111 protein-coding genes and 3 pseudogenes (1 of these 114 running past the window's edge) are annotated in these 110,413 nt (G+C 64.9%); 54 read left to right on the forward strand and 60 right to left on the reverse strand.

Features of this window, described 5'->3' with window-relative positions; translation table 11 throughout:
- Positions 1–17: 17 nt before the first annotated feature.
- Positions 18–608, forward strand: a complete 591-nt coding sequence (locus NLM15_RS20430; RefSeq protein WP_254118846.1) for an NADPH-dependent FMN reductase — start codon at positions 18–20, stop codon at positions 606–608.
- 35 nt (positions 609–643) lie between these two features.
- On the opposite strand, the gene NLM15_RS20435 is transcribed toward NLM15_RS20430, so the two are convergent.
- From NLM15_RS20435 to NLM15_RS20445, 3 genes are all read right to left on the reverse strand, one after another.
- Positions 644–2,725, reverse strand: a complete 2,082-nt coding sequence (locus tag NLM15_RS20435; protein WP_254118847.1) for a methyl-accepting chemotaxis protein — start codon at positions 2,723–2,725, stop codon at positions 644–646.
- Positions 2,726–2,843: 118 nt separating this feature from the next.
- On the reverse strand, positions 2,844–3,629 hold the full coding sequence (locus NLM15_RS20440; RefSeq protein WP_254118848.1) for a 2-keto-4-pentenoate hydratase: 786 nt from the start codon (positions 3,627–3,629) through the stop codon (positions 2,844–2,846).
- A 15-nt stretch (positions 3,630–3,644) separates the two neighbouring features.
- Positions 3,645–4,256, reverse strand: coding sequence for a TetR/AcrR family transcriptional regulator (locus NLM15_RS20445; RefSeq protein ID WP_254118849.1), 612 nt, complete (start codon positions 4,254–4,256; stop codon positions 3,645–3,647).
- Between the two features lie 67 nt (positions 4,257–4,323).
- Here NLM15_RS20445 and NLM15_RS20450 point away from each other — a divergent pair, with 67 nt between their 5' ends.
- Positions 4,324–4,842 carry a tautomerase enzyme gene (locus tag NLM15_RS20450; RefSeq protein ID WP_254118850.1) on the forward strand — a complete coding sequence of 173 codons (519 nt, stop codon included), beginning with the start codon at positions 4,324–4,326 and terminating at the stop codon, positions 4,840–4,842.
- Between the two features lie 40 nt (positions 4,843–4,882).
- Positions 4,883–5,659, forward strand: a complete 777-nt coding sequence (locus NLM15_RS20455; protein WP_254118851.1) for a crotonase/enoyl-CoA hydratase family protein — start codon at positions 4,883–4,885, stop codon at positions 5,657–5,659.
- Positions 5,660–5,668: 9 nt separating this feature from the next.
- On the opposite strand, the gene NLM15_RS20460 is transcribed toward NLM15_RS20455, so the two are convergent.
- Positions 5,669–6,106: a DUF1810 domain-containing protein gene (locus NLM15_RS20460; protein WP_254118852.1), complete on the reverse strand. Its 438-nt coding sequence runs from the start codon at positions 6,104–6,106 to the stop codon at positions 5,669–5,671.
- A gap of 189 nt (positions 6,107–6,295) precedes the next feature.
- Here NLM15_RS20460 and NLM15_RS20465 point away from each other — a divergent pair, with 189 nt between their 5' ends.
- The 4 genes from NLM15_RS20465 (at position 6,296) to NLM15_RS20480 (ending at position 9,492) form a co-directional block, all read left to right on the forward strand.
- On the forward strand, positions 6,296–7,252 hold the full coding sequence (locus tag NLM15_RS20465) for a DUF2778 domain-containing protein (protein ID WP_254124303.1): 957 nt from the start codon (positions 6,296–6,298) through the stop codon (positions 7,250–7,252).
- An 80-nt stretch (positions 7,253–7,332) separates the two neighbouring features.
- On the forward strand, positions 7,333–7,590 hold the full coding sequence (locus NLM15_RS20470) for a hypothetical protein (RefSeq protein ID WP_254118853.1): 258 nt from the start codon (positions 7,333–7,335) through the stop codon (positions 7,588–7,590).
- A 104-nt stretch (positions 7,591–7,694) separates the two neighbouring features.
- Positions 7,695–8,198, forward strand: a complete 504-nt coding sequence (locus NLM15_RS20475; RefSeq protein ID WP_254118854.1) for an SMI1/KNR4 family protein — start codon at positions 7,695–7,697, stop codon at positions 8,196–8,198.
- A 202-nt stretch (positions 8,199–8,400) separates the two neighbouring features.
- Entirely contained in the window at positions 8,401–9,492 is a 1,092-nt protein-coding gene (locus NLM15_RS20480) for a TRAP transporter substrate-binding protein (RefSeq protein ID WP_254118855.1), read from the forward strand.
- A 146-nt stretch (positions 9,493–9,638) separates the two neighbouring features.
- Here the strand turns inward: NLM15_RS20480 and NLM15_RS20485 are convergent, their stop codons facing one another.
- From NLM15_RS20485 to NLM15_RS20510, 6 genes are all read right to left on the reverse strand, one after another.
- Entirely contained in the window at positions 9,639–10,421 is a 783-nt protein-coding gene (locus NLM15_RS20485) for an ABC transporter ATP-binding protein (protein WP_254118856.1), read from the reverse strand.
- The gene (locus NLM15_RS20490) at positions 10,409–11,464 is read right to left on the reverse strand and encodes a dihydrodipicolinate synthase family protein (RefSeq protein ID WP_254118857.1); all 1,056 of its coding nucleotides are present in this window, start codon (positions 11,462–11,464) and stop codon (positions 10,409–10,411) included. Before NLM15_RS20490 ends, NLM15_RS20485 begins: the two co-directional genes overlap by 13 nt.
- A gap of 6 nt (positions 11,465–11,470) precedes the next feature.
- Complete coding sequence (locus NLM15_RS20495) at positions 11,471–12,292, reverse strand: GNAT family N-acetyltransferase (RefSeq protein WP_254118858.1); 822 nt, start codon at positions 12,290–12,292, stop codon at positions 11,471–11,473.
- Positions 12,279–13,316, reverse strand: coding sequence for an NAD(P)-dependent oxidoreductase (locus tag NLM15_RS20500; RefSeq protein WP_254118859.1), 1,038 nt, complete (start codon positions 13,314–13,316; stop codon positions 12,279–12,281). Before NLM15_RS20500 ends, NLM15_RS20495 begins: the two co-directional genes overlap by 14 nt.
- Before the next feature lie 16 nt (positions 13,317–13,332).
- A complete protein-coding gene (locus NLM15_RS20505; RefSeq protein WP_254118860.1) occupies positions 13,333–14,103 on the reverse strand; it encodes an ABC transporter permease in 771 nt (256 codons plus the stop codon).
- A gap of 83 nt (positions 14,104–14,186) precedes the next feature.
- Positions 14,187–14,834, reverse strand: coding sequence for a TetR/AcrR family transcriptional regulator (locus NLM15_RS20510; protein WP_254118861.1), 648 nt, complete (start codon positions 14,832–14,834; stop codon positions 14,187–14,189).
- A gap of 100 nt (positions 14,835–14,934) precedes the next feature.
- Here NLM15_RS20510 and NLM15_RS20515 point away from each other — a divergent pair, with 100 nt between their 5' ends.
- Complete coding sequence (locus tag NLM15_RS20515; RefSeq protein ID WP_254118862.1) at positions 14,935–15,951, forward strand: ABC transporter substrate-binding protein; 1,017 nt, start codon at positions 14,935–14,937, stop codon at positions 15,949–15,951.
- A gap of 104 nt (positions 15,952–16,055) precedes the next feature.
- Here NLM15_RS20515 and NLM15_RS20520 read toward each other — a convergent pair whose 3' ends face one another.
- The 7 genes from NLM15_RS20520 to NLM15_RS20550 all read right to left on the reverse strand — a co-directional run bounded on the left by NLM15_RS20520 (position 16,056) and on the right by NLM15_RS20550 (position 23,233).
- Positions 16,056–17,330: a DUF3300 domain-containing protein gene (locus tag NLM15_RS20520; protein WP_254118863.1), complete on the reverse strand. Its 1,275-nt coding sequence runs from the start codon at positions 17,328–17,330 to the stop codon at positions 16,056–16,058.
- Between the two features lie 75 nt (positions 17,331–17,405).
- A complete protein-coding gene (locus NLM15_RS20525) occupies positions 17,406–18,026 on the reverse strand; it encodes a DUF502 domain-containing protein (protein ID WP_254118864.1) in 621 nt (206 codons plus the stop codon).
- Between the two features lie 60 nt (positions 18,027–18,086).
- Positions 18,087–18,875, reverse strand: a complete 789-nt coding sequence (locus NLM15_RS20530) for a hypothetical protein (protein WP_254118865.1) — start codon at positions 18,873–18,875, stop codon at positions 18,087–18,089.
- A gap of 227 nt (positions 18,876–19,102) precedes the next feature.
- On the reverse strand, positions 19,103–20,083 hold the full coding sequence (locus NLM15_RS20535) for an HAD family phosphatase (RefSeq protein WP_254124304.1): 981 nt from the start codon (positions 20,081–20,083) through the stop codon (positions 19,103–19,105).
- A gap of 107 nt (positions 20,084–20,190) precedes the next feature.
- Entirely contained in the window at positions 20,191–21,900 is a 1,710-nt protein-coding gene (locus NLM15_RS20540) for an arylsulfatase (protein WP_254118866.1), read from the reverse strand.
- Positions 21,897–22,844, reverse strand: a complete 948-nt coding sequence (locus tag NLM15_RS20545; protein WP_254124305.1) for a formylglycine-generating enzyme family protein — start codon at positions 22,842–22,844, stop codon at positions 21,897–21,899. The genes NLM15_RS20540 and NLM15_RS20545 overlap by 4 nt, the downstream gene beginning before the upstream one ends.
- A 95-nt stretch (positions 22,845–22,939) precedes the next feature.
- Positions 22,940–23,233: a hypothetical protein gene (locus tag NLM15_RS20550; RefSeq protein WP_375166853.1), complete on the reverse strand. Its 294-nt coding sequence runs from the start codon at positions 23,231–23,233 to the stop codon at positions 22,940–22,942.
- Positions 23,234–23,454: 221 nt separating this feature from the next.
- Here NLM15_RS20550 and NLM15_RS20555 point away from each other — a divergent pair, with 221 nt between their 5' ends.
- Positions 23,455–23,700, forward strand: a complete 246-nt coding sequence (locus NLM15_RS20555) for a hypothetical protein (protein ID WP_254118867.1) — start codon at positions 23,455–23,457, stop codon at positions 23,698–23,700.
- Between the two features lie 113 nt (positions 23,701–23,813).
- On the opposite strand, the gene NLM15_RS20560 is transcribed toward NLM15_RS20555, so the two are convergent.
- Entirely contained in the window at positions 23,814–25,625 is a 1,812-nt protein-coding gene (locus tag NLM15_RS20560; RefSeq protein ID WP_254118868.1) for a tetratricopeptide repeat protein, read from the reverse strand.
- Between the two features lie 248 nt (positions 25,626–25,873).
- Between NLM15_RS20560 and NLM15_RS43520 the strand changes: the two are divergent.
- Positions 25,874–26,011, forward strand: a pseudogene (locus tag NLM15_RS43520) (nitrate ABC transporter substrate-binding protein); the annotation flags it as partial.
- A gap of 37 nt (positions 26,012–26,048) precedes the next feature.
- On the opposite strand, the gene panB reads toward NLM15_RS43520, so the two are convergent.
- A complete protein-coding gene (gene panB / locus NLM15_RS20565; protein ID WP_254118869.1) occupies positions 26,049–26,873 on the reverse strand; it encodes a 3-methyl-2-oxobutanoate hydroxymethyltransferase in 825 nt (274 codons plus the stop codon).
- Between the two features lie 378 nt (positions 26,874–27,251).
- Between panB and minC the strand changes: the two genes are divergently transcribed.
- The 4 genes from minC (at position 27,252) to NLM15_RS20585 (ending at position 29,463) form a co-directional block, all read left to right on the forward strand.
- Positions 27,252–27,950: a septum site-determining protein MinC gene (minC, locus tag NLM15_RS20570; protein ID WP_254118871.1), complete on the forward strand. Its 699-nt coding sequence runs from the start codon at positions 27,252–27,254 to the stop codon at positions 27,948–27,950.
- Positions 27,951–27,971: 21 nt separating this feature from the next.
- Positions 27,972–28,787 (forward strand): septum site-determining protein MinD, encoded by an 816-nt coding sequence (gene minD, locus NLM15_RS20575; protein ID WP_254118873.1) that lies wholly within the window; start codon positions 27,972–27,974, stop codon positions 28,785–28,787.
- Positions 28,784–29,065 (forward strand): cell division topological specificity factor MinE, encoded by a 282-nt coding sequence (gene minE, locus NLM15_RS20580; protein WP_212433762.1) that lies wholly within the window; start codon positions 28,784–28,786, stop codon positions 29,063–29,065. Before minD ends, minE begins: the two co-directional genes overlap by 4 nt.
- Before the next feature lie 212 nt (positions 29,066–29,277).
- Complete coding sequence (locus NLM15_RS20585; RefSeq protein ID WP_254118875.1) at positions 29,278–29,463, forward strand: hypothetical protein; 186 nt, start codon at positions 29,278–29,280, stop codon at positions 29,461–29,463.
- A gap of 22 nt (positions 29,464–29,485) precedes the next feature.
- Here the strand turns inward: NLM15_RS20585 and NLM15_RS20590 are convergent, their stop codons facing one another.
- Together NLM15_RS20590 and NLM15_RS20595 are read right to left on the reverse strand one after the other, a co-directional pair.
- Complete coding sequence (locus NLM15_RS20590; protein ID WP_254118877.1) at positions 29,486–29,734, reverse strand: hypothetical protein; 249 nt, start codon at positions 29,732–29,734, stop codon at positions 29,486–29,488.
- Between the two features lie 122 nt (positions 29,735–29,856).
- Positions 29,857–30,246, reverse strand: coding sequence for a hypothetical protein (locus NLM15_RS20595; protein ID WP_254118879.1), 390 nt, complete (start codon positions 30,244–30,246; stop codon positions 29,857–29,859).
- Between the two features lie 129 nt (positions 30,247–30,375).
- Between NLM15_RS20595 and NLM15_RS20600 the strand changes: the two genes are divergently transcribed.
- A complete protein-coding gene (locus NLM15_RS20600; protein ID WP_254118880.1) occupies positions 30,376–31,161 on the forward strand; it encodes an SDR family NAD(P)-dependent oxidoreductase in 786 nt (261 codons plus the stop codon).
- A 52-nt stretch (positions 31,162–31,213) separates the two neighbouring features.
- Here the strand turns inward: NLM15_RS20600 and NLM15_RS20605 are convergent, their stop codons facing one another.
- Both NLM15_RS20605 and NLM15_RS20610 read right to left on the reverse strand, forming a co-directional pair.
- The gene (locus NLM15_RS20605; RefSeq protein WP_254118882.1) at positions 31,214–31,444 is read right to left on the reverse strand and encodes a DUF6894 family protein; all 231 of its coding nucleotides are present in this window, start codon (positions 31,442–31,444) and stop codon (positions 31,214–31,216) included.
- 406 nt (positions 31,445–31,850) lie between these two features.
- A complete protein-coding gene (locus NLM15_RS20610; protein ID WP_254118884.1) occupies positions 31,851–32,954 on the reverse strand; it encodes a hypothetical protein in 1,104 nt (367 codons plus the stop codon).
- Between the two features lie 336 nt (positions 32,955–33,290).
- Here NLM15_RS20610 and NLM15_RS20615 point away from each other — a divergent pair, with 336 nt between their 5' ends.
- The 3 genes from NLM15_RS20615 (at position 33,291) to NLM15_RS20625 (ending at position 35,207) form a co-directional block, all read left to right on the forward strand.
- A complete protein-coding gene (locus tag NLM15_RS20615) occupies positions 33,291–33,908 on the forward strand; it encodes a L,D-transpeptidase (RefSeq protein ID WP_256565472.1) in 618 nt (205 codons plus the stop codon).
- 110 nt (positions 33,909–34,018) lie between these two features.
- Positions 34,019–35,005, forward strand: coding sequence for a hypothetical protein (locus NLM15_RS20620; RefSeq protein WP_254118887.1), 987 nt, complete (start codon positions 34,019–34,021; stop codon positions 35,003–35,005).
- A gap of 40 nt (positions 35,006–35,045) precedes the next feature.
- Positions 35,046–35,207, forward strand: coding sequence for a hypothetical protein (locus NLM15_RS20625; protein ID WP_254118889.1), 162 nt, complete (start codon positions 35,046–35,048; stop codon positions 35,205–35,207).
- Positions 35,208–35,231: 24 nt separating this feature from the next.
- Here the strand turns inward: NLM15_RS20625 and NLM15_RS20630 are convergent, their stop codons facing one another.
- Positions 35,232–35,666 (reverse strand): hypothetical protein, encoded by a 435-nt coding sequence (locus tag NLM15_RS20630; RefSeq protein WP_254118891.1) that lies wholly within the window; start codon positions 35,664–35,666, stop codon positions 35,232–35,234.
- A 122-nt stretch (positions 35,667–35,788) separates the two neighbouring features.
- The gene (locus NLM15_RS20635) at positions 35,789–36,253 is read right to left on the reverse strand and encodes a MarR family transcriptional regulator (protein WP_254118893.1); all 465 of its coding nucleotides are present in this window, start codon (positions 36,251–36,253) and stop codon (positions 35,789–35,791) included.
- Positions 36,254–36,358: 105 nt separating this feature from the next.
- Between NLM15_RS20635 and NLM15_RS20640 the strand changes: the two genes are divergently transcribed.
- The 3 genes from NLM15_RS20640 (at position 36,359) to NLM15_RS20650 (ending at position 39,902) form a co-directional block, all read left to right on the forward strand.
- Positions 36,359–38,281 (forward strand): FAD-binding monooxygenase, encoded by a 1,923-nt coding sequence (locus NLM15_RS20640; RefSeq protein WP_254118895.1) that lies wholly within the window; start codon positions 36,359–36,361, stop codon positions 38,279–38,281.
- A gap of 155 nt (positions 38,282–38,436) precedes the next feature.
- Positions 38,437–39,453 carry an SH3 domain-containing protein gene (locus NLM15_RS20645; RefSeq protein ID WP_254118897.1) on the forward strand — a complete coding sequence of 339 codons (1,017 nt, stop codon included), beginning with the start codon at positions 38,437–38,439 and terminating at the stop codon, positions 39,451–39,453.
- A gap of 170 nt (positions 39,454–39,623) precedes the next feature.
- Positions 39,624–39,902: a hypothetical protein gene (locus NLM15_RS20650; RefSeq protein WP_309143607.1), complete on the forward strand. Its 279-nt coding sequence runs from the start codon at positions 39,624–39,626 to the stop codon at positions 39,900–39,902.
- Positions 39,903–39,911: 9 nt separating this feature from the next.
- Here the strand turns inward: NLM15_RS20650 and NLM15_RS20655 are convergent, their stop codons facing one another.
- Positions 39,912–40,187 (reverse strand): DUF3551 domain-containing protein, encoded by a 276-nt coding sequence (locus NLM15_RS20655; protein WP_254118900.1) that lies wholly within the window; start codon positions 40,185–40,187, stop codon positions 39,912–39,914.
- A 112-nt stretch (positions 40,188–40,299) separates the two neighbouring features.
- Here NLM15_RS20655 and NLM15_RS20660 point away from each other — a divergent pair, with 112 nt between their 5' ends.
- Together NLM15_RS20660 and NLM15_RS20665 are read left to right on the forward strand one after the other, a co-directional pair.
- Positions 40,300–40,506 (forward strand): hypothetical protein, encoded by a 207-nt coding sequence (locus tag NLM15_RS20660; protein WP_309144931.1) that lies wholly within the window; start codon positions 40,300–40,302, stop codon positions 40,504–40,506.
- An 89-nt stretch (positions 40,507–40,595) separates the two neighbouring features.
- The gene (locus NLM15_RS20665) at positions 40,596–40,955 is read left to right on the forward strand and encodes a hypothetical protein (protein WP_254118904.1); all 360 of its coding nucleotides are present in this window, start codon (positions 40,596–40,598) and stop codon (positions 40,953–40,955) included.
- Between the two features lie 30 nt (positions 40,956–40,985).
- Here NLM15_RS20665 and NLM15_RS20670 read toward each other — a convergent pair whose 3' ends face one another.
- The 3 genes from NLM15_RS20670 to NLM15_RS20680 form a co-directional block, all read right to left on the reverse strand.
- Positions 40,986–41,555: a TetR family transcriptional regulator gene (locus NLM15_RS20670; RefSeq protein ID WP_254118906.1), complete on the reverse strand. Its 570-nt coding sequence runs from the start codon at positions 41,553–41,555 to the stop codon at positions 40,986–40,988.
- Entirely contained in the window at positions 41,555–41,899 is a 345-nt protein-coding gene (locus NLM15_RS20675; protein WP_014495640.1) for a multidrug efflux SMR transporter, read from the reverse strand. Before NLM15_RS20675 ends, NLM15_RS20670 begins: the two co-directional genes overlap by 1 nt.
- Before the next feature lie 212 nt (positions 41,900–42,111).
- Positions 42,112–42,777, reverse strand: a complete 666-nt coding sequence (locus NLM15_RS20680) for an O-methyltransferase (protein ID WP_254118908.1) — start codon at positions 42,775–42,777, stop codon at positions 42,112–42,114.
- Positions 42,778–42,874: 97 nt separating this feature from the next.
- Between NLM15_RS20680 and NLM15_RS20685 the strand changes: the two genes are divergently transcribed.
- The 3 genes and pseudogenes from NLM15_RS20685 (at position 42,875) to pdxY (ending at position 45,204) form a co-directional block, all read left to right on the forward strand.
- Entirely contained in the window at positions 42,875–43,519 is a 645-nt protein-coding gene (locus tag NLM15_RS20685) for a TetR family transcriptional regulator (protein WP_254118910.1), read from the forward strand.
- A 90-nt stretch (positions 43,520–43,609) separates the two neighbouring features.
- A pseudogene (locus tag NLM15_RS20690) lies at positions 43,610–44,251 on the forward strand (FMN-binding negative transcriptional regulator).
- Positions 44,252–44,391: 140 nt separating this feature from the next.
- Positions 44,392–45,204: a pyridoxal kinase gene (gene pdxY / locus NLM15_RS20695; protein ID WP_254118911.1), complete on the forward strand. Its 813-nt coding sequence runs from the start codon at positions 44,392–44,394 to the stop codon at positions 45,202–45,204.
- A 4-nt stretch (positions 45,205–45,208) separates the two neighbouring features.
- On the opposite strand, the gene NLM15_RS20700 is transcribed toward pdxY, so the two are convergent.
- A complete protein-coding gene (locus NLM15_RS20700) occupies positions 45,209–46,528 on the reverse strand; it encodes a hypothetical protein (protein ID WP_254118912.1) in 1,320 nt (439 codons plus the stop codon).
- Between the two features lie 308 nt (positions 46,529–46,836).
- Between NLM15_RS20700 and NLM15_RS20705 the strand changes: the two genes are divergently transcribed.
- From NLM15_RS20705 to NLM15_RS20715, 3 genes are all read left to right on the forward strand, one after another.
- Positions 46,837–47,001, forward strand: a complete 165-nt coding sequence (locus NLM15_RS20705) for a Flp family type IVb pilin (protein WP_254124307.1) — start codon at positions 46,837–46,839, stop codon at positions 46,999–47,001.
- Between the two features lie 192 nt (positions 47,002–47,193).
- On the forward strand, positions 47,194–47,442 hold the full coding sequence (locus tag NLM15_RS20710; RefSeq protein ID WP_254118913.1) for a hypothetical protein: 249 nt from the start codon (positions 47,194–47,196) through the stop codon (positions 47,440–47,442).
- A gap of 267 nt (positions 47,443–47,709) precedes the next feature.
- Positions 47,710–47,856, forward strand: a complete 147-nt coding sequence (locus NLM15_RS20715) for a hypothetical protein (RefSeq protein WP_254118914.1) — start codon at positions 47,710–47,712, stop codon at positions 47,854–47,856.
- A 1-nt stretch (position 47,857) separates the two neighbouring features.
- Here NLM15_RS20715 and NLM15_RS20720 read toward each other — a convergent pair whose 3' ends face one another.
- The gene (locus tag NLM15_RS20720) at positions 47,858–48,421 is read right to left on the reverse strand and encodes a bifunctional transcriptional activator/DNA repair enzyme AdaA (protein WP_254118915.1); all 564 of its coding nucleotides are present in this window, start codon (positions 48,419–48,421) and stop codon (positions 47,858–47,860) included.
- 144 nt (positions 48,422–48,565) lie between these two features.
- Between NLM15_RS20720 and NLM15_RS20725 the strand changes: the two genes are divergently transcribed.
- Together NLM15_RS20725 and NLM15_RS20730 are read left to right on the forward strand one after the other, a co-directional pair.
- Positions 48,566–48,982, forward strand: a complete 417-nt coding sequence (locus NLM15_RS20725) for a nuclear transport factor 2 family protein (protein ID WP_254118916.1) — start codon at positions 48,566–48,568, stop codon at positions 48,980–48,982.
- An 85-nt stretch (positions 48,983–49,067) separates the two neighbouring features.
- A complete protein-coding gene (locus NLM15_RS20730; RefSeq protein WP_254118918.1) occupies positions 49,068–50,003 on the forward strand; it encodes a DMT family transporter in 936 nt (311 codons plus the stop codon).
- 5 nt (positions 50,004–50,008) lie between these two features.
- On the opposite strand, the gene NLM15_RS20735 is transcribed toward NLM15_RS20730, so the two are convergent.
- Positions 50,009–50,359 (reverse strand): zinc ribbon domain-containing protein YjdM, encoded by a 351-nt coding sequence (locus NLM15_RS20735; protein WP_254118920.1) that lies wholly within the window; start codon positions 50,357–50,359, stop codon positions 50,009–50,011.
- Between the two features lie 199 nt (positions 50,360–50,558).
- Here NLM15_RS20735 and NLM15_RS20740 point away from each other — a divergent pair, with 199 nt between their 5' ends.
- The 5 genes from NLM15_RS20740 to NLM15_RS20760 all read left to right on the forward strand — a co-directional run bounded on the left by NLM15_RS20740 (position 50,559) and on the right by NLM15_RS20760 (position 53,774).
- Positions 50,559–51,095, forward strand: coding sequence for a helix-turn-helix domain-containing protein (locus NLM15_RS20740; RefSeq protein WP_254118922.1), 537 nt, complete (start codon positions 50,559–50,561; stop codon positions 51,093–51,095).
- Positions 51,096–51,400: 305 nt separating this feature from the next.
- Complete coding sequence (locus NLM15_RS20745; RefSeq protein WP_254118923.1) at positions 51,401–52,084, forward strand: cell envelope biogenesis protein TolA; 684 nt, start codon at positions 51,401–51,403, stop codon at positions 52,082–52,084.
- A 147-nt stretch (positions 52,085–52,231) separates the two neighbouring features.
- On the forward strand, positions 52,232–52,738 hold the full coding sequence (locus NLM15_RS20750) for a hypothetical protein (protein WP_254118925.1): 507 nt from the start codon (positions 52,232–52,234) through the stop codon (positions 52,736–52,738).
- Between the two features lie 262 nt (positions 52,739–53,000).
- Entirely contained in the window at positions 53,001–53,267 is a 267-nt protein-coding gene (locus tag NLM15_RS20755) for a DUF2312 domain-containing protein (protein WP_254118927.1), read from the forward strand.
- Positions 53,268–53,492: 225 nt separating this feature from the next.
- Positions 53,493–53,774, forward strand: a complete 282-nt coding sequence (locus NLM15_RS20760) for a hypothetical protein (RefSeq protein WP_254118929.1) — start codon at positions 53,493–53,495, stop codon at positions 53,772–53,774.
- A gap of 111 nt (positions 53,775–53,885) precedes the next feature.
- On the opposite strand, the gene NLM15_RS20765 is transcribed toward NLM15_RS20760, so the two are convergent.
- From NLM15_RS20765 to NLM15_RS20795, 7 genes are all read right to left on the reverse strand, one after another.
- A complete protein-coding gene (locus NLM15_RS20765; RefSeq protein WP_254118931.1) occupies positions 53,886–54,683 on the reverse strand; it encodes a transglycosylase SLT domain-containing protein in 798 nt (265 codons plus the stop codon).
- A 763-nt stretch (positions 54,684–55,446) separates the two neighbouring features.
- On the reverse strand, positions 55,447–56,460 hold the full coding sequence (locus tag NLM15_RS20770; protein WP_254118933.1) for a hypothetical protein: 1,014 nt from the start codon (positions 56,458–56,460) through the stop codon (positions 55,447–55,449).
- Between the two features lie 245 nt (positions 56,461–56,705).
- Positions 56,706–57,401 carry a phasin family protein gene (locus NLM15_RS20775; RefSeq protein WP_254118935.1) on the reverse strand — a complete coding sequence of 232 codons (696 nt, stop codon included), beginning with the start codon at positions 57,399–57,401 and terminating at the stop codon, positions 56,706–56,708.
- Between the two features lie 194 nt (positions 57,402–57,595).
- Complete coding sequence (locus tag NLM15_RS20780; protein WP_254118937.1) at positions 57,596–58,111, reverse strand: ParB N-terminal domain-containing protein; 516 nt, start codon at positions 58,109–58,111, stop codon at positions 57,596–57,598.
- A gap of 195 nt (positions 58,112–58,306) precedes the next feature.
- A complete protein-coding gene (locus NLM15_RS20785) occupies positions 58,307–59,044 on the reverse strand; it encodes a hypothetical protein (RefSeq protein WP_254118939.1) in 738 nt (245 codons plus the stop codon).
- 10 nt (positions 59,045–59,054) lie between these two features.
- On the reverse strand, positions 59,055–60,146 hold the full coding sequence (locus NLM15_RS20790) for a DUF4238 domain-containing protein (RefSeq protein WP_254118941.1): 1,092 nt from the start codon (positions 60,144–60,146) through the stop codon (positions 59,055–59,057).
- A 217-nt stretch (positions 60,147–60,363) separates the two neighbouring features.
- Entirely contained in the window at positions 60,364–64,131 is a 3,768-nt protein-coding gene (locus NLM15_RS20795; RefSeq protein ID WP_254118943.1) for a vitamin B12-dependent ribonucleotide reductase, read from the reverse strand.
- 758 nt (positions 64,132–64,889) lie between these two features.
- Between NLM15_RS20795 and NLM15_RS20800 the strand changes: the two genes are divergently transcribed.
- From NLM15_RS20800 to NLM15_RS20820, 5 genes are all read left to right on the forward strand, one after another.
- Positions 64,890–65,786 (forward strand): DMT family transporter, encoded by an 897-nt coding sequence (locus NLM15_RS20800; protein WP_254118945.1) that lies wholly within the window; start codon positions 64,890–64,892, stop codon positions 65,784–65,786.
- A gap of 199 nt (positions 65,787–65,985) precedes the next feature.
- The gene (locus NLM15_RS20805; protein ID WP_254118947.1) at positions 65,986–66,732 is read left to right on the forward strand and encodes a response regulator; all 747 of its coding nucleotides are present in this window, start codon (positions 65,986–65,988) and stop codon (positions 66,730–66,732) included.
- Positions 66,732–68,111: a HAMP domain-containing sensor histidine kinase gene (locus NLM15_RS20810; RefSeq protein ID WP_254118949.1), complete on the forward strand. Its 1,380-nt coding sequence runs from the start codon at positions 66,732–66,734 to the stop codon at positions 68,109–68,111. The genes NLM15_RS20805 and NLM15_RS20810 overlap by 1 nt, the downstream gene beginning before the upstream one ends.
- Before the next feature lie 180 nt (positions 68,112–68,291).
- Positions 68,292–69,464, forward strand: a complete 1,173-nt coding sequence (locus NLM15_RS20815; protein ID WP_254118950.1) for a hypothetical protein — start codon at positions 68,292–68,294, stop codon at positions 69,462–69,464.
- An 84-nt stretch (positions 69,465–69,548) separates the two neighbouring features.
- Entirely contained in the window at positions 69,549–69,947 is a 399-nt protein-coding gene (locus tag NLM15_RS20820) for a hypothetical protein (RefSeq protein ID WP_254118952.1), read from the forward strand.
- 24 nt (positions 69,948–69,971) lie between these two features.
- On the opposite strand, the gene NLM15_RS20825 is transcribed toward NLM15_RS20820, so the two are convergent.
- The 3 genes from NLM15_RS20825 to NLM15_RS20835 form a co-directional block, all read right to left on the reverse strand.
- Positions 69,972–72,230, reverse strand: coding sequence for a CHASE3 domain-containing protein (locus NLM15_RS20825; RefSeq protein WP_254118953.1), 2,259 nt, complete (start codon positions 72,228–72,230; stop codon positions 69,972–69,974).
- Positions 72,227–72,640: a response regulator gene (locus tag NLM15_RS20830; protein ID WP_254118955.1), complete on the reverse strand. Its 414-nt coding sequence runs from the start codon at positions 72,638–72,640 to the stop codon at positions 72,227–72,229. The genes NLM15_RS20825 and NLM15_RS20830 overlap by 4 nt, the downstream gene beginning before the upstream one ends.
- Positions 72,641–72,887: 247 nt before the next feature.
- A complete protein-coding gene (locus NLM15_RS20835; RefSeq protein WP_254118957.1) occupies positions 72,888–73,544 on the reverse strand; it encodes a BA14K family protein in 657 nt (218 codons plus the stop codon).
- 244 nt (positions 73,545–73,788) lie between these two features.
- Here NLM15_RS20835 and NLM15_RS20840 point away from each other — a divergent pair, with 244 nt between their 5' ends.
- Entirely contained in the window at positions 73,789–74,196 is a 408-nt protein-coding gene (locus NLM15_RS20840) for an NADH:ubiquinone oxidoreductase subunit NDUFA12 (RefSeq protein WP_254118959.1), read from the forward strand.
- 362 nt (positions 74,197–74,558) lie between these two features.
- Here the strand turns inward: NLM15_RS20840 and NLM15_RS20845 are convergent, their stop codons facing one another.
- On the reverse strand, positions 74,559–75,212 hold the full coding sequence (locus tag NLM15_RS20845) for a glutathione S-transferase family protein (RefSeq protein ID WP_254118961.1): 654 nt from the start codon (positions 75,210–75,212) through the stop codon (positions 74,559–74,561).
- Positions 75,213–75,355: 143 nt separating this feature from the next.
- Positions 75,356–76,057: a DJ-1/PfpI family protein gene (locus tag NLM15_RS20850; RefSeq protein WP_254118963.1), complete on the reverse strand. Its 702-nt coding sequence runs from the start codon at positions 76,055–76,057 to the stop codon at positions 75,356–75,358.
- Between the two features lie 94 nt (positions 76,058–76,151).
- On the opposite strand from NLM15_RS20850, the gene NLM15_RS20855 reads away from it, so the two are divergent.
- Both NLM15_RS20855 and NLM15_RS20860 read left to right on the forward strand, forming a co-directional pair.
- Positions 76,152–77,090 carry a GlxA family transcriptional regulator gene (locus NLM15_RS20855; protein WP_254118965.1) on the forward strand — a complete coding sequence of 313 codons (939 nt, stop codon included), beginning with the start codon at positions 76,152–76,154 and terminating at the stop codon, positions 77,088–77,090.
- A gap of 255 nt (positions 77,091–77,345) precedes the next feature.
- Positions 77,346–77,498, forward strand: a complete 153-nt coding sequence (locus tag NLM15_RS20860) for a hypothetical protein (RefSeq protein ID WP_254118967.1) — start codon at positions 77,346–77,348, stop codon at positions 77,496–77,498.
- Positions 77,499–77,565: 67 nt separating this feature from the next.
- Here the strand turns inward: NLM15_RS20860 and NLM15_RS20865 are convergent, their stop codons facing one another.
- Both NLM15_RS20865 and NLM15_RS20870 read right to left on the reverse strand, forming a co-directional pair.
- Complete coding sequence (locus NLM15_RS20865) at positions 77,566–78,573, reverse strand: Na+-dependent transporter (RefSeq protein WP_254118969.1); 1,008 nt, start codon at positions 78,571–78,573, stop codon at positions 77,566–77,568.
- Between the two features lie 105 nt (positions 78,574–78,678).
- Positions 78,679–79,623 carry an alpha/beta hydrolase gene (locus NLM15_RS20870; protein ID WP_254118971.1) on the reverse strand — a complete coding sequence of 315 codons (945 nt, stop codon included), beginning with the start codon at positions 79,621–79,623 and terminating at the stop codon, positions 78,679–78,681.
- Positions 79,624–79,830: 207 nt separating this feature from the next.
- Between NLM15_RS20870 and NLM15_RS20875 the strand changes: the two genes are divergently transcribed.
- Positions 79,831–80,862 (forward strand): DUF2155 domain-containing protein, encoded by a 1,032-nt coding sequence (locus NLM15_RS20875; RefSeq protein ID WP_254118972.1) that lies wholly within the window; start codon positions 79,831–79,833, stop codon positions 80,860–80,862.
- A 63-nt stretch (positions 80,863–80,925) separates the two neighbouring features.
- Here the strand turns inward: NLM15_RS20875 and aat are convergent, their stop codons facing one another.
- From aat to NLM15_RS20925, 10 genes are all read right to left on the reverse strand, one after another.
- Positions 80,926–81,606: a leucyl/phenylalanyl-tRNA--protein transferase gene (aat, locus tag NLM15_RS20880; protein WP_254118974.1), complete on the reverse strand. Its 681-nt coding sequence runs from the start codon at positions 81,604–81,606 to the stop codon at positions 80,926–80,928.
- Positions 81,607–81,653: 47 nt separating this feature from the next.
- Positions 81,654–82,757: a sensor histidine kinase gene (locus NLM15_RS20885; protein ID WP_254118976.1), complete on the reverse strand. Its 1,104-nt coding sequence runs from the start codon at positions 82,755–82,757 to the stop codon at positions 81,654–81,656.
- The gene (locus NLM15_RS20890; protein WP_254118977.1) at positions 82,754–83,194 is read right to left on the reverse strand and encodes a response regulator; all 441 of its coding nucleotides are present in this window, start codon (positions 83,192–83,194) and stop codon (positions 82,754–82,756) included. The genes NLM15_RS20885 and NLM15_RS20890 overlap by 4 nt, the downstream gene beginning before the upstream one ends.
- On the reverse strand, positions 83,191–84,708 hold the full coding sequence (locus tag NLM15_RS20895; protein WP_254118979.1) for a CHASE3 domain-containing protein: 1,518 nt from the start codon (positions 84,706–84,708) through the stop codon (positions 83,191–83,193). The genes NLM15_RS20890 and NLM15_RS20895 overlap by 4 nt, the downstream gene beginning before the upstream one ends.
- A gap of 105 nt (positions 84,709–84,813) precedes the next feature.
- The gene (gene accC / locus NLM15_RS20900) at positions 84,814–86,169 is read right to left on the reverse strand and encodes an acetyl-CoA carboxylase biotin carboxylase subunit (RefSeq protein WP_254118981.1); all 1,356 of its coding nucleotides are present in this window, start codon (positions 86,167–86,169) and stop codon (positions 84,814–84,816) included.
- Between the two features lie 79 nt (positions 86,170–86,248).
- Positions 86,249–86,743 (reverse strand): acetyl-CoA carboxylase biotin carboxyl carrier protein, encoded by a 495-nt coding sequence (gene accB / locus NLM15_RS20905; protein WP_254118983.1) that lies wholly within the window; start codon positions 86,741–86,743, stop codon positions 86,249–86,251.
- A 37-nt stretch (positions 86,744–86,780) separates the two neighbouring features.
- Positions 86,781–87,248 (reverse strand): type II 3-dehydroquinate dehydratase, encoded by a 468-nt coding sequence (aroQ, locus tag NLM15_RS20910; protein ID WP_254118985.1) that lies wholly within the window; start codon positions 87,246–87,248, stop codon positions 86,781–86,783.
- 262 nt (positions 87,249–87,510) lie between these two features.
- Positions 87,511–88,293, reverse strand: coding sequence for a DUF1236 domain-containing protein (locus tag NLM15_RS20915; protein WP_254118986.1), 783 nt, complete (start codon positions 88,291–88,293; stop codon positions 87,511–87,513).
- Positions 88,294–88,498: 205 nt separating this feature from the next.
- Entirely contained in the window at positions 88,499–89,266 is a 768-nt protein-coding gene (locus NLM15_RS20920; protein WP_254118988.1) for a DsbA family protein, read from the reverse strand.
- Positions 89,267–89,381: 115 nt separating this feature from the next.
- Positions 89,382–90,785 carry a M48 family metalloprotease gene (locus NLM15_RS20925; protein ID WP_254118990.1) on the reverse strand — a complete coding sequence of 468 codons (1,404 nt, stop codon included), beginning with the start codon at positions 90,783–90,785 and terminating at the stop codon, positions 89,382–89,384.
- 207 nt (positions 90,786–90,992) lie between these two features.
- Between NLM15_RS20925 and NLM15_RS20930 the strand changes: the two genes are divergently transcribed.
- The 3 genes from NLM15_RS20930 (at position 90,993) to NLM15_RS20940 (ending at position 94,246) form a co-directional block, all read left to right on the forward strand.
- Positions 90,993–92,180, forward strand: a complete 1,188-nt coding sequence (locus NLM15_RS20930; protein WP_254118991.1) for a pyridoxal phosphate-dependent aminotransferase — start codon at positions 90,993–90,995, stop codon at positions 92,178–92,180.
- A gap of 90 nt (positions 92,181–92,270) precedes the next feature.
- A complete protein-coding gene (locus NLM15_RS20935) occupies positions 92,271–92,828 on the forward strand; it encodes a biotin transporter BioY (protein ID WP_254124308.1) in 558 nt (185 codons plus the stop codon).
- 83 nt (positions 92,829–92,911) lie between these two features.
- Complete coding sequence (locus NLM15_RS20940; RefSeq protein ID WP_254118993.1) at positions 92,912–94,246, forward strand: dicarboxylate/amino acid:cation symporter; 1,335 nt, start codon at positions 92,912–92,914, stop codon at positions 94,244–94,246.
- 33 nt (positions 94,247–94,279) lie between these two features.
- Here NLM15_RS20940 and NLM15_RS20945 read toward each other — a convergent pair whose 3' ends face one another.
- Positions 94,280–95,164 carry an SDR family oxidoreductase gene (locus NLM15_RS20945; protein WP_254118995.1) on the reverse strand — a complete coding sequence of 295 codons (885 nt, stop codon included), beginning with the start codon at positions 95,162–95,164 and terminating at the stop codon, positions 94,280–94,282.
- A gap of 104 nt (positions 95,165–95,268) precedes the next feature.
- Between NLM15_RS20945 and NLM15_RS20950 the strand changes: the two genes are divergently transcribed.
- Together NLM15_RS20950 and NLM15_RS20955 are read left to right on the forward strand one after the other, a co-directional pair.
- Entirely contained in the window at positions 95,269–96,105 is an 837-nt protein-coding gene (locus tag NLM15_RS20950) for a helix-turn-helix transcriptional regulator (protein ID WP_254118997.1), read from the forward strand.
- Between the two features lie 56 nt (positions 96,106–96,161).
- Positions 96,162–98,249, forward strand: coding sequence for a tetratricopeptide repeat protein (locus tag NLM15_RS20955; RefSeq protein ID WP_254118999.1), 2,088 nt, complete (start codon positions 96,162–96,164; stop codon positions 98,247–98,249).
- Here the strand turns inward: NLM15_RS20955 and NLM15_RS20960 are convergent.
- Both NLM15_RS20960 and NLM15_RS20965 read right to left on the reverse strand, forming a co-directional pair.
- Positions 98,246–99,478 carry an FAD-binding oxidoreductase gene (locus NLM15_RS20960; protein ID WP_254119001.1) on the reverse strand — a complete coding sequence of 411 codons (1,233 nt, stop codon included), beginning with the start codon at positions 99,476–99,478 and terminating at the stop codon, positions 98,246–98,248. The two genes, NLM15_RS20955 and NLM15_RS20960, sit on opposite strands and share 4 nt — an antisense overlap.
- Positions 99,479–99,520: 42 nt before the next feature.
- Positions 99,521–101,017 (reverse strand): amidase, encoded by a 1,497-nt coding sequence (locus NLM15_RS20965; protein ID WP_254119003.1) that lies wholly within the window; start codon positions 101,015–101,017, stop codon positions 99,521–99,523.
- Between the two features lie 36 nt (positions 101,018–101,053).
- Here NLM15_RS20965 and NLM15_RS20970 point away from each other — a divergent pair.
- Positions 101,054–101,344 (forward strand): annotated as a pseudogene (locus NLM15_RS20970) (transcriptional regulator); the annotation flags it as partial.
- 66 nt (positions 101,345–101,410) lie between these two features.
- Here NLM15_RS20970 and NLM15_RS20975 read toward each other — a convergent pair.
- On the reverse strand, positions 101,411–104,593 hold the full coding sequence (locus tag NLM15_RS20975; RefSeq protein WP_254119005.1) for a ribonuclease E/G: 3,183 nt from the start codon (positions 104,591–104,593) through the stop codon (positions 101,411–101,413).
- A gap of 705 nt (positions 104,594–105,298) precedes the next feature.
- Between NLM15_RS20975 and NLM15_RS20980 the strand changes: the two genes are divergently transcribed.
- From NLM15_RS20980 to prfB, 3 genes are all read left to right on the forward strand, one after another.
- On the forward strand, positions 105,299–106,594 hold the full coding sequence (locus NLM15_RS20980) for an N-acetylmuramoyl-L-alanine amidase (RefSeq protein ID WP_254119007.1): 1,296 nt from the start codon (positions 105,299–105,301) through the stop codon (positions 106,592–106,594).
- 230 nt (positions 106,595–106,824) lie between these two features.
- Positions 106,825–109,326 (forward strand): penicillin-binding protein 1A, encoded by a 2,502-nt coding sequence (locus NLM15_RS20985; RefSeq protein WP_254119009.1) that lies wholly within the window; start codon positions 106,825–106,827, stop codon positions 109,324–109,326.
- A 113-nt stretch (positions 109,327–109,439) separates the two neighbouring features.
- Positions 109,440–110,413, forward strand: a protein-coding gene (gene prfB / locus NLM15_RS20990; RefSeq protein WP_254119011.1) for a peptide chain release factor 2 whose coding sequence is annotated in 2 segments (ribosomal slippage) — positions 109,440–109,508 and positions 109,510–110,413 — 1,131 coding nt in all; it runs 158 nt beyond the window's last position. Because the reading frame shifts where the segments join, the coding sequence is not laid out codon by codon here.

The following is a 110,413-nucleotide window of genomic DNA, read 5'->3' on the forward strand; positions in this document are numbered from 1 at the left end:
GTGCTAGCCTGCCGGCCATGAGCAATCGCATCCTCGTCCTCTACGGTTCCTACCGTTCCGACCGCATGGGCGTCCGCCTTGCGAACTTCGTCATCGATGGCCTGCGCAAGCGTGGTGATGACGTCGAGTTCATCGACGCCAAGGCCATCGGCCTGCCGATGCTCGATCGCATGTACAAGGAATATCCCGAGGGGTCGGCACCCGAGGCGCTGGAGAAGCTGGCGGGCCAGATCCGCGGTGCCGACGGTTTTGTCTTCGTCACCGGCGAATACAATTGGGGCATTCAGCCCGGCCTGAAGAACCTCACCGATCACTTCCTGGAAGAATGGTTCTGGCGTCCGGCCGCGATCGTGAGCTATTCCGCCGGCCGACTGTCCGGCGCCCGCGCCTCGACCGCCTGGCACGGCACGCTGTCCGAGATGGGCATGGTGGTGGTGTCGAGCACCATCGGCGTCGGCCCGATCGCGCAGACGCTGTCGGCCGAGAGCGAGCCGATCGGCGAGGGCGGCAAGGCACTGGAGCGCGCGTTCCCGCGCTTTGCCGACGATCTCACTTGGTGGATCGAGGCCGCCAAGGCGCAGCGGGCGCGCAAGGCGCCGCCTTATTAAGCCGGGCTACGGGACCGTCCTCGCGGTAACGGGTCTTACGCTGCCCTGACCTCGCCGAGGAAGCGGTCGAACTGGCCGGCGAGGTCGCGCGACTGCGTCGAGAGCTGCGCGGCGGCGCCCAGCACTTCCCGTGCGGCCGCACCGGTGTCGTCGGCGGCGCGCTGCACGCCTGATATGTTGGAGTTGACCTCCTGGGTGCCGCGGGCGGCTTCCTGGACGCTGCGGGCGATCTCCTTGGTGGCGGAGCCCTGTTCCTCGATCGCCGCGGCAATCGCGGTGCCGATCTGGTCGATCTCGCCGATGACGTCGGCGACGTTGCGGATCGCGGCCACGGTCTCGTCGCTGGCGGACTGGATCGCGGTGATCTGCTCGGAGATCTCGGTGGTGGCCTTGGCGGTCTGGCCGGCCAGCGACTTCACTTCGGAGGCGACGACCGCAAAGCCGCGGCCGGCGTCGCCGGCGCGGGCGGCCTCGATGGTCGCGTTCAGCGCCAGCAAATTGGTCTGCTCGGCGATGCTCTGGATCAGCGTGACGACGTCGCCGATCTTCTGGGCGCCCTCGGCAAGCGCGCGCGCGGTGTCGCCGGTGCGGCGGGCGTTGTCGACGGCGCGGGCCGCGATCTCGGTCGATTGTGCGACCTGACGGCCGATCTCGGAGATCGAAGAGGTCAACTCTTCGGTGGCGCTGGCGACCGTCTGAACGTTGGTCGAGGTCTGCTGCGAGGCGGCGGCGACGACCGCGGCCTGGCTGTTGGTCTGGGCCGCCGTCGAGGTCATCGACTGCGCCGTGCTTTCCATGGTGGACGAAGCACGGGACAGGCCGCCGACCAGTTCGGTGACCTTGGCCTCGAAGGCGCGGGTGAGCCCGTCGAGCGCCTGGGCGCGGCGCATCTTGCCGTCGTTCTCGGCCTGCTTCTCGGCCGCGAGCCGGTCGGCGCGGATCATGTTGTCCTTGAACACCTGGACGGCCGCGGCCATCGCGCCGATCTCGTCGGAGCGCTCGGCGCCGGGGATCTCTTCCGCAACGTCGCCGTCGGCAAGCCGCGACATGCGGCTGGTCAGGTTGACGATCGGGGCACAGACGCGGCGGCGGACCACGGCGATGAGGCCGGCGCTGGCGATCAGCACAGCGAGCAGGCCGACGAGGGCGATGGTGAAGCTGGTGCGCGCGGCTGCCGACGCGCCGGCGAGGATCTGCTCGGCATTGTCGTAGAAGGCATCGCGAACATCGATGATGGTGCTGAGGCCGCGCTGCGTGGCGGTGTAGTAGGTGTCCACGTCGTGTTCGTACTTGCCGGTGACCGCACCTTCCTTCACCAGCTTGAGCTCGCGGCCGAACTCCTCGATATAGATCGAGTTGAACTTCTCCAGTGCGGCGGCGACGTTCGCCGGAGTTGCGGGATTGCCGCGCAGCTCCAGCAGCGACATCACGATCTGATCGTTGCGCCCCTGCGAGCGACTGATATCGGCCTTTTCGGTGTCGGTCGCCGGTTTCTTGCCGCCGACGAGATTCTTGTGCAGGCTGGAGTTGAAGCCGCCGACGTCGCGCAATGTCATCGCGATGTTGGCGTAGCTGGCCTGCCGGTAGGCGTCGCCGTTGAGGATCGCCATGCGGCGGACCTGCTCGTTGAGCAGTGCGGTCACGCCGCCGTTGAGCACGGCGTTGTCGGCGACGATCTTCTTGGCCGCGTCCTTGCGCGCCTCCGCCGGTCCCGCCATCGCCTTGTCGATGGCCTCACGCAGCGCGGTGAACTTCGCGTTGATGCCGTCGATGTTGCTGCCGATGGTGTTGCCGTCGTCGAACGGACCCGGCAGCTCCTTGCGCAGCGCATTCATCTTGTCGCGCGCGCCGTCGGTCTGCTTGCGCAGCTTGCCATGCTCGGAAAGCTGCACCGGATCGAAGGTCGCCGGACCGTAAAGGATGTTGGTGGCGAAGCCGCGCTCGGGGTTGAGATAGCGCGGGATGTCGCTGACGGCGCGGACGATGGCGAGCCGGCCCTGCGCCTCGGCGATCTTGTCCATGGTCTGGTATTTCGTCACGGCGACGTAGACGGCAAGGCCGCCGCCGACGGTCGAGAGCGAAACGATGGCGCTAGTCAGGAGCGTACCGATTTTCATGATTTATCCGGCAATTGGCGCGGGGAGAGAAAATTATTCTGCGCAACGATAGGTAGCCGGTGTTAATCAGGAGTTTACGCTGCCGTCCGCTATGCCCCGCCTGCATGCGTCCATTCGTCTAAGCGTAGGTCGCGGTCACGGTTCCCAGCGCACCGTAATCCGCGACGTAAGTCTCGCCCGCCTTCGGCCGCAGCATGCCGGTGAGCGTGCCCGTGCTGATGGTCTGCCCGGCCTTGAGGCCGATGCCGGTCCGTGACAGCTCGTTGGCGAGCCAGGCGAGCGGCACCAGCGGATGATCGATCGCTTCTGCAGCGCTGCCACGACGTCGCTCGGCGCCGTCGCAATTGAGAACGACGTCCTGATTCGCGATGTCGCGGCTACGCCAATCGGCGATGGGCTCACCAAGCACGATCGTTCCGGACCCGGAGCCATCGGCCATGATCGCAGGCATCGGCGGAAACGCGGCGTCGTGCACGAAGCGGCATTCGGCGAGCTCGATGCCGGGATGCAGCGAGGCGACGGCATCGCCGACCTCGTCCACCGTATAGGGCTTCGCGCGGGGCGGCAGGTCGGCGCCGAGTCGTGCCTGGTACTCGACCTCCGGAATCGGGCTGCACTGCTTGGCGTGCTCGACGCTTGCGGGCGACGCCTTCATCAGGGGCGCGAACACCCGCCCATAGATCGGCGAAGAGATGCGAAGCTGGCGCTGGAGCCCGGACTTCATGCCGGCGATCTTCCAGCCGACGACGTCCCAACCCAGTTCCTCTTCCACCATCTGCGCGATGCGGTACGCCGTGTCGGCATCCGGCGGCACCAGCCGTTCATCGAGGCCGCTTTGTTGCCGGCCCTCGCGGCGCAGATTGGCGAGATGACGGGCGAGCTCGCGCTGTCGGGACTGATCCATCGGTGCGTCTCCATTCTACCTGGTGGTGCGGGCGAGGGCGGTGGACAGGATCGTCTCCAGCTCCTCCTGAACCTGGTCGAGCGCGGCTGCGCTGCGGCTCGCGCGGCACAGCGCGACCGTGCCTTCGATCGAGGCGACGACGAGTGTTGCAAGCCGCTCCGCCCGTTCCGCGGCGAGCCCTTCGCGCAGCAAGGCCGTGCGCATGATCTGCTGCCAATCGGCGAACACGCCGTCGGCGAGGTCGAGCAGATGCTGCTGCGCCGTCTCGTCGTCCTTGTCGGAGGCCTCGCCAACATAGCGGTCGACGGCGACCGCGAGCACCGGACAGCCGGCCTCGAAGCCGGTCGCCTCCAGCCGGCGGCGCCAGGATGCGACGAATGCGCTGAGGCCGCCGATCACGCCGCGTTCGGTCATGGCCTTCTCCAGGGGAATGGACACCTGCTTGCCGGCAAAGGTCACGGCCTCGGCGATCAACTGCCGCTTGCCGTCCGGGAAGTGGTGGCTGATCGAACCGCGCGGCGTCGCCGTATGGCGGACAACGTCGCGCATGCTGGTGGCGTTGACGCCGCGCCGGCTCATCAGGTCGGCGGCGCCGGCAATCATCTTGTCACGTGTGGTGGTGGTCATCGGAAGTTCCGCGGTTGGCTCTCTCATCTAGACTATGACGATTGACATAGGCAAGTGAAGCTGAAATATGACGATTGTCATATTCGTGGAAAAGGACGTCACCTTGACCATCATCACCGTGACCGCGCCTGCCGGCCGGCTCAGCCTGGCGCAGCGCCGCCGTCTCGCGGAAAGCCTGACCGACGCGGTGCTCGAGCCCGAGGTCGGCCAGCATGCGCCGGCGGCGCGAATGGGCTTTCAGGTGCATTTCCACGACCTGCCGCCCGACTGCATGGCGATCGGCGGCCGGCTGTTGTCCGACCAGGACACGCCGCGCGATATCATCACCGTCAACATCGCGGTGATGAACGCGGCCTGGCCTGCCGGGGTGCGGGCCGAGGTGATCCGCAACGTGCTGGCGCGGCTTGCGGAGGCCTGCGGCATGCAGGCGCCTGCGCCGACCTGGTGGGTCAATTTCGAGATCATCGACGAAGGAAGCTGGGGATCGCGCGGCGGCGTGCTCTCGATCCTCCAGCTTCTGGACTCCGGTGTGTTCACGCCCGCGCGGATCGAGGCGATTCGCGCGGCGATTCAGCCGCCGGCCTGATTTGCGGCCAACATCAAGCGATCAATCGGGAGAGAAACGAATGAGCGAAGGTCAGATCCGCACCGAGGTGCACGTCCATGTCTTGAAGATCGTCATCGACAACGCCGCAAAGAAGAACGCGTTCACTCCGGTGATGATGGAGCAATTGTCCGATGCGCTGACCGAACTGCACGACAACGAGGCTTACCGCGTCGGCGTGATCTGCGCCGAGGGCAACGATTTCACCGCCGGGCTCGATATGCCGAAGTTCTTCGGGCCGACCGCCGAGAAGCGCAACATCAAGGAGGGCAATGTCGATCCGTTCGGGCTGACCAAGCGTTGCCGCAAGCCGGTTATCACCGCCGTGCAGGGCATCGTGTTCACGATCGGAATCGAGCTGATGCTGGCCGGCGACATCGTGGTGGCTGCCGCGGATTCGCGCTTCTGCCAGATGGAGTCCAAGCGTGGCATCGCGCCGCTGGGCGGTGCACATTTCCGCTTTCTCTCGCGCGCCGGCTGGGGCGATGCGATGTACCATTTGTTCCTGTGTGACGAGTTTTCAGCCGAGCGGGCCCACGCGATCGGCCTCGTGCAGGAGGTCGTGCCGCCGGGAGAGCAGGGCGAACGGGCGATGGCGCTCGCCGCGATCATCGCGCGCAATGCGCCGCTCGGCATCCAGGTGACGAAGGAAGCGGCTGCGAAATACATCGAAGGCGGTGAGGCGGCGGCGATCGCTTACATTCCGAAGATCCGCGACCGCGTGCTCGGCAGCGCCGATGCGAAGGAAGGCATTCAGTCCTTCATCGAGCGTCGCGCGGCCGTCTTCGAGGGGCGCTGATCCCAAGCGCTACGCCGGCCGATCGAGCTTCGACAGTATCTCCAGCGTGGCCCCGTCGCGCTCGCCGGCGAAATACCGGGCGAGCGCCTCGCCGAAAACGGGCTCGTCGGACACGGCGCCGAACAGCGTCATCGACGAACGGAATTTGGCGTCGTCGGGTGCGCCGAGGATCGCGTTGATGGTCCGCCCTTCGACCGCGAGCACGAGGCGGGTGCATTCGATCAGGCGCGAGCCGAGGACAGGATGGGCGAGGTAAGCCTCGGCCTCGGCGCGGGAGGCGATGGCGTAGCGCTGCGACATGGCGCTGAGGCCGAGGCCTTCGATTTGCGGGAAGACGAACCACATCCAGTGGCTTTGCTTGCGGCCGCGGGCCAGCTCCCCCTGGACGGCGCGAAAAACCGGGTCCTGGGCCCGGATAAAGCGCTCTAGATCGAAAGGATCGGTCATGGGATACCCTGGGCTGCCTTGCCGGCCGCGATTATGCCTAACTTTTAGCTCCCAATGTGGTAGCTGGTATAGAGTCTCCGGGCGGGGGTTGGGCCCCCCGGGGGTCGATTTGGGGATCTGATGGTTTCCGACCGCGCACGCGCCGAGAGGCTGTTGTCGCGCCGCCGTATTGGGCGAGCGGAGACGATACTGCTGTCTTTGGCCGCCGTCGCGCTGGCATTGGGGGCTGCTGCCTGGGTGGCGGACATGGGTGATTCGACCCCGCTGGTCACCGCCGCATTGCCGCCGGCCAACACCCCGTCCTTCGAAGACCGTTTCGCTTCGGCATCCAGCAACCCGCCCACCCGCGAACTCGGCCTGCGCACGATGGAGCGTTCGGCCGTGAGTGCCGTCCAGCTCAAGCTGCGCGACGCCAAGGCGATGCTGGCCCAGAAGCTCCAGGGCGACGAGTGGCGCTCGACCCTGACCGATGATGACCGGCACGTGGTTGACGAGACCAGGCCCACCACCCAGCGCGCCGACGCCGTTCCGATGCCGCGCTCGCGCCCGACGCAGGCGGACCTCTCCGCCCAGATCGCGTCCAGCCAGGCTTATGCCGAGACCAATCCGAGGGTCGACAACCGCAACTTCTTCGAGAAGTTCACCGACAAGATCAAACTGGCCTCGCTGACGCCCGACAGCGGCCTGTTCGCCGCCAAGGCACCCGATCTTGCCGCGCTCGGCTACGATTCACGCACGGCGGTCTACGACATCAAGGCCAAGGCCCTATACCTGCCGAGCGGCGTCGCGCTGGAAGCCCATTCGGGCATGGGTGCGCTGATGGACGATCCGGATCATGTCGACCAGCGCATGGTCGGCGCGACCCCGCCCGCCACCTACGACCTGAAGCCGCGCGAAAAACTGTTCCACGGCATCCGCGCGCTGCGCCTGACGCCCACCGATGGCACCAGTGCGCTGGGCCGCGTCGGCCTTCTCACCCACAGCTACATGCTCGGACCGCGCGGCGATTCCAACGGCTGCGTCTCGATCAAGGATTATGATCGTTTCCTCAAGGCCTGGGACAATGGCGAGTTCAATCGCCTCGTCGTCGTGCCGAGCCTGAGCGGATCGGCGATTGCCGCGCAACGCGCGAGCACCGACTCCTGATACTCGATATCCGAGGTTTGCCTGCTGCGGCGGGGCTGCCGTTTTCCCTTCGTTAAGCCGTCATCGTCCAGAAGCAGCCCATGAGTGATCCCCAGAGTTCCGAGACCCCGCTGCGTACCACGTTCAAGATCAAGTTGAATGGCGACACGCTGGCGATTGCGACGGTCGGCCAGGCCTATCAATTCCTCACCAACTTCAAATCGGTCGAGTGGATGGAATTCCGCTCGCTGCATGAAGACGCGGTCGCGGCGCTCGAAGGCGCTGCCGACAACGGCATGCTTGCGGTGCAGGCGACCAACGCCGTGCGCGCGCTGTTCGTCAGTGCCAAGCTGCTCTGAGCAGTCCCGCGCTTCGTATCCCGTTCCCGATCCTCACTGCTCGAACCCGTCTCGATGTGGCCGCGACGAAGGCATGGCGCGCTTTCGCGTCGAGGAGAGGGCCTATGGACATCGCAAAATTCATCGGGGGCGTTGATCGCGCCGGCACGAAGCAACCGACTGAAGCCGCGCTCGAGGCGTTCGAGACATCCATCGGCTGCCGATTGCCGGATGACTATCGCCGGTTCGTGCTGGCCTGCGCCGGCGGCTATCATCAGGGCTCGGCCGAGTTCAACTGGCCGCAAGGGCACTGGGCCGGGGCAGTGCAGGAGGTGCTGGGATTGCGGGGCGACGTCTGCTCGCTGGTCCAAACGCGCAAGACACCGCAATGGCCGACCGTCGATGAGCTCCTGTGGATCATGAGCGACCACGGCGGCAATCCGATCTGCATGACGATCGAGAAGGCGCACTTCGGCAAGATCTGGTTCATCGATCACGAGGTCGCCGAATACGAGAAGCCCTGGACGCTCGCTGAAGCGATGTCGGACCAATGGGGCTATGTCCTGCCGCTCGCGCCGACGTTCAGCGATTTCATGGCCGGACTGTACGAGGAAGCCGCGGCCGCGTGAGGCGGGGGCGTGCCCACGCTACGTCAATGTAAGCCGCAAGGCCCGCGTGAAGTGCGGCTCAATGACAGGGGCCGGTCACGCTTTTGGCAGGTCGTCCCTCCTTTATCATGGCTTGAACTGAGTGGCAGGAACGGGCAAACGGTCCGGGAAGACCGTGGCCCAGCCAACTATTTCAAGCCTTGATTTAAGGGAGAGTCCCATCATGAAACGCCGTACATTCCTCAAGGGCGGTGCCGTCGCCGGTGCGACGACGCTGGTTGCCGCACCCGCGATCGCGCAGAGTGCGCCCGAGATCAAATGGCGCCTGACGTCGAGCTTCCCGAAGTCGCTCGACACCATCTACGGCACGGCGCAGACCTTTGCGAAATACGTCGCCGAGGCCACCGACAACAAATTCCAGATCCAGACCTTTGCGGCCGGCGAGCTCGTTCCCGGCCTCCAGGCGCTCGATGCCGTCAGCGTCGCCTCCGTCGAGATGGCGCAGACGCCGCTCTATTTCTACATCGGCAAGGAGCCGGCGCTGGCCTATGCCACCGGCGCGCCGTTCGGCATGAACCACCGCCACCAGGAATCCTGGTGGTATTTCGGCGGCGGCGCAGAGCTGACCAACGAGGCGCTGAAACCCTTCAAGACGCACGCCATCCTCTGCGGCAATTCCGGCACCCAGATGGGCGGCTGGTTCCGCAAGGAGATCAAGACCGTCGACGATCTCAAGGGCCTCAAATTCCGCATCGCCGGCATGGGCGGCCATGTGCTGGCCAGGCTCGGCATCGTGCCGCAGCAGCTCGCCGGTGGCGACGTCTATGCGGCGCTGGAGAAGGGCTCGATCGACGCCGCCGAATTCGTCGGTCCCTATGACGACGAGAAGCTCGGCTTCCAGAAGGTCGCAAAGTACTACTACTTCCCGGGCTGGTGGGAAGGCGGCGCCATGCTGCACATGATCGTCAATGACGAGAAATGGGCTTCGCTGCCCAAGCAGTATCAGGCGATCGTCAACCAGGCCGCGTCCGCGGCCGGCGCCTGGATGCTCGAGAAATACGACAGCGTGAATCCGGCGGCGCTGAAGCGGTTGATCGCGAACGGCGCGGAGCTGAAGGCGTTCCCGCAGCCGGTGCTGGAGGCCTGCTACAACGCGACCCAGGAGCATCTGAACGAGCTCGCCGCCAAGAGCGACCTGTTCAAGCGGACCAAGGAGAGCCACGACGCCTATATGAAGGAACTGCTGTTCTACACGCAGATCGCGGAAAACTTCTACGACAACTATCTGCTCAGCAAGATGCGCAACAAGAGCTGACGTGAGGGGGGCGCGGTGGTTTCGCCGCACCCCGCTCTCGTAGGGTGGGCAAAGGCGCCATTGCGCCGTGCCCACCAGTCCTTGCATCACTGGCAGTGGTGGGCACGCTTTCGCTTTGCCCACCCTACGAATTTTGAGCAAGCGGCCTACGCGGCCCCCAAACCCAGCTTCGCATAGATCCGGCGCGCATAGGCGCCGAACGCATCCGTCGTCTTCAGCGGAAGGTCGCGCGGGAAGGGCAGGTCGATCGGGAAATAGTCGGCCATCTTCGCAGGACCCGCCGTCAGCACGGCGCAATGCGAGGAAAGGAACACGGCTTCCTGGATCGAGTGCGTGACGAAGATGATGGTCTTGCCGCTCTCGCGCCAGATCCGCAGCATCTCCAGGTTCATCTGCTCGCGCGTCAGCGCGTCCAGCGCGCCGAACGGCTCGTCCATCAGGATCAGCTTTGGATCGTGAATGAAGGCGCGCGCGATCGCGGTGCGCTGCTGCATGCCGCCGGAGAGCTGCTGCGGATACTTTTGCTCGAAGCCGGCAAGGCCGACGAGGTTGAGCAGATCGCGCGCCCGCTCACGCGCAGCCTTGATCGGCAGGCCGACGATCTCGGCCGGCAGCAGCACGTTGTCCAGGATGGTGCGCCACTTCAGCAGCAAGGCCTGCTGAAACACCATGCCGATGTCGCGGCTCGGGTCGAACGGACTTCTGGCGTTGCCGATTCTGACCGTGCCGCCGTCGGCGCCGTGCAGGCCGGCCAGAATCTTCATCACCGTGGTCTTGCCGCAGCCGGAGGGGCCGACCAGCGAGACCAGCTCACCTTCCTGCACGTCCATGGTGACGTCGGAGACCGCCAGGAATTCGGCGCCGCCGCTGCGATAGACCTTGCGGACGCCGCTGAGGCTGATGAAGGGCTCGGCGCTCATGCCAGCCATTTGTTCAGATTGGCGGCGACGAAGGCGTCGTCGCTGAGGTCGGCGTGCTCGCGGCAGACGCGGTCGATCTCCTCTTTCTGCCCGGGGCTGAGCCCCTCGTTCGGATCGAGGCACCACAGGCCTTTCATCAGGCCCTGGCGTCGCAAAATCTCGTGGCAGCCGGCGATGCAGCCGTGAAAATTGTTGGCGACGTCGAAGAAGGCGCTGTTGCAATCGGTGACGCGGGCATCGAGCGCGAGCAGGTCGGCCGGCACGCTGTCCTTGTGTCGCGCCGCCTTGCAGCGTTCGAACTGTTTGATCGCGCTCGCAGTCCAGACCGACCAGTGGCCGAGCAGGCCGCCCTTGAAGTAGGTGCGGGTGGTGACGCCCTTGTCACGGAGGTCGAACGGCAGCAGCAGGTCGAGCAGGATGTGGTCGTCATTGCCGGTGTAGAGCGCGACACGGTCGAGCGCGCCGGCGGCTGCAACACCGCGCAGAACGTCGAGCGTCCGGTAGCGGTTGAACGGCGCGATCTTGATCGCGATGACGTTGTCGATCGAGGCAAAGCGCTGCCAGAACCGGCTCGACAGGATGACGCCGCCGACGGCCGGCTGGAGGTAGAAGCCAACCAGCGGGATCTCGGCGGCGACCGCCGTGCAGTGCGCGATGATCTCGTCCTCTGAGGCGCTTTTCATCGCGGCGAGGCTGAGCAGGCCGGCGTGATAGCCGATATCGCGCGCGGTGCGGGCCTCCGTGATCGCCTGCTGCGTCGGGCCGGCAAGGCCCGCGACCATCGCCAGCGGACGTTTGGTCCAGCTCGCGGCGGTCTCGGCGGCAAGCTCGAGCACGGGGCGGTAAAGGCCGACGTCGCGGATCGCGAATTGCGTGGTGTGGACGCCAACCGCAAGGCCGCCCGAACCGGCGTCGATATAATAGCGCGTCAGCGCGCGCTGGTGCTGTTTGTCGAGCTGGCGCTCGGCGGTGAGCGCGAGGGGGTGCGCCGGCAGCACGGTGCCCTCAGCGATCAGCTTGCGGATGTCGGCGTTGATCTGGCTGTGGTGCATGATGTCCTATCCGAATTCTGGGCCGGCGACGGCGAATGGCATTTCCTCGGCCGTGGCGGTGGCGGGGCCGAACCGCATGCGCTGGAACGGCCGCTCGATGGTCCAGCCCGACGCGGTCAATCCTTCCAGGAACGCGCCCTGCGAGGCGACGGCGTCGAGCAGGAGTGGGCCTCCTTGCGATTGCGCGATCGCATTGGCGAGGGTCAGCGCGGCGGCGGCGTGATCGGCAAACAATGGGCCGATATGGCGCGCGGTCCGGCCGTCGCGCACCAGCGCGATGGCGCCGTTGGTAGAAAGGATGCGCGAGCCCGAGCGCTGCGCAAAGGCGGTGAGGAGGGCGGTCCGGTCGAGACCGGTGGCGCGGCGGTCCCGCGCGCGAAACGCCTCGAGCGTCGCGGATGACGGCGCCGGCGTGGCCGCTCGCGCGGATTGCACCAGCCTCAGCCGGCGCAATTGCAGTGTCGGCGTGAATCCGAGCGGCCCGTAGACGGCGGCGCCGTCGGGCGTCGCGTCGAGCCAGCTCGTCAGGCCGTTCTTGCGCGCCGTTTCCAGGCAGGCATCGACGAGGCGCGTGGCAAGGCCGCGGCGGCGGTGGGTGCCTGATACCAGCACCATGCTGATCCAGGCGTTGTTGCCGGAGTAGGGCAGCAAGGCGGCCGTGGCGACCAGTCGCGCGCCGTCACGGATGCCGAACACGATTCCGTCGTGCAGGAAGATGCGCCAGTCCTCCTCGGTCTGGTTCCAGTGCGCTTCCGTCGAGAGTGCCAGCCCGGGGATCGCGTCCTCGACGCTGAGCTTGATGACGGGCGGGCCGTCAGTAGCGTCCATCGCGCACCTCGTATTTGGTGGGCTTGCCGAGGCTCGGCATGGAACGGGAGACCCAGTCCGCGGTCCAGGCGATCAGTTGCTCGGTGTCGACGACCGGCAGGCCGAACAGCTCGACCGCCCTGGAGGTGTCGGTCAGCCACGCCGTCGGCTCTTCCTTGCCTGTCAGCACCGGCGCGCGGCCGAAGCGGGCGCCGAATTTTGCGGCGAGATCGCGCACCGCCAAAATCTCGTGGCCGCTGACATTGATCGGCGAGGTCGGCACCGTGCAATGCGCCAGGCACCGCAGTGCCTGCGCGGAAGCATCACCCTGCCAGATGAAATTGACATGGCCGAGGCTGACGTCGATCGGCGCGCCCGTGAGCACTTTCGTGGCGATGTCGTGCAGCACACCGTAGCGCATGTCGATCGCGTAGTTGAGACGGAACAGCCGGCCGGGCGTCGAAAACTTGCGCGAAAAATATTCGAACATGCGCTCGCGGCCGACGCAGGACTGGGCGTATTCGCCGGGCGGGTTCGGCGCCATGTCCTCGGTCGCGCCTTTGCCGTCGACGGGGACGAAGGGGTAGATGCAGCCGGTCGAGAACGCGACGATACGGGACGAGGGGAAGGCCTGCGCGACCAGTGCCGGCACATGCGCGTTCATTGCCCAGGTCAGCGACAGGTCGCCCTCGGCGCCGAACTTGCGGCCGGCCATGAAGATGATGTTCGGCGCTTTCGGCAGCGCCTGAATTGCTTTCTCGTCCATCAGGTCGCAATTGATGGTCTCGACGCCGCGCGCATGCAGCCAGTCCTTGACGCCGGGGTCGCTGAAGCGGGCGACGCCAATGACGCGGCGATCGGGCACGGCGGCCTTCGCCAGCCCCGCCAGCGTCGGGCCCATCTTGCCGGCAACACCCAAAATCATGATGTCGCCCTCGACCCTGGCGAGGTCGTCGATCAGCGCCTGGGTCGGCCGGCACAAGAGATCGTCGAGCGCAGCGATGTCCGGAATGGTCTTCGGCAGCGTCTGGCGGGTGAGCAGCATGGTTCGGTCCTTGTCGTTAAGCCTGCCTGGCGTCGCCGACCACGAACATGCGTTCGAGGGCGAGGACCAGGCCGTAGAGGGCGACGCCGAGCAGGGTCAGCAGCACGACGGCCATCACCATCGCGGGCGTGTCGAGCGACGACTGCACCTGGATCATGAGGTAGCCGAGACCGCGCTCGGAGGCGATGAACTCGCCGACGATGGCGCCGGCGACCGCGAGGATGGCGCCGACCTTCATGCCGGAGAACACGTAAGGCAGCGATCCCGGCAGCTGGATCTTGCGGAACAGCGTCCAGCGCGACCCGCGCAGCGATTTGACGAGGTCGAGCAGATCCGGCTCGACCTCGCGCAGGCCCCGCGCGGTGGTGAGCAGGATCGGGAAGAAGCAGATGCTGAAGGCGATCAGGATGTTCGGGATGATGCCGTAGGAGAACCAGACGATGAAGAGCGGCCCGAGCGCGACTTTCGGGATCATGTTCATCGTCACGAACAGCGGCAGCAGCACGAGGCTGAGCAGCGGCGCCCAGCTGAAGATCACGGCAAGCGCGACGCCGACGAACGCGCCGAGCGCGAAGCCGCCGAGGATCTCGATGGCGGTGACCAGCGTGTTGGCGCCCCAGGCGTAGCTCGCGGTTCCCAGTGTCTGCACCGTCGCGAGCGGGGAGGGCAGGATGAATTTCGGCACGTGGAAGGCATCGACCGCGACCTGCCAGAGCACGAGCACGGCGAGGTGCACGATCAGGATGATCGCAAAGCTGCGCGAGGTGCGTGCGCCGTCTCCCGTCACCGGTTGCTCCCTGTTGCCGCGGCGACTGTGCCGCAGGTCGTAAGCCTAACCGTCCCCGCGGGAAGTTTCAACCAGTTGGTTGATTAGGGCCGGAGCGAATGCAGCACGAGATCGGCGACATGCCGGCGGCGGGCGCGCTTTGCCGCCCGGCTCGACAGGTCCTTGCCGAAGATCGCCGACAGCGTCGGGGTGTTGGACAGATAGAAATAGCTGAGGCCTGCGATGGAGATATAGAGCTGGATCGGGTCGATCCCCTTGCGGAACATTCCGGCGCGGACGCCCTCGTGGAGGATGTGGGAGACGCTCTTCACTAGCGGTGAATGCATCGCCTCCAGCCGCGTCGAGCCGCGGACGTGGCGGGCGCCGCCGCGGTTCTCGTCGTTCAGCAGCACGATGAAATCGGGGTTCGTCGCGAGATAATCGAACGAGGCCTCGATCAGCTTCCGGATCGCCTTTTCGGGCGGCAGGCCTTCGAGATTGAGCTGGCGTTCCTGCTCGCGGATATCGGCGTAAACCCATTCGAGGACGGCCAGATAGAGCGCGTCCTTGTCGCCGAAATAGTGATAGACCAACTGCTTGTTGACGCCCGCGCGCTCGGCGATCTCGTCGACGCGGGCGCCCGCAAAGCCGTGCCGGGCGAATTCCAGGCGCGCCGCGGTGAGCAGCTTCTTGCGGGTGGCGACGGGGTCGCGCCGCTGCGGCACGGTGTCGCCTGAACGTTTTGCGGGCATTTCCAACCAGACAGTTGACAAGTCGAGGGCGGGCTTGTTGCATTGGTATCCTCACATGGGGAGAGCGACAAGCCGGGTCGCGGCAATGAGGAGAGATGCGATGAAGCGTTTGCAGGCGGCGGGCTCGGCTCTGGCTTTGGCCCTGGTGCTCGGTGTGCCGGCGGCGCCGGCGGGCGCGGGCGAGGCGGTCAACCTGATCCTGAACTGGACGCCGACGGCCGACCATTCGCCGTTCTATTTCGCCAAGGCGCAAGGCTGGTACGAGAAATCAGGCATCGACCTGACCATCGAGGTCGGCAAGGGCTCCGGCGTCTCCGCCGCCAAGGTCGGCTCCGGCGGCTCGCCGTTCGGCATCGCCGATCTCGCCACCATGCTGGTCGCCAAGAGCAAGGGCGCCGACGACGTCGCGCTGATGAGCATCTACGCCAACACCGGCCAGACCTTCTACTGGCTGAAGAGCTACGGCGTGAACGGCGTGAAGGACTTTGCCAGCCACAAGATCGGCAATCCGCCCGGCGATGCCTCGCGCGTGATGTGGCCGGCTTTTGCGAAGGCCGCTGGGCTCGCGCCTGATGCCGTCAGCTTCGTCAATATCGGGCCGACCGCGAAGATCGCGGCGCTGAAGAGCCACACCGTCGACATCATCAGCGACTTCTACAACGAGCACGATCTGAAGGTGATCGAGTTCGGGCAGGATCTCGGCTACGTCAACTGGAAGGACATCGGGCTCAATCCGTACGGCAATTCGCTGATCGTGAACGGCGCCTATCTGCAGAAGAACCCGAAGCTGGTCGAGGAGTTCGTGCGCATCTCGCAGAAGGCCTTTGCGGCCTGCGTCGCCGACGCCGCGCCGTGCCTGAAGGCGCTGCTCGACCAGGTCTCCGGTCTCGACAAGGAAAACCAGGAGCGTCAGTGGGAGCGCATCAAATATCTCATGACCGACGAGTTCACGACGACCAAGGGTCTCGGCTGGATCGACGGCGAGCGGATGAAGAAGGACTACGAGCTGGTCCAGACCTATCTCGGCATGGAGAAGCCGTTCGACGTCAGCACGGCGTTCACCACCAAGATGCTGGATCCCGGCATCAAGATGGATGCGAGCAAGGTGAAGAAATAGGGCACCCCATGCCCGGATGGAGCGCAGCGAAATCCGGGATGGTGCAGGGAGAGGGGCCCCGGATTGCGCTGCGCTCCATCGATGAGTGTGCTCGTCCGATCAAATCAGCGCCGCCGGCCACCGCCGTGGAAGCCGCCGCCTCCGCGGAAGCCGCCGCCCCCCCGGTGGAAGCCGCCACCGCCCGCCCGCATGCCGCCGCCAGCCCGGATCGCAGCCGGCCGTCCGCCACCGCCGACACGCCCGCTGACGCGCGATCGGGTGACGCTTCTGTGCGAGATGGCTGCACGATTGCCGGCACCGGTTCGCGCGCGGGTGACCTGCCTCGAACTGGTCCGGTGGGACACGCTGGCACCACGATTGCCGGTGCGCTGGGTGACCGCGCTCCTGGCCCGGCCGGCGCCTGCGCCCGAGATCCTGGCCCCCGCGGCACCGGTGCGGTTGCGCAACGCCTCCCGCGCGGCCGGCGTGTTGCCGCTGTGGAAGCGGCCTGCGACACCGGCGTCGCGATAGGCGACACCGCCGCGATGGGCAGGATTGTGGGCCCAGGCGTTGTTGACGATGTTGGTGCGGTTGAAGCTGTTGTAGCGGTTGACGTTGACGTAGACGTTGCGGTTCCACCAATTGCAGCCGCCCCAGATCGCCGCCCCGACGGCGACGCCTGCGGCAAAGCCGATCACGCCCGAGGCGACGTAGCCCGGCGGGTACCAGTAGAACGGCTGGTAGTCCGGGTAATCCCACGCGCCATAGACGGCACCGGGATCGTAGACCGGAACATAGTACGTGTCGGGATCGACGGGCTCGATCGAGATCGCCTGCTGCATCCCTGCCGGCGCGGACACACCGGCCGGTGGCGCGCTCCTGGTGACCTTCTGCTGCGGTGTGGATTTCAGATTGCCGGCGGCCTCCGCGCGCTGGCGCAGCCTCTGCACGGCGTCCATCATGTCCTGCTCCTGCGCGAGGAACGCGTCACCCAGCTGCTGGGTCCATTCGAGCTTCTCGCTCATCATCTTGAGCACCTGCGGAACGGATGTCAGGGCCTTGACGCTGGGATCCCAGGATTGCTTCTGCATCGCGTCTTCGAGCGCCTTGCCGGTGACACCCTTGTTGGTCTCGATCCAGCGCGCCGCCTCGACCACCTCAAGCGGATAGGTGGAGGCCATCATGATCTGCGACAGCAGCGCATCCGGATAGAGCGCGATCGGAGCGACGAGCTGCTCGATCTGCCCTTGTGGCAATTTGCTGGCGGCCGAAGCGGGCGCCGCGGCCTGGTCAGCCACCGGTTTCTGGTCCGCCGGCGTCTGCGCGAATGCTGCGGTCGCGACCATCGCAGCAACGCATGCCACGGCACAGAGAATAGTTGCAGTGAAACGCTTTCGCATTGCATGTCCTCTTCTTCTTGCTTGCCGAATTCTGCTCAAATCCTTCCGCAGTGAGCATGCCGAAAACCGGCCGAGCTAGGCCGGCAAAGTCGCGAGTTTGTCCAAATCGACTCCCCGAAGCGCCGCTGCCGAGCCAAGCCCGATGTTCTTCACGATCGCTCGCGCCTCGAGCATGGTGATGTCGAGTGGCTTGATGCGGTCGTTGCGATAGAAGCGTATGCTGCCGACGAGCGGTGTCGGCGCCTGCGGAACGAAGACCGCCACCCAGCCGTCCTCGAGCGCCTCAAGCAGATACCCGATCTGCCATCCACCGCCGGTATCCACGAGCACCGGCTTGAAGTCGTCGCTGACGCCCTCGGCTCTGGTCAGGCCCTGCGCCATGCTCTTCACCATCTGATACTGCGGAATGCCGCCGAGAAATGATTGCTCGACCCACGCGCTGATACGAGTGCCGATCCTGGTCCGCGCGACGAAGCCGGCGACGAACGAAACCAGGATGAGGAGAACGAGCGCGAGCACCGTGACGATCCCGACCCCTGCGATCTTTCCCATTTCGTCGAAATGCAATGCGTGCGAGATCGGGGCGGCAGCCTTCAACGCAATCCGCATCGCGTGACTGAGAATGACAAGGACGAGGGCGACAGGCAGCAGAAACAGCGCTCCGCCGATGATTGTCGTCTTTAAGAAAGCCGCCATCGCACTTGTCCCTAATGTCGACGAGGGGCGATATTGCCGAAACGAGCTACCACGTGACGTTCAGCCGAAACTGGCCTTTGAAATTGTAGACGGGATAGTCCTTGATGATGGGAACGCCGACCTCGAGTGAAGCGGCGAGGTGGTCGGAGACCTTCTTCCGACCCGGACGTCCAGCGGCAGGAACAGGCGGCCGGTTTGCCCTGTGATCGGGTCGCCGAAATTGATGCGAATGTCCTGACTCGGATAGAACGTGACGAACCAGCGATCCGGAAGGCCGATGTTCAGGGCAGGGCCAAATTGCAGATTGCTGATGTTCCTCCTGGTCGGGTCGCCGGCCACGCTGACGTCGTAGCGAAAGATCGGCTCGAAATAGCTCGACTTGCTGATCTCCGGCAGTGCGACGCGGAAACCCATGATCGGCATCACCCGCCACTTTCCCGAGCCCAGGGGATCGGCGCCGGTAGGTGTGATCAGGCGCGCGCCGAAGCCGACCGCCCAGCGGGTATCGATGTCGTGAATGATTGCAGCCTGGATATCGGCATCACCAACGCCGTACAGGTAATCGCCGTTGGGATTGCTCGCGTTGATCGTGTTCCTGGCCAGCAAGGGAAGATCCGTCCGCGTCACGATGGTCAAGGTCGGAGACAGATAGAAGGCGTGATCGTAGCGAAGATTGAGCGTCTGGGTCGTGACATCGCGCGTGGTCCCGGGTGCCGTCCGATATTCATATTGGAACTGAAACAGGTTCGGCGGCGGCCGGAAGAAATCGAGACCGTTGTTGTCGGGTGCTGTAGACGCCGCCGTCTGTGAGAAGGCCTCTGTGGCGCATAGGATTGTGATGAGCACCACGATCGATGACAAAAGCCCATTCGACGGGGGCGCAATTTGCTGAGTTCATGGCTCCGATACGACATGGCACCTGATGCTCCGCCACCGGCCAGCCGCATTTGATCGCATTTTGCATCAAGGCGCATATGCTGTTTGTGCCAGGGAGCCTTCGACCGGGAAAAAATTGAGTCAGACGTCTCGCCAGCTGGACCGGCCGGCGATCGTGACAAACGCCAGACGTTCGTTGGCTATTGGAAGTTGAAGACATGCTTCCAATCCTCCTTCATGCTGACCACGATCCAGCCATTGGAGGCCGCCGCATCGAGTGCCTTGTCGAGTTTTCCGAATGGAGACTTGCGGTCGTAGGCGTATTCACGCTCCGAATCCGTGTGATGCACGATCAACCCAAGGCGCCGACGCGGAGCCGCGGTTGCCCATTGCAGCATCTGGAAGTCGCCATCGGAGTTGCCGAAGGCCGCGATCGGCCTGCGGCCGATGTGTGAATTGATGCCAACCGGTTTGCCGGGCCCATCGTCTATGAGATCGATGGCCGGCAGGCGGATCAGCACCGGCCCGTCCTTGCCGACCTTGAACGCGGTTTTGATGCTCGATCCGATGACCTGTTCGGGTGGAATATCGTAAATGCGTTCGCTCCAGGGACGCATGAACTCGATGCCGCCCCCCGAGACGATGAAGGTCTTGAAGCCATTGGCCCGGAGATAGGCGAGCAACTCCAGCATCGGTTGGTAGACGAGATCCGTATACGGTCGATTGAATTTCGGATGACGCGCGCTTGCGATCCAGTCGCTGGCGATCTTTTCGAACTCTGCCGTAGTCATGCCGGCATGAGTTGCCATAACGAGCTCGACCAGGCCTTTCTCGCCCGCCTTGGCGAGGGAAGCGAGATCGTTCTCGAGCACGGCCTGGAAGGGCTGTTTGTGCCTCCATTCCGGATGCTTGCGGGCCAGAGCTTTCACCCGAGCGAGCGCAAACGCGAGCTGGACATACATCGGCTGCTCGCACCAGAGCGTACCGTCGTTGTCGAACGTCGCGATGCGCTCGGAAGGGGGAACGAAATCCGGCGCGCCCTCGTGCGTCACTGCAGAGACGAAATCCAGTATGGACTTCTTCGACTTGCCTTCATTCCAAGATGGGAGGGGATCTGCCTGCGCCAGCGCACGCCCAGCCATAGGTGTCGCGGCGGCCGACAGCAGCAAACCCGCCAACATCGAACGCCGATCGATCCATAGTCTTTTCATGAGTCCCTTTTCCGTTCTCATGCGACACCAAGAATTGAACGGCCCCGAAAGCGTCGGGGCCGTTCAGTCCGTGTGGTCTAGTTGCCGCTGGGCAGGCCGATCTGGAAGCCATCCTTGGCCAGTTGATCCCTGAAGAAACTGAATCTCTCGTACTGCTGGATCGTGATCGGTCCCGCATAGGTTTCGCTCTGGATCTTCCGCGGGGGATACTTCACGTAGGTTTGCATGAGATCCTTGATCGCTGCATTGATCGTGACCAGCGACCACGTGTGCTCCGTATAGTTGTTCATGAACACGTCATATCGCTCCTGCGGGTCCTGCCAGAGATCGAAAACTTGTGGCACTGTTGCCACGTAGGATTCCGCTCCCTTCCAGCCAAGATTGCTGTCGACTGCGAGCCCGCCGGTCTTCGCACCGTTATCCCCGCGCAGATTGAATACTGCCTTGTAGTTTCCGACGCGGGCGGCCCCCGGCGAGAGCTCGGATTCCGTGAAGAAGAACCAGTTCTTGCGCTCCGACTTGCCCGTCCCGAACAGGACAGGCGACATATCGATGCTGTCGAAGATGATGGGCTTACCCTCGCGGTCGTTCTCGGGCAGCTTCACGCCGCCAAGCTTGGCGAATGTCGCCATGTAGTCGAGGCCACCGAGAATGTCGGCATTCTTCGTCCCGGCCTTGATACCTGGGCCCCATGCGATGGAGGGCACGCGGTTGCCGCCCTCTCGGACCGTACCCTTGGTTCCGCGGAACGGTGTATATCCCGCGTCAGGATAGACATCCTGCCAGGCGCCATTGTCAGTCGTCCAGAACACATAGGTGTTCTTGTCGAGACCGAGCTCGCGCATCTTGTCGAGGATCCTGCCGATCCGGGCATCGTTTTCGACGACCGAGTCGGCGTATTTCGACTTCGACATCGATTTGCCCTGGAAATCGGGCGCCGGCATGTTGGGCTGATGCACCTTCATGAAGTTGACGTTCATGAAGAAGGGCTGCGTCGATGATTTGTTGCGCTCCAGATAATCGAGCGAGGCCTTCTCGACATAGTCGTCGAAGAACGGAATGCCCACCACGCCCTTGTCCGGCGTGTTGACGTACTGGCCGTTGATCTTGAAGTCTTCCTTCGCCGGCTGGCCCGCATTGCCGGACAATGCACCCTTGGTCACCCGCGTGAACATCGCCCTCAGTTCAGGATCCATGTCCGGAAACCACGTGGGATCGGCGTAGGTGTAGGCATTGAGATGATACAGGCCGGCATATTTCATCTCGTCGTAGCCCTGCGCGCTCGGCAAAGCGTAGTCGGCCTCGCCGAGGTGCCATTTGCCTGCGAAGAACGTCTTGTAGCCGCCCGTCTTCAGGACCGAGGCGAGCGTCCATTCGGCGGCCGGCAGGCCGCCGCCCTGGCCCTGGAATGCCACCGTGGTCATGCCGCTGCGGTTCGGAATGCGGCCCGTCTGCATTGCAGCGCGGCCGGGCGTGCAGCTCGGCTGGGCGTAGAAGGAGAGGAACTGCATGCCTTCGGCGGCCAGCCTGTCGATGTTGGGCGTCGGCATGCCGCGATTCTCGCCGCCGAGATAGCAGCCGGCATCCCCGTAACCGAAGTCATCAGACACGATGAAGATGATGTTCGGCTTTCCCGCACCCGACGCCGCCGGAGGCTGCGGCGTCTGCTGCGCCTGTGCCGTCTGAACTGGCGCCATCGAGGAGAGAGCCGAAACAGCGGCCATTGAAGTGGTCGCAAGCAACAGGTTACGGCGATTCAGCGTATCGTTCGTGTTCTTGTCAATCATGTCTCTCTCCCTGGACGTGTGACGCAGCGAAACCCGAGGTGGCTGGTGGACGTGTCGATCGGCTCGGCGTGGCGCGCAGCCGGTCGATAGCGCCGGCAATAGTTCGGCGCGCAGAGGTGCGAACCGCCCTTGATCACCTTGCGCGGGATCCGGCTTAGCGGCAGCGACGGATCGTGGCTGTCATGTTCGGAGCCGCCGCGTGGGTTCTCGGGAATGCAACATGACTTCTTTGCGTCGGCCTGGTGCTTCGGAGCCCACCAGTCGCTGGTCCATTCCCAGACATTGCCGATCATGTCGTAAACGCCATAACCATTGGGCGGATAGGTCATCACAGGCGAGGTACGCTCAAAGCCATCCTCGCGCCGGTTCTCGAACGGGAAGTGACCTTGCCAAATGTTGGCCTGATGGACGCCGCCGGGAACCAGCTCGTCACCCCAGGCATACTCCGCCTCATCGAGGCCACCGCGAGCGGCAAATTCCCACTCGGCTTCCGTTGGCAAGTCCTTGCCGGCCCATTGGGCATAAGCGAGCGCGTCGGCATAGGCGATGTGAACGACGGGGTGATCGTCCAGCGATTTTATCTTGCTGTTCGGACCATAGGGATGGCGCCAGTTCGCCCCCTTGAGCAGCGTCCACCATTGGCTGTAGTCGCGAAGATCGATAGGGTGATCGGGCGGCGTGAAGGTGAGCGACCCCGCGTAGATCATGTGCGGCAAGGCATCCGGATAGTCTTTTGAGTCCGGAGCGACTTCTGCGAACGTCACATGGCCGGTGGCTCGCACGAATTCCTTGAACTGCCGGTTCGTCACCGGCGTGCGATCCATCCAGAACCCGTCGACGCTGACCATGTGCGATGGCGCTTCTTCGGGATAATGCTGATCTGATCCCATGCGGAATGTGCCGCCCGGAATGAAGATGCTGTCTGAGGGGAGCGCGTCATCCATGTGCTCGACCAGTCTCCGGGCGTTACTCACGAGTTCCGTCTCCAACTATTCTGACGGCTGCATCCGTCGTGCTTCAAAGGGATTTGGTTCCGCATTCACGAACGATTCAAATGCGATAGGATTTCACGCTCCAGCTCGATCAGCAGATTGGTGTAGTCTTCGACGTTTCTCGCTGCTGTGGGATCTCCCTGGTTCGCGGCCTGTTGCCAGTGATGTTGTGCCTTTGCTGCCTCCTCGTAGTCGGCGCAGATCGCCCTGAAGGACGCATCGCGCGCGAAGCGGCGACGAATGTCGAGTTCGCGTTGGGGGAAGTGGTCGATGATGGTGCGAATTCCCTCCATGCCATTTCGCCGCACGTTGATTGCGAAGACACGCGACATCGAGACCAAGACCGCATCGACATATGACAGCGGTATTGTCGCTTCGGGACATCGAAGATGATTTCCTTGGACGCGTCCCTCACGCCTGGCGCATCATCTCACGGCAACGGATATCGGTAAGGTGCGAACATGTTCGTACCTCCCGTGACACTCTGATTGCCGAGTAGCCTTGACTCAGGTCGGGGGTCAGCCCCGATCACTATCTGCGTTTCGAATAGGGAGGTCGAACAATGCCGAAGAAGATGAGATCGCTTGGCATCCTGGCGTTTCTTGTACCAGTGCTGGGAACGGCAATGCCGGCAGAATCGGCGCCGAAGAAAGATCTCGATTCAATTCGAGCCGAATGTTTCAGGCAGGCGAACGAGGCTGCGAACGCGGCGTCACTTAATATGTCGAGCGGTGCGACTGCTGCGCGGAATTCCGCCGGCTACTCTGCCTATCGCGATTGCGCGCGAAAGAACGGCATCAGGCCCTGAAGTGATCGCGCTCGTTGTCAGAGAGGACCGTCGCACGGCGGTCCTCTCTTGTGTACATTGCGGGCGACGAGACGTCGGAGGCCTGGCGTTTTGTACTGCGGCCCGCACCAACCTCATCGCGCAACCAAAGACCGCGCCTTCGCCAACCCGGCAACGAGAGCGTCGACCGTGCGCTCCGCAATGCCCTGGCGACGTAGAAATCCATCCGGATCGCGGGCGAGGGGCTCGTACAGGGCCAGCTTGTCCAGCGCCTTTTGCGTACCGCCTCGATCTCCGAGTTCAGCATTGGAAACTGCAAGCACGAGCTGACTGAACCCGGAATCGCCGAGCGCTGACCTTTCCGCGGTCGTCCGGGCCTGTTGGTAGTCGCCGGTCATGTAGTGGCTCACCGCGATGAAATGGAAATACCAATTGGGAGGATTCAACGATCGATCGATAGCGCGCTTGAGAACAGCAACGCCTTCTTCAAAATTGCCCCGCACCGAGAGCCGCCAGCCAAGCTGGGCAAGAATTTCGGGATCGTTTGGATTGAGCGCAACGAGTTGCCGCGTGAGACGCTCACTGTCTTCATAACGTCCGGTGAAATGATAGGCGGCCGCCAGTGCTTTCAGGGCAAGCGTGCTTTTCGGCCGAAGCCGAATTGCATTGTTGATCGCCTCGAGAGCCTTGCCATACTCGGTTTGTCGATCGTCGGCGTCAAAGCCAAGGCGTCCGGCGTCGAGGTGAAGCCACCCGAGCATGGCCCAGGCATCGCTGTAGTCCGGGTCCCGCTGAACGGTCCGTTCCAGGCATTGAAGGGCCGGGGTGAACTCCGCCCGAAGGAAGGTGCGGCGGTAGCCGTGAGCGCGAAGCACGCAATTGTAACTGTCCATGCTCGACGTCGTCGCCGATGACGAACCGCTGCTCATGTCAGCCCTGACGACGCCGTAGGGCTGGCCGATGACTTCCGCGATTTCTTCCGCCAACATTCCCTGCGTTGTGATCAGCGATTTCGGGTCGAATGGCCGACTGTAAGACTTGGTCCAGACAATGCCGCCGGTCGTCGCATTCGCGACCGAGACGGTCACACGGACGTTCCCATCTTCGGTCTGCACGCTTCCGTTGACGACATAGGCCACGCCCCGGTCGCGCGCCAATGGCAACCATGTGGAGCGAACGTCCTGGTTCAAGGACACTGGCGAGGTGTAGAGGCGAAAGCCCGAAAAGTGAAACAGGTTCGCGATCAGTTCCTGGCCCACGCCGGCGGCGAGATAGCGGGTACTCTCTCCGGGACTAAGTGCCTCAAAAGGGGCGACCAGGACACCGGGTTCCCTCGACGCGCCGAAGGGCGATCGGCCAAAGTACGACAGCGACGCGACCGCTCCAATCGCGATTGCGGCTATGAGCGCTGCGGCCGCCGACAAGCGGCGGAAGAGTGCCGACTTGTTGCTTTTGCCAGCAAGCTCCGCGCTGCGGCTGGTAACTTCATCCACGCGTCGCTCGGACGATTGCTCACTGGCCAAACGTCCGGCCAACAGAGTTTTGCGACTTTCGAAGCTGGGGGCGTAGGAGCCTTTTGGAATGGAAATGCGGATCGGGTCATTTTGCCCCGCATCGATGTAGTAACTGTCGAGGTCGCGTCGCAGGCGTCTTGCTTCCAGCCGGACGACCGGGTCCGCTTGCGGATCGAAGGACTCGTCGCGACCGAAGACGGAGAGGGCGATCGTATAGCCCTTCAGGCGTTCGGCGCGTCCCGAGAGCGTCTCCTCGACAATGAACCGGAGGAACGCCCGTCGCCTTTCGCTGGCCTGAAAGTGCGGGCTCGTGCAGATCCGATCGAGTTGGCTAAACACGGAGTCCGGCGCCAGCTCCTGGACATCGAGCCGGGCATTGCCAGGGAAATCGGCTTCTTCCCTAGCGGGTAACTCTGACCGGCTGTCCTGCAAGCGTTACACCGCGCTGCACGAATTATCGACTACGACGATAGCTGCGCCATTGCGTACGGGCTATGCACTTTGTGCCAGTAACGCGGGAAGTGATTGCGACACAATTTCCGAGGCGCGTTGAATCGAAGCACAATTCGATGCCTCGGCTAACGTTCCTTTGGATAAATGTCCTGATCAATCCACGCAAAATGGCCTTGCCGCAATGCGGAAATAACGAAGGGTTGCTCGTCCGGGCTCGAGCCCTCCGAGGCGAGCGGATGACGAAGGACTACGAGCTGGTCCAGACCTATCTCGGCATGGAGAAGCCGTTCGACGTGACGAGCGCGTTCACGACAAAGATGCTCGATCCCGCCATCAAGATGGATGCGAGCAAGGTGAAGAAGTAGGGAAGCGCTGCAAGCGGGGGCCGACGGCTGCCGCGGATCATCCGCCCTTCTTCATCTCGTACACATGTTCCGGCCCGGGAAAGGCGCGAGACCGCACGTCGGCGGCATACGCCTCGATCGCCGCTTCGATGGCCGGGCCGAGATTGCCGTACCGCCGGACAAATTTCGGTGGTCGCGGCGAAAGTCCCAGCATGTCCTCGAGCACGAGCACCTGGCCGTCGCAGGCTGCGCTCGCGCCGATGCCGATGGTGGGAATGGCAATCGTCTCGGTAATCTTGCGCGCCAGTGGTTCGGCTACAGCCTCGATGACGACCGAGAATGCCCCGGCGTCGGCGACCGCTTTCGCATCGTCCTCGATCGGCCCCCAGTCGGCCTCGCTGCGCCCCTGGGCACGGAACGAGCCGAGCGTGTTGATGGATTGCGGCGTCAGGCCAACATGACCCATCACCGGGATCCCGCGCCCGGACAGGAACGCAATCGTCTCCGCCATGCGCACGCCGCCTTCGAGTTTCACCGCGCCGCATTGCGTCTCCTTCATGATCCGCACGGCTGAATTGAAGGCCTGCTCCTTGGTGGCTTCATACGAGCCGAACGGCATATCGACGACCACCAGCGCCTGCCGGGAACCGCGCATCACCGCTGCGCCCTGAAGGATCATCATGTCGAGCGTGACCGGCACCGTGGTCTCGAAACCGTGCATGACGTTGCCAAGGGAATCGCCGACCAGAATGACGTCGCAATGCCGATCCACCAGCGCTGCCGTATGCGCGTGATAGGACGTCAGCATGACGATCCGCTCGCCTTGCTTGCGTGCACGGATGTCCGGCGCGGTCTTGCGCCTGACAGTGGACTGGATTGACATGCTCAGGCTCCGTTTGCGGGACGCGGATCGAAGCCAGATGTCATGTGCGTGTCAATCCAGATGGTCGGGCCTGCGATCAAAATGGACGGCGCGAGGTGAGTCGGCAGGGGCGCGCGCTGTCTCTACGCCGTCATTGCGAGCGTAGCGAAGCAATCCAGAGTCGTTCCGCGGAGGCAGACTGGATTGCTTCGTCGCAAGGGCTCCTCGCAATGACGGTGCGGGGCAGTTGAGCACCGCATTGTCCAGACGGCGTCCCGGAGGCTGCCCCCGTAGCCCGGATGGACCCATTCCCCACGTAACCCCATAGAGAATTAACCGCGCGTTAACCAAATCCGCCGCATCGTTAACCATTCAATAACAGGGAACGAGTCGGCCGCTATGGAGGCTGCAGCAAAACCTCAACGCCAAATGGTGCGCCTGCGCGGGCGCTCCTACGTGGCCTTCGTGTTCATGCCGACAGTTCCGATCCAGGACTGGCTGCAGGAAATCGACGCCACCATTGCGCGCTCGCCGGGCTTCTTTGCCGGCCGGCCCGTGGTGATCGACCTGTCCTCGGTCGATCTCAGCCAGTCCGGCATCGGCCATCTGCTCAGCAGCCTTCAGGACCGCAGCATCCGTGTGCTCGGGATCGAGGGGGTAGAGGAGGGCCGGCTGACGTCGGCCATGCCGCCGCTGCTCTCGGGCGGGCGCAGCTGCGTGGTCGAGGCGAACGCGCCGAAGAAGGCCGAGGTGAAGGCAGAAACCAAGCCGACGTCGCTTCTGCTCGATAGCCCCGTGCGTTCGGGCCAGACCGTGATCTTCCCGGAAGGCGACGTCACCATTCTCGGCTCGGTCGGTTCCGGCGCGGAAGTCGTCGCCGGCGGTTCCATCCACGTCTATGGCGCGCTGCGCGGCCGCGCCATGGCGGGGGTCAACGGTCACACGAGCGCGCGCATCTACTGTCAGAAGATTGAGGCTGAACTGCTTGCAATTGATGGGTTTTACCAGACTGCGGACGACATTGACGCCGCCTTGCGCGGCAAGCCGGCGCAGGCCTGGCTGCAGGGGAATACCATGCGAATTACAGCACTGAACTGACCAGCAAAGGAGACATTTCAGATGAGTAAGGTACTGGTCGTGACATCAGGCAAGGGCGGGGTCGGCAAGACCACGACGACCGCCGCGCTGGGGGCTGCGCTGGCGCAGCGCGGCGACAAGGTCGTCGTCGTCGATTTCGACGTCGGCCTGCGCAACCTCGACCTCGTCATGGGCGCCGAACGCCGCGTCGTGTTCGACCTCATCAACGTGGTGCAGGGCGTCGCGAAACTCCCGCAAGCGCTGATCAAGGACAAGCGGCTGGAGAATCTCTGGCTGCTGCCGGCCTCGCAAACCCGCGACAAGGACGCGCTGACGGAAGAGGGCGTCGGCAAGGTCATCGACGATCTGCGCAGCCGCTTCGACTGGGTGATCTGCGACAGCCCGGCCGGCATCGAGCGCGGCGCCTCCATGGCGATGCGCTTTGCCGACGAGGCGGTGATCGTCACCAATCCGGAAGTCTCCTCGGTGCGTGATTCCGACCGCATCATCGGCATGCTCGATTCCAAGACGGTGCGGGCCGAGAAGGGCGAGCGGGTCGAGAAGCACATTCTCATCACCCGCTACGATGCCTCGCGCGCCGCGCGCGGCGAGATGCTGACCATCGACGACATCCTCGAGATCCTCGCAACGCCCCTGCTCGGCATCATCCCCGAGAGCCAGGACGTGTTGAAGGCCTCCAACGTCGGCACGCCGGTGACGCTGTCGAACGCGAGCGGCGCACCCGCACGGGCCTATATGGACGCGGCGCAGCGGCTGTGCGGCGACACCGTGCCGATGCAGGTTCCGGCCGAGCGCAGGCGCTTCATGGATCGTCTGCTGCGACGGAGGGCTGCATGAGCATGGGTCTGCTCCGACTTCTCCGCGGCAAAAAGGCCTCTGCACCCGTCGCTCGCGAACGGCTGCAGATCCTGCTCGCGCATGAACGCGGAATGCGCGGCCAGCCCGACCTGCTCGGCGTGCTGCGCGAGGAAATTCTCGCTGTCGTGTCCAAGCACGTCACGCTGGATCCGACCAAGGTCATCGTCCGGCTCGAGCGCGGTGACGAGGTGTCGACCCTGGAGGTCGATATCGAGGTCCCCAACGATATCGAGCGCAAGCGCGTGGCGGTCGCGTAGGGGACGCGACCGAAGACGAGCAATTTGGGGTGGGTGAGAAGGCGGTCCGCTGGGCACAGCGGACCGCCTTTGTCGTTCTCGCACAGTCAGTTCAATTCCAGGCCTACCGATGTGATCGGGAGTGGGCGGAACGGGACCTGCGGCGAAATCGTTGTCAGAGACCGCGGAGAGCCGAGCCAGGCCCTGCGGTTTCCAAAAACGGGAGAGCGCCCATGATGTCCGAGCTCCAGGTCCACACCGTTGCGCGGCAGATGCTGGAAAAGCATGGTTTCGCTGCGATAGCGAAGGCGGCCGAACAGGCGCAGGCCTGCGAGGGCCGCGGCGAGGCCGATGAGGCCAAGGAGTGGCGTCACATCGAAGATGCCATGAAGATCATGCGCGGGCCGGCCCATAGCTGACGCCCGGCAAGCGCGAGCGCGTTCAACGCTCCTGGCGGTCGGCGCCCGGCTGCGACGAGCGGTTTTGTGTCTGCGGTTGGGGGCGCTCGCCTGTCTCTTTGCAGGGGAGCGGCTCCCACGTGCCGTCGGGCGCCTGCTGATAGGCACTACAGGACGACGAGGTGGATTTTTCTTCGCCCTTCTGGGCGTCGGAATTCTTCGCCAGAGCGGGTGCGGTCAGCACCGTGGCGGCCGCAAGCGCACCGGCGAAAACGACATGGATACTCCGCATGAGGGCTCTCCTGTTCGAATTCGAAGAGGCCGCATGGTGTCGAGGATTGTGACGATTGTTTGCCGCGGCGACGGTTCCGCCGCGGCGTGCTTAACGCCGCGGGTGAGCGCCTAGCCGCCCTTCTAGCTGCCCTTGGCGCGGATCAGGCCGGCCAGGTTGACCTTCTGGGCCTCGCACCAGCCGGGCATGCCGAGGCGGCGCTGGTCCATGTCGGTCGCCTGGGTCGCGACCGCGACCTCGGCCATCAGATCGTCGTCCTGCTTCTCGCCCATCTTGCCACCGGTATGCATCCAGGCGATCGCCTTGCGCACCTTCTCGGTGGTGCCGTCCGGCAGCTGCATCTGCTGCGCCTTCTGCACGAGGTCCTGATAGACGAGATCGGTGTTCGGGCATTCGACCCTGGCGGCGAAGGCCTGCAAGACCATCGTCACATAGGTCGAGCGTGGATGGTCCGCCGCTTGGGCCGGCGCGGCGAGCAGTAACAGGCCTGCCATCAGGAAACCGGTGCGCATCCTTGGTATCTCCTCCATTTTTTTGGAAGGCTAGCGTCCGCCGCGCCACTCCGCAATGGTGCCGGAACCGATTTGTCGCGCCCCGGTGCGGTACGCTATCGTGACCCGCCCCTGGTCCCGGAGAGCGACATGAGCCTGTTCAGCACGCCGTTCGATCCCGCACGCGACAGGGCGCTCGTCACCGGCGCGGGCAACGGCATCGGCCGCGCGATCGCGCAGGCGCTCATCGGCGAGGGCGTCCGGACCGTGTTCGCCGATCTGAGCGCGGAACGGGTGAGCGCGGCGATCAGCGCGAGCAGCAAGCCTGAACTGGCAGTGCCGTGGGTCGGCGACCTCGCCAAGTCAGACGCTTGCGATGCGCTGCTGGCCGCCGCAGAGGCGGCGCTCGGCGAGGTCTCGCATTTCGTGCACAGCGCATCGCCGCCGCGGCGGGAGGTCGATCATGCGCTCGCGGTCGATCGCAAGACCTGGCAGGAGATGCATGCCGTCAATCTCGATGCCGGATTTCATCTGGCGCGCGGGCTGGCCAAACGGCTGATCGCGGCGAAGCGGCCCGGCTCGTTCCTGTTTCTCACCTCGCTGCACGCAGGCACGCCGCGCAACCTGCCGCATTACTCGACGGCGAAGGCGGGGATGGCGATGCTGGTGAAGGAACTCGCGAAGACGTTCGGGCGTCACGACATCCGCGTCAACGCGCTGGTGCCGGGCGCGATCGCGGCAGGCGGGTTCGTCGCGGACGCCTCGCTGGCGCGGCACATCCCGCTCGGGCGTCTCGGCGAAGCCAGGGACCTCGCGCCGATGGCGCTCACGGTGTTGTCGAACAAGCTTTCAGGTTACGTCACCGGCGCAGCCTTCGTCGTCGACGGTGGATTGTCGCTGACGAACTGGTTCGAGCCGCCGGTGCTGGAGGACTAAAGCACCGTTCCGATAAATCGGAACGGTGCTTTGGATTCTTCGCTTGACGCGGCTAGCGTTGCCAGGCCGGCACGGGATCGAGCGGCGTGCGATAGACCTCGTTGTGATCGCGATCGGTGACGCGCACCGCGCAACCCTTCCGTTGCAGCTCCGGCTTCACCTGCGACAGCTCGGTGGCCAGTTGATCGGCGCGATCGGAAGCGAGCTCGATGTCTTCGAGGATGATTCCGCCCTGGTTCTTGAACTCTTCACCAACCACAAGATCGAAGGAGTAGAAGGGCATCCGAATTCTCCGGTGTGACGACCAAGTCCCAAAAGTCCTGGCTGCAAGTCTTCACTGGCTGCAAGTCTTCAACGGAAGTCTTCAACACATGTCGGATGGTATCACTGAGTCGATCATTGACGAATGAACAGGCGGCGCAATCTCTGTGCTTATGGCGCAGAAATGATGTGCAGTATGCGAGCTCGTTAAGGTTTTATTAAATATGTCGGCGCGATCATAAGGCATGGAATTGCAGCAGAACCGGGCTCCGGGAACCGGCAGCTGCAAGAGAAGGCCGGCGGCATAGATCCCGACGGCCTTTTCTCTTGACGGAGAACGATCGAAGCATCGGTCTCCGTAGTCGCCCGGACTCAACGCATCACATCGAGTCGGACAGCTTGCGCGATGGTACGATGGCGACGCTGCGCTAACGCAGCGGCATCGGCGGACGCACGACCGGGCCGTCGTCATCGGCAACGGCTTGCGTCGTGGCGACCGGTGCTGCCGGAGCGACCGCGGCAGCCTGCGAAGGCGGCGGAGGTGCGAGCGGCGCCGGCGAATACGACGGCATGTAGGTTTGCGACACGACCGGCTTCGGCTTGCGAACCGGGGGCATCGGAGGGCGCGCGGAGGACACGCGCGCGCGCGGATCGACTGGCCTCGCCTCAGCCACCGGCCTTGGCGCAGGCGGTTTTGCCATCTCGCGCGCCATCTGCTCCTGACCAGCCTTCAACTCGGCGATGTTGGCCTTGAGCGCGTCGATCTGCTGCGCCATGGCTGCGAGATCGCGCGTCATCGATTGGACCGACTGCACTGTATCGGGCTGCGCTGCATCAGGCTGTGTTGCGACAGGCTGTGTTGCGACAGGCGCGGCTGCTGCAACCTGAACCGCGGGCGCCGCAGGCGGCGTCGCGGTTTGATCGGTCGCTTGAGCGGTAGCGGGCTGCTCCGCGGGCGGCGCGGCCTGCGCGGCGGTCACCGGCGCCGTCTGCGATGTCGGATGCAGCAGCGACGCCAATGCCGGCGTCCATGATGTCAAAGCCGGTGTCCATTCGGCGAGCATCTGCCTGGCCGTGTCGCCATGTTTCTCCCAGGCGACGGCGGCGCCCACGCTTCCGCCCGCAAGCAACATCGTCACGAACGCGCGGCGCAGCCATTTTCCGGCGGAGGATCGCTTCGGCCGGTTGCGACCGTCGTCGGCCGCGACGCGCACGGCGGTATCGACCGAGGGCACCGCCGATGGCGTCGCCGCCTGCGGTTCCAGGACCCTTGGCTCCTCCAGGACCGGCGGCTTCAGGACAGGACTGAACTTCGGCTCCGGATTGATCGAGGGGGGCGGTGCGAACTTCAAATCCAGCTTGGGCTCCGGACGGGCCGTGAGCTCAGGCGCCAGGGCGGGGGCGACGCTGATGGGGCGCGACGCCAGCACCATGTCGGGCGAGATCTGAATGGCGTCGTGCGGATCGTTGTCCTTGACCGTGTCCTTCACGATCTCATCGACGATTTGCCGAGAGTTCAGCGTCGCGAGCATCGCAGCTCCTTTGAAACCAGGTGTTTAAAATCTTGGTCGTCCGCATTGGCGCGAGCCGATCTGTTGAGGCGACTCATCCCAAATCCGATGAGCCAAGCACTGTGACCCACGAGTCCAGCCGGGTTTGACCAAAGCAAGGCGAGGGGATGGAGATGATGCGACGCTATTTCGCCGTTTGTGGTGATGGAACCCGGCCCATTAAACACGCGCACGTGTTCCGGTTTGCCTTGTTTTCAGCACGATTTGGGCAGCATCTGGTGAGGCTGGGGGCGCTGTTATGCGCTATCGGGGGGACCGGCGGTGCCAAAATCTCTAATCGCATTATTTGTCGTAGCCATGCTTCCGCTCGCCGGCTGCATGCAGACAACGCTTTCGCCATCGACGGATGCGAGCATGACGCCGCGCGACCGTCAGTTGCTGGCGCACACGCCCTACGCGAAGGCGAACGTGCCTGAGCAATATCTCCGTCATATGGTCGACTATCCGCGCAAGGAGCAGCCGGGCACGATCCTGGTCGATACCGATGCGCGCTACCTCTATTTCGTGCTGCCCGGCGGCAAGGCGATCCGCTACGGCGTCGCGGTCGGCGAGGAAGCCATGGCCTTCTCCGGCGTCGCGCGCGTCGGCCGTCTGGCGGAATGGCCCGACTGGGTTCCGACAGCGGAGATCCAGGCGCGGCTCGGACCATATCCAGCGCGCGTCGCCGGCGGCCCCGCCAATCCGCTGGGCGCGCGAGGCATCTATCTCTATGTCGGCAACAAGGACACGCTCTACCGCATCCACGGCACCAACCAGCCCGAATATATCGGGCAGGCGATCTCGTCCGGCTGCATCCGGATGCGCAACGAGGACGTGATCGATCTGTTCGATCGGGTGAAGCTGAATTCGATGGTCGTGGTGTTGCCGCCCGGGCAGAACGCGCGGGTCGAGGCGGGGTCCAGCTGGCGCGGGTAGAAACCTGAGCGAGCCGCGCCCGGTGCGCGGCTTGCCGACAATTTTATCCATTGTCTTGCGCGGGCCGTAACGGTTCGCCTCTAGCGTGCAGCGAGCAAGGGGTTGCTCGCATGTATCTCGTCAAGAATTCTCCGCGCGCGCTGTTCGCCGCGCTGATTCCGCTGGCCATCGTCGAAGCCGTGCTGATGGTCTTCGCGATCGCGGGCGGGCAGGTGACCGACCCCGTCGGCGTGCCCGCGCCGGACCAGATCGTGGTGCTCTATGCGGGCCGCATGGCGATCAATGCGGCCTTCCTGTTCGCCGGGCACATCGTGCTGCGGCAGTGGACGATCTCGAGCCGCCTCGCTTACGGGCTGATGGGCGGCGTCATGGCAGCAGTGAGTTACGGCATTGCAATCCGCAATCACATCCAGCTGGCCGCGCCCGGCGACGGCACGGTGGTGACGATCGGTCTCTTGCCGACCATCGCAGGGATGATCGGCGGTTTCCTCTATGGCCAGTTTGCCGGCCTCAGTCCGGTTGCCCGGGCGACCGGCGTGGCCTGCTCCGCCGACGCGCCGGCCGCGCCGCCGCCGATCGTGTTCGACGGACCGGTCCGGGTCCGCACATCGGTCGCCGGTGTCGCAATCGCGGCCCTGATACCGACAGTGCTCGCAACGCTTCTGCCTTACACGCTGGTGCCGTTTCTGATGAATGGTTTCGCGGACAAGAGTACCGCTCAGATCTTCGCAGCCGTGATCCCCGCGCAGACCTTCATGGTCATGATGGTGATCTCGGTCATTCCTTCGAGCATCTTCATGCTCTGCGTGCACCATGTCGCGCGCGCGATGAGCCGCCGCAGCGCGTGGGAATACGCAGCGATCGGAGGCGTAGCGGCGTTCGCCTGCATGCTGCTGCTGGTGCTGGTCGTGCCGATCTTCGCCGCTCTGCTGGTGCCGGCGGCATTTTGCGGAGCGATCATGGGTGCGCTCTATCGCCGCTTCGCCGGCCTCGAGCCGGTGCCGTTGCCGGAAGCCGTGATCGCAATCGATCCGAACGCGCTGGTCGGCGCCGATCATCCGTCACGACGCCAGCACGGCGTCATTCTGAGCAACTGATCGCCAGAGACAGAAGCTGGAACGGAACGAGGGACGAAGCATGAAAGGATTTGCGGCTTTTGGCGCTGCGGTCGTGATCACGGCCGTGGCGGCGGTCTGGTTCTTGACCGGGCCGGTGGTGGTGAACGCAGAAGTCAAACCGCTTCAGCCGAGCGCGAAGATGCCGGTGTGGAAGCCGGTCCCGACAGACCTTGCGCGCTAGAGACGGACGCGCGCCGTTCTCGCCCTAGTTCTCAGGCCGGGCGATGCGCCATTGCAGCGTCGTGGCGTTGCCGTTGGCATCGCCTGGCGCCTTGTCGGCCGGCGAAGTGTAGAGCGGACGATAGCGGTACGCCCACATCTTGCTGCCGTCGTCGCGGCTGATCACGGTGAAGTCGCCAATGGCCTTGGCTTCGGCCGTCGCGGGCAGCGGGACCCAGCTCTCGGCGCATTTGCCGTTGCAGGTCGACGTCTTTCCGGTGGTGTCGCGCTCGTAATAATAGAGCGTCATGCCCTTGAGATCGACCAGCTTGGGACCCTGCTTGGTCAGGACCACTTTCGCCGGCGCGGTCGTCGTCTCAGGCTTCGGCGGAGGAGGGTCTCCGCCGCCGCCATGGCCATTCGCGAGTGCAGGAACGATCGAGAGCGCGAGGACCGCGGCCGCAATGTGGAACCTGAGCATCCGATACCCCCGAACGGCAAAGTTAATCGCGCGTTAAAGCGCCGAATATGACCGACCGTAGCAGCTGAAGGTTAGTTCCAGGTTTCGCGGCACTGCGACAATGACAGGTAGAAACACGGGGTTTACGCCTGCACCTCGCGCAACGGGGCACGGCTGAGCTCGTTGCCGGCGGCGATGGCCTTGCGCAGCAGCCGCATCAGCTCCTCGCCTTCCTTCGCGCTGAGGCCGCGCAGCATGAGGCGCTGGGCGGACTCCACCGCCGGCGTGATCTTGCGCAACGTGCGCCGCCCTTCGTCGGTGATCTCGAGCTCGCGGGCACGGCGATCACGGCTGGAGGCACGGCGCTCCGCGAGCCCCTTCTGCACGAGGCGATCGATCACGCCGGTGATGGTGGTGCGGTCGTAGGCGATCAATCCTGCGAGCGTCACCTGGTCGAGCCCCGGATTGGCCTTGATGGTCGCAAGCGCGGCGTATTGCACCGGCGTGAGGTCGAAGCCGGCGTCTCCGACCTCGGCCAGGAAGACCGCGACCGCAATCTGCTGGAACCGGCGCGCCAGATGCCCGGGCATGTCGTTGTTGTCTTTCACCGAACTCTCCATGTGGGACAGGGTGGGCCGGAACGTTGACAAGTATACTGATAGTCAGCATACTGAGCAATATCCAAACAGAACGTTTCGCAGGGAGAGGTGCTCATGCAATTCCATCTCAATGGATTTCAGCCGGGCGATCCTGAAATCGCCGATCCCGCCGAACGCATCCAGAATTCGGGTGCAGTGGGCGCCGTGCCTGAAGAGGTCGACGTCCTCATTGTCGGCTGTGGGCCCGCGGGCCTGACGCTCGCGGCCCAGCTCGCGCAATTCCCCGACATCAAGACCTGCATCGTCGAGCAGAAGCCGGGCCGCCTGCTGGTCGGGCAGGCCGACGGCATCGCCTGCCGCACCATGGAGATGTTCCACGCCTATGGCTTCAGCGCGCGCGTGCTGAAGGAATCCTATTGGGTCAACGAGACGACGTTCTGGAAACCGGACGAGCGGGCGCCGGAAAAGATTGTGCGCAGCGGCCGGGTGCAGGACGTCGAGGACGGGCTGTCGGAATTCCCGCACGTCATCCTCAACCAGGCGCGCATCCATGACGGCTTTCTCGACGTCATGCGCAAATCACAGGCGAAGCTCGAACCCCATTACGGCCGGCGCCTGCTCGACCTCGAGGTCGATCCGGCCGCGGGTCCCACTGAGGCTGCCGTGACGGTGCGCCTCGAACGGGTCGATGCCGGGAGCGAGGGCAAGATCGAGACGATCAAGGCGCGTTACGTCGTCGGCTGCGACGGCGCGCGCAGCACGGTGCGCAAATCGATCGGCCGCGAGCTGCATGGCGATTCCGCCAACCACGCCTGGGGCGTGATGGACGTGCTGGCGGTGACTGATTTCCCGGACATCCGCTTCAAGGCCCTGATCCAGTCGGCGAAGGACGGCAGCCTGCTGATCATTCCACGCGAGGGCGGCTACATGGTCCGCCTCTATGTCGAGCTCGCAAAACTCGACGTTGGCGAACGCGTCGCCAATCGCAACATCACCGCCGAGGATGTGATCGCGAAAGCGCAACGGATCCTGAAGCCGCATACGCTCGACGTGAAGGAGATCGCCTGGTGGTCGGTCTACGAGATCGGCCAGCGCTTGACCGACAAGTTCGATGACGTGCCGGAAACCGAGATCGCCTCGCGCCTGCCGCGCATCTTCATCGCCGGCGATGCCTGCCATACCCACAGCCCGAAGGCGGGGCAGGGCATGAACGTCTCGATGCAGGACGCTTTCAATCTCGGCTGGAAGCTCGCCGCCGTCCTCCGGAAGCAGTGTGCGCCGAGCCTTTTGCATTCCTATTCGGCCGAACGCCAGGCGGTGGCGAAGGAGCTGATCGATTTCGACCGCGAGTGGGCGGGAATTTTGGCCTCCGCCGCCAAGGCCGGCGGCGCCGACGCCGCCAGGACGCAGGACTATTTCGTCAGGCACGGGCGCTACACCGCAGGCACGGCGACGCACTACCGTTCATCGCTCCTCACCGGCGCAAAATTCCATCAGCATCTCGCCGAAGGCCTCGTCATCGGCACGCGCTTTCATTCCGCGCCGGTCATTCGGCTCGGGGATGCCAAGCCGGTTCATCTCGGCCATGCGGCGCAGGCCGACGGACGCTTCCGCATCTACGCGTTTTCGCCTGCTGAAGATCCTGCCGCCACGGGCTCGGCCATTCGTGCGCTGTGCAATTTCCTTGCCGAGGCTCGGGAGTCGCCGGTCAGGCGCTATACGCCCGCGGGCGCCGACATCGACAGCGTGATCGATTTGCGCGCAGTCTTCCAGCAGGATCATCGCGAGCTTGCCGTCGAGGCGATGCCGTCGCTGCTGCTTCCGCGCAAGGGGCGCTACGGCCTGATCGACTACGAGAAGATGTTCTCTCCGGACCTCAAGAGTGGCCAGGACGTTTTCGCCATGCGCGGCATTGACCGCAAGGCCGGCTGCATGGTGGTGACGCGGCCGGACCAGTACGTCGCGACCGTGCTGCCGATCGACGACTTTGCCGGGCTTGCGTCGTACTTCGATGCGTTCATGTTGCCGGTGAACTGACGGCTCGGCGGCGCGGTTGCGCGCTGCATCGATGAACGGCGCATGAATATTGAACCGCGCGCGGCATGCATCTCGATCTTTCGATGGATGCGACCGCTGTGCGCGGAACGCTCGTTCGGCCAGCGCGTTCCGACTTGAACGAGGAGGAATTCGCCATGAGGCTCAAGAGCGCTTTAGTTGCAGCATTGTTGCTGGCCCCGACGGCCGCGCTGGCCGCGCCGGGCATCGTCACCGTCTCGACCGGCCTGCGCGCCGGGCCGGGCACGGGCTTTCCGCTGGTCGATCGCGTCCCCGAGGGCGCCCGCGTCAACATCCATGGCTGCCTGCGCGGCAACGCCTGGTGCGACGTGAGCTTCTCCGACGATCGCGGCTGGGTGTCGTCGCAATATCTCGAATATCTCTACCGCAATCACTACGTCTATCTGCCGGACTATGTCGACGAGATCGACGTGCCCGTCGTCCCCTTCGTGCTGACCTCCTACTGGTCGAGCTACTATGAGCGACGTCCCTTTTATCGCCGCCACGCCTACTGGAATAATTACTGGACCTCGCATCAGCGCCTCGCGACGCGGATGACGATCGATCCGCGCGCGGCCCGCATCGGTCGGGCGGCAACGCGTGACTCGGCCATCGCATTGGGACGTGAGGGCGTGCATGCCAAGGGAGCGGCCGCGATCTCCGGTCGTGATGCAGCGACCACGCGTCGCGACGCGGCTATCGCCAGGCACGACGCTGCGACCGCGAGGCGCGACGCGGCGACCGCGAGACGCGACGCTGCGGTGACGGCCGACCGCACCCGCGCCGGACGAAACGAGCGCATCGTGCACGAGCGGGCCAACATGCAGACCCGCAATCCGCGCGATGCACAGGCCCGCATGATGCACGAGCAGACGCAGAGCCGCGCCGCGGTGCGTGCGCAGCCGATGGCGCGTGCGCATGAGGCGCCGCGCGTCTCGGCGGCACCTGCAGCGCGTCCGGCGGCACCGCACGTGGCGCAGCCGAACGTGAGCCACGGTTCGCCAATGAATGCTCGCGCGCAGATGCCGGCGCCGCGCGCGGCTGCACCTGCGATGCCGCACGGCGGCGGTGGTGGCGCTCCGCATATGAATGCCGCTCCGCGCGGCGGCGGCGCGCCTGCCGGCGGTCCCGGCGGCGGCCACCAGAAGCACTAAATCTGCCAACGAAAGCCCGGCCGTCGCGCCGGGCTTTCTGTTTGGGTGACCTCGGGTTCCCGGCCCGTCCAATTTAAGAAAGTTCTTCGCGGGCAGATTTCATCGATCGTAATATGTCTACTAAAAGCTGTAAGCATCCACTCGGGGCAGCGGGGCACGGGAGGATGACGATGAGACAGAACCCGGCGGAGACGCGCCGCCAAAATGTCGCGAAGCGGTCGATGACCAAAGAGGCCAAACAGCTGACCGGCCTGATTGCCGGGCTACGCAAATCCCTCGACGGGATTCACAAGGAGCGGACGAGCACAAAGCTCACCGGCGCCGAGATGGGCATGCTCGACGAGCGCCGCAACAATTTGCTGCTCACCATCGCAGCTTTGGACGACCGTCTGTCGGCGGTACAGGGGCTGATCGATCTCGGTCGCCCGCACGTGATCCGCGTGCACTAGGCGCGGGCGCTAGCGGCTCCGTCGCGGCGGCGATGGACCCGGGCCCGGCTGGCGGTTCTGCATGGCATAGGGGTTGGCGTAGCACTGGGCGGATTGCCCGGATGCGGTCGCTGCGCACTGCGCAATCGATGTAAAGCTGCAATCGATGCTGCTGCCGTCGATGGTGTAGATCTCGATGCAGACAGGATAGCGCGGATCGTAGGTTTGCGCGTCCACGGGCGTGCCAACCAGCGCCGCGCCAGGCAAGCCCGCGACAAGCAGAATCGCATTCATCAGGCGGTGCACGATCAATCTCCGTCGTTCGGTTGGAACCAGGGCACAATGCTGCCTTGGACGGCACCAAATTGCCATGCTCCTGGCGAATTGCCGCCAAAGCCCGCTGCCACGACGGAAGCGGGTGCAGGGCAACGCAAGGGGACGCGCATTGGCCTACAAGATGGTCGCAGAACGCGACAATGAGAAGTGCAGTTTTGCCCGCGAGAGCCGATTGCTCATCGTGGCGAAGGCAAAGGTATGGGCGAGCGAGGGGTGGCAGGTCGTCATCACCGACCCGGACGGCAAGGCCTACACTCCGCCCGAATTCGATCAGCTATTGGCGGCGTGACCGCGCGACGGGGCCGATTCTTCTTTTGACGCGTTTTCTTTACGCGAACTGGGTGTCCACTTCGCTCGAAAACGTTCCAGGGGGCGACATTGATTTCGCTATTTCGACCGGGGCGCGATGTGATTGCGCCCCTGGTGACTCTCGCAGCCGCCGCGCTGACGGTCACAGTCGCGTCCGCGCAAAATCTCGACGCCGGCAAACCGCCCGCGAAGCTTTTCGCGGATGGCTGTGCCACCTGCCATCGCAGCCCGCGCGGACTGGCGAAAGGGCGCTTCAGCCTGACGCTCGCCTGGTTCCTGAAGGATCACTACGCAACCAGTTCCGACTCAGCCAAGGCGCTCGCCGCGTACCTGCAGTCGGTCGATGAGCCTCCACGCGCTGCGGCGAAACCCGGTACTAAACCGTCGCGATCCGCGCCGCGTCCGCCCAAGCCGATGGAAGGCCGGTAGTCAGCTCGCCATCCCGGCTACGGCAAGGCGCTATGTACGCCGATATGTCTGTGCAATCAGCCGCGCGTGCACGGCGCGCAAGTCAGCGCTAATCCGCGTCTGTCCCGTCGTGACAAAGGACAGCCAGGCACCGTCGGCGGCGAGACGCACGATGTGGAGCTCGGGCGCGGCGTCGGTCGTACGGTGACGCTTCAGGCGGGCCTTCATCCAGTCGTTCCAGAGCCGGCGCAGTGAGGGATCCGTGACCACGACCATGCTCAAGGCGGCCCAGGGTGTCGCGAAGCCGAAGGCCTTGCCCGTGAACACTGCATTCACATAGGCGCGCGTAAAGCTGCCGCGTGGCTTGGGATCGACCTCGATGGCGGCGTCGATCTCTGTGTCGACACGGGCGAGGAGGTCGGCGAACAGGCCCTCGATCAGCGCCTGCTTGCTGCCGAAATGATGAAACAGCCCGCCCTTGGTGACCCCGGCCGCCGCCGCGACCGCCTGCACCGTCACGCCGGCGACGCCGTGGTCCATGGCGATGGCGGCTGCGCAGTCGAGCAGGGCGCGTCGCACCTGCTCGGGCTGTTTGGCGCGGGTATAGGCGCTCGCCGGCATCAATGCGCCGTGGTCTGCGAAAACAGGTTGATGACCACGACCCCGGACACGATCAGCCCGATGCCGACGAAGGCCGCGGCGTCCAGCATCTGGCGGAACAGCACGAAGGAAACGGTCGCGGTCAGGATGATGCCGACGCCGCCCCAGATCGCATAGGCAATGCTCAGGGGAATGACCCGGATCGCCACCGACAGCGCGTAGAACGAGGCGACATAGAACAGCACCATCGCGAGCGTCGGCCACGGCCGCGTGAACTGCGCGGACTGCTGGAGGAAGGCGGACGCCGTGACCTCGAAGACGATGGCGAGGGCAAGCGCTGCGTAGGCGTTGAAGGCGGAGGTCATGACGGGCTCGAGCACAGTTGCGCGAAAGATACCGCGCGGTAGGTATGTTTAGCACGCGTAACATGGCTTTTGCCAGAAGCCGGTATCACGTCTGAGTGACGAGCCTGCGACAGTGAGACGCCGATGTTCCCCGACGGGCGCCCAACAGGCTGAAGCCGCCGCGCGATGGAACGTGCGGCGGCTCCGAGGTTTCGTGGTCGTTCGGTGTGACGCTAGTTGATCCGCACGGAGAGCTCGACGTCTTCGGCAAAGGCCGTGGACATGTAGCCGCTTCCGGGCCTGCGTACCCGCGCGAGATAGTCGGGGCTGTCGTCGGCATTGTCGGCAACGATGATCGCGCCCGGCTTGAGATGGCCCTCGACCAGATCCAGGATCTCCGGGTACAGCGCCTTGGCGCCGTCGAGCAGCACGAGATCGATCTGATCGGGCAGGTCCGCGCTCAGCGTCTTCAGCGCATCGCCCTCGCGGATCTCGACGAGATCGATCAGCCCGCCGGCCGAGAGGTTCTCCCGAGCACGTGCCGCCTTGGACGGCTCGAACTCGCTGGTGATGAGGCGGCCGCCGCCATTGTCGCGCAAGCCAGCGGCCAAATGCAGCGTCGAGATGCCGAACGAAGTCCCGAACTCGACGATCGCCCTGGCGCGGGAGCTGCGCGTCAGCATGTAGAGCAGGTGACCGGTCTCGCGCGAGACGGCGAGCGGTACGTCCTTCAGGCGTGCGTAGAGGTCGCGGTAATCGGTCTTGCTCTGCATCATCCGCGCGCGGTCGGCGTCGGACAGATCGGCAACGGCAGCTCGCGTTGCGCCGCCTGCTGCTTCGGCCTGGTCGAACAGGCGATCCAGCAGCGGCGCAAGCGATGTGATGGTTGGAGTGGTCATGTGAGGCCTCCGAGTTTTGTAGCGAAGCGTGTGCTTGCATGCGGGTTGAAATACGACTAATTCGTCGCATTTCCTATTCGCATTGCCCGGGTGCGCCATGGCCGATCGCCGAAGCCGTTCAGTTTCCTCACGAAAACAGCCGCAACAGGCCCGCTCCAACGAGCTTGTGGCGGCCATTCTGGATGCCGCTGTTCAGGTCCTGGCAAAGGAGGGCGCGCAGCGTTTCACCACGGCGCGGGTGGCGGAGCGGGCCGGTGTGAGCGTCGGATCGCTCTATCAATATTTTCCGAACAAGGCCGCGATCCTGTTCCGCCTCCAAAGCGACGAGTGGCGGCGCACGAGCGAGCTCTTGCGCGGTATCCTCGCGGATTCGGCGAAGCCGCCACCGGCGCGGCTGCGCGCGCTGGTCCACGCCTTCATCCGTTCCGAGTGCGAGGAGGCTGCGATGCGCGGCGCGCTCAGCGATGCCGCGCCGCTCTATCGCGATGCGCCCGAGGCGCAGGACGCGCGCGCGGCCGGCGAAGGCATTGTCGCAGCCTTCATGCGCGAGGCGCTGCCAAAGTCCTCGGAGGCGACGCGCGAGCTCGCCGGGGAGTTGATCAAGACGACGCTGGCCGAGGTCGGTAAACGGTTCTCGGAGACGCCGCGCAGCGAGGCCGAGATTGCGCGACACGCCGACGGGCTGGCTGACATGTTCTGCGCCTACCTCGACAAGCTTGCAGGCCGCGGACGTCATTCCTGACATCTGCGTTTGCGGCCCAATATCGTTTCGGATTCCTGGGGATCATGGGTTAGCCTTGCATCGTCCTTCGTCCAGCCCGAGTGCCGCGCCATGCATGTCCTTCGACCCCAGTTTCGCATCGAGGAGCAGCGCGCGCTGGAATTTGCGGGCCGGCGCGGCTTCGGCGTGATCGTGGCGGCCGATGCCAACGGCCCGCGCGCCTCGCACGTGCCGTTCGTGCTGGATCAGCGTGATGGGCGCGTGATCGTGCAGATCCATTTCACGGGAAAAAACCCTCTGGTCGAGCTTGCCGACGGCGTCAGGCGCTTCCTGCTGGTCGTTGCCGGCGACGATGCCTACATCTCCAATGATTGGTACGCCTCCCGCGACAATGTCTCGACCTGGCTTTACGAGGCCGTGCACTTGTAGGGTGTGGCGCATCTGCGCGGGCACGATGAGAACCGTGGCCATGGCGATGCGCTGCTGGCCGTCGCCGAGGCACGGCTGCCGAAGCCGCCCTGGGACCTCACGCAGATGGAGCCGGCCAAGCGCGAGAGCATGCTGGCGGCGATCCGGGTCGTCGATCTCGTGGTCGACACCGTCGAGGGACAGGCCAAGCTCAACCAGCACAAGAGCGATGCGGATCATGTCGCGGTCGCCGATCGATTGGCGCGGTCGGACGAGACGGGGCATCGGCGGCTGGCGCGGAAGATGCAGGCGCTGCGGCCGGGGCTGGGGTACGAGACACCGTAAACTTGTAACCCGGATGGAGCGCAGCGAAACCCGGGATTCTATGTTGCGGCGAGAGTCCCGGATTACGCTGCGCTCCATCCGGGCTACGCCAACCACTGCTACGCTTGCCACATCCGGCATTTGACCCTACGGACTTCTGCATGCTCGTCATCTCCATTCAAAGCCAGGTGGTCCACGGCCATGTCGGCAACAGCGCGGCGGCCTATGCCATGCAGGCCGAGGGCGTGAACGTCGCGGCGGTGCCGACGACGCTGCTGTCGAACCATCCGCGCTATCCGACCCTGCGCGGGCGGGTGCTGGAGACCGAGCTCGTCGCCGATCTGCTGAAGGGCGTCGAGGAGCGCGATCTCGTCGACGAGGCCGCGGTGCTGGTCACAGGCTATCTGGGCTCGCCCGGCAATGCGGCCGTCATCGCCGATTTCGTCGAGCGGGCGCTGACGCGGAATTCGAAGCTCGTCTATCTCTGCGATCCCGTGATCGGCGATGACGGCCGCGTCTATGTCGCCGACGGCATCCTGGACGTGGTCCGGCACCGTCTGCTGCCGGCGGCTAACCTGATCACGCCCAACCAGTTCGAGCTCGAGCTGCTGTCGGGCACCGCTATTGCGGACGCGCCAGGCTTGCGCGCGGCGTGCGCGGCGCTGGCGGGGCAGGGACGCATCGACGTCGTCGCGACCGGCTGCACGCTTGCCGATACGGCGGACGGGCAGGTGGAAACGATCCTATGCGCGGACGGGCAGCTGTTGCGCTTTGCGACGCCGCGTCTTCCGATCCGTCCCTATGGCACCGGCGATCTGCTCACCGGCCTGATCGCAGCGCATCTGGCCAAGGGCAAGGCGGTGGAGGCGGCGGTGCGGCTCGCGGTCGAGACTATCTTTGCGGTGCTGGTACGCACGCAGGAATCCGGTTCAGCCGAGATGTGCCTCGTGCCGCTGCCCGGGCGTAAGCCGTAACGGCTCAGGTCGCGCGCTTCGCGGCGGACTGCGCCGATTTCTGCGGCCTTGCCTTCTGCTCACGTGCGGCGTGCGCCCTCGACTTTGCACTGGCCACAGCCCGCCCCCTCTTCGACTTGACGTTGGCGGCTTCCTTGCGCTCCGCCGACCCCCGGCGCGAGGTGTATTCCGGACCGTCGACCGGGCCGACATGTGGCGGATCGCGGCCGAGATAGGGCCGGCCGATGCCGAGCGCCTTGCCGTTGGCATCGACCCACTTCCACAGGATCTCGGTCGAGACCCAGCGCTGCGCGCGGTTGTTGCCCTGGGTGCTGACGATGTCGGCGGCCATGCCGTGGCCATAACCGCCGCGCGTGCTGCCGCCGTGATAGGAGCGATTCGAGGCGGCCTTCAGTCCGCTCGCGATCGACTGGCGATAATCGTCGCGAAACGCGCTGGTGATGCCGGGCGAGAGGCCGGCGGCTTCAGCCGCGAGCAGCGTGCGAAACAGTTTTCGCTTGAAGCTCTTGTCCATGCCGCCGATGACGTAATCCATCATCGACATGCCGGCGCGTTCGGCCGCCTTCGGATCCTTCCAGCCAAAGTCCTCGTCGACCAGTTTCGTGAAGCTGCGCATCACCGTGACCGTCTTGCCCCTGCGCTTGATGGTGACGGGGCGGCGCTCCTCGACCTTGATCGAATCTTCCTTCGCCGTGCGCTGGTAGAGCGCCCAGAGATAGCGGTCGATGCAAGCGTCCATGACGAAGCACTCGTCGAGCACGGCGACGGTGTCGGCAGGCGGCGACGCCTTGCTCGGGGCGGGCGCAGGGCCGGTTACGATCGCCGCGGGCGACAGCGCGTCTGTCGTCACGATCTCGGTGGGATCGGCCGATGCGAGTTTTATCACGGGCTCCTGCGCCGGAGCCGGTGCAGCCTCGCTGACGACGGGCTCCGGTTCGGGCGAAATCTGCGGTGCGGGCGGCGCTTCCGCCGGCAAGGTCAGTGCCGGATCGGCGGAGGCGAGCTGGACGACAGGGGCGGGCGCTTCGGGCGGTGCTGCCTCGGCAGCCATCGGGTCTGGTGTCGCGGGGCCTGGTATCGCGGCGACAACAGCCGCGATGTCGGCCGTCAATGCGATCCCATCTTCGATGGTCGCGGCGTGCGGGACATCGGCGAGCTCGAGACGGGTGAGATCTTTCGCGCGCGAGACGGCTGCCGCATTCGCATTGGCGCCGCTGTTCTCGATGAGGGCCGGAGCATAAGCGGACAGCGAGAGCGCCAGCCAGCCGCCGAGAACGGCCGAGGGGCAGGAGATCGCCACCAGAAGAGACCGCCGATCGTTCATGATCCCTGCCTCCAAACGGTTCGTTCGAACCAATCTTGCACAGCCAGGCACGTAACGCGTCGATTGTTCGGAGGACGGTGTGGCGGCGCAATGGCGGAAATCGGCGAGACAAGGCTTTTCGGATGGGTGTTGCCGAGGCGCAACGCAGGTTCCCTGCGATTCCAGGGGCGGCTGAGCAGGGGCTGCAAAGGCGGTCGCCATTGTCATCAAATTGAACGGAGTGAATTTACTCAATCTTGGATTGTGCCCCGGTATCTCTCGCGTACCGGCAACATCTGGTTGAGTTGGGAAGGATGCGAGTTGTGAAATTGAAATGTCTGTTGGCCGAATTCGCCGCCGATGAATCCGGCGCCACCGCGATCGAATACGGCCTGATCGCAGCCGGTATCGCGCTGGCGATCATCGAAATCATCTATGCACTCGGCACCAATCTCGTCGCAAAGCTGCAATCGCTTGCGGCGGCCCTGAAATAAGCGTTTGCCGATTCCTTACGTCGGGATGCGCTGCCAACGCTCTTGCGGGTGCGGGAGTAGTGCTGGCGAGTCTTGCGACAGTTAACCATCGCGTCCATGCGTGGAACGCGATGTTGCGATGCAGCAATGCATGTCGCAACGCAGCAAATCAGCATTAGATGTGCTCCGAACCTACTTCCAGGAGCATCACCAATGAACAAGAAGACTTTGTCGATCGCAGCCGCTGTCCTCGCCATCGCGGGCTCGACTGCCGCCTTCGCTGCCGAACTGCCGGCCTATCAGGCCAGCGGCATTCCGGTTTCGCCCGTGCAGGTCCGCGTGCTCGGTGCCACCAATGTCGAGCAGCAGGTGACGGCGCCCGCCACCAGCGTGACGGCGCTTCAGGCGAGCGTTCTGACGCCGCGCAAGGTGAAGACCGCGACCGTGGGCAGCGCCCGCTGAGCAGATCGCACTGAGCCGAGAGCTTGGTGCGCGAACTTCCTCGACATCATGGCCGGGCTCGTCCCGGCCATTTCTTTTTGTCCATCCCGATCGCGTGTTGATGCGCGTAGTGAGAATCCTCTCACGAAAAAATTCCTCGTCACGCGCGACTTGTGTATCGCCGTTCAAAACGAGTGTGATCTCTTTAATAGTTGCTTTGCAGATCGCGGCGCTTGATGCGGGCGCCGCTTATTGGCGGCCAAGAATGGACCACATACTGGAGCCGTCATGCCCGTTGCACAAAAAGCCGTGATTGCAAGCGCCTCGCCGCGCGCGTTCGTCCTCAAGCATCTCGCCCTGTTCGCAGCCGCCGCGCTGTTCGTGTTCGTGCTGAGCCTGACCTACGGGCTCGATCTCAGCCCCGGCTTCTTCTGAGCTACGCACGCCTCGATGAGCGCAGGCTCGACGGCGATCTTCCGTAGAGCTCGGCGAACGCGGCGTTGAATCTGCGCAGGCTGCCGAAACCGGCCTGGAACGCGATATCCGTCATGGTGTGATCGCCGGCATCGAGCAGACGCTTTGCGCGCTGGACGCGCAGAGTTTTTGCGAGCTGCTGCGGCGTGGCGCCGACATGGCGCTCGAACAGTCGTGCGAGATGGCGCGAGGAGATGCCGAGCCGCATCGCGAGCGTCACCACGGAATCCGCGTCGAGCGCGCCGTCGTTGATCAGCTTCACCGCGCGCGCGACCGTCGAGCGCGTGCCGTTCCAGGCCGGGCAGAACGGCGCGGTTTCGGGGCGGCAGCGCAGGCAGGGCCGAAAGCCTGCGGCCTCGGCCGCGGCCGCCGTCGGATAATAGACGACGTTGTGCGTCAGCGGCTGCTTGGCCGGGCAGACCGGGCGGCAATAGATGCCCGTGGTCTTCACCGCCGTGAAGAAGCGGCCGTCATAGTGGGCATCCCGGCGCAGGCGCGCGGCGTTGCAAGTCTCAAAACTCAGCATGGCCGGATCATAGCGCATGTCCGCGCGGGCGGAAGGGCCGCGGGATGACCGAGTCCGATTGTGGCGAGCCGCAACGCGCATGGCGGCCTAGAAGGCGGCCTTCAATCAACGCATCCCCCCTCAATGCAAGCTTTGGAGCGCGCCGTGACCAGCCCGAAAGACATCGTCCTCAACGCCTGGAAGACCTTTTCCTCGCGCGATGCGAATCGCATCGCCGCGCTGTTCACGGATGATGCCGAATGGATCGCGCCGAAGGGCAACGCCACTGCCGTCGCGCTCGATCACGCCGATCACATGGTCGGCGCGCAAGCGATCGCTCGCTTCATCGCGCAGGAGATGCACCGGATGTTTTCGGAAGTCGATATCGCCTTTCGCGGGGTCTACGCCGACGGCGATGTCGTGATCGTGGAGGAGCGGATGCGCGCGACGCTTCCCGGCGGCAAGCCCTACGAGAACGACTATTGTTTCGTGTTCACGGTGGCCGGCGGGAAAATCCGCGAGGTCAGGGAATACATGGACACGCGCAAGGGATGGCGGATGGTGTTCGGCCAGGAGGCGTGATGATTGGGCCCACGGAAACTCACCGCGTGCCAGACCTGCAACCGCGTGGGTTGAGGCGGCCCGCGCGCTGACATAGAGCTTGCCGATGGATCAGCGAACGAGCGGCGCTGACGCTCTCATTCAGAAGAACGATGCGCAGAACAACGACGCGGCGCCGGCGCTGCTCGGCGTCGTCTGCGGCCTGTCCGCGGCGCTGTTCTGGGCGCTGGGCTTTGCCGGGACGCGGCACGGCCTCAAGGTCGGCTTCACCCCGGTCGACCTGCTCGTGCATCGCTATGTCTGGTCGGGCATCGCGTTCCTGCCGCTCGTCCTGCGCGCCGGCATCTCCGATCTCTGCGGCATCGGCTGGGGCAGGGGCCTGGTGCTGATGGTGCTCGGCGGTCCCGTGATGTCGCTGATCTCCTACACCGGATTCATGTTCGTCCCGCTCGGCCATGGCAGCGTGATCCAGCCCTCCTGCGCGACGCTCGGCGGCCTGCTGCTCGCCGCGGTCGTGCTCAAGGAGCACATCTCCGCCTCGCGCCTTGCCGGTGCCTTCGTCATCGTCGGCGGCCTCGGCGTGATCGGTGCGGAATCGATCGGCCATATCGGCGCCGACGGCGTGCTGGGCGATCTGATCTTCGTGCTGACCGGATTGATGTTCGCCGGTTTCGGTGCAGCTCTGCGTCATTGGCGTGTGTCCGCCGTATCGGCCGCGCTCGTCATCAACGTGCTGTCGCTGCTGCTGCTGCCGGTCTATCTCGCGACCGTCGGTCTTGCCCATGTCGCGGCGATCGGCTTGACCGAGAACGCCATCCAGGCGCTGGCGCAGGGCGTGCTCGCCGGTCCCGCCGCCCTGTATCTGTTCGCCGTCTCGGTGCAGCGCCTCGGCGTCGCCCGCGCGGCCGTGTTCCCGGCCTGCGTGCCGGCGCTGACGCTCCTGGTCGGCTGGCTGCTGCTCGGCGAGCCGCCGACGATGTTGCAGGCGGCGGGCCTCGTGACGGTGCTGTGCGGGTTTTATCTGGCGCAAAGGCAGCGGTGACCGGCTTACGCCTTCTTCACGAACTCCGATTTCAGATTCATCGCGCCGATGCCGTCGATCTTGCAGGCGATGTTGTGGCCGTCGGTGGCGTCCTGGAGGCGGATGTTCCTGACCTTGGTGCCGCCCTTGACGACCGATGACGAGCCCTTGACCTTGAGGTCCTTCATCACGATGACGCTGTCGCCGTCCGCGAGCACATTGCCATGGGCATCGCGCACGCCGGCCTCCTGCGGAGCCTGCGCGGCGGCATCGCCATCGGCGCTCCATTCATGCGCGCACTCCGGACAGACCCAGAGATCGCGATCCTGGTAGGCGTGCTCGGACTGGCAGTTCGGACATCTCATCGGTTCGGTCATTGCTTGCCTCGTCACCCGTCACGGGCGCGCCGCACGCATTCCGCCGGAAAAGATGGATTGGGAGCAAATCCTTTACCATGGCGTCCGGTCCCGGTTGAAGCGGCGGAACCTTAGGAGTTCAGGAAAAATTCTGCGGTATTGAGGTCCGGAATTTCCGGCTGTGTCCGTTCGACGCCGCCGCAGCAGGAGCGTCCAGGTCATGAGCGAGCATCGCGCCGCCGTCAGACATCACACGTTGCGGACCGGCATTGTCGAGTTCGACAACGGCACCGGCAGCATCATCAGCGTGCCCTGCACGATCCGCGATGTCTCCGGCACCGGCGCGCGCCTGCAGCTCAACTCGTCGCTGTGGGTCGCCGAGCAGTTCACGCTGGTCTTCCAGAGCGGCCTGCGCAAGGACTGCCGGGTCGCCTGGCGCAAGGGGAGGCTGATCGGCGGTGCGTTCACCGATGGCTGTGCGAGCGCGGACGAGCAGGCCGTCATGATGACCGCGGACGAGCAGTCCCGGCACCGGCTCGGGATCGGTGCGCGCGTCAAAACCGCGCGCGAGACCCGCGGCTACACCGAAGCCCAGCTCGCCGAGCGCATCGGCGTCACGCCCGCCTTCCTGGCGCTGGCCGAGAACGGCGAGGCGGACATTCCGCTCTACCAGCTGATGCACATCGCCGATCTGCTGATGGTCGGCCTCGACGGGCTCGTGGCGGGACCTGTGCCTGAGGACGTCGACGTGGCGTAGTGGTTGGTAGCCCGGATGAGCGAAGCGATATCCGGGGCCCTCGTTGAAACTGTTCCCGGATGTCGCTTCGCTCATCCGGGCTACGCTTGCTGCGGCGCGTCTACTAAAACGACGAAAAACAACCCCATGCACAGTAGAAACCCCTTGGGATTTCAAGGTTCTGCAATACCGAATAATCAGGGCTAAACACCGGGCGACTTCGGCGATACCGAATCGAATTTGACTCGTCGGGCAAAACAGGGGCACATTGGCATGATGGGCGCCGGTGCGACGGGGACTTGTGCGTCGCCAGGCCGCGGGGCGACATGCCGACAAAACCGAAAAGAAAACTGAAGACCTACCAGACCTCGCTCGGCTTCTACGACCAGGCGGTCGCCGCACCGTCGATGAAGGCGGCGCTGGAGGCCTGGGGCGCCAGCTCCAACCTGTTCCACCAGGGCGTTGCGAAGGAGACCGACGACCCCGACATCGTCGCCGCGACGATGGCAAGCCCGGGCGTCGTGCTCAGGCGTCCCGTCGGATCGAAGGGCCCGTTCACCGAGAGCTCGGAGTTGCCGACTGATCTCGCCGACGGCGAGACCAGGCGCAAACCCAAGTCCAGAGCGCAGTCCAAGTCCAAATCAAAATCCAAGCCGGACAAGCGTCCCGCCGGGAGCGCACGCAAACAGCCTCTTGAGATCGACGAACGACAGGCGCGCAGGGCCGCCGCGGCGTTCGAGAAGGAGGAGCGGCGGCGGCAAGCCGAGCGCCAGAAGGAGGAGGCCGCCCGCGCCAGGGAGCGCGCGCGCCGGGACAAGGCGGTCGCGACAGCGCAGGCGGCGCTGGACAAGGCGAGGCGCGAGCACGAGGCGCGGTCGGAGGCGATAGAAGCCGAGCGGGCGGCGCTCGACGAGCGCGTCGAGGCGGAGGAGAGCCGGTGGAACAAGCAGAGGATCAAGCTGCAGGATGCGGTGCGCGCAGCAGAGCGAGGAGAGGTTGAGCGCTCATAAGATCCGGTATCGCTGCGTGCCGCCCTGGCGAATAGGAAAAAACGGCAATACTGGGGCTGTCAAGAACACATCTGGTTAGAATGCCGCTTCTCACCGTAATACACTCGGCGCCGTTTGGGGTTCAGGGCGCATATTGGGAGGATAGTCATGGCAAGTATTGAACAATTGCACAGACGGGAAGGCGTGAACCTGCTTCAGCTCGAGGCGGACATTGCGTCGGTACGCACGGGAAGCTCGATTGCTTCCATTGCTCTGCCTGATTACGTCGAGCATACCGCGGGGGTGACGCGCGTCGGCGCGCTCAGTGCGGAGGCGGTCATTCGCGACTACGAGTCCGCCGCAAAAGAGATCGAGGCCATGGGCACCGAGTTGATCGACGCCGCGCAGAAGTGCGAAGCGCTGACGGCCCAGGTCCATGATGCGATCGCCTTCATGCGCGAAACGGCGGCGGGGTATAGGGAAGAGGGACGGAAGATCTTCAAGCGCATCGAAGAATGCGCGCTGTTCACCGAAGACGTCCGCAAGACCTGCGAACAGATCAAGCGCAGAATGGCGGAAGTCTCGGTCGGCGAGTCTCCCGAGACGGAGCTCGCCGAGCAAGAACCCGAGCCGAACGGCATCGCCGCCAAGCTGCCGTTGAGCGAGGTACACTGAAGTGGGCGTCGAGCGTCCTTCGTAGGACGGGTTGCGAAACCCATCGTCGCGCAAGCGTCGATGGGTTCGCTTCCGCCTCAGCTCGTCGAGCTACGCTCGCTGTTTCACCGGACCTTCAGTCAGGGGCTTGCAGCCAGGCTTGCGCCCGCTGGTCGCGCGCGCAGCTCGCGGCTTTGTGCGGTCGATGCGAGAGCGCGCGCGGTTAACACATTGGTCATTTCTTTGCGGTCATTTTCACGACCTCAGTCAGCAAAGAGGCACCATGTCCGACATCACCATTCCCGGCGGCAAAATCCGTTCCTTCGTCGAGCGGATCGAGAACCTCGACAGCGAATTGCAGGAGTTGAGCGAACAGAAGAAGGAAGTCTTCTCGGAGGCCAAGGGCGAGGGCTTCGACGTGAAAATCCTCAAGGAGATCATCAAGCTCCGCAAGGAAGACAAGAACGAGCGCGACGAGCGCGAAAGCCTGCTCGATCTCTATATGCGCGCGATGGACACGGCGTCGCAGGAGCAGGCGAAAGCGGCGTGAGACCATCGGCTTGAACTGAGGAGAGATAGCCGCGGGACCCGCGGCTATCGCTCCGGCGTGGCGCGGCGAGGAGGTCGGGACGGGTCGCGCGCTTTGCGAAACCCGACGCTTCCATGGGAGCCAGAAAGTTCTGGCCGACGTCGGTCATTCCAGCAAAGTCGCGCGCGAATTGGCTTGCCTTGCCATGCGTCCTTGCGCACTCTTCCCCTGGAAGGAGGCCAACGCATGAAGAAAATGACCGTCGCGTGTGCGCTCGGAACGGCCCTGGTGCTGTGCAATCTCGGGATCTCAGGTGCTGAAGCCCGGACGCGGAAGGCGCAAGTCGTTCGTGAGCCGCAGCAGAGGCTCATCGTCACGGCGCCCGTGCTGAGGCCAACGCCGTGGGATTATTACATTATTCCACGCTATCGATATCGGCCTGAAGACGACCGCGTCGATCCCAACGGCCCGCCATACGTGTCGTCGTGGGTCCGCTATGAGGGATGGCGGTGGCCGTACTGGTGGTAGAATCCTGATTAGCGCGCAGGTGCCCGTAGCCCGGATGAGCGGTGCGACATCCGGGACCGGCGTGGCTTGGGGCAAGACCCCGGATGTCGCTCCGCTCATCCGGGCTACAAGCTACTCGCCGTCATCCGCCGCAAGGCGCAGAAACTGCCGCTTCATCGCGTTGACCCTGGCGAGATAGCCCGCGACGAGATGATCGCCGCAGCGCTCGCCTGCCATCATCTGAAACTTGCGGCGCGCGTAGGCGGCGGCGGGACCTGCGCCGCAGAGATGGATGATCGTTGCCAGATCCTGCTTCTGCTGCGCGTTTGGCTTCACATCGCCCGCAAGGGTGAGAACCAGCGCGACATTGCGGTCCAGATACACCGATGCCAGCTCGATGGCATGGCTAGGGATCGCGCGGGTGTAGAGAAACGTAGACCCGCAGCCGGTTTCAGTGACCGCGTTGCCACGGATACAGAACCGCGAGACCTCGGCGAAGGCCGGATCGGTCATCTGGAAGAGGCCGACGGCGCTGGAGGCGGGCCGGTAGATCGCAAGGGGATTAAGGCTCCATCGCCAGCGCCAGTAGGTGCGCGCGACCGGATTGGCTGAACTCTCGACCTGCGCCAGCGCGGCCAGCAATTCGGGCGTGATCGTCGCGGTGGAAAGCTTGCGGAACAGCGCCCCGTATTGCCGCCAGGTCTCGGCCGGCTCCTTGTCGAGCGAATTGCCGACGAAGACGAACAGCTCGGTCGGCTTGCGGATGACGTGATAGGCGGTGTTCACGAGGGCAAGGGCGGCAAGCAGGATCGCCGTGCCACTCGCGATCCGAACCATCCGTGGTGCGCGCGAGAAAGTCTTTCGTGCCCACCGGGCGCGCCGCCTGACGTTACGCAGGCGAGGGAGGAGGTTTCGGTTTCTTCCTGGCATGGTCAGCGATCAGGGCTGCGAAACGATGCTGACGACCAACAAGTCATGGAAGCGGACATTTTGGCGGACTGTGCGGATTCTGGCTGGCGCAGCGGCAGGGCTAAATCGCACAGCGCCCAAAAAAAGTCATACCGCAATTGTGAATTGGCCCACAGACGGCGGCGCTCCTGTCTGTTTATCTGCCGCCAAATGGCCCCTCGTGCGCACGCATTGCATTGCGCACCCGGCGCCTCCGCATTTCGCAACTCCTGGGTGATCGCTATGGGCGTTTTTCATCGCACGGCCATGCTTTGCAGCTGGTTCATCGAGTCCACCATGAGCGGGTGTACCGAGAGATTTCGCGTGCGCTGAACAAGGCGCGCAGGAGTTGTCTTGAGGCCCCGCCGGTGAAGGACGGGGCCTTTTTCATGTTCGCAATCTGCCCACTCCAGCCCGGCGGTGCCTTCGCGAGAAGGAGGCAGGGTCATGTGGGAGTATTTTGGACCCGATTTCGCTTTCGACGTGGTCAAAGGGGTGGTCGCTGGAATCGCCTCTTTGGCATTTCAGGTCGTCGCACCGCGGACCTTTCGTGCCGCGACGCAGTTTCGCGCGCGCTGGGTTGCGAGGAGGGCGGCGAGGCAAGCTGCAAGACAAGCTGCAAGACAAGCGCGTCGAAATGCGGTGGCGAACGATGAGCGGTGAAGAGCGAACAGCCCGGGTGGAGCGTGAGCGACATCCGGGCTGCACGGCGTTCTCGCCGCTGTGCGCAATCATCCCTGCGGGCTCACCAATCCGGATCGTAGGGGTCCATCATATAGGGTGGGGGCATCCAGGATCTTCGCGGGGGAGGCGTGGGCCGCCGGGGTGCGGCTGCCTGCACGTGCGGCCGTGCGGGCGCAGTCGTGTCGTTGTTTGCCGTGCTCCGCACGACGGGTTTCGCGGATGCAGACGCGGATGGCGCCGCCAGTTGCGTTTGCAGCGCCTGGACCTGCGCGGCGAGGCGCGCATTGTCCGCCGCATCCTTCTCCTGCGCCGCCTTGAGCTGTTGAACGGTGTCGGCCTGCTCGCGCAGCGCCTGCTCGTTGCGGCTTTTCAGTTGCTCGAGCTTTCCGTTGATGTTCGCAAGCTCGCTGGTGATGGTCTTGAGCGATTGCGCGAGATCAGGCGACGAGGGGTCAGGCGCTGCTGCGCCAGTTTTTGGAGCGTCAGGTTTTGGCGCGCTTTCCGTGTCCTTGCCGGGCGGCGGCGCGGGCACCGGCACCGGCCCATCCGCAGCAGCCAGTTGCACGCCCGGCGGTTGCGCCGGACTTTCGACCGCGGCCGCTTGCGGGGGCTCGCTCGCGGCCGGCGGGGCCCATCGCGCCATGATCGACTTGCTGATCGACCTGGCCTCGTCGCGATATTGCGACGCGAAGGCGGCACCGAGAAGGCCGATCGCCAGCACGAGGCCAACCAAAGCGCGCACCATGGTCCGATCTCCCTTCAGGCCTTGATCGCGAACCCTGACAGCCGGTGGGGGCGCCGTGTACTTGGGAGGCTCGGCCGCCGGCGCACCGGCGCTTGGGTGCGAGGCCCGCTGGCCTTCGCTGTCGCGTTCCATTCCGGAAACCATCCGGTCCAGTCGCGCAAGGTCTTCCTCCGCGCTCTTGATCCGGTCATAGGCCCGCGACAGCCCGCCATCGGCGCGCGCCTCGTCCGCCTTGTGGGCATCGGGCTTTTGGCTGTCAGGCTTTTGGGTATCAGGCTTGCCAGTATCAGGTTTGGGGTCGTTCGCTTCAGGCACCGATGCGCGCTCCATCCAGTCGGGCGTCAATGGGAGTGCGGCAGTCCGATCGTTGGCAGGATAGGTCTCACCGTTGTCCAACACAACGCGCGTGCGAAGGAAAAATTATGGCGGGCCCGGGAGCGGGGTGTCGTGAGGGGGTAGGGTGGGTTAGCTCCGAAACTAGCGCAAAGCGCAGTTCGCGCAGCGTAACCCACCACTTCTGTTTCCGCAGAGACGAAAGAGGTGGGTTACTGAAACTTGCGGCTCGGGATTTGTCGCTAGTGACGTGTCGCGCGGATTTCGAGCGTCGTCTGGGTGAGCTTGGCCACGAACCCCTCGAAATGCATGACCCGTTGTCTGGTCAATTGTTCATGCAACTCGGCGATCTTCTGGGATTCGGCGACAAACGAGTCGCACACCTGTTTCGCGTACGCCATCTGAAGCTCAAAGGCCTCGACGGGTGAGCGCGCCGTCGCGAGCTTTCCCAGGAAGGTCCAGGCGTGCTCGAGCGACGTCCTCGTGTAGTCGCTATAGGCCTCGGCAATGGCCTGCGTGCTGCTGGCGTGGGAGGGTTCCACCGATGCGACGGGCGCGCTTGCAGTGATCTCCATCCCGGAAGCCTCGCCCGGCAAGGCTGCGGCCGACGGTACCTGCGCACTGATCTCCCGGCTCGTCTCCTGCTCGGTCTGCTGCCTGTTCTCTTGCCTGTTCTCTTGCCTGTTCTCTTGCTCGGTCTGTTGGCTGATCTGTGCCGAGGCATCCGGCACTTGATGGGCTGCAGTCGTGTGTTGCTCGCCGGCCCCGGTCCGTTGCCCGGCCTTCTTCTTCCCGCCGCGCCGGCCGGATTTTCCCGTTGGCTTATGTTCGCCCGCACTCAACATTGCAAATAACTCCTGAATATCGCTGAAGCCGCAAGCCTCCGTCGTGTTTGCGCTGAAATCGCGATTGTGGGTTGTCGCTTGCGTGGCGGCCATGTGGTGAGATTTTGCCGGGCATCGGCAAGGCCATCCGGGCTACGCGCTCGCTAAGGGAACCACCATCCGGATCGCCGTGTCGACCACATAGGGCGGGCATTACGGTGCCAGTGCTCTCAATGGATCGGTCAGCATCAACGGCAAGTTAAGTGCACTGTCACCGTAATCCTGTCTTCGTAATTTGGAGCCGGCAATCAATAGCGGCCGCCGCTGCCCTTTTGCTGCGTGATCCAGTCCGACAATGTTTTCGGTGCCGATTTCGCAGTCCGGTCCGCTGATGCCTTCGCATTGTCGCGGACGCCTTTCGTCGGACGGGTGCGCGGCGCTTCCGTTGCGTTGACGCTCTTGAAGGCAGCCGTCGATGCCTCTGCGGCTTCCTTCTCCAGGCGCAGCTGTTTCAATCGCGCCATCTTGATGCGCTCAGCCTCGACTTCAGGTCCGTCGGACAGCAGGGACTTGTGCTGCGCAAGCTCCGCCGGGACCAGGACACCGATAATGGTTGTCTCGCCGAGCGCCTTGCAGGCTTCGAGCCGATGCAGTCCCTCGACCAGAACGAGGCGGTCTCCGTCGAGCCGAACGGAAATGGGGGCCTGTTGCCCGATGTCCAGAATACTTTCCGCGATCTCTCCGACGATCTCGGGCTTGATAGCCTTCTTCTGCTTCGTAGGAACGAAGATCTTCTCGATCGGGAAGCTTTCCGGTTTGGGCATAACTTACTCCGCTTCTACCGGGCCCGTCGGAACCCATGCCGGTGGTGGGGGGAGTTTAGGGGGGAAGGGCTCGACCGCAAAGGCAATTTCGATGGCACGGTACCGATGGGCATCGAAGCGCAGATCGACAGGACGGAGGGAGTGAATTTGGTGCTGTCACCGTAATCCTAAGGGGGGAAGTTCAGGCGACAAACATCATTCAGTGATGGCGTCTTCGGTCGCCTTCGGTAACATCGAGCGAAGCACCGCGTAGCCTTCCCTGAACGTTCGCTCGCCTGGTGCGAGCGATTTATAACGCGGTGGCGGCTCTGAAGGCAGGGTGAACTGAAAGGGTTTCACGTCAGGCCTCCGACCGTTGTGAAAAGCTTCCCACAGACCTTCATGCACGGAGTGAAGAAATCCGAAAAGCGACTTCATTTCCTCGATATTCGTCTTGGCAAACATCGAGCTGACTTCCGCTATGTCAGCGGTGGCCTTGTGGGCAAACACCTTGTGACGAATGTCACGATATCTGTCTTCGTAAATGCGCCGGCGTACATTAATTTGCTTGCGAAGGCGTTTCACGTCATCAGCTGAGAGTGCGTGTTTGCCGACGACGTATTGAGCAGCCTCCGCGGCCGTGATCTGCGATGCTTCTTTTCGGGTTTGCAAGGCCCTAAGGGAGAAGATCGAAAGATCTCGGGCGACCACACCCATGAGCCTGTCAATGTTATGCTTCGAGTCTTGATCGAAGATCCGTCCCAGCGTCACAAACGTAGCTACCAGCATCGAGTGATGAGCTGTGATCCAGAACAGCGCGTTCTCATTCAACTTGCGGAGAATATCAGGATCGCCCGCCGCAGAGGAGCGTACGGAGAGGTAGGAGAAGAAGAACTGTTGGGCAGATTCCTCCTCCTTACGAAAAATCTCAAGCTCAGTTTCGAACTCCGTCATCCTTATGCCCTCAAGTTTTGGCCTCGGGGCCTTGCGGGTCATAGGGAATGGGCTCTACCGGCATTTCGTATAAATAGGCGGCGATGAAATTGTCTTGTCGTCGTAGTCCTGCGGGATATTCAGGAAGATTGGTTGGGAAGATTATGGGAGGTAACCACGCTTCCTTTAAGCCTTCGAAGTACCAGTCGAAATCTTGAGGCTCCATCTTTTCGCTTATTCCCTTGACTAGGGCGCTCACGAACCGGTGCCACATAAATTCATGAATCACAGCGTGCGAGCCGGTAATGAAGCCGAGGTGCGCTGGTTCGAGTGGAGGAATTGGCGAGTCACCCTGCGCATATAGGTACTTACGCACGCTGTCACAGGTGTCGCCAAAAATGAAGCGCTTGGCGTTGTGACCGATGGCTTGATTGAAAGTCTCTCGGTGTGAGGCGTCGAGATGAACCGAACCGAGTAGGGGAAGCCAGCCACCATCACGAAAAGTAGCAACCAGACGGCTCGTTTTCGGAGTGATGTGCAGGACGTGATTTCTATCGAGGGGTACGTAAATTCCAGCCAGTGGACCGACTGGCATAAAGCCCCAATCGTTCAGCAGCAGCGGTTCGCCTTTTTCGAACGAAACGATTTTCCATTCGGCGACCATGATAGGCGCGAGTAACCGTTGGATTTCCATAACCCGGGCATAATTGGTGTTGTCTGGTCGATCGGCGAAGTGCGGTTCTTCAAAACCCAGTGAATGCAATCGCGCTGGGAAGCGTTCATCGAAGTCCGGACCGCGAACCAGCAAGCAGGTAACGAATGGAACGAGCACGCGAGCCCATTCTAGAGCGGATATCGATCCGTCAATCATTTGCTCGATCCCGATGGCGAGCTTGGCTTCGTAGTCCGCCCAGATATCGTCAATCAATGAGGGATTATGAGAGTTGTCTTGTAGAGTATAGATGTTCTTTAGGATGCCGAGATCGGATGCCGACGCAGTGATACATTTCTGAGAAGTTCGATCACCTTGGGAGAGCTTGCGCGTCCGTCGAGGGATCGCGTCTTCAGCGGAAAACAAAGAAATGTAAGTAGCCGGCAAGTAATGTTGTCTCGACCCAGCCATCGGAAGCTCCCTGTCACTCAACGGCAGCAGCGTGATTGTCTCGAACCATGCTGCTACGGGACAAGCAATAGGTTCCGAAACTCGCTAGCAAGGATCTATCATGGTAGTCTAGTAGCTACTCGCTTTGGTTGTAAACGCGAAAGGGCGGCCGTTCGGCCGCCCTTTGTATCTTTCCGGTCGAGCCCGGGCGTAACGATCGTTGTGACGATCTATCCCCTCACGAACAGCCCGTCGTGGATCCGCAAGTATCGCACTTCATACACGTGCCGTTCCGCACCAGCGTGAAGTTGCCGCACTCGCTGCACATCTCGCCCTCATAGCCCTTGGCCTTGGCTTCCGCGCGGCGCTCGGCCTTGGTGGGCACCAGCGTCTGAGCAGTGCTGCCGGCCTTGCTCCACTGGAGGGCTTCAAGCTTCTCCGTCGGAGAGAGGTCGTGGCTGGCTTCCTGCTTCAGGGCGACGGCGCCTTCGATGGCATCGCCGGCGCGGGCCGAGGTGCCGTGGGAGGCCAGCGCCGTGACCTTGCTGCCGCCGGTCGGGGCACTGTCGTTGCCCGGGGCGATCGCGGCGGAGCCGCCGCGCATCACGACGAGGTTGTCGGTGCGGGAGCGGGTGAGGCCGCGCGAGACCAGCTTGGTCGCGTGCTGGGTCTCGTCCGGCTCCTTGCCTTCCTCGACGCCCTTGCCGAGCGCGTCGAAATTCGACTCGGTCGGATCGACATGGGCGAGATCGAAGCGCGACATGTAGCTCACCGCGAGCTCGCGGAAGACGTAGTCGAGGATCGAGGTCGCGTACTTGATGCTGTCGTTGCCCTGCACGGGGCCCGCCGGCTCGAAGCGGGTGAAGGTGAAGGCGTCGACATATTCGTCGAGCGGCACGCCGTACTGGAGGCCCAGCGACACCGCGATGGCGAAGTTGTTGATGAAGGAGCGGAGCGCCGCGCCTTCCTTGTGCATGTCGATGAAGATCTCGCCGAGACGGCCGTCGTCATATTCACCGGTGCGAAGATAGACCTTGTGGCCGCCGACGACCGCCTTCTGGGTGTAGCCCTTGCGGCGATCCGGCATCTTCTCGCGCTCGCGCATCACGATGATGCGCTCGACCAGCTTCTCGACGATCTTCTCCGAGACCTGGGTCGCACGCGCCGCCATCGGCTTCTCGTAGAGGGCCTCGACCGCATCGTCCTCGTCCTCGTCGTCGCTGATGAGCTGCGAGTTGAGCGGCTGGGAGAGCTTGGAGCCGTCGCGATAGAGCGCGTTGGCCTTCAGCGCGAGCTTCCACGACAGCATGTAGGCGGACTTGCAGTCCTCCACCGTGGCGTCGTTCGGCATGTTGATGGTCTTGGAGATCGCACCCGAGATGAAGGGCTGCGCTGCCGCCATCATGCGGATGTGGCTCTCGACCGACAAATAGCGCTTGCCGATCTTGCCGCAGGGATTGGCGCAGTCGAACACCGAATAGTGCTCGGCCTTGAGGTGCGGGGCACCTTCCACCGTCATCGCGCCGCAGATGTGGACGTTGGCCGCCTCGATCTCGCGCTTGGTGAAGCCGACGGCCTGGAGCAGGTCGAAGCCGGGGGCTGCGATCGCCTCGGCACCGATGCCGAGCTGGTCGCGGATGAAGTCCTCGCCAAAGGTCCACTTGTTGAACGCGAACTTGATGTCGAAGGCGGTCGGCAGGGCCTTTTCGACCTTGGCGATCGCTTCATCGGTAAAGCCCTTGGCCTTCAGCGTCGAGGCGTTGATGCCCGGCGCGTTGGACAGCGAGCCGTGGCCGACTGCGTAGGCTTCGATCTCCGCGATCTCGCTCTCGCGATAGCCGAGCGCGCGCAGCGCGGACGGCACCGCACGGTTGATGATCTTGAAGTAGCCGCCGCCGGCGAGCTTCTTGAACTTCACCAGCGCGAAGTCGGGCTCGATGCCGGTGGTGTCGCAATCCATGACGAGGCCGATCGTGCCGGTCGGCGCGATCACCGTGGTCTGGGCGTTGCGATAGCCGTGCTTCTCGCCGAGCTCGAGCGCCGCATCCCAGGCCGCCTGCGCGTGGCTGACGAGGTCAGCCTGCGGGCAGGAGACGAGGTCCATCGGCACCGGGTTGACGGAGAGCGCCTCGTAGCCGGAGGCCTCGCCATGCGCGGCGCGGCGGTGGTTGCGGATCACGCGCAGCATGTGCGCGGCGTTCTTCTTGTAGCCGGGGAAGGTGCCGAGTTCAGCAGCCATTTCCGCGGAGGTCTTGTAGGTGATGCCGGTCATGACCGCGGTCAGCGCGCCGCAGAGCGCGCGGCCTTCCTTGGAGTCGTAGGAGAGACCCATGGTCATCAGCAGGCCGCCGATATTGGCGTAGCCGAGGCCGAGCGTGCGGAACTCGTAGGAGAGCTCGGCGATCGCGCGCGAGGGGAACTGCGCCATCATGACGGAGATTTCGAGCACGATGGTCCAGAGCTGGCAGAGGTGCTCGTAGCCCGCGACGTCGAACTGCTTGGTGGTGGTGTTGTAGAACGTCAGCAGGTTCGCGGACGCGAGGTTACAGGCCGTGTCGTCCAGGAACATGTATTCCGAGCACGGATTGGACGCGCGGATGTCGCCGGACGCCTTGCAGGTGTGCCAGTCGTTCATGGTGGTGTTGAAGTGCAGGCCCGGGTCGGCCGACGCCCAGGCGGCGTAGCCGATCTTCTCCCAGAGGTCGCGCGCCTTCAGCGTCTTGGTGATCTTCTTGGTGGTGCGGCCCACGAGATTCCAGTCGCCGTCGGTCTCGACGGCGCGGAGGAAATCGTCCTTCAGCGAGACCGAGTTGTTGGAGTTCTGCCCTGATACCGTGAGGTAGGCTTCCGAATCCCAGTCGGTGTCGTAGGTGTCGAACTGGATGTCCTTGTAGCCCTGCTTGGCAAACTGGATGACGCGCTTGATGTAATTGTCAGGCACGAGGCTGCGGCGCGCGAGCTTGATCTCGCGGCGGAGCGCTGGGTTCTTCTCGGGGTCGAAGCAATCGTCGCCCGAACCTTCGCAGTTGACGCAGGCCTTGAGCACCAGCTTGAGGTGCTTCTGGTTGATCTTGGAGCCCGTGACGAGGGCGGCGACCTTCTGCTCCTCCTTCACCTTCCAGTCGATATAGGTCTCGATGTCGGGGTGGTCGGCGTCGACGACGACCATCTTGGCCGCGCGGCGCGTGGTGCCGCCCGACTTGATCGCGCCCGCGGCGCGGTCGCCGATCTTGAGGAAGCTCATCAGGCCGGAGGAGCGGCCGCCGCCGGAGAGCTTTTCGCCTTCGCCGCGCAGGCGCGAGAAGTTCGAGCCGGTGCCGGAGCCGTACTTGAACAGGCGCGCTTCGCGGACCCAGAGGTCCATGATGCCGCCTTCGTTGACGAGGTCGTCACCGACGCCCTGGATGAAGCAGGCGTGCGGCTGCGGGTGCTCGTAGGCCGACTTGGACTTGGTCAGCTTGCCGGTGAAGGGGTCGACGTAATAATGGCCCTGGCCGGGGCCGTCGATGCCATAGGCCCAGTGCAGGCCGGTGTTGAACCATTGCGGCGAGTTCGGCGCGACCATCTGCATGGCGAGCATGTAGCGGAGCTCGTCATAGAAGGCCTGGGCGTCTTCGTCGGTGGAGAAGTAGCCACCCTTCCAGCCCCAATAGGTCCAGCAGCCGGCGAGGCGGTCGAACACCTGCTTGGACGAGAGCTCGCTGACATAGCGCTCCTTCTCGGGCAGGGCGGCGAGCGCGTCGGTGTCGGGCACGGAGCGCCACAGGAAGGAGGGCACGGATTCCTCCTCGACCTTCTTCAGGCGCGCGGCAACGCCGGCTTTGCGGAAATACTTCTGGGCGAGCACGTCGGAGGCGACCTGCGACCACTCGGTCGGGACCTCGACGCCGTCCAGTTTGAACACGACCGAGCCGTCGGGATTCCGGATCTCCGACGTGGTCTGCCGGAATTCGATTCCCGCGTAAGGTGACTGTCCCTGGGTGGTGTGCCGCCGCTCAATCCGCATGGTCTTGCCCCGTCCTATTTTTAGCCGGATCGCCTCCGCTGGGCGCCCGGATCGCTATTTCGTTTCGCGAGTCCCAAAGGCGTTTCCGCCCCTCAGGCTTCGCAGCTCAGCCGGTGGACCCGGCCCTTTTTCTCCCGGCGATGTCAGGTGCGTGCACCTTTCACCGTCCGGCATGTCCACACCCATCCGCCCCCAAGGGGATGTGCGCGACATGCGTTCAACGCCCCACAACGCCACTTCAACCAATTGCCATCCGAACCTGTTGCCGGCCCGTTCTGGCGCCCGAAAAGTCCGCTTCCACAGGGCAGACAAGCCCATATCCCGCGGCCTTTGGCTGGCTTGGCGGAGTGGCGATTTGCGAGGCCCTTTGGGGGAGTGCCGGCGGGACGCAAACTCACTCGCGCCGAACGGACCGAAAGCTAGGACTCTCCGTTGCGCCCGTCAAGAACTAGTGCGAGTTCCTGAATCAAATACTAAATATGGTGGATTGCGGGGGATAACAGGGGGCAAGCCCGCACCTGTTGTTGAGCCAAGTATCAGTGAGTCCTCAGGGATTCCCAACCGAAAAAATTTGCATCCGGTGGTGATGGGGCCCCTTCATCCCGCTGTTCACAGGGCAGGTATATTTTTGGGGACCGGGGTTGCGTGGGCGGGACTCACGTAGGGCTACGGAAGGTGAGGGCAGGCATGCCCGCCGGGGTGGTGGTGGAGGCGGCGAATCCGCGCCAAGCTGACCCCGATTTTGCCGGATTGCCCACATGCTTGATTCGACTCGCCGGGATGCGCGATCGCGCATCGCCCCGGCCGGCCTGATGTTCCTCGCGATCACCTCGATCGGCTGGGGTTTCAACTGGCCGGTGACCAAATTCCTGCTCTCCGAGCTGCCGCCGCTGACCCTGCGCGGGGTGACCGGGGTGCTCGGCGCGGTGCTGCTCGCGGCGCTGGCGCTCGTCCGCCGCCAGAGCCTGCGGGTCGCCCCCGAGATCTGGCCGCGCCTGATCACCGCCGCCGTTCTCAACGTCACCGGCTGGATGGTGCTGATGGGCCTGGCGCTGCTCTGGCTGCCGGCCAGCGAGGCGGCGCTGATCGCCTACACCATGCCGGTCTGGGCCTCGATCATCGCCTGGCCGGTGCTGGGCGAGCGGCCGACGGTGCTGCGCACGCTGGGGCTGGTCATGGCCTTCGTCGGCCTCGCCTCGATCATGGGCGGCAACGGCATCGCCGCCAGCACGGCAAAGCTGCCGGGCATCATCATGGCGCTGTGCGGCGCGCTCGGCTTTGCCGTCGGCACGGTGTTCTCGAAGAAGTACCCGATCCATCTGCCGCCGATCACGGCCGCGGCCTGGCAGATCGGGATCGGCTGCCTGCCGATCTCGATCATCGGCCTCCTGGTCGAGACCACGCATCTGTCGCTGGTGACGCCGGTCGGCTGGTGGCTGCTGGTCTATTCGACCGTGGTGCAGTTCTGCATCGCCTATGTCAGCTGGTTCGCAGCGCTCGCGCGCCTGCCGGCATCCGTGGCCGCGATCGGGACGATGGCGGTGCCTGTCATCGGCGTGGTGGCCTCGGCGATCGCGCTGCACGAGCCGCTCGGCCCGGGTCAGATCGCCGCGCTGATCTTCACGCTGGCCGCGGTGGTGCTGGCGACGCGCTAGGTCCTGACGACGCGAAGCCGCGCACCCCGCAAAGGCGCTATATAAAAACCGACTGGTCGACTTGTTTATATGGCCGCGATCTGGTATCAGCCGGGCGTTCAGGTCCGATCGCGCGCACGTTTTCCGAGGCGAAGGGCATGCTGCGGCTCGGCCCCGACGAGTACCGCGGCGGAGACAACCTCGCAGGAGCCAACTGGACATGGAAGCCGCTGCCGGACTGGATCGCACCGACTATGCGGTGTCGGCCAAGATTCTCATCGTCGAGGATGACCGGGACATCGCGCGCCTGCTGGCTGATCTGTTCACCGAGGCGAGTCTCGTTGCGTCCATCGCCCGATCGGGCGCGGAGATGGATCACTGTCTGCGGCGCGACGACTTCGATCTGATCGTCCTGGATGCGATGTTGCCGGGGGAGGACGGTTTCAGCATCTGCCGGCGGCTGCGGTCGACCGGAACGGTGCCAATCATGATGCTGACGGCGCTCAACGACGACATCGATCGCATCGTTGGCTTGGAGCTCGGTGCCGATGACTACGTCACCAAGCCGTTCAACTCACGCGAGCTCCTGGCGCGCATCAAGAGCCTCCTGCGCAGGGCCTCTTACAGCAGCCGCATCGCCCGGCAGCCCGCCAACATGACCTTCGCGGGCTGGAAGATCGATCCGGTGCGGCGCAAGCTTCACGACCCCGACGGTGTCGAGATCCCCATGACGACGGCGGAGTTCGACATCCTGCTCGCCTTCTGCGCCAACCCAGGTCGGGTGATGAAGCGCGAAGAACTTCTTTCGCTGACGCACGCCGGTTCGGCGGGGCCATTCCTGCGCAGCATCGACGTTCACGTCAGCCGCGTTCGTCAGAAGATCGAACCGAACGCGAGAGAGCCGACGCTGATCAGGACCATCCGCCTCGGTGGCTATCTCTTCACGCCGACCGTTGCGGCCGCTTGATGCTGGAACGCTTCCGGCTCGCGTCGATGCGCGGCCAGATATTCCTTCTCGCCACCCTCCCGATCTTCCTGTTTGCCACCGTCGCGGCGATCAGGGCGCCGCTGAAAGAGATCCGGCACGAACGCTCGGAATGGGCGAGCTTCGTGGCAGGAGAGATCCTGGCCCTCGCCAGCCAGATACAATCGGGCGCTTCCGAGGGAGATGGGTCGACCGTTGCAGGTTCGGGCGGGTATGCCGGACTTGCGGTCGAACTGCGGACGCGCAATCCAGGCGAGGACTTCGATTTCACGTCCCGTCGGCGCGACATGGACAGGCGGGGGAGCCTCGTTGCGAAGCTGCTCGAGCTTGTCGACCTCGACCAGGACGATCACGCTCCGGTCCGCCGCGCCCTGACCGTGCGCATTGCCGACGAACGTTGGGTGGTCTTTTCGCCCGACATTCCGCACTTTTCCTCCAATGCCCGAAAGGTGCTTCAAAGTCTCGGCGCGATAGGTCTTGTCGTCCTGCCTGTGCTGTTCCTGTCTTATTTTCTCAGCTACCGCTTCACCCGGCCCGTGGTGGAATTTGCCGCTGCGGCGCAGCGGATTACTTTGGATGAGGACTCCAGGGAGTCGTTCTCGGCCCGTGGCACGCTGGAGATTCGCAGCCTCGGCGCGTCGCTGAACGCCATGCGCGAGCGGGTCAATCGCATGATCGAGGAACGAACGAGAATTATCTATGGCGTCGGGCACGACCTGCGCACACCGCTCACGCGGCTCCGCATGCGCGCTGAGCGCAGTAACGATCCCGAACTGCGCAGCAAGATGCTGCGCGATGTCGATCGACTCGCCGGAATGATCGACGACATGATGCTGTACCTTAGAAACCTGGGCACGGACACCGTGTCGTTCGCGAAGGTCGATCTCAGCGGTCTGCTGCAGACGATCGCGGCCGACTATGCTGACATGGGCGTCTCGGTGTCGTTCTCGGGGCCGCGCCGGCTCGTCTACATGTGCAAGGTGCGCGGCATGACGCGCGCGATATCCAATCTCATCGACAACGCCTCCCGCTATGCCGACAACATCGAGCTCGTGCTGGCGCCGCGGGACGACGGCGGGATTTTCGTGGAGGTCCGCGACGATGGCCCCGGCCTGTCAGATGAGCTGAAGAGAAAGGTCCTGGAGCCGTTCTTCAAGGTCGATACGGCGCGTACCCATGGCGAGGGCAGTGGCATTGGCCTCGGTCTGCCGATCGCGAGCGGCGTCGCCAGAATTCATGGCGGCATGCTCAGCCTGCTGGACAACGAGCCGCGCGGGCTTTGCGCTCGCGTCGCTCTGCCGCCTGGTCCGAGCGGGCTTGCGTCTCCGGATCCGGCCTCTGCCATGAGGGAGGCCACCTAGCCTTCGCCGGGTTGCGCATGTCCTTTCAGATCGGCACGCGTGTCCGGATCGATCGGCGGGTCGCTAACATCTCTACACATACCGCCATGGCGCGGACAAATTTCGACGAAAAAGCTGCCGCAGCTCCGACCCCAAATGCTGCCATTACATTCTGGTCAGCGCGTCAGTCGAGGCGAAATCATGTACATTACGGAGTCAGCAGTCCCTGAACTCGCGCCGGGACGGCGCTGGTGGCTTTCAATCTTGAGGGCGCTCGGGCATTTCCTTGGGGCAGGACGCGCGCGCTATCAGCGTCCGGTCGACGGCGCGGGCGGCGTCGTGTCGATGGACGATGAGTTTCGCGATCCAAAGCGTGTGTATGCGCTTCTCGCGTCTATAGAATCCGAGCCGCGTGAACAGATTCCTGCTCCGGAAGCGGTCCTGCCGGTCGCCCCTCACTCGCCGCCGGACACCGATTTCGCGGGGCCCGCGGCGCGGGAGAACGCGCGCCTGTCGCTCGTTCCGTCTGCCGCAGTCAAGCCGTACGCGCACATGCCGGCTTTCAAGTATGTTCCAAGCAGGCTCGCCTTCGACATGCCGAGGTCTCGCAGGCTTCGTTTTCGTTTCCGTCTCCTGGACGCTTTGCTCCTGCTTGCGATCGTCGGCGGCTTGTCCGTGTCGCGCGGAGAGCCGGCGGTGTCCAGCCCCGATGTGGCGGCGATCAGTCAGGACGTTCGCCTCGATTCAGCTGGTGGCGCTGAAGCAGATTCTACGGCGCAACCGGGCGCGATAGCCGTATCCGCGGAACGCGATAAGCCGGTCGACGAAAGCGCGACCATTCCCAATACGCGCGCGCCCGAACCCGAGACCGGTGCTTCGGAGGCGCGTGATATCCTGAAGACTCCGGCGACGGAGCCGAAGGCCGAGAAGGCAGAGCCGGCGCGTGCGATCTCAAGCCGGGACGTCGATGGCAACAGGACGCCGGAGCGGAGCGCGGGCGTATCGGCTGAACAGAAAAAGGAGCCAAAGGCCAAAGTCGAACCCGCCGCGCGCCAGAGGTTGGCACACTTCGTTCCCACGACATCGGCCGAGAAGCCCAAGGCGCTCGGCCAGCTGCGGGGCGACGTCGACTATCGGAATTGGAGGTCGAGTGCGGCCGACGCAACTCCTTCCTGGGTTGGCCCCCCGCCGGTGATCTATGGCCCGGCGCTGGGTCCGAATGTCACCGCCGTCGAGGCGGCCAACGCGGCCAAGCGACAGGACAGGCTGTCGTACGCCAAGCCCGGGGTCATTGAGCGCGTGATGGATGCGCCTGGCGCGGTGCTGAGCGGCGGCCGGCAGGCCTTGTACAGCATCCTCGATGCGGTTTGGTGACCAGGTCATTGTCCGAGCCGGGCGATCTGCCTCAGGCGTCCGGCTCGCGGTCGTCCTATCCACGCTGTTTAACTCGATAGTGCCATGTTGTTGCGTAGCTGCTTTGTATCCGCGACCGGTAACGGCGCCTTGGCGCAAGGGCGGGCCGGTCATCTGTCCGCCGCGCTCGGCATGCGCGGTATTGTTCGTCTTGCAGTGCTGCCGGTTGTCATCGGACTCGGGCTCGGAGGTTGCGCGACGACCCCGGGGGGCGCTGCGGGCGTTCGCAATCCGCTCGATGCACAAGCATCCCTCGCCGAAGGTGGAAAAGCGACCGACAAGAACGGTTACCTTGCAGTCCACGACATGCCGCCGGCGCGCAAGGCGCCGCTCATGGACGTCGCCGAGCAGCAGCGGATCAGGGCCGCGCTGATCGCTGCGCGGGGACGGCAGACACCCGGGCCAACGAAGACCTCCGCAGCGGGCGCCGTCGGTTCACAATAGCGCATGAACTCGATCGGCGACGCGCTAGCTCGCCGCCATCCCGCCGCCGTTCAGCGCTTTCCTGATCATCTCGGCGAGCTGGTTGCGGCGGTAGGGTTTTGTCAGCAGCAGCACGCCGTCGTCGAGCTTGCCGTGGTGGACGATGGCGTTGTCGGTGTAGCCGGAGGTGTAGAGCACCCTCACGCCCGGCCGCAGCCTGGCGACCTCTTCGGCGAGCTCGCGCCCGCTCATGCCGCCGGGAATGACGACGTCGGTGAAGAGGAGATCAAAGCCCTGGCCGGCCTCGATCAATTGCAGCGCGGCGCGGCTGTCGGGCGCGGCGACCGTGTTGTAGCCGAGGCTCTGAAGCTGCGCGGTGACGAAGTTGCGCACCAGCGCATCGTCCTCGACCACGAAAATCGTCTCGGCACCGCCTTCGGCCTGGGGTATCGCGGGAGCGGCGACTTCCGTCATGCCTTCACCCGGCGGCAGATAGAGCTTGATCGTGGTGCCGTGGCCTTCCTCGCTGTAGATCTTGATGTGGCCGCCGGACTGCTTGACGAAGCCGTAGACCATGGAGAGGCCGAGGCCACTTCCCTTGCCGACCTCCTTGGTGGTGAAGAACGGCTCGAAGGCCTTCTGCTGGATATCCGTCGTCATGCCGGTGCCGGTGTCGCTCACCGCCAGCATCACGTAAGGGCCGGGCTGCACCTCGGCGTTGGCCTGCGCATAGGCCTCGTCCAGCACGACGTGGTGGGTCTCTAGCAGCAGCTTGCCGCCGTTCGGCATGGCGTCGCGGGCGTTGATCGCCATGTTGAGCACGGCATTGGTGAGGCGGGACGGATCGATGTGCGCCGTCATCGGTCCCTGTTCCAGCACGGTCTCGATCTGGATCTGCTCGCCGAGGGTGGGGCGCAGCAGTTTCGCGATATCGGCGATCGCGCCGTTGATCTCGACATTGCGCGGCTGCAGCGGCTGCCTGCGCGCAAAGGCGAGCAGATGCTGGATCAGTTCGGCGCAGCGCTCGGCGGCATCGTCGATCAGCCGCGCCACGCGCTGGAGCTCGGGCTGCTGTTTCAGGCTCGCCACCAGCGTCTCCGTATTGCCGGAGATCACCGTCAGCATGTTGTTGAAGTCGTGCGCTACGCCGCCCGTCAGCTTGCCGATCGCATCCAGCTTCTGCGACTGGTGCAACTGCCGCTCGGTCTCGCGCGAAGTGGTCGCATCGTGATAGACCAGCACGGCGCCGGAGACGCCGCCGTGCCCGTCGCGCATCGGCCGGCCGCTGATCATCAGATGGCGGGGCTGGTTGCCGCTGTGCGGGCGGACGATCATCTCCAGATTCTCGAACTGCTCGCCACGCAGCACGCGCACCGAGGGTAGCTCGTCGGACCGGAGCGGCGTGACGCCGTCGCCGTGAAACACGTCGGACAGCGCGCGCAGATTGCGCAGGCTCATGCCGGCGCGATGCAGCAAGATGCGCTCCGCGGCCGGATTGGACAGAAGCACGGTGCTTTCGGCGTCGATGACCAGCACGGCCTCGGCCATGCTGTGGAACGTGCTCTGGAGCACGTTGACCGACAGGCGCAGCTCGTCATGCGCGTTGACGAGATGCTCGGTGCGCTCGGCGACCGCCGCCTCGAGCTGCTCCTTCGCCGCCGTGGTCTCCAGCAATGTGCTCTTCAGCGCGACCGTGGTGCGCTGGCTCTCGCGCAGCAGCATGGTGACCAGCAGCAGGATCACCAGCGCGCCGATCACGTCGATGCCGAGCAGGACGATGCCGGAGCGGCGGGAATCCTGGGAGCGCGCGGCGAGCAATCGCTCTTCCTCGGCGCTCAGATGATCGAGATTGCCCATCACCGTGTCCATGAGGCCGCGGCCTTCGGCCTTGCCCTGGAGCGCGGCGATGCCGGCCTCGTCGTTCGCTGCGCGCAGGCGCATCACTTCCGCGGCGATCTCGATCCGGCGCAGCGCCAGCGGCTCGGTGCCCTCCAGCAGCGCGACCTGATCGGGATTGTCGCGCACGGCGCGCTTGAGGTCGGCGAGTGCCGGCGCGATCTGGGCGTGCGCAGCCTGGAACTCGTCGCTGAAGCCCGGACTGCGATAGATCTCGTAGCCGCGCGCAGCGCTCTCGGCGCGGCGCATCAGCACGCGCAGATCGGAGATCTTCTTCAGCACCTGGACGGTTTGATTGACCCAGGCTGCGTCCGACCGCGACTTGACGTCGAGTCCGATCGAAGCGGCGGTGATGATCAGGAGGATGGCAAGTCCAGCACCGAGAATGACGCGCTGCGTTGGGATCAAGGTGCTTCTTTCTTGTCCTTCGGCTGCGCGGCCTCGCCGAGGCATTCCCGGATCGTGGTCAGGAGCGCGTCCGGCGTGAACGGCTTGCGCAGGCAGCGCGCCGCCCCGAGCTCCAGCGCCATGCGAAGGAAATCGGGGGAGGGCGAGGCAGACGAGGCGAAGGCGTAGCCCGACATTGCGATCAGGGGGATCGCCGGCGCGCGCTCGTGAAAGATGCGGATGGATTCAAAGCCGCGCATGTGCGGCATGAAGATGTCGACCAGCATCACGTCGAACGTCTGCGCTTCGAGCGCAGCGAGCCCCGTTTCTCCGCCGTCGGCCATCGTGACATCGAAGCCCTGACGCTGGAGGAGGACCTCGATGGTCGCGCCGACCATCGGATCGTCATCTACCACGAGGATACGCGGCATGACATTTCCCAGTAGGTCGAAGTCCCAACATCCATCGGTGATATAGGCGAATCGCGTGACGGGTCAATTTGGGATTGGATCATTGTAGATATGCACGGTGCGGTGATTAGAGGTCCATTCGCGCTCAGATGTTGAGATGCTCGCACACGATGTGCGCCCTGCGCTCGAAACAGGCGATGAGCGCGCCACAAACGAAAGAGGCGCCGCACCGATGCGACGCCTCTTCCTTCAAGCGTTGTCGATCTTCTTACGGGCAGGGATGACGCTGGCCGTCATAGCCAAGATACGTGCCCGAGGCCGGATCGTAGGACCGGTAGCGCTGCGCGCAATAAGCCGAGGAGTCGCCACCGCCGTCCGGCACCACCGCGACCGAGGGCTCGTCATAATAGCCGTCGTCGCCATAGTAGTAGGGGTCGTTGTAATATCCGCCACCGTAGTAGGCGTAGGAACCGAGGCCGCCGATTGCAGCGCCGGCCGCGAAGCCGGGCCAGAAGCCGCCACGACGATGCCAGCCGCCGCCGTGCCAGCGGCCGCCGCCGCCTTGCCAGTTGCCGCCGGCGGCTGCGAAGCGACCGCCACCACCGCTAAATGTGGTTCCTGCGCTGGGGCGCATGGGTAAGCCGGCCGCTGCGGCAGGGCGCATGGCTACGCCGGCCGCTGCGCTGGGACGCATGGCCGCGCCGGCCGCGAAAGCCCCGCCGCCGCCACCGATCCGCGCGCCGCCAAAATTGCCGCCGCCCATGCGGGCGCCGCCGCCACCAAAATGGGCGCCGCCGCCACCACCGCCAAAATGAGCACCGCCGCCACCGCCGTGGCCACCACGGCCCTGGGCGAAGCTGGGCGTCGCGAGCGGAAGAACCAATGCCACGGCTGCCGCGGCGCCTAAAACCTTCAGACTGATCATGTTCAAACTCCTTTCCCGGAAGCAAACCTCTCGAAAGGGCTGCGGTTCCAGGGTTCACGCCGGTGTGCGCTTGGGGCGCAGATTTCCATGCGGCCGCTGTACCCGGCATGAACGGATCGCGTCCGATCTACGGCAGTGGTGACGCCAGGGCACCACATTTGCGTGGGGCACGGCCGCCCCCGCCGAACTGGACATTTCGTCGTCCGGATGGCATCAGGGCCTCACGAAGCAGGGCCCTAGCCGCATGAAACAGTTCTTCCTCAAGTTCTTCACCTGGTGGAGTGGCCAGACCTTTGGCACCCAACTCTGGACCAAGCGGTACGGAGAGCTGGTCGGCCAGGACGAGCAGGGCAATCTCTATTATCGCACCCGCGGCGGGGCGATCGATCCGACGCTCGGATTCGAGCGGCGCTGGGTCATTTATAACGGCTATGCCGAAGCAAGCCGCATCCCGCCGTCCTGGCACGGCTGGATCCATCACGTCGTCGACACCCCGCCTACCGAAGCCAATTACCAGCCGCGCGAGTGGGAAAAGCCGCACCAGCCGAATCTCACTGGCACGGCCAATGCCTACCGTCCCTCGGGCTCGACGCTCGCGAGCGGCCGGCGGCCGAAGGCGACCGGCGACTACCAGCCCTGGACGCCTGGCTAGGCTTCCGATCTTCGTCCGAATCCTTGTCATGGGGTAGATGCACCAGCATTCGCCCGGCCTTGCTGTGGACAACGGGAACAGCGGGGACGGCGCCTGCGCGGGCGTTGCAGCCACGCGAGCGATGCGGCTCAATGGTCCCATCTTACGGAGATGGGAGACCATCGCGTTCGGTTCGGGCAACAGTTCGCGACTGCCCCGAGATGCAGCGGCCGCCGACCAGGACTCGATCGGGAGATAGGCCCCCGGTCTGGAAGTCCGAAATCGCCCGATGAAATGTGCAGCCGCCGTAAGACAGGAAGGGCCGCTCGGGAAACCGGGCGGCCTTTTTCTTTGATCTGTTGCGCTGCTTTGGGCTCGCTTTCTCAGGGATGGAGATGGAGCGGCGGTGAGTTGCCGACCGGCATCATCTCATAGGGCGGCTTCCAGCCCGGTAGCTCGGCGACACGCTGGCGCCAGGAATCGATGGCCGGGAAAGCCGTGGCAAGATCGAGACCCGTCTCCTCGGTCGGATAGTACAAATAGCCCAACAGCGAGAAATCGACGATCGTCGGCCGGCTGCCCAGCATGAAGCGGCGGTCGGAGAGGTGTCTGTCGACGATCGAGAACGCGCTTTCGGTCCGCGCTCGCAAGTAGGCGAGCACGGAGGGATGACAGGGCTCCGGCATGAAGCAGCGCTGAAACCGGTGCTGCGCAAAGCTCGACGTGAATTTGTGGTTGTCGAACAGCAGCCAGCGCGTCGCCTCGAATGTCTCCTCGCGCGTTGGGCCGAACACGCCGTGGGTCTCGGTGAGCCACATCAGGATCGCACCCGATTGGCTCATATGCCGGCCATCGACCTCGAGGACGGGGACTTCGCCCATGACGTTGGTCGTCGCGCGCCAGTCGGCGGTGCGGACCTCACCGCCGGCGAAGTCGACGCCGACCGGCTCCCAGTCGAGGCCGGCGCAGTTGAGGAAGAGCGCGACCTTGAACGAATTGCCCGAAGCTCCGACGCAGTGCAGCCGGTATCGCGCCATTGGTCAGGTCCTCCCGTGCGCAGGCGACCGGCAAGCATCCGTGGCTGTCAGCCGCGATCCGGATTGTCGCGACAGGCTGCTGACAGCGTCGTGTCAGCAGGGCAGCGTTGAAGGATTGCTGCGTCCGGGACACGAGAGCGAAGTCACATCACCCGCTCGGCGGCCCGCTTCACGGCTTCCAGCCGCCGCGCCTGGTTTTGCGCGCCGCGCTCCCGGAGCAGAGCCAGTACCTCGGCGGGCGCGGTGTCGGGCGAGCCGGAGTTGAACGGCGGGGCAGGGTTGTATTCCATCTGGAGCTGGATCGCCTCCGCGGTGGTGCGATCGACCATGATCGACACCAGCGTCAGAGCGAAATCGATCCCGGCCGTGACGCCGCCGCCCGTGATGCGATTGCGGTCGACGCAGACGCGCGTCTTGGTCGGCGTCGCGCCGAACTGGCCGAGCATCTCCATCGCGCTCCAATGGGTGGCGGCGCGATAGCCCTTCAACAGACCGGCAGCGCCGAGCGCCAGCGACCCCGTGCAGACCGAGGTAACGTACTTTGCGCCTTCGGCCTGCTTGCGCAGGAAATCCAGCACCTCCTCGTCGTTGAGCAAATCGTTGGTGCCGCCGCCGCCGGGCACGCAGATCACGTCGAGCTGCGGGCAGTCCGCAAAGGTGGTGGTGGGCGTCAGTGTCATCACGGAGTCGCTCGGCACCGGCTCGATCCGCTTCCAGATCAGATGCAGCTTTGCGCCGGGAAGCATGGCGAAAACCTGCAAGGGGCCGGTGAAGTCGAGCTGGGTGACGCGCGGAAATACCAAAAGACCGATCTGGAGCGGCGACGACTTGGGCAGATCGTTCATGGGCAGGTCCTCCAAAGATGAGCTTGACGAACGCAGCCTCTCATGATGCCCTTCCGTCCAAAATGGCGTATTTCCCTCACTTTCGGACATAACCATGATCGGCATCCTGATCTTCCCCGATTTCCAGTTGCTCGATGCGGCGGGCCCGATCTCGGTGTTCGAGATCGCGGCGCGCGCCACCGGCAAGACGCCGGCGATCCGCGTGCTGGCACTGAACGCGGGGCCCGTGCGCAGCTCGTCCGGCGTGGAGATGATGGCACGCGACTTCAAGTCGGCGAATGCGATCACAACGCTCGTCATTGCCGGCGGCGCGGGCGTGACGGCTGCCGCGCGTTGCGAGGTCACGCGCGCCTTCGTGCAGCGGCTGGCGAAGCGCGGCGTGCGGGTCGCGAGCGTCTGCTCGGGCGCCTATGTGCTGGCCGAGGCGGGGCTGCTCGACGGGCGTCGCGCCACCACGCATTGGGGCCGGACGCGGGATTTCGTCGCGCGCTATCCCAAGGTGAAGTTCGAGCCGGACCAGATCTTCACGCATGACGGCAATGTGTGGACGTCGGCGGGCATCACCGCAGGCATCGATCTCGCGCTCGCGATGGTGACCGAGGACCATGGCGAGGAAATCGCGCAACAGGCCGCGCGGCAGCTCGTGCTGTATCATCGCCGCAGCGGCGGCCAGTCGCAGTTCTCGTCGCTGCTGGAATTGAAGGCGCCGAACGGCCGGTTCGGCGCGCTATTGTCCTGGGCGCGCGAAAATCTCGACGCCCGGTTGAGCGTGGAAGATCTCGCCGATCGTGCCGGCATGAGCGCACGGCATTTTGCCCGCGCCTTTGCCGCGGAGACCGGCACGACACCGTCGAAGGCCATCGAGCGCCTGCGGATCGAGGTCGCGCGCGAGCGCGTGCAGTCCTCGCGCGAGGCGATCGAGCTCGTCGCGGAGGCGACCGGATTTGGCGATCCTGAGAGAATGCGGCGCGCCTTCATCCGCGCCTTCGGCCAGCCGCCGCAGGCGCTGCGGCGTGCGGCCCGGGCGGGATGACCAGGCTCGCGTTGGCGAATGTCCGCTTGACCCAGGCCTACCTAAGTATGGCCACGCCATACCTGCGCGCGATGGCGCCGATCAGGTGCTGGTGTTACCGATATATCCAGCGTGAAAAGCAGCGGAACCGGCCCTGCGAGCCGGCAGTTGCGGGACAAGGCCGGAGGCGTAGCGCCCGGCGGCGCTTCTCCCGATCCAGCGGCGCTTTACCGCTCAGCGGATGCTTACTGCCACGGTTGATGCAGAGAGTACGCCATGAGAAACATCGCCGATCTCCTGATGCGGTTCTGGCAGGGAGGCCAGCCGGCATCCGATACTCAGGTTGCGGCTATGCCGGAAAACCTGGATCGATCCAGCATGGCTGATTTTGTCCGGATCCTGCAGGCCTACGATCAGGCGCAGTCGTAGGCACGGGCGAGATCGCGCGTCCGCTCTATCCTCGACAGCGGACATTCCGGACTCATGAGTACATGGCTTAGGTGATGCTGTTTGCAGCCGCCGCGCTGGACGTATCCGCGCGCGCTGTCAGGCGCCGTGCGATCGGCGTCAGCATGTACGGCGCAAGGTGGATCGGAAACTGCGTCATCGCGAAATAGAGCCAAGTGGCGGGCGGCAGTGCGCCGGCGGTCGCCGCCAGCATCAGGCCCAGATTGCGCTGTGACACCATCAGCCCGAGCGCCAGCGCGCGCTCATAGCCGATGCGGCGGAACAGCAGCGTGGTGACCGCGAGCAGCGTGAAATAGATCGCGAAGGACAGAGCCGCGAAGCCGATCGTGAACACCGGCTGCGCGATGAGGTCACTGACGACATCGCCCATGATCGCGGCCGCGAAGATCAGGAGGATGATGATGTTGAAGCCGTCGATCGGCTGCTTGTGGCGCTGGATCGCAGCCGCGCCGAACACCCATCGGATGAAGGTTGCTGCCAGCAGCGATGCCGCGAGGATGCCGAGCAGCTTCAGGCCGAGCGTCGCCGGCGTGACGCTGAGCATGCCGTCAAGGAAGAGGCTTGCGAACAGCGAGGCCGTGAACGGCACCAGCGCGGTCGAGGTCACCAGCGTGACCAGCACGAGCGTGGCATCGAGGCCCATCAGCGCGGCAAGCGCCGGAGAAGCCATCATCGGCGAGGCCATGCTCTGGAGCATCAAGGCCAGGGACAGGCCGGGCGAACGCGCGGTGAGCCCGGTTGCATGGACGATCAGTCCGATGATCAGCGGCACGCCGATCGTGGTCCAGGCGGTTGCGGTCGCGACCAGCGCCGGCCGGCGCAAATGGCCGTACAGCGCAGCCAGATCGACCCGCATGAAGGAGATGCAGAGCAGAACGAAGATCGCTTCGGTGACGTAGGGCCGCAGCAGCGCCCCGAGCGGCGGCACTGCGGCTGCGATGAACACGACGGCGGCCACCGCGCGCGTGCCCTGGCTGCCGAGCCATGTCAGTGCGCGCAGGGGGAGGGCGAAGAGGTCTTGAAGAACGGATGGCATCTCAGTCGTCAGTCGTAGCCCGGATGAGCGAAGCGATATCCGGGACAAATATTTCGACAGGTGGGAGCGGACCCGGATGTCGCCGCGCTCATCCGGGCTACGGGACTAACCCAATCCCTTCAACCACGCGCCGATCTCGCCGACGGCGACATTGGCCTGCTTCAGCAATTTGCCCATCGTGAAGAAGCCGTGGAATTGGCCGGGATAGTGTTTGTATGCGACGGGCACGCCGGCCTGCTTCAGGCGCGCGGCATATTCGTCGCCTTCGTCGCGCAAGGGATCGGCGCCGGCGGTGAGCACATAGGCTGGCGGCAGGCCGGCAAGGTTTTTGGCGCGCGCCGGCGAGGCACGCCAGTCGTTGATGTCGGCGCCGCCGAGATAATGGTCGCGAAACCAGCGGATCACCGAATGCGTCAGCAGCACGCTGGTCTCGGGCTCGCTGTGCGAGCCATGCGTCATGGCGAAATCGGTTGCCGGGTAGATCAGCACCTGGCCTGCGATCGCGGGGCCATTTCCGTCGCGCGCGGCAAGCGCGACCACCGCCGCGAGATTGCCCCCGGCGCTGTCGCCTCCGATCGACAGACGCGAGGCGTCGATGCCGAGTTCGCGGGCGTTCGCGGCAATCCATCTGGTCGCGGCGATCGCATCATCGGTGGCGGCGGGAAACTTGTGCTCTGGCGCGAGGCGGTAGTCGACCGAGATCACGATCAGCGCGCCTGCGTCGGCAAGCTGGCGGCAGACAACGTCATGGGACTCGAGATCTCCGATCACCCAGCCGCCGCCATGGAAGAACACCAGCGCCGGCGACAAGCCATCCTGCTGCCGCGCCTCCTTCGGGACGTAAATGCGGGCGGGGATTGCGCCGTGGGGCGCCGGGATCGACAGCGGAGCGACGCGGGCCAGTTCCGGCGGCTCGGGGTTGGTGGCGAAGCGCGCCTGGGCGTAATAGGCGCGCGCCTCGGGAGCGGTCAGCGTCTCGTAGGCGGGCCGGCCGGCCTCCTGAAACGCCTTGTAGACGGCGGCGGCATCGGGATCGAGCACAACGGGCATGGGGGGCGACCTCTGCGGTTTCTGGTTGTGGTTGGACGTCGGCTATCCGGGCGATGCCCGCCTCGGCCCCGGGGAGGAGCCTTCCGACTATCCCATCCGGGGGCGGGTCTGGCCAGCCGGCGGCGGGCAGGGCAGGGATGCCGCCCTTCCCCCGCCGTATTCGCCGTGTTAACCGGATGGCCTGCGAGCGGCGGTATCCCCTGTAGAATGTCCAACGAGCCCGATTCGCTGTTGAAGCCGCGCGAGATGTTTAAAACCTTTACCCTGACAGGCCTTGCGGCGCTGCTGGCCGCTACCGCGCTGACGGTTGCGACGCCCGCGCAGGCGCAGATCGGCACGATCTTCTCCGATCCGCCGCCGCGGCCGCCGGGTGCGATTCCGCGCGGCCAGCCGCAGCCGCAGATCCCCGATGACGACGACGAGGAAGTCCCCGCGCTGCCGCCGCAGGGCCGCGTGCTGCCCTCACGCCCGATGCCGCCGCCGCCGGGCCGGCAGGGTAACGTGATGCCGGGGCCGGTCGAGACCCAGCCGCTGGCGCCGCCGCCGGGTTCCGCCGCGGCTCCGCCGAACCAGCCGCCGCCCGTCGCGGCCGTACCGCCCAATCAGCCGGGTGCGCCCGGTCAGCGCCAGCCGCAGCAGAAGGGCGGACCGGGCGGTGCCGTGCCGCAGACGCCGGCGAGCCTGCAGCCGGGCGACGAGGTCGTGACCGAGCCGCCGGCCCAGAAGATCGTCAACAAGAAGGCGACCTTCTCCGGCCTCGACAAGATCACGGGACGCATCATCAATTTCGACGAGGATATCGGCGAGACCGTTCAGTTCGGCGCGCTGCGCGTCAAAACCGACGCCTGCTATACGCGGCCGGCGACGGAAGCCACCAATACCGACGCCTTCGTCGAGGTCGACGAGATCACCTTGCAGGGCGAGGTGAAACGCATCTTCTCGGGCTGGATGTATGCTGCGAGCCCCGGCCTGCACGGCGTCGAGCACCCGATCTACGACATCTGGCTCACCGACTGCAAAGAGCCGCAGCAGACCATTGCGACCGCAGCGCCTGATCCCGCGAGCAAGCCGGCTGCGCCGCCGCCGCCCGCGCAGAAGAAGGCCGCGCCCAAGCAGGCCGTGCAGCAGCGTCCGCCGCAGCCCTTGCCGCCGATCCAGCAGCAGCAACAGCCGGCTCCGCCACCGCCGCCGCCTCAGCAGCAGCCGGGCCTTTTCGGCATCCCGGGGTTTGGGCGCTAGACCAAATCCCCGGGGTTTGGGCGCTAGACCAAATCCCCCGGGTTCGGCCGGTAATTTCTCTGACTATTGCTTTGAGGCGATGATCTCGAGCGCGCGTGCGCCCGGGATCGCGTCGCCTTCCGACAGCCTCAGAAAGTCGCCGGGATCGCCGGCGAGGGCGTTGTCGAGCAGGGCGGTGTAGCGCCGGCGCGAAATCTCGACCGCGCCGAAGCTCTTCAAATGCTCGGTGACATATTGCGTGTCGAGCAGTTCGAACCCGCCATGGATCAGCCGCGCGACCAGGTGCACCAGCGCGACCTTCGAGGCATCGCGCGCGGTATGAAACATGCTCTCGCCGAAGAAGGCGCGGCCCAGGCTCACGCCGTAAAGCCCGCCGACGAGGTCGTCGCCCTGCCAGGCCTCGACGCTGTGGCAATGGCCGAGCTCGTAGAGGCCGCCATAGAGATCGCGGATCCGCTTGTTGATCCAGGTGTCCTCGCGCCCGACCTGCGGGGCGGCGCAGCCGGCGATCGTTGCCTTGAACGCGGTGTTGACGGAGACGCGAAATATATCCGAACGCACGGTGCGCGCGAGCCGTGAAGCCACGCGAAATCCCTGGAGCGGGATGACGCCGCGCAATTCCGGCTCGACCCAGAACAGGGTCGGATCGTCGGCGCTCTCGGCCATCGGAAAGATGCCGCAGGCATAGGCGCGCAACAGCACGGCCGGTGTGATTTCAGACGAGGCGGAGTCGCGCGAAGTCATGGCGCAATAATAGCAGGATCGTGGTGCGGTTGCGATGGGGACCGCGGTCAGCTCGCGGCGGCGCTGTTGCTTGCGCCGGGGACCGCAGGGATGCGGCGGAACCTCAGCAGGACGCGAGTTCCGGCGTGGGCGGGGTCGCGCTCGACGGTGGCATCCAGCTTGGTGGCCATCGCCGCGACGATGCGCTGGCCCATGCCGGTCGAGCGCGGATCGGCCTTCACCTTGTCGCCGACGCCGTCGTCGGTAATCGACAGCAGCAGGTCCTCGCCTTGCGAGGTCAGCTCGACATGGATCGGGCCGGCGCCGTCGGGATAGGCATATTTCACCGCGTTCATCACCAGCTCGTTGACGATGATGCCGACGGCGACGGCGCGGTCCGGATCGATCTCGATGGCTTCCGCCTTCACCGTCAGGCGCGACATCCGGTTGCCTTCGGCCGAGCGGCGGAGGTCCTCGAGCAGCGAGTCCAGGTACTGGTTCAGCACCACGCTCTTCAGGTCCTGCGAGGTGTAGAGGCGGCGGTGCACCTGCGCGACCGCGGCAACGCGGCCCATCGCATTGGTCAGCGCCGCCTTGACCTCTTCCTGGCCTGCGGAGTTCGCCTGAAGATGCAGCAGCGAGGCGATGATCTGGAGCGAGTTGCCGACGCGGTGATTGACCTCGCGCAGCAGCAGCTCGCGCTCGGCGGCGAGCGCGGCATAGCGGTCGCGCGAGGCGTGGATCTCGGCTTCGGCTTCCTCGCGTGCCTTCTGCAATTCGGCCTGGCGCAGCGCGCCGTCGGCGGCGACGTGGAGCAGCGGGATGAATTCGCCCTTGACGTCCTTGACGAGATAATCGGCCGCGCCCGCCTTCAGCGCCGTCACCGCGATGCTGGAATCCTGCGACGCCGTGACGAACACCACGGGCGGCGCCCCCGGTATCGCCATGATCTGCTCGAGCGTCTCCAGCCCGTCGAGGCCGGGCATGTACTGGTCGAGCGCCACGACGTCGATGCAGCCCTCCGTCTGCGCGCGGCGGATCCGCTCCAGGCCTTCCTCGCCGCTGGCGGCATGAATGACCTTGTAGCCGCGCCGCGTCAGGCCGCGCTCGACCAGGCGTGCCAGCGCCGCGTCGTCATCGATGTAGAGAAGTGTCGGCGTGTGCTGGTTCATGAGGCGGCGGGCGGGACCTGGATGACCGAGAAGAACAGGCCGAGCTGCCGGATGGCATTGGCGAAATTCTCGTAGTTCACGGGCTTGGTGATGTAGACGTTGCAGCCGAGCTCGTAGCAGCGCTTGATTTCCTGGGAGTCGTCGGTGGTGGTCAGCACCACCACGGGCGAGGCCTTCAGATATTTGTTCTCCTTGATCTGCTTCAGGATGTCGATCCCGGTCATGTCGGGGAGGTTGAGATCGAGCAGGATCAGGAGCGCATTGCCCTTCTGCACGAGCCCGCTGCCGTCGGCGCCGAACAGGTGCTTCACCGCGTCCGTGCCGTTGGCGAAGGAGACGATCTCGTTGTTGACGCCGGACCGGCGGATGTTGCGCTCGATCAGCCGGGCGTGTCCCTCGTCGTCCTCGATCATGATGATGGTGACGGGTTGAGTCATTGGTCGGCGTTCCGGTTGCTTGCGTTCCAGGTGATGGGCAGCGTGATGGTGAAGGTGCTGCCCGTATTCAATTCCGATGATACCGACATGGTGCCGCCGAGGCGACGCACAAGTGCACGCACATGCGCAAGACCGATGCCCTGGCCGGGCTTGTCCTGGGTTCCCGCCCGGCGAAACAGGTCGAATATCCGCTGGTGATCTTTCGGATCGATCCCGCGCCCGTTGTCGCTGATCTCGAAGATAGCGTAGCCGAGCTTGGTGCGCCCGCGGATTCTGATCTCGCCGGCGACGCCGGGCTTGAGATATTTGATGGCGTTGTCGATCAGATTGGAGAAGATCTGCTCCAGCGCCAGGCGGTCGCTGACGAGGTCCGGCAGGGGCGCGACATGGATCTCGGCCTGCGCCTCGGCGGCCTGATGCGCCAGCGTCGACACAATGGCTTCGATCAGCTCCCTTGTGTCGATCTTCACGGGCACGAATTCGCGCCGGCCCTCGCGGGTGAGGTTGAGGATCGCTGAGATCAGGCGGTCCATCTTGCCGATCGACGATTTGATGAAGCCGAGCGCTTCGGCAAAATCCGCTGACAGCTGCTTGTCGGGACCTTCGAGCGCGATCTCGCCGGCCGCGGGCGGCGGCCCGTCGGCCGGGACATGGGTGAGGCCGCCGATACGGCGGAAAATGTCGCCGCCAAGCTCCTCGAGTTCGCTGGTGAAGCCCATGATGTTGACGAGTGGCGAGCGCAGATCGTGGCTGACGATATAGGCAAAGCGCTGGATCTCGTTGTTGGCTTCGCGCAGGTCTGCCGTGCGTTCGTCGACGACGGACTCGAGGTTGGCGTAGGCGTCGCGCAGGCGCCCCTCGGCCTCGTCGCGCGCCTGCGCCGAGCGCCGCACCAGCCAGATCGAGATCAGGGCCAGCAGCACGACAAGGCCGGAGCCGATGCCGGTCATTGATGCGGCCAGCGCCTGGCTCTGGTCGGAGTTGGCGGTGCGGATCCGGAACAGGCGTTCCTCTTCGCGGATCATCGCGTTGGCCAGGTTGCTGATCGTGGTCGTGATGTTGCCGGCGGCGGCCTCGCGGATCAGCGCCGTGGCATTGTCGACCTGCCCCTGCTTCACGAAATTCATCTCACGGGAGAACTGGTCGAGCCGGGTCTCGATCGCCGAGCTCAACTTCTCAATGTTGTCGCGTTGCGCGGGATTGTCGCTGATCTGGCGCGTCAGCTTGTCGAGCGCCGGAACAATCGCTGCGACGGCCTTCTCGTAATCCGACTGCAAATCCGGTCCCCGCGTCAGGAGAAAGCCGCGGGCGCTGCTCTCGGCGCGCCGGACTTCGAGCAGGAGGGAGTTGATCTGGTTCTCCACCTCGATGGTGTGGAGCACGCTTTTGCTGTCTTTGCGCGCCTCGTTGACGAGGTAGACGGAACCGGCGCTGATCACGGTCAACACCAGAAGGCCCGCCGCGAGCAGCAGGATCTGCCAGAATACGCGCCGTCGTTGCGCCTTAGCCGTCACGACGGTCTCGCTTCGTCACGTCAAAGGATCTCAAAACGCCCCCTCGGAACTGACCCCGCCGTCCAGAACGCGATGGGGCCCAAAGGGTTCCACGGGAATGGAGGATTATCCCTGGGCCGGTTCCTTGCCGGCGAGGTACTGTTCCAGCCAGTGGATGTGATAGTCGCCGTCGATGATCGAGGGTTGGCGCACCAGGTCGCGGAACAGCGGCAGCGTCGTCTCGATGCCTTCGACCACCATTTCGTCCAGCGCCCGGCGCAGCCGCATCAGGCATTCGCTTCGGGTCTTGCCGTGCACGATCAGCTTGCCGACCAGGGAGTCGTAATAGGGCGGGATGGTGTAACCCTGATAGACCGCAGAATCGATGCGGACACCGAGGCCGCCGGGCGGGTGATATTGCGTGATGCGGCCGGGCGAGGGGCGGAAGGTCTGCGGGTTCTCGGCGTTGATCCGGCACTCGATGGCGTGGCCGATGATCTGCACCTCGCTCTGCTTCGCCGGCAATTCGCCGCCGGCGGCAATGCGGATCTGCTCCAGCACGAGGTCGATGTCGGTGATGCTCTCGGTGACGGGATGCTCGACCTGGATGCGGGTGTTCATCTCGATGAAGTAGAACTCGCCGTCCTCGAACAGGAATTCGATGGTGCCAACGCCGAGATATTTCATCTCGCGCATCGCCTTGGCGCAGGTTTCGCCGATCTTGGCGCGTGCAGCCGCGGAGAGGACGGGCGAGGGACCTTCCTCCCAGACCTTCTGGTGTCGGCGTTGCAGCGAGCAGTCGCGCTCGCCGAGATGGATCGCGCCGCCGCGGCCGTCGCCGAGGATCTGGATCTCGATGTGGCGCGGCTTCTGCAGGTATTTTTCGAGATAGACGGACGCATCACCGAAGGCGGATTTGGCTTCGTTGGCCGCCGTCGACAGCGCCACCTGGAGATCGGCCTCGCTGTGCGCGACCTTCATGCCGCGGCCGCCACCGCCGGCCGCTGCCTTCACCAGCACGGGGAAGCCGATCTTCTTCGCGATCGCCATCGCGTCGTCCTCGGGGCCGACCGCGCCGTCGGAGCCGGGCACCACGGGAATGCCGAGCTTCTTCGCCGTCTTCTTGGCCTCGATCTTGTCGCCCATCAGGCGGATGTGCTCGGCCTTGGGGCCGATGAAATGCAGATTGTGCTCGGAGAGGATTTCGGCGAAACGCGCGTTCTCCGAGAGGAAGCCGTAGCCGGGATGCACGGCATCCGCGCCGGTGATCTCGCAGGCCGCGAGCAGGGCGGGCACGTTGAGATAGCTGTCCTTGGACGGCGGCGGGCCGATGCAAACGCTCTCGTCCGACAGGCGCACATGCATGGCGTCGGCGTCGGCGGTGGAGTGCACGGCGACGGTGGCGATCCCGAGCTCCTTGCAGGCGCGCAGGATGCGGAGGGCGATCTCGCCGCGATTGGCTATGAGGATCTTGTCGAACATGGTGCCTCGGGGCGAATAGGAAATAGCGAGCGGCGAATCGGGAGGAGTAACTATTCGCTACTCGCTATTCGCCACTCCCTCACTCAATGATCACCAGCGGCTCGCCGTACTCGACCGGCTGGCCGTCCTCGACCAGGATCTGCGTCACCGTGCCGGCGCGCGGCGAGGGGATCTGGTTCATGGTCTTCATGGCTTCGATGATCAGCAGGGTCTGGCCGACCGAGACCTTGCTGCCGACCTCGATGAACGGCTTGGCGCCGGGCTCCGGCGCCCAATAAGCGGTGCCGACCATCGGCGAGGTCACCGCGCCGGGATGCTTCGACAGGTCGGCCGCGGCAGCGGCAGGCGCGGCGGCAGCTGCGGCCGCCGGCAGGACAGCGGGGGCGGCCGCCATCTGCATCGGCATGGTCGCGGCGACACTGATATTGCGGGCGACGCGCAGGCGCAGGCCGGCACGTTCGATCTCGATCTCGGTGAGGCTGGTCTCATCGAGCAGCAGGGCGAGCTCGCGGACGAGCGCGGAATCCTCGCTGGAAAACTTTGCGGCTGCTTTGTCGTCTGGCTGGCGCGCCATGTTCTTTGATCCGAATGTTCTGGGTGAAGAGGGAGCGTCAGGCTTTGGGCTTGATGCCGAGCTTAGCGGCAAGGCCCTGCATGGCGAGGCGGTAGCCCTCGATGCCGAAACCGCAGAGCGAGGCGAACGCCGCGCGCGCGGTGTAGGAATGGTGACGGAAACTCTCGCGGGCGTGGATGTTGGTCACGTGCACTTCGACCGTCGGGATCTGCACCGCGAGCAGCGCGTCGTGCAGCGCGATCGAGGTGTGCGAATAGCCGCCGGCATTGATGATGATGCCCTTCATCTTGCGGGCGTGCGCCTCGTGGATGAAGTCGATCAGCTCGCCTTCGCGGTTGGACTGCCGGCAGTCGGCTTTGAGGCCGTACGCCGCCGCCGCCTCCCGGCACAGCGCCTCGACGTCGGCCAGGGTCGCGTGACCATACTTCTCGGGCTCGCGCGTCCCCAACATGTTGAGGTTCGGCCCGTTGAGGACGAGGATCGTGTCGGTTGCTGGTTCGGCCATTCCAATCCCGCAAGAGGTGCTTCGGCGTGGCGGGGGTTATAGGTAACAAAGTGCGTGAGGGGAAGCCTTGAAGGGCCTCCCGGGCCGCTTCAAGCACCTCATCCGGGGTGCAAAAACCTGTGCGGAAGCTACGGAAATTGCTTGTTAACCAGTCCAAAGCATGGCTGCCGCAGAGGCGGAGGGCACGGTCCCCCGGTCGGCCGAAAGCCCCCGCCGATCTCTCGGCAGGGGCTCACGTGAGACGGTAGGTCAGCGAAGCCGCTTACCCCTCGATGATGTAGACGATCTCGCGCGTCTGCGGACGGACGATCACGTACTGGCCGCGGACGAAGATCACTTCATATCCACGCCACTGCGGGTAGATCTCGACGATCCGGGGCGGCAGCGGGTGGAAGTGGACGGACGCCGGGATCGCGGTGCCGACCGCGATGTTGAAGTTGACGTTGGTGGTCTCCTCGATCTTGGTCGACTTGATCGCGGTCGAGATTTCAGTCCGCTTCTCGGCGGGCGGTGCGGCTGCGGTGGCCGAAGCGTTGCCGGTCGTGGTCTGCGACTTCGTGTCGGTCGTCGCCGGACGGTTCTCGGCATTGTTGCTCTTGGCAGCGCCGCCGGCCTTGTTGTCCTCGGCCTTCATGTCCTTGGTGCCGGACTTGGTCGTCGAGTCCTTGGTCGACTCTGAGCTCATGCTCTTCGACTTGTCTTGGGCACCCTGGGCGCGTTCGCCCTTCGCGCCGGCCTTCTCGTCAGTCGCGTTCTTGTTCATCGTGCCGGAGCCGGACTTCTCCATCGCACCGGACTTCTCAGCGGCGCCGGATTTCTCCATCGCGCCGCCAGTCTGGCCGACGGTGCCCTTCTCGGGAGCCGCGGATTCGCGGCCCATCGAGCCGCCGCGCTCAGCCGCGCCGCCTGACGGCTGCGAGTGCTGCATCTGCGCGCCACCGGCGCTGCCGCCGCTGTCGCGGCCCATGTTGCCTTGTGCGTTCGCCAGACCGGTGCCCGCTAGAAGCGCGACTGCGGCAACCGAGATCATAAAGCGGTTAGACATCTAGGTTCTCCTCACGTGTTTATTTGCGTCATTGCCCGCGCCGACAACGAAAGGAGATTTGAGTTGTTCCGGAACATCAGGGGTTCCGAGGCATTTGTTTCTTAAACGCGAGATGAACGCACGCGCCGGATTCGCGCCGATATTCGGCTAACGAAAAAGGCCGGCTTTTCAGCCGGCCTCTTTGCGTGCGTGAGTTGTGAGATGATCAACAAGTCGCCTTGCCGCAGCGGGCAACGCCGATCTTTTCCTTGAGGGCTTCGAGGCCGACGGCGCCGACGACGATCTGCTTGCCGATCACGTAGCTCGGCGTGCCGTTCATGCCCATCGCCTCGGCGAGCTTGAAGTTCTCCTCGATGGTGGCGCGCACCTCGGGGCTGGCGATGTCCTTCTCGATCTTGGTGGTGTCGAGGCCGGCTTCCTTGGCCGCCTGCATCGCGCGCGCCTTGTCGGCGGCGCCGCGGCCGCTGAGCAGCTTCTGGTGGAAGTCGAGATATTTCTTGCCGGAGGGATCCTGCATGCGCACGGCCACCGCGACCTGGGCGGCTTCGACCGAGCCCTGGCTCAGCACCGGAAATTCCTTCAGCACGACCTTCAGCTTCGGATCGCCCTTCATCAGGTTGAGCATGTCGTCCATCGCGCGCTTGCAGTAGCCGCAATTGTAATCGAAGAACTCGACGAAGGTGACGTCGCCGTCCTTGTTGCCGAGCACGACCTGGCGCGGCGAGTTGAAGATCGCCTCGGAGTTCTGTGCGATGCTGGCTTCGTGCTTCTGCGTTTCGGCCGCGGCCTGGCGCTTGGTGAGCTCGGTCATCGCTTCCTCGAGCACCTCGGGATGGGTGACGAGATAGTTCTTGATGATCGCCTCGATGTCGGTGCGCTGGGCATCGGAGAAGCTGTCGGCCGACGCGGGCGCGGCTGCGCCGAACAGGGCGAGCGCGAACAGCGCGGGAGCAAGCAGGCGCAGCGAAGGCATAGGCAAATCCTCTTGTCGAAAGCTGGTTTCGGAAAACGTCCCGGCGGACTTAAAGCTCGGTGTCGTGACGTCGTGGTGTCAGGCGTCGTCTTGTCGCGTTCGTTGCGTGGTCGATCTAGTTACGCGGCGGCTTGGCCGCCACGATGTCGTCGGCTTTGACCCATCCGGGCGTGCCGACGGCGAAACGGGTTTTCGCGCGCGTGGCGAGCTCGCGGGCGGTCTTGTTGTCGCCGCGCAGATAAGCGGCCTGCGCCGACGCCAGATCCGCTTCGGCATAGTCGCCCTTCCGGCCATAGGCCATCGCGAGCTGCATGTAGCCGAGCGAAGCCTCCGGTTCCCGTGCCACCGCGGCCCGGAGAATCCGAACGGCATCGTCCGTGTAGGCCTTATTATCCGATCCAACCAGAGCCTGCCCAAGTAACATCTCGATGAGGGGCGCGCTGTTCGAAAGTGCGACAGCCTTGCGCAGGGCAGGGATCGCCTCGGCCGGCTTGCCGCCCTCCAGCAGGGCCTGGCCGCGCACCTCGTAAAAATACGGGTTGTTCGGCTGGACCTGGATCAAGGCGTCGATCTGGGCCAGCGCGCTGCGCAAATCGCCGTGCAGATAGGTGCTGATGGCGCGGGCGTAGCGCGCCGGCAGGCTGTCGTTGGTCTGGGGGTAGCGGCGGTAGACGGTCTCCGGCCGCTCCATGAACGCGGAAATCTTGGCGCGCACCATGTCGTGGCGGAGCTGGAGCGCCGGATCGTCCTTCTTGTCCCAATAGGGACTGGAACTGGCGAACTCCTGAAGCGAGGCGACGCGCTCGGCGGGCATCGGGTGCGACTGGAGATAGGGATCCGCGCCGCGGGCAGCGAACAGGCTCTCGCTGGTGAAGCGCTTGAAGGTCTCGTACATGCCTTTCGGCGATTGCTGGGTCGCGGTCAGGAATTTCACGCCGGCGCGGTCGGCATTCTCCTCCTGCTGGCGCTGGTAGGACAATAGCGTACGGCGGATCATCTCCTGCGGGCCGGCGATCGCGGCCGCGCCAGCGTTGGCGAGCCCGTTGTTGCCGGCGCTGTTGCTGCCGCGCGTGGTGCCTGCGACCATCGCGCCGGCGCCGAGCAGCATGGCGATGATCATCTGGGTCTGGGCGTTGGCGAGTTGCTCGCGCAGCTTGGACAGATGGCCGCCGGCCAGATGCCCGGTCTCGTGCGCGAGCACGCCGATGATCTGGTTCGGCGTGTCCGACTGGAGGATCGCGCCGTAATTGACGAAGATGCGGCGGCCGTCCGCGACGAACGCGTTGAACGAGCCGTCGTTGATGATCACCATCTGGATGTTCTGCTTTTCCAGACCGGCGGCGCGCAGGATCGGGCGGGTATATTCGCGCAGCAGCTGCTCGGTCTCGGTGTCGCGCAGGACCGGCGGCCCCTTGGCCTGCGCATGCGCGGCCGGCATCGGCAACAGCGCGATCGCCGCGGCCGTGACGAGGGCGGTGAGGGCGGAGGCCTTCTTGCGCAATGCGATCTGGAGCAACATCAGGCGGTCTGGGTCAAACGGTCTTTTGCAACGGTCTTGGACAAGCAGTTTCGTGATTGGTTTTTGGCGATTGGCGGCGGACCGGATACGCGATATGCCCTTGTAAGCCGTACCCCTTATGAGCCGTACAATGCGGCCAGTCTGGGGCGCAAGAGCCCCGTTTCCCGGACCGGATCGACCGGTTCGCCAGCGAAATAGCAGAAATCGATGCACGATGCGACATTGAGGAACCGGTTGGGGCAGTGGCTCGAGCCCTCCCGCCGCAGCGATGTTCCCCCGTTCATGGTGATGGACGTGATGGCCGCCGCGGCCCGAATCGAGGCGGCCGGCGGACACGTCATCCACATGGAGGTCGGACAGCCCGCAACCGGCGCTCCGAGGACCGCGATTGCGGCCGCCCATGCGGCGCTCGAGGCCGGGCGGATCGACTACACCTCCGCGCTCGGCATCCCCTCATTGCGCGAACGCATCGCGCGCCATTATCGCGATGCCTATGGCTGTGATGTCAGCCCCGAGCGGATCGTGGTGACGACGGGCTCCTCCGGCGGCTTCATCCTGGCCTTCCTGTCGATGTTCGAGCCCGGCGACCGCGTCGCCGTGACCGTGCCTGGCTATCCGCCATACCGTCATATCCTCACCGCGCTCGGCTGCGAGCCGGTGCTGATCGAGACCACGAACGAGACGCGCCATGCGCTGACCGGCGAGGCGTTGCTGGCGGCGCATCGCAAGGCGCCGCTGAAGGGCGTGCTGGTCGGGAGCCCCGCCAATCCGACGGGAACGATGATGTCCCGCGAGGCGCTCGCCGGGCTGATCGCGGCTGCGGAAGACGCCGGCATCCGCTTCATCTCGGACGAGATCTATCACGGGCTCGACTACGCCTTTCCGGCGATGACGGCGGCCTCGCTCTCCGAGCACGCACTCGTGATCAACTCGTTCTCGAAATATTTTTGCATGACGGGCTGGCGCGTCGGCTGGATGGTCGTGCCTGACATTTTGGTGCGGCCGATCGAGCGGCTGCAGCAGAACCTGTCGATCTCGGTGCCGTCGCTGTCGCAGATCGCAGCCGAGGCCGCCTTCGACGGCGCGGCCGAGATGGAGGAGATCAAGCACGGTTATCAGGAAAACCGGCGCATCCTGATTGAGGGATTGCCCAAGGCGGGGCTCAGCAAGTTCCTGCCGGCCGACGGCGCATTTTATCTCTATGCCGACGTGTCGGACTTCACCTCCGACAGTTTCGAGTTCGCCAAGCAGATGCTGGAGCAGGCGCACGTTGCGGCGACGCCCGGCCTCGATTTCGATCCCATCCATGGCCGTTCGTTCATACGGCTCTCCTATGCTCGCTCGGCAGAGGAGATGCGGGAGGCAGTTGACCGGATCGCTCACTGGCTTAAATAGCCGCCAGTTTTCGACAGCCTTCCGGAGTGCAACTTGTCTGACCGTTCCCTCACGTCCGCCGCCACGCAGCATTCTCCTCTCGCCGCATTGATGTGGCCGACCCGTCCCGGCGAGACCGTAGGCAGCCTTCGCGCCGTCGTGCTGATCGCGCTCGGCACCGCGTTGATGGCGCTATCAGCCAAGGTGAACCTGCCACTGCCTTACGTGCCCATGACGTTGCAGACACTGGTCGTGCTGATGATCGGCGCCGCCTATGGCTGGCGCCTTGGCAGCGCAACCATGATCGCCTACCTCGCCGAAGGCGCGATGGGCCTGCCGGTATTCGCCGGTCCGGTCGGTGGAATTGCACCGCTGGTCGGCCCGACCGCGGGCTATCTGTTCGGCTTCATTGGCGCCGCCTTCGTCACCGGGTGGCTTGCCGAACGCGGCTGGGATCGCAGCGTGGTGCTGCTGTTTGCGGCAATGGCCGTCGGCCACGTCGTCATTCTGGCCGCCGGCTTCGGCTGGCTCGCCTTCGGTCTTGGCCTCGGCATGTCCAAGGCGTGGCAGGTCGGCCTGATGCCGTTCATCGCGGCGTCACTGGTGAAGAACGCGCTTGGCGCGACGCTGATGCCGGCGGCCCGCCGGATCGTCGATCGCCGCGGGTAAAGCGCGCAACAACGAGCAGTTCCAATTGACAGAGCCGGCCAAGTTGATCTTGGCTGGCTCTGAGTTTGAGGGGGAGTGAAACAATGACGACGACAACGATGGCGGGGGCGCCGGTCGCGCAGCCCGCAGCAAAGCCGTGGTACAAGGTTCTCTACGTCCAGGTGCTGATCGCCATCGTGCTCGGCGCCATCGTTGGCTGGCTCTGGCCGACGCTTGCCACCAACGAATGGATCAAGGCGCTCGGCGACGGCTTCATCAAGCTGATCAAGATGGTGATCGCCCCGATCATCTTCTGCACCGTCGTCTCGGGCATCGCCCATATCCAGGATGCCAAGAAGGTCGGCCGCATCGGCGTCAAGGCGCTGGTCTATTTCGAGGTCGTTTCGACCTTCGCGCTGGTGATCGGACTCCTCATCGGCAATCTGGTGAAGCCGGGCGCGGGCTTCGGCAGCGCCGCCGCCAACGCACAGGCGGTCGCCAACTATGCCAAGCAGGCGGAAGGCCAGAGGTCGGTCGACTTCGTGCTGCACATCATTCCGGACACCGTCGTCGGCGCCTTCGCGCAAGGCGAGATCCTGCAGGTGCTGCTGTTCTCGGTGCTGTTCGGCTTCGCGCTCATGGGGCTCGGCGAGCGCGGCCATACCATCCGCAGCTTCATCGACGACGCCGCGCATGCGGTGTTCGGCGTCATCTCCATCGTGATGCGCGCGGCGCCGATCGGCGCCTTCGGCGCGATGGCCTACACCATCGGCAAGTTCGGCACCGGGGCGATCCTCAACCTGGTCGGCCTGATCGCGACGTTCTACGTCACCGCGGCGCTGTTCGTGTTCGTCGTGCTCGGAATCATCGCGCGCATGGCGGGATTCTCGATCTTCAAGTTCCTCGCCTACATCAAGGACGAGCTGCTGATCGTGCTCGGCACCTCGTCCTCGGAAAGCGCGCTGCCCTCCCTGATGGAGAAGCTCGAGCGCCTCGGCTGCTCGAAGTCGGTGGTCGGCCTCGTGGTGCCCACGGGCTATTCGTTCAATCTCGACGGCACCAACATCTACATGACGCTGGCGACGCTGTTCATCGCGCAGGCGCTGGGCTTCGATCTCTCCTTCGGCCAGCAGCTCACCATTCTGGTGGTGGCGATGCTGACCTCGAAGGGCGCCTCCGGCATCACCGGCGCGGGCTTCATCACGCTGGCGGCGACGCTCGCCGTGGTCGATCCGCGCCTCGTGCCGGGCATGGCGATCGTGCTTGGCATCGACAAGTTCATGAGCGAGTGCCGTGCGCTGACCAATCTGTGCGGCAACGGCGTTGCTTGCGTGATCGTCGCCTGGTGGGAAGGCGAGCTCGACCGCGACAAGCTCAACGCCAACCTCGCCAGGCAGATCGATCCGACGGACATGGAAACCGCTGTCACGACGGATTGATCTGCCGGTTGCCTGTGGCGGCGCCGTACGCCATCAGGCTTTGAAATAGTAGGGCTGGTCGAGATCCTCGATCAGCCCTTTTTCTTTGGGCTCCCAGCCGAGCAAAGCGCGCGTCTTCGCGCTCGAGGTTGGAACGTCGATGGCGGCAAATCGCGCGAACCAGCCGAAATGCTCCTCGGCTTCATCCGTGGATTTCGAGACCACGGGCACCCCGAGCCTTTTGCCGATCACCTCGGCAATCGCCCTGAACGGAACGCCTTCCTCGGCGATCGCGTGATAGTGCCTTGCGGTGGCGCCTTGCTCCAAGGCGAGGCGGTAGACGCGTGCGGCGTCGGTGCGGTGCGCGGCCGGCCAGCGGTTCATGCCGTCGCCGACATAGGCCGCCACGCCTTTCGCGCGCGCAAGATTGATGAGGATCGGAACGAAGCCGTGATCGCCTTCGCCATGGGTGGACGGCGGAAGCCGAACCGCGGCAGCGCGCACGCCGCGTTCGATCAACGACAGCGCGGTCGATTCCGAAACACGGGGAAAGTGGTGCGAAGCGACATCGTCCTCGGTCGCGAGCCGTCCCGGAGCGAGCAGCGCCACACCGGAGGTGACGATGAAGGGGCGGTCGGAGCCTGCGAGCTCCTCGCCCATGGCGAGGATCGCCCGCCGGTCGAGCTCGCAATTGTCGGCGAACTTCGAGAAATCGTGGTTGAAGCCGAGGTGAAGCACGCCGTCGGACGCGGCCGCGCCGCTGCGCAAGGACGCATGATCTTCGAGCGATCCACGATGGACCGCGGCCCCCATTGCAACGAGCGCTGCAGCGCCTGCGTCGGAGCGGGCGAGGCCGAGCACGTGATGGCCGGCGGCGACCAGGTCGCGAACGACGGCGGAGCCGACGAAGCCGGTGGCACCAGTGACGAATACACGCATGAGCAATCTCCTGGGATTGGCGGAGGGGGTTGGTGGAGACGACCATCTGCGCTAGGATTATCCGGGTAAAGTAGTGACATTATCGGGGTATAATAGCTAACAGGATGAGCGAGACTGCTTCAGCCGAAAACCTGCTCGGCACCTATCTGAAGGACCGCCGCACCCGGCTCGATGCTGCCGCGTTCGGCCTCAGTGGCAGCCGCAGGCGCACGCCCGGACTGCGCCGCGAGGAGGTGGCCCAGCGCGCCAATATCAGCCCGACCTGGTACACGTGGCTGGAGCAGGGCCGCGGCGGCGCGCCCTCGGCCGACGTGCTCGACCGCATCGCCCGCGCACTGATGCTGACCGATGTCGAGCGCGAGCATCTGTTCCTGATCGGCCTCGGCCGTCCGCCCGAGGTGCGTTACCAGGCGACAGAGGGCGTCTCGCCACGACTGCAACGCGTGCTCGATGCGCTCGCATTCAGCCCGGCCTTGGTGCGCACCGCGACCTGGGACGTCGTCGCCTGGAATCGCGCCGCAAGCGCCGTGTTGACCGACTACGGCGCGATCCCGCCGGGACAGCGCAATATCCTGCGCTTCATCTTCTGCGATCCGCGCGTGCGCGCCGCGCAATATGACTGGGACAGCGTGGCGCGCTTCGTGGTGGCGGCGTTCCGGGCCGATGCCGCGCGCGCAGGCGCCGTCTCGCATGTCGCCGATTTCGTCGACGAGCTTTGCCGGACCAGTCCGGAATTCGCGGCACTCTGGCGTGACAATGACGTGCGCCATCATGGCGACGGCACCAAGCGGCTGCGGCACCCCGTTCACGGCACCATGTCGTTCGAATATTCGAGCTTCAATGTCGAGGGTCGCTCCGATCTCAGCATGATCGTCTACAATCCGGCGACGCCTGAAGATGCCGACCGTATCAGGAAGCTGCTGGCCGACCGCGCCGACTGACGGAATTCGTCACCTCGTCCGTTTAACCCGCATCGGACTTCGAAGGGGCGGGCGGCATGGTGGGCAAGGCGACTGTGAATCGGATTGTTTTGCAGGCGGCAGAGCATTTTGCGGCCGGGCACGCGGACCGGGCGGATGCACTCTGCGCGGAAGTGCTGAGGGCAGAGCCGGATCATGTGCCCGCGCTGCATCTGGCGGCCGTGGCCGCGTTCGTCACCGATCGCGCGGCCGACGGCGCCGCGCTACTCGGCCGTGTGTTCAAGATCGACCCGGAGCACGCACCGGCACTCGTCACGCTCGGCGATGCGCTTGCCGTGAAGGGCGAGCAGGAGGGTGCCGTGGCGGCGTTCCGGCGCGCCTTGGTCCGGCGGCCTGATGATGCCGGCCTGCACAACAAGCTCGGCGTGGCGCTCGGCGAGCTCGCCCACTTCGACGAGGCCGAAGCCGCCTACCGCCGCGCGCTGGCGCTCGACGCACATCTCACGCGGGCCTGCTTCAACCTCGCCGGCGTGCTCGCGGAGCAAGGGCGGCTGACTGAAGCGGAGGAGGCGTATCGCGCCGTGATCGCGCGGGAGCCTGGTTATCGCGGCGTCTGGCTCAATCTCGGCAATCTCCTCATGGACCAGGCGAGGCTCGGCGACGCCGAGGCTGCTTATCGCCGCGCCCTCGCTGCCGATCCTGACGATCCCGGACTGCTCCGCAATCTCGGCGCCGTGCTCTATCGGCAAGGATTGCTCGATGACGCCATTGTCCAGTACCGCCGCGTCATCGCGCTCGCAGCGGACAACGCCCCGGCGCTGCGTCTGCTTGGTCTCGTCCTGCACGAGGCCGGCCATTTGCACGAGGCTGCGGAGATCTACCGGCGGACCTTTGCGCTTGATGCGTCGGACCATGTCATCGCCAGCAATCTCGGTGCCTGCCTGTCCGAGCTCGGCGCATGGGACGAGGCGATTGCCGCCTGCGAGCGCGCGCTGCTGCTCAAGCCGGATCACGCGCCGGCCTGGACCAATCTCGGCATCGTCTTCGAGAAGCAGGAGCGCGCGGACGACGCGGTCGCCGCGCATCGCTGCGCGGTCGTGGCCGATCCCGCCTATGCCAAGGGCCACGCCAACCTCGCGGTCGCGCTGCGGAATGCCGGGGAGATCGACGCGGCCCTGGCAGTCTCTCACCGCGCGATCGCGCTCGACCCGGAGCAGCCGCTCGCGCAGTACAACCACGCGCATTTCCTGCTGATGAACGGCGACTTCGTGAGCGGGTTCGAGGCCTATCAATGGCGGCGCAAATGCAAGACGCTGTCGGACGGCGATCCCTCGTTCAGCGAGCCGGAATGGCAGGGCGAGCCCCTGAACGGCCGAACGCTGCTGCTGTTCGCCGAATACGGTCTCGGCGATGCCCTGCATTTCGTGCGCTACCTGCCGATGGTGACGGCGAGCGGCGGCAAGGTCATCCTGCAGGTTCAGCCCGCGCTCGCCTCACTGCTGCGGCAGCTCCCCGATGTCACGGTGTTCGCGCGCGGTGAAGCGCTGCCGCCGTTCGACCTGCAACTGCCGCTGATGAGCTTGCCGCGGGTCTTTGGCACGACGTTCGACACCATCCCGGCCGACGTGCCGTATCTGCATCCCGATCCCGCAAAACTGTTGCGTTGGCGTGCGGCGCTCGCGGATGTGACGGCGTTGAAAGTCGGCGTGGTCTGGGCCGGCAACGCCAGGCACAGGGGCGACCGGCAGCGCTCGCTGTCGGCTGCGGCCGTGCTGCCGCGTCTCGTGATGCCCGGCGTGCAGCTCTACAGCCTGCAAAAGGAGCCGCGTCCCGAAGATGCTCCGGTGCTGGCGGCGCTGGGGGACGATATCATCGATCTTACGCCGGCGCTCGGCGATTTCGCCGATACCGCCGCGGCGGTCGCGGCGCTCGATCTCGTCATCGCCGTCGACACATCGGTTGCCCATCTCGCCGGTGCGCTGGGACGTCCGGTGTGGATGCTGACACCTTACGCGCTCGACTGGCGCTGGCTGCGCGAGCGCGAGGACAGTCCGTGGTATCCGACCATGCGGCTGTTCCGTCAGCGCGCCCCGCGCGAATGGGACGACCCGCTGCTGCGCGTGTCGGCGGCGCTCGCCGTGCTTGCGGCGAGCGCCGAAGCCTAGAACCGCTCCGGCCGGTATGGCGTCGGATCGATCGCCGGCGTCTCGCCGCTCATCATCTCGGCGAGCAGGCGTCCCGTCGCGGGTCCCAGCGTAAAGCCCTGGTGGCCGTGGCCAAAATTCATCCAGAGGCCGGGATGGCGCGGAGCGGGGCCGAGCACCGGCAGCATGTCGGGCGTGCAGGGGCGGGTGCCGAACCACGGATCCGGCTCGACGCGCCTGCCGAGGTCGATCAGCTCGCGCGCGGACGCCTCGGCGCTGGCGAGCTGCACCGGGGTGGCAAGTGCATCCATGCCGGTCAATTCCGCCCCGGTGGTGATGCGGATTCCTTTCGCCATCGGACCCATGGCATAGCCGCCGGCCTTGTCGACCAGCGGCAGATCGAGCGACGCGCCGCCGCTGTAATGCATGTGGTAGCCGCGCTTGCGCACCAGCGGAATGCGGTAGCCGAATTTGTGCAGGAGATCGGGCGACCACGGCCCGAGTGTCACGACGGCGTGGGCTGCGTCGATGCGACCGTTGTCCGTATCGACCGACCAGCCGGTCGCGGTCTGCTGCAAACTCTGGGCGTCGCCGAGCACGATCGCGCCGCCGAGGCGCTCGAACAGCTCGGCATAGGCCGTGACCAGTGCGCCGGGATCGGACACGGTCCAGGTGTCGAGCCAGTGGATCGCGCCGGGCAGGTCGTCGCGCAGGATCGGTTCGGCCTTGGCGAGCTCGGCCCCCGAGAGCGCACGAAACTTCACGCCGAATTCGCGTTCGTCTTCTTCCGCCGACTTGACGGCGAGATCGAAGGAAGCTGCGTCGCGATGCAGATGCCGGTATCCCGCGCGGCGGATGAGATTGTCGGCATGAGCTTCGCGAATGAGGATGTCGTGCTCCGCCGTCGCGTAGGCGATCAGCCGCGCCCAAGCGTCGATCGCCTCGCGATGCCGCTTCGGCGCCGAATGCCACCAGTAGCGGAGCAGGGGCTCGATATGGAGATGAAGCGACGACAGGCTGTAGCGCACGTCGTTGGTGCGGCCGGTCGCGATCTTCAGGAGCGTGGCAAGGTCGCGCGGCATAGGATAGGGGCGGACCGCTTCCGCCTGGATCATTCCGGCATTGCCGTAGCTGGTCTCGCGGCCCGGCTCCCTGCGGTCGACGAGCGTGACGGCCCAGCCGCGCTGGCGCAGGTGCAGCGCCGCGCTCACGCCGATCATGCCGCCGCCGAGAACGATCGCGTTTTGCATGGGCAGAATTCTCCTGTCAGACCGGTTGTGGGACGAGGTCGGTCATTCCCAGGCGAGGAAGCCGGGGGCGGCCGACAGCGGCGGCGCCGCGGCAAGCCGTGCCAGATCGGGGACCGGCCGGCACAATTGCGCATCATCAGCCAACGCCGCTTCGATGCTTGCCGCAACCGAAAGCACGACGGCATCGCCGCCACGCGGACCGACGATCTGGAGGCCAAAAGGCAATCCGGCTTCATCAAGGCCGAGGGGGATGCTGATTGCGGGATGGCCGGGCAGCGTGACGGCATAGGCGAGCGCGAGCCAGTGGAAGTAGGATTTCGTCGGCACGCCGTCGATCTCGGCCGGATAAAGCTCCGACCACGGCCGCGGGCTCAGCGTGATGGTCGGGCTGATCAGCACGTCGCAGCTTTCGAAGAAGCTTTGCCAGGCACGATAGATCCGCGTCTGCGTCGTCGCAGCGCGGCCGTGATCCTCGAGCGTGTAGGCGAGGCCTTCCTCGACATTGGCGCGGACATTGGGGCCGAGCATCTCGGGACGCTCTTTGTAGTTCTTGCCGTGCATGGCCAGGAACAGGCCCGCGCGCAGCACGGCAAAGGCGTCGTCGGCGCCGGAGCAATCCGGCGTCGCTTCGCGGCATTCGGCGAAGAGGGTTGCAAGCTTGCCGACGCGGTGACGGAACACGCGGCGGATCGCCTGCTCGGTCGGTGCGAAGCCGAAATCCTCCGTGAAGGCGAGACGCAGCTTGCCGAGCTCCGCAGGGCGCGGCGCGGCCCAGCGCTCGGCGCGAGCGCGCAAGGGTTCGCCGGGCAGCGTATAGGCGAGCGGATCGCGGGCATCGTCGCTCGCCATCACCGACAGCATCAACGCAGTGTCGGCAACATTGCGCGCCATCGGCCCATCGGTCGACAAATTGGACCAGCCGAACGCGCGCTTCTCGCTCGCCACAAGCCCGTAGGATGGCCGCATTCCAACGATGCCGGCAAAGCCGGCCGGATTGCGCAGGGAGCCGCCGGTGTCCGAGCCCGAGGCGAGCGGGGCCATGCCGCAGGCGAGCGCCACCGCCGAGCCGCCGGAGGAGCCGGCCGCCGAGCGTGAGGGATCGAAGGGATTGCCGGTCGCGCCGAACACGGGGTTGCGGGTGTTGCCGCCGGCCGCCCATTCCGGCGTGTTGGTCTTGCCGAAGATGATCGCACCCGCCGCGCGCAGCCGCGCGACCGAGCCCTGGTCGGCGATTGGGACGTTGTCGCTCAGCAACGGGCTGCCGTAGGTGGTGCGCAGCCCGGCAGTGTCCTGGGTGTCCTTGATAAGAACGGGAAGCCCGTGCAGCGCGCCACGATCCTCGCCGCGCAGGATCGCGGCCTCGGCTTTCTTGGCAGCGGCGCGTGCGCCTGATGCGTCCAGCGTCACGACAGCGTTGACGGCGGGATTGATGGTCGCGACCCGCGACAGGCAGGACTCCAGCAGCTCGACCGGCGAGATCGCCCGGGCGGCCAGCAGGCGGCGCAGCTCAACGGCGCTGGAGTTGCAAAGCTCTGACAAATGCCAATCCCTCTCAAACTGCGAAAACGATCTAGCACATATCAATGCACCAAGCTGATCGGCAAACGCACGGCCGATCCTGGCCAAGGTCTGCGCACGCGCGCTGGAGGAATTCGGACCGCTGCTGCGCCATGTTCTACACACCGGCGATCCTTGGCGAGGGCGATGCTATCTATCTCGACAGCACCATGGGCCACGCCTATCTCAACGCCGGCGCTGGGCGTCTATCTCTGCACCAGCGAAGCACCCGATCTCTACGACCAGCTCCGCCAGATCGCAGCGCGCGACGCAGTACCGCCGGGTCATGACGAACTGCCGCCCGCGTAGCGAGCGAGGCGCGTGTCGAAACAAAAACGCCCGGCTGTGCCGGGCGTTTTGCATTGAATGTCCGGCTTATTCGCCGCCGCCGAAGCGGCGCGACCACCAGCCGGCGCGACGCGGTGCAGCCGGCGTCTCGCTTGCAGCTTCCGGCGCGGGCTCAGGCGCCGGGGTCGGTGCGGCGACCGGTTCGGCTGCCTGCGCAACCGGCGCTGCCGGCTCGCTCTGGCTGCTCGACAGGAAGCTCACCTTTTCCCGGACCGTAGAGCGGCGACGCGCAGCCTTGTCGTCGGCGGGCTCTTCTTCCGCGGCGGCGGGAGCGGGCTCGGGCTGGGCCGGCGCCTCGATCTGCACCTCGGCACGCGGCTCGGGCTGGCTGACGGGTTCAGTGACTTGCGGCTCGGCGGTGTGTTCAGCCTGTGCGATCGAGGGCGCAGCCTCGCCGCCAAAGCCGTCGAAATCGGCAACCGCATTGGTCGCTTCCGGCGGCGCACTGGCTGCGAGCTCGTCGCCGATCGAGCCGGCGAGACCTTCCTCGTTGCCCCCGCGACGGCGGCGTCCACCGCGACGACCCCGCCGGCGGCGGCGATCGCCGCTGCCCTGCTGCTCGCCGCGGGCTGCCTGGTCCTCACCTTCCTCGCCGTCCTGCTCGGACTCGGCGTCCTCTTCACCTTCGCCGGCCGCAACGGCCGCCTCGGAAGACGTCGGAGCGCCATCCTCGCGCACCTCGCCCTCGCGCTGGCCACCGCGGCCGCGCCGGCGACGGCGGCGCTTGCGGCGCTGGCCGTCCTGCTCGGAGGCCGCTTCGCCGCCAGCCTGCTCCTCGGTCAGACCTTCGGTCTCCTCGGTCTCGACCTCGGATTCCAGCTCCGGATCAAATTCCTCGTCGTCATAGGCCTCTTCGGCCAGCGGCGGCGGGCTTGCCGCGGCCTGTGCCGCCAGCAGCGCCTTGGCGGCTTCCAGCGTATGCACCTGCTCGCCGCGGTCGATGAGATAGGCCTGCGGTCCGCTGACGCTGGGGTCGGCGATGACGGCCAGCGTGACCTTGAAGCCGTTCTCGAGGTCGCGCAGATGGCCGCGCTTGTGGTTCAGCACATAGAGCGCGACGTCGGTGCGGGTGCGGACCACGAGATTGTGGGTCGCGCCCTTCATCAGGATCTCTTCGAGGCCGCGCAGCAACTGGAGCGCAACCGAGGAGACCGAGCGGACGTGGCCGGTGCCGCCGCAATGCGGGCAGGGATCGGTCGAGGATTCCAGCACGCTGGCGCGGATGCGCTGGCGCGACATCTCGAGCAGGCCGAAATGCGAGATGCGGCCGACCTGGATGCGCGCGCGATCCTGCCTGAGGCAATCGGACAGCTTGCGCTCGACCGAACGGTTGTTGCGCTTCTCGTCCATGTCGATGAAGTCGATGACGATCAGGCCGGCGAGGTCGCGCAGGCGGAGCTGGCGGGCGACCTCTTCGGCCGCTTCCAGATTGGTCTTGAGCGCGGTGTCCTCGATATGGTGCTCGCGGGTCGATCGTCCGGAGTTGACGTCGATCGAGACCAGCGCCTCGGTCTGGTTGATCACGATGTAGCCGCCGGAGCGCAACTGCACGGTCGGCGAGAACATCGCGTCCAGCTGGCTCTCGACGCCCATGCGCGAGAACAGCGGCTGGCCGTCCCGGTACTGCCGCACCGCGCTGACATTGGCGGGCATCAGCATCTTCATGAAGTCGCGCGCTTCGCGGTAGCCGGACTCACCGGCGACCGAGATCTCGTCGATCTCCTTGTTGTAGAGGTCGCGCAGCGAGCGCTTGATCAGCGAGCCTTCCTCGTAGACCAGGGTCGGGGCCTGCGATTTCAGCGTCAGGTCGCGCACCGTCTCCCACATCCGGATCAGGTACTCGAAGTCGCGCTTGATCTCGGGCTTGGTGCGGGCCGCGCCTGCGGTGCGCAGGATGATGCCCATGCCCTCGGGCACGTCCAGATCCTGCACCACTTCCTTCAGGCGCGAACGGTCCTGGGCGCTGGTGATCTTGCGGCTGATGCCGCCGCCGCGCGCGGTGTTCGGCATCAACACGGCATAGCGGCCGGCGAGCGAGAGATAGGTCGTCAGTGCTGCGCCCTTGTTGCCGCGCTCTTCCTTGACCACCTGCACCAGCATCACCTGGCGGCGCTTGATGACTTCCTGGATCTTGTACTGGCGGCGCGGGCGGAAGGTGCGCTCCGGCACTTCCTCGAGCACGTCGTCGCCGCCGACGGATTCGACGACTTCCTCTTCGGCATCCTCGCCGTCGTCTTCGTCCTCGTCGTCGTCTTCGCCGGCTGCTTCCGTGGCCTCGGCAAGCGGCGCATCAGTGCTCTCACCGTAGACGGCGTCGGCAGGTTCAGCGGCTGCGGTCACGGCTTCGGCGAGAGCCTCGGCGTGGGCTTCGGAGGCTTGGGCTTCGGAGGCTTGGGCTTCGGAGGCTTGGGCTTCGGAAGCGTGAGCCTCGAAGGTGTGGGCCTCCTGCGGTTCGGCAGCGGTCTCGGTTGCCACCACGGGCTCGGCACCGACGGCAGCGACAGGCGCGGGCGTCTCTTCGGCATGATCATGGTCGTGACGATCGTGCTCGCCGTCATGACCGTGGTCATGATCATGCGCGTGATGGTGATCGTCATCATGGCCATGATGATGATCATCGTGCCCATGTCCTTCGTGGTCATGTCCTTCGTGGTCATGATCGTGGTGATCATGGTCGCCATGATCATGATCGTGATGCTCGGCGTCGGCGTGCAGGTGCTCGCCCTCGTGCGAAGCGCCCTCGGCGAGCGCCTGCAGGGTCTCGCCCTCGACCGGCTGGGCCGCTGGATCGGCGCCGGCCTCGAGGCCCTCGACGATGTCGCTACGGACGCGATCGCCATGGCCGCGGCGGCGGGCGTTGCGGTGGCGCGAGCGGCGACGGCCGTGGGAGCGGTTCTCGCTCTCTTCCTCGGCCTCGCGATGGGCCTGTTCCTCGGCCTCGATCAGTGCCTGCCGGTCGGCGACCGGGATCTGGTAGTAGTCGGGATGGATTTCGCTGAAGGCGAGGAAGCCGTGGCGGTTGCCGCCATATTCGACGAAGGCGGCCTGGAGCGAAGGCTCCACCCGGGTGACTTTGGCGAGGTAGATATTCCCGCGCAGTTGCTTGCGTTGCGCGGTCTCGAAATCAAACTCTTCGACGCGATTGCCGCGGACCACGACGACCCGGGTCTCCTCCGGGTGGGTGGCATCGATCAACATCTTGTTGGGCATGTCTTAACTCTTGGCGGCGGCGGGCGCGATTCACCGTGGGCGCGGTCTGCGCTGCCGGGTGACGCGACGGTCCACCTGATTCGGGGGTGAGGGGAAGGCCGAAACGCCGTCTCTCGCGCCTTGCCGAATCGGAAGCTTCAGGACCGAAGCGGCGCGCGGGATTGTCACTCCGCAGCGTCGCGAACGGTCCTTCAGAATTCGTCGGCACAGTCTGGCGCATCAAGCGTCGGCCCGTATGAAACATTGGGCGGCGGGGCCGCCCCTCAATCAGTTGCTGCTGGCCAGGCATGGCGCGAGCGCGCTCGCCTTGGGGATTACGAACCGCTCCCTTGGGATTAAGGGACCGGGTAACGGGTCGCGTCGCTGTCAAACCGTCCCGGAAACGCGGTGGTAACCGGGGACCGTCCGCCACCGGGGCTTGACCCGCTCCACCTCGCTGCCGCGCACCGCGCTGGTCTTTGAGGGGAACGGAAAAACGCTGGAATTCCCAAACCTTGAGAGTTCCGGCGCTGCACCGGGAGGCTGAATGCGACACAACCGGAAATATCGGCCGTCAGCACTCCGTACATACGTGGAATGGGCCAACCGTGCAAGGGAGCGTCGCACGGCGGTCACAGTCGGGGAGTTTCGTGCATTTTGTCATTAAGGACCAATTAACCCTGTGGTTCTATTGCGTTAAAAGGGCTGCTCGGAGGCACGGAATCGGTGGCGAGCCGCACAAATCAAAGGGTTTTGCTGGGATGCGTGGTTCTGTGCGCCGCAGCATTGGCGTGTGCTGATTCCTGGCGCCTGAGCGCGGCGGAAAGCCAGCCGCAACCCCCTGTTGCGGTAGCGAATTTTCCAATCGCCTCGGCCGCCCGGCTGGCCGGCGATGGCAAGCAGACCCGCTTCATTCTCGACATCGATCAGACCGTCACCTTCCGCGCCGTCACGCTGGCCGACCCGTACCGGGTGGTGGTCGATGTGCCCCAAGTCAATTTTCAGCTGCCCGCGGGCACCGGGATCGCAGGGCGGGGACTGGTCAAGGCCTTCCGCTATGGGCTGGTCATGCCGGGCGGCTCGCGAATCGTGTTCGACCTGACAGGCCCGGCCAAGATCGCCAATTCCTATGTGGTGGAGGCGGCCAACGGCCAGCCGGCCCGGCTCGTGCTCGAGCTGGAGGAGGTCGACCGCACCGCCTTCGTGTCGACGCTCGTCCCGGAAAAACGTCCCGAACTGCGGCCCGCGATCGCCGACGCGCCGCCCGCAACGGTTCCGGCCGCCGCAGCTCCGGATGCCCCGCAGCAGAAGGCCGACGGCCGTCCGATCGTCGTGATCGATCCCGGCCATGGCGGCATCGACAATGGCACGCAGTCGAGCGGCGAGAGCGAGAAAAACCTGGTGCTGGCCTTTGGGCTGGCGCTGCGCGACCGGCTGGACAAGGCCGGCAAATACCGCGTGGTGATGACGCGGGACGACGACACCTTCATCCCGCTCAACGACCGGGTCAAAGTCGCCCGCAACCTCAAGGCCGCCTTGTTCGTTTCGATCCATGCCGACGCGCTGCCGCGCGCCGAGGGCGATGCGCAGGGCGCGACCATCTACACGCTGTCCGACAAGGCCTCCGACGCCGAGGCGCAGCGGCTGGCTGACGCGGAAAACCGGGCGGACGCGATCGCCGGCTTCAATCTCGCGGAGGAGCCGACCGATGTCGCTGACATCCTGATCGACCTCACCCAGCGGGAAACCCGTACCTTTTCAAGCCGTTTTGCCCGCCTTTTGATGGGCGAAATGAAGTCGACCGTGCGGATGCACAAGCATCCCCTGAAGTCGGCCGGCTTCCGGGTCCTCAAGGCGCCCGACGTGCCGTCGGTGCTGGTCGAGATCGGCTATGTCTCCAACAAGGGGGACCTCGAACATCTGGTGTCCGAGGGCTGGCGGTCCAAGGCCGTGGGCTCGATGGCGCAGGCGATCGACGGGTTCCTGACCAAGCGCATGGCCACCGTCGGCCCGTCGAATTGAGAGGGATTTTCCGTCCCGCCGCAAAAGCCCTAGTTTGGCCACAGCGGGCGCTCTATAAAAATGCCGCAGGGGGTTCCGGAATCGGCGAGAATCCCGCTCGGCAAGCGTCTTGGGTCCGGCACGGATAGTATTGAGTAGGCCGGTGAATTCGCGACGTGAGGCTGGCGCCCGTTTTTGGTGCCAAGGGGCTGATACTGGGCTGATCCAGAGTTTGAACGGATAAACACATAATGCGCTTGCTGGTGCGGTTCATGGGCTTCCTGTTCGCCGCGGGAACGGTGTTGTTCCTTGTCGGTGTCGGTGCCATCGCAGGCCTGATCTGGCATTTCTCCAAGGACTTGCCCGACTACTCTCAGCTTCAGGATTACGAGCCGCCGGTGATGACCCGCGTGCACGCGGTCGACGGCTCGCTGCTCGGCGAATACGCCAAGGAGCGGCGGCTGTACCTGCCGATCCAGGCGGTGCCGAAGCTCGTGATCAACGCCTTCCTCGCCGCCGAGGACAAGAATTTCTATGAGCATGGCGGCATCGACTACACCGGCATGGCGCGCGCCGGCGTGGTCTATATCCAGAATTACGGCTCCAACCGCCGTCCGCAGGGCGCCTCCACCATCACCCAGCAGGTCGCCAAGAACTTCCTGCTGACCAACGAGGTCTCCTTCGCCCGCAAGATCAAGGAAGCCTTGCTGGCGATGCGCATCGAGAAGACCTACTCGAAGGACAAGATCCTCGAGCTGTATCTGAACGAGATCTATCTGGGCTTGGGTGCCTACGGCATCGCGGCCGCCTCGCTGGTCTATTTCGACAAGTCGGTGAACGAGCTGACCGTCGCGGAAGCGTCCTATCTCGCAGCGCTGCCGAAAATGCCGGCGACGCTGCATCCGGTGCGTAACCGCGATCGCGCCATCGAGCGCCGCAACTACGTCATCGATCGTCTGCTGGAGAACGGCTGGATCAAGCAGGCCGACGCCGACAAGGCCCGCAAGGAGCCGCTGGCCGTCACCAACCGTTCCAACGGCGCCCACACCTTCGCCGGCGAATATTTTGCCGAGGAAGTTCGCCGCGACATCTTCGAGCGCTACGGCGAGAAGAAGCTTTACGAGGGCGGTCTCTCCGTCCGCACCACGCTCGATCCGAAGATCCAGGTCATGGCGCGCAAGGCCATGGTCTCAGGCCTCGTGAACTATGACGAGCAGCAGGGCTATCGCGGCGCCATGAGCAAGCTCGACACGTCGGGCGATTGGGGCGTCAAGCTCGCCGAGATCAAGTCGCTCTCCGACATCTCGCCATGGCGCATGGCGGTGGTGCTGGAGACCAGCGACCAGTCCGCGCGCATCGGCTTCCAGCCGAGCCGCGAGCTCGGCGGCGCCGTCAGCAAGCAGCGCGAGACCGGCATCGTCACGGTCGACGGCGTGCGCTGGGCGCGCGCCGCGCAGGGCGGCACCAAAGGCAAGACGCCGACAGCGGTGTCGCAGGTGCTTCAGCCCGGCGACGTGATCTATGCCGATCCGCTCTACAAGGACGGCCAGCCCGTCGAGGGCCAGTACCGGCTGCGCCAGATCCCCGAAGTCTCCGGCGCGATGGTGGCGATGGACCCCTGGACCGGCCGCGTGCTCGCGATGGTCGGCGGCTTCTCGTTCGACCAGAGCCAGTTCAACCGCGCCACGCAGGCCTACCGGCAGCCCGGCTCGTCGTTCAAGCCGATCGTCTATTCGGCCGCGCTCGACAACGGCTATACGCCGTCGACCGTGGTGCTCGACGCGCCGATCGAGATCGACCAGGGGCAGGGCGCCGGCGTGTGGCGGCCTGAAAACTTCTCGTCCGGCAAATTCCAGGGGCCGGTGACGCTGCGCAACGCGCTGCGGCAGTCGCTCAACACGGTGACCGTGCGCCTCGCGCAGGACATCGGCATGCCCCTGATCGGCGAATATGCCCGCCGCTTCGGCGTCTATGACGAGCTGCCGAACTATCTCTCCTACGCGCTCGGCGCCGGCGAAACCACGGCGATGCGCATGGTCACGGCCTATTCGATGCTCGCCAATGGCGGTCGCCGGGTGAAACCGACCTTGATCGACCGTATCCAGGACCGCTACGGCCGCACCATCTTCAAGCACGACCAGCGCGAATGCCGCGGCTGCGACGCGCCCGGCGGCTGGAAGAACCAGGCCGAGCCGCAGCTGATCGACCGCCGCGAGCAGGTGCTCGACTCCATGACCGCCTACCAGATCACCGAGCTCATGGAAGGCGTGGTCCAGGCCGGTACCGCGACCGTGGTCAAGGAGGTCGGCAAGCCGATCGCCGGCAAGACCGGTACGACCAACGAGGCCAAGGACGCCTGGTTCGTCGGCTTCTCGCCCGACGTCGCCGTCGCCATCTATATGGGCTACGACAAGCCGCGCGCGCTCGGTAAGGGCAACGCCGCGACCGGCGGCCATCTGGCCGCTCCCATCGCGCGCGATTTCCTCAAGCTCGCGCTCGCCGACAAGCCCGCGGTTCCGTTCAAGGTCCCGGCCGGCATCAAGCTCGTGCGCGTCGTCGCCAAGACCGGCATGCGCGCCGGCCCCGGCGAGACCGGCGGAACCATCCTCGAAGCCTTCAAGCCGGGCACGGCGCCGCCGGACAATTACTCGGTCATCGGCGTTGCCGACGCCGACGGCCGCATGCCGGCCTCGCAACAGCAGCAACCGGATTCCGGCTTCTTCATGCGGCCGGGCACCGGCGGGCTGTACTAAGGCTTAGGACAAGGCAAACGATCGCGGTTCCGGCGGTTGCGCTTTGCAGCCGCCGCCGCTACATCCCCACTTCAGTTGTTTGCGGGACCAATTCCGCGAGACCAGAGAACGACATGCGCGCCGAAATCGAACGGTTGGTAGAAGAGATCAAGCAGTCAGTCGGGCTGCTGAGGAGGCATCTTTGACGTCGAGAAATCGACGGCGCGCCTCGCTGAGCTGAACAAGCTCGCAGAAGATCCCAACCTCTGGAACGATCCCCAGAAAGCCCAGAAGCTGATGCAGGAGCGCACCTCGCTCGAGGATTCGCTGTCCGGCATCGGCAAGGTCGAGCAGCAGCTCGAAGACGACATCGGCATGATCGAGCTCGGCGAGGCCGAGGGCGATGCCGGCGTCGTCGCTGAAGCCGAAGCTGCGCTGAAAAACCTCAAGAAGGAGGTGGCGCGGCGCGAGCTCGAGGCACTGCTGTCGGGCGAGGCCGATCGTTTCGATTCCTATCTCGAAGTCCATGCCGGCGCCGGCGGCACCGAGAGCCAGGACTGGGCGCAGATGCTCTTGCGCATGTACACGCGCTGGGCCGAAACGCACGGCTTCAAGGTCGAATATCTCGAAGAGTCCGAGGGCGAAGAGGCCGGCATCAAGTCGGCGACGATCCAGGTCTCCGGCCACAATGCCTATGGCTGGCTGAAGACGGAAGCCGGCGTGCACCGCCTGGTGCGCATCTCGCCGTTCGATTCCAACGCGCGCCGCCACACCTCGTTCTCGAGCGTGCAGGTGTTCCCCGTCATCGACGACAGCATCAAGATCGACATCAAGGAATCCGACGTTCGCGTCGATACGATGCGCTCAGGCGGCGCCGGCGGCCAGCACGTCAACAAGACCGAATCCGCGGTGCGCCTGACGCACATCCCGACCGGCGTTGCCGTGGTCTGCCAGGCCGGCCGCTCCCAGCACAAGAACCGCGCGCAGGCGTGGGACATGCTGCGCGCACGTCTTTATGAAATCGAGCTGAAGAAGCGCGAGGAGAAGGCTGCCGCAGACCAGGCCGCCAAGACCGACATCGGCTGGGGCCACCAGATCCGCTCCTACG

This window comes from Bradyrhizobium sp. CCGB20, from assembly GCF_024199855.1.
Lineage (GTDB): Bacteria > Pseudomonadota > Alphaproteobacteria > Rhizobiales > Xanthobacteraceae > Bradyrhizobium.

What these genes read in the sequence shown, in the direction of transcription:
- NLM15_RS20430 (WP_254118846.1), top strand. Translation starts at nt 18, where the DNA reads ATGAGCAATCGCATCCTCGTCCTCTACGGTTCCTACCGTTCCGACCGC.
- NLM15_RS20435 (WP_254118847.1), bottom strand. Translation starts at nt 2,725, where the DNA reads ATGAAAATCGGTACGCTCCTGACTAGCGCCATCGTTTCGCTCTCGACC.
- NLM15_RS20440 (WP_254118848.1), bottom strand. Translation starts at nt 3,629, where the DNA reads ATGGATCAGTCCCGACAGCGCGAGCTCGCCCGTCATCTCGCCAATCTG.
- NLM15_RS20445 (WP_254118849.1), bottom strand. Translation starts at nt 4,256, where the DNA reads ATGACCACCACCACACGTGACAAGATGATTGCCGGCGCCGCCGACCTG.
- NLM15_RS20450 (WP_254118850.1), top strand. Translation starts at nt 4,324, where the DNA reads ATGACGATTGTCATATTCGTGGAAAAGGACGTCACCTTGACCATCATC.
- NLM15_RS20455 (WP_254118851.1), top strand. Translation starts at nt 4,883, where the DNA reads ATGAGCGAAGGTCAGATCCGCACCGAGGTGCACGTCCATGTCTTGAAG.
- NLM15_RS20460 (WP_254118852.1), bottom strand. Translation starts at nt 6,106, where the DNA reads ATGACCGATCCTTTCGATCTAGAGCGCTTTATCCGGGCCCAGGACCCG.
- NLM15_RS20470 (WP_254118853.1), top strand. Translation starts at nt 7,333, where the DNA reads ATGAGTGATCCCCAGAGTTCCGAGACCCCGCTGCGTACCACGTTCAAG.
- NLM15_RS20475 (WP_254118854.1), top strand. Translation starts at nt 7,695, where the DNA reads ATGGACATCGCAAAATTCATCGGGGGCGTTGATCGCGCCGGCACGAAG.
- NLM15_RS20480 (WP_254118855.1), top strand. Translation starts at nt 8,401, where the DNA reads ATGAAACGCCGTACATTCCTCAAGGGCGGTGCCGTCGCCGGTGCGACG.
- NLM15_RS20485 (WP_254118856.1), bottom strand. Translation starts at nt 10,421, where the DNA reads ATGGCTGGCATGAGCGCCGAGCCCTTCATCAGCCTCAGCGGCGTCCGC.
- NLM15_RS20490 (WP_254118857.1), bottom strand. Translation starts at nt 11,464, where the DNA reads ATGCACCACAGCCAGATCAACGCCGACATCCGCAAGCTGATCGCTGAG.
- NLM15_RS20495 (WP_254118858.1), bottom strand. Translation starts at nt 12,292, where the DNA reads ATGGACGCTACTGACGGCCCGCCCGTCATCAAGCTCAGCGTCGAGGAC.
- NLM15_RS20500 (WP_254118859.1), bottom strand. Translation starts at nt 13,316, where the DNA reads ATGCTGCTCACCCGCCAGACGCTGCCGAAGACCATTCCGGACATCGCT.
- NLM15_RS20510 (WP_254118861.1), bottom strand. Translation starts at nt 14,834, where the DNA reads ATGCCCGCAAAACGTTCAGGCGACACCGTGCCGCAGCGGCGCGACCCC.
- NLM15_RS20515 (WP_254118862.1), top strand. Translation starts at nt 14,935, where the DNA reads ATGAAGCGTTTGCAGGCGGCGGGCTCGGCTCTGGCTTTGGCCCTGGTG.
- NLM15_RS20520 (WP_254118863.1), bottom strand. Translation starts at nt 17,330, where the DNA reads ATGCGAAAGCGTTTCACTGCAACTATTCTCTGTGCCGTGGCATGCGTT.
- NLM15_RS20525 (WP_254118864.1), bottom strand. Translation starts at nt 18,026, where the DNA reads ATGGCGGCTTTCTTAAAGACGACAATCATCGGCGGAGCGCTGTTTCTG.
- NLM15_RS20535 (WP_254124304.1), bottom strand. Translation starts at nt 20,083, where the DNA reads ATGTTGGCGGGTTTGCTGCTGTCGGCCGCCGCGACACCTATGGCTGGG.
- NLM15_RS20540 (WP_254118866.1), bottom strand. Translation starts at nt 21,900, where the DNA reads ATGATTGACAAGAACACGAACGATACGCTGAATCGCCGTAACCTGTTG.
- NLM15_RS20545 (WP_254124305.1), bottom strand. Translation starts at nt 22,844, where the DNA reads ATGGATGACGCGCTCCCCTCAGACAGCATCTTCATTCCGGGCGGCACA.
- NLM15_RS20555 (WP_254118867.1), top strand. Translation starts at nt 23,455, where the DNA reads ATGCCGAAGAAGATGAGATCGCTTGGCATCCTGGCGTTTCTTGTACCA.
- panB (WP_254118869.1), bottom strand. Translation starts at nt 26,873, where the DNA reads ATGTCAATCCAGTCCACTGTCAGGCGCAAGACCGCGCCGGACATCCGT.
- minC (WP_254118871.1), top strand. Translation starts at nt 27,252, where the DNA reads ATGGAGGCTGCAGCAAAACCTCAACGCCAAATGGTGCGCCTGCGCGGG.
- minD (WP_254118873.1), top strand. Translation starts at nt 27,972, where the DNA reads ATGAGTAAGGTACTGGTCGTGACATCAGGCAAGGGCGGGGTCGGCAAG.
- minE (WP_212433762.1), top strand. Translation starts at nt 28,784, where the DNA reads ATGAGCATGGGTCTGCTCCGACTTCTCCGCGGCAAAAAGGCCTCTGCA.
- NLM15_RS20585 (WP_254118875.1), top strand. Translation starts at nt 29,278, where the DNA reads ATGATGTCCGAGCTCCAGGTCCACACCGTTGCGCGGCAGATGCTGGAA.
- NLM15_RS20590 (WP_254118877.1), bottom strand. Translation starts at nt 29,734, where the DNA reads ATGCGGAGTATCCATGTCGTTTTCGCCGGTGCGCTTGCGGCCGCCACG.
- NLM15_RS20595 (WP_254118879.1), bottom strand. Translation starts at nt 30,246, where the DNA reads ATGCGCACCGGTTTCCTGATGGCAGGCCTGTTACTGCTCGCCGCGCCG.
- NLM15_RS20600 (WP_254118880.1), top strand. Translation starts at nt 30,376, where the DNA reads ATGAGCCTGTTCAGCACGCCGTTCGATCCCGCACGCGACAGGGCGCTC.
- NLM15_RS20605 (WP_254118882.1), bottom strand. Translation starts at nt 31,444, where the DNA reads ATGCCCTTCTACTCCTTCGATCTTGTGGTTGGTGAAGAGTTCAAGAAC.
- NLM15_RS20610 (WP_254118884.1), bottom strand. Translation starts at nt 32,954, where the DNA reads ATGCTCGCGACGCTGAACTCTCGGCAAATCGTCGATGAGATCGTGAAG.
- NLM15_RS20615 (WP_256565472.1), top strand. Translation starts at nt 33,291, where the DNA reads ATGCTTCCGCTCGCCGGCTGCATGCAGACAACGCTTTCGCCATCGACG.
- NLM15_RS20620 (WP_254118887.1), top strand. Translation starts at nt 34,019, where the DNA reads ATGTATCTCGTCAAGAATTCTCCGCGCGCGCTGTTCGCCGCGCTGATT.
- NLM15_RS20625 (WP_254118889.1), top strand. Translation starts at nt 35,046, where the DNA reads ATGAAAGGATTTGCGGCTTTTGGCGCTGCGGTCGTGATCACGGCCGTG.
- NLM15_RS20630 (WP_254118891.1), bottom strand. Translation starts at nt 35,666, where the DNA reads ATGCTCAGGTTCCACATTGCGGCCGCGGTCCTCGCGCTCTCGATCGTT.
- NLM15_RS20640 (WP_254118895.1), top strand. Translation starts at nt 36,359, where the DNA reads ATGCAATTCCATCTCAATGGATTTCAGCCGGGCGATCCTGAAATCGCC.
- NLM15_RS20645 (WP_254118897.1), top strand. Translation starts at nt 38,437, where the DNA reads ATGAGGCTCAAGAGCGCTTTAGTTGCAGCATTGTTGCTGGCCCCGACG.
- NLM15_RS20650 (WP_309143607.1), top strand. Translation starts at nt 39,624, where the DNA reads ATGAGACAGAACCCGGCGGAGACGCGCCGCCAAAATGTCGCGAAGCGG.
- NLM15_RS20670 (WP_254118906.1), bottom strand. Translation starts at nt 41,555, where the DNA reads ATGCCGGCGAGCGCCTATACCCGCGCCAAACAGCCCGAGCAGGTGCGA.
- NLM15_RS20675 (WP_014495640.1), bottom strand. Translation starts at nt 41,899, where the DNA reads ATGACCTCCGCCTTCAACGCCTACGCAGCGCTTGCCCTCGCCATCGTC.
- NLM15_RS20680 (WP_254118908.1), bottom strand. Translation starts at nt 42,777, where the DNA reads ATGACCACTCCAACCATCACATCGCTTGCGCCGCTGCTGGATCGCCTG.
- NLM15_RS20685 (WP_254118910.1), top strand. Translation starts at nt 42,875, where the DNA reads ATGGCCGATCGCCGAAGCCGTTCAGTTTCCTCACGAAAACAGCCGCAA.
- pdxY (WP_254118911.1), top strand. Translation starts at nt 44,392, where the DNA reads ATGCTCGTCATCTCCATTCAAAGCCAGGTGGTCCACGGCCATGTCGGC.
- NLM15_RS20700 (WP_254118912.1), bottom strand. Translation starts at nt 46,528, where the DNA reads ATGAACGATCGGCGGTCTCTTCTGGTGGCGATCTCCTGCCCCTCGGCC.
- NLM15_RS20710 (WP_254118913.1), top strand. Translation starts at nt 47,194, where the DNA reads ATGAACAAGAAGACTTTGTCGATCGCAGCCGCTGTCCTCGCCATCGCG.
- NLM15_RS20715 (WP_254118914.1), top strand. Translation starts at nt 47,710, where the DNA reads ATGCCCGTTGCACAAAAAGCCGTGATTGCAAGCGCCTCGCCGCGCGCG.
- NLM15_RS20720 (WP_254118915.1), bottom strand. Translation starts at nt 48,421, where the DNA reads ATGCTGAGTTTTGAGACTTGCAACGCCGCGCGCCTGCGCCGGGATGCC.
- NLM15_RS20730 (WP_254118918.1), top strand. Translation starts at nt 49,068, where the DNA reads ATGGATCAGCGAACGAGCGGCGCTGACGCTCTCATTCAGAAGAACGAT.
- NLM15_RS20735 (WP_254118920.1), bottom strand. Translation starts at nt 50,359, where the DNA reads ATGACCGAACCGATGAGATGTCCGAACTGCCAGTCCGAGCACGCCTAC.
- NLM15_RS20740 (WP_254118922.1), top strand. Translation starts at nt 50,559, where the DNA reads ATGAGCGAGCATCGCGCCGCCGTCAGACATCACACGTTGCGGACCGGC.
- NLM15_RS20745 (WP_254118923.1), top strand. Translation starts at nt 51,401, where the DNA reads ATGCCGACAAAACCGAAAAGAAAACTGAAGACCTACCAGACCTCGCTC.
- NLM15_RS20750 (WP_254118925.1), top strand. Translation starts at nt 52,232, where the DNA reads ATGGCAAGTATTGAACAATTGCACAGACGGGAAGGCGTGAACCTGCTT.
- NLM15_RS20755 (WP_254118927.1), top strand. Translation starts at nt 53,001, where the DNA reads ATGTCCGACATCACCATTCCCGGCGGCAAAATCCGTTCCTTCGTCGAG.
- NLM15_RS20760 (WP_254118929.1), top strand. Translation starts at nt 53,493, where the DNA reads ATGAAGAAAATGACCGTCGCGTGTGCGCTCGGAACGGCCCTGGTGCTG.
- NLM15_RS20765 (WP_254118931.1), bottom strand. Translation starts at nt 54,683, where the DNA reads ATGCCAGGAAGAAACCGAAACCTCCTCCCTCGCCTGCGTAACGTCAGG.
- NLM15_RS20770 (WP_254118933.1), bottom strand. Translation starts at nt 56,460, where the DNA reads ATGGAGCGCGCATCGGTGCCTGAAGCGAACGACCCCAAACCTGATACT.
- NLM15_RS20775 (WP_254118935.1), bottom strand. Translation starts at nt 57,401, where the DNA reads ATGGCCGCCACGCAAGCGACAACCCACAATCGCGATTTCAGCGCAAAC.
- NLM15_RS20780 (WP_254118937.1), bottom strand. Translation starts at nt 58,111, where the DNA reads ATGCCCAAACCGGAAAGCTTCCCGATCGAGAAGATCTTCGTTCCTACG.
- NLM15_RS20785 (WP_254118939.1), bottom strand. Translation starts at nt 59,044, where the DNA reads ATGACGGAGTTCGAAACTGAGCTTGAGATTTTTCGTAAGGAGGAGGAA.
- NLM15_RS20790 (WP_254118941.1), bottom strand. Translation starts at nt 60,146, where the DNA reads ATGGCTGGGTCGAGACAACATTACTTGCCGGCTACTTACATTTCTTTG.
- NLM15_RS20795 (WP_254118943.1), bottom strand. Translation starts at nt 64,131, where the DNA reads ATGCGGATTGAGCGGCGGCACACCACCCAGGGACAGTCACCTTACGCG.
- NLM15_RS20800 (WP_254118945.1), top strand. Translation starts at nt 64,890, where the DNA reads ATGCTTGATTCGACTCGCCGGGATGCGCGATCGCGCATCGCCCCGGCC.
- NLM15_RS20805 (WP_254118947.1), top strand. Translation starts at nt 65,986, where the DNA reads ATGGAAGCCGCTGCCGGACTGGATCGCACCGACTATGCGGTGTCGGCC.
- NLM15_RS20810 (WP_254118949.1), top strand. Translation starts at nt 66,732, where the DNA reads ATGCTGGAACGCTTCCGGCTCGCGTCGATGCGCGGCCAGATATTCCTT.
- NLM15_RS20815 (WP_254118950.1), top strand. Translation starts at nt 68,292, where the DNA reads ATGTACATTACGGAGTCAGCAGTCCCTGAACTCGCGCCGGGACGGCGC.
- NLM15_RS20820 (WP_254118952.1), top strand. Translation starts at nt 69,549, where the DNA reads ATGTTGTTGCGTAGCTGCTTTGTATCCGCGACCGGTAACGGCGCCTTG.
- NLM15_RS20830 (WP_254118955.1), bottom strand. Translation starts at nt 72,640, where the DNA reads ATGCCGCGTATCCTCGTGGTAGATGACGATCCGATGGTCGGCGCGACC.
- NLM15_RS20835 (WP_254118957.1), bottom strand. Translation starts at nt 73,544, where the DNA reads ATGATCAGTCTGAAGGTTTTAGGCGCCGCGGCAGCCGTGGCATTGGTT.
- NLM15_RS20840 (WP_254118959.1), top strand. Translation starts at nt 73,789, where the DNA reads ATGAAACAGTTCTTCCTCAAGTTCTTCACCTGGTGGAGTGGCCAGACC.
- NLM15_RS20845 (WP_254118961.1), bottom strand. Translation starts at nt 75,212, where the DNA reads ATGGCGCGATACCGGCTGCACTGCGTCGGAGCTTCGGGCAATTCGTTC.
- NLM15_RS20850 (WP_254118963.1), bottom strand. Translation starts at nt 76,057, where the DNA reads ATGAACGATCTGCCCAAGTCGTCGCCGCTCCAGATCGGTCTTTTGGTA.
- NLM15_RS20855 (WP_254118965.1), top strand. Translation starts at nt 76,152, where the DNA reads ATGATCGGCATCCTGATCTTCCCCGATTTCCAGTTGCTCGATGCGGCG.
- NLM15_RS20860 (WP_254118967.1), top strand. Translation starts at nt 77,346, where the DNA reads ATGAGAAACATCGCCGATCTCCTGATGCGGTTCTGGCAGGGAGGCCAG.
- NLM15_RS20865 (WP_254118969.1), bottom strand. Translation starts at nt 78,573, where the DNA reads ATGCCATCCGTTCTTCAAGACCTCTTCGCCCTCCCCCTGCGCGCACTG.
- NLM15_RS20870 (WP_254118971.1), bottom strand. Translation starts at nt 79,623, where the DNA reads ATGCCCGTTGTGCTCGATCCCGATGCCGCCGCCGTCTACAAGGCGTTT.
- NLM15_RS20875 (WP_254118972.1), top strand. Translation starts at nt 79,831, where the DNA reads ATGTCCAACGAGCCCGATTCGCTGTTGAAGCCGCGCGAGATGTTTAAA.
- aat (WP_254118974.1), bottom strand. Translation starts at nt 81,606, where the DNA reads ATGACTTCGCGCGACTCCGCCTCGTCTGAAATCACACCGGCCGTGCTG.
- NLM15_RS20885 (WP_254118976.1), bottom strand. Translation starts at nt 82,757, where the DNA reads ATGAACCAGCACACGCCGACACTTCTCTACATCGATGACGACGCGGCG.
- NLM15_RS20890 (WP_254118977.1), bottom strand. Translation starts at nt 83,194, where the DNA reads ATGACTCAACCCGTCACCATCATCATGATCGAGGACGACGAGGGACAC.
- accC (WP_254118981.1), bottom strand. Translation starts at nt 86,169, where the DNA reads ATGTTCGACAAGATCCTCATAGCCAATCGCGGCGAGATCGCCCTCCGC.
- accB (WP_254118983.1), bottom strand. Translation starts at nt 86,743, where the DNA reads ATGGCGCGCCAGCCAGACGACAAAGCAGCCGCAAAGTTTTCCAGCGAG.
- aroQ (WP_254118985.1), bottom strand. Translation starts at nt 87,248, where the DNA reads ATGGCCGAACCAGCAACCGACACGATCCTCGTCCTCAACGGGCCGAAC.
- NLM15_RS20915 (WP_254118986.1), bottom strand. Translation starts at nt 88,293, where the DNA reads ATGTCTAACCGCTTTATGATCTCGGTTGCCGCAGTCGCGCTTCTAGCG.
- NLM15_RS20920 (WP_254118988.1), bottom strand. Translation starts at nt 89,266, where the DNA reads ATGCCTTCGCTGCGCCTGCTTGCTCCCGCGCTGTTCGCGCTCGCCCTG.
- NLM15_RS20925 (WP_254118990.1), bottom strand. Translation starts at nt 90,785, where the DNA reads ATGTTGCTCCAGATCGCATTGCGCAAGAAGGCCTCCGCCCTCACCGCC.
- NLM15_RS20930 (WP_254118991.1), top strand. Translation starts at nt 90,993, where the DNA reads ATGCACGATGCGACATTGAGGAACCGGTTGGGGCAGTGGCTCGAGCCC.
- NLM15_RS20935 (WP_254124308.1), top strand. Translation starts at nt 92,271, where the DNA reads ATGTGGCCGACCCGTCCCGGCGAGACCGTAGGCAGCCTTCGCGCCGTC.
- NLM15_RS20940 (WP_254118993.1), top strand. Translation starts at nt 92,912, where the DNA reads ATGACGACGACAACGATGGCGGGGGCGCCGGTCGCGCAGCCCGCAGCA.
- NLM15_RS20945 (WP_254118995.1), bottom strand. Translation starts at nt 95,164, where the DNA reads ATGCGTGTATTCGTCACTGGTGCCACCGGCTTCGTCGGCTCCGCCGTC.
- NLM15_RS20950 (WP_254118997.1), top strand. Translation starts at nt 95,269, where the DNA reads ATGAGCGAGACTGCTTCAGCCGAAAACCTGCTCGGCACCTATCTGAAG.
- NLM15_RS20955 (WP_254118999.1), top strand. Translation starts at nt 96,162, where the DNA reads ATGGTGGGCAAGGCGACTGTGAATCGGATTGTTTTGCAGGCGGCAGAG.
- NLM15_RS20960 (WP_254119001.1), bottom strand. Translation starts at nt 99,478, where the DNA reads ATGCAAAACGCGATCGTTCTCGGCGGCGGCATGATCGGCGTGAGCGCG.
- NLM15_RS20975 (WP_254119005.1), bottom strand. Translation starts at nt 104,593, where the DNA reads ATGCCCAACAAGATGTTGATCGATGCCACCCACCCGGAGGAGACCCGG.
- NLM15_RS20985 (WP_254119009.1), top strand. Translation starts at nt 106,825, where the DNA reads ATGCGCTTGCTGGTGCGGTTCATGGGCTTCCTGTTCGCCGCGGGAACG.